Genomic DNA, 112,782 nt, shown 5'->3' with positions numbered 1-112,782 from the left:
CTTGGGGAAGCTCGCCGATTTTCAGGCCGGGGGCTCGCCAGATATCCCCCTCGTCGGGCTTTTGATCGCCGCGAACCAGGCGCAACATGCTCGATTTGCCAGTGCCGTTGCGGCCAATGATGCAGACCCGCTCGCCGCGGGCTATCTGCCAGGAAACCTTATCGAGCAACGGCATGGCACCGTAGGCGAGGGAAACATCGCTCAGTTTGAGCAGGGTCATGGGAATCTCCGGAAAAGCCGGCGCGTATTCTACCTTATGTACCCGTCAGGCACAGCAAGCGCCGAGCGGCATCTATTGAAACACTGGGTGCGCTTTCGACGCAGCGGGCAACAGGCTAAGCTAGCCGCCAATCTGTACGCTTACCGGAAGTCTCATGCGCAGTCGTCTGTCCCGCCTCGTTCCCGCGTTACTGCTTGCGGTTGTACCTTTCGTCTCCCTCGCCCATGCCGGTGACCTGGCCCTCCAGCGCCAATACTACGATCAGGCCAAGGCCGCGCTGGCCAAGGGCAACAGCGCGCCCTACTTCCAATACAAGGCCATGCTGGTGGATTACCCGCTTGAGCCTTACCTGGCCTACGACGAGCTTACCGCCCGCCTGCCCGGTGCCAGCGACGAAGAAATCGAAGCCTTCATTCAGGCCCATGGCGACCTGCCAAAAATCAACTGGCTGAAACTGCGCTGGCTGCGCATGCTGGCCGAGCGCGGCGATTGGCCTACCTTCGTGCGGTATTACGACACCAAACTCAATTTCACCGAGCTTGATTGCCTGTATGGGCAGTACCAGCTCACTCAGCCCAGCCTGCGCGCTGCGGGCTATGCCAACGCGGAGCGCTTGTGGCTCAGCGGCAAGGATCGCCCCACTGCGTGCGACCCCCTGTTCGGGCGTTGGGCCGCAGAGGGGCAACTGACCGAGGCCAAGCGCTGGCAACGCGCCAAGCTGGCGGCGCAGGCCCGCAACTACACGCTGGCCACCAGCCTGGTCAGCGGCTTGCCCACCTTGGGTGTGCAAGGCCAGCGCTTGCTCGACGTAGCGCGCAAGCCAGAGCTGCTGGACCAACCAGGGTTGTTCGTGCCTGCCAACGAGGCCATGGCTGACGTAGTCGGCCTAGGCTTGCGCCGCCTGGCCAAGCAAGACCCGGACAAAGCACTAGGCTTGCTGGACACCTACGCGGCAACGCTGCATTTTTCCGCTGAAGAAAAAGTCGCCATCGCCAAGGATATCGGGCTTGGCCTGGCGCGCCGGTACGATAGCCGCGCTCTGGATCTGATGACCCGCTACGACCCGGAGCTACGAGACGACACGGTCAGCGAATGGCGCTTGCGCCTGCTACTTCGCCTCGGCCGCTGGCAGGATGCCTACGAGCTTACTCGCCGCCTGCCCGCCAGCCTTGCCGGCACGAACCGCTGGAAGTATTGGGAAGCGCGGGCGCTGGAGCTGGCGCGGCCGAACGACCCGCAGGTGCCTGTGCTATACCGGGCAGTGGCCAAGGAGCGTGACTTCTACGGCTTCCTGGCAGCTGACCGCGCTCAAGTGCCCTATCAACTGACCAACCGCCCGCTTGCGCTTACCCAAGCCCAGATCAACAGCGTACGTACCGCCCCCGGCATCCGCCGTGCGCTGGAGTTCTACCAGCGCGGGCAGATCGTGGACGGGCGCCGTGAGTGGTATTACGTGTCGCGGCACTTCGACCGCGACCAGATGGTAGCTCAGGCCAAGCTGGCCTATGACATGGGCTGGTACTTCCCGGCCATTCGTACCATTAGCCAGGCGCAGTATTGGGACGACCTGGATATTCGCTTCCCTATGGCGCACCGGGATGCGTTGTTGCGTGAAGCCAGGTTGCGTGGCTTGCATGCCAGCTGGGTATTCGCGATCACGCGCCAGGAAAGCGCATTCATGGATGATGCCCGCTCCCCGGTGGGCGCCATGGGCCTGATGCAGTTGATGCCTGCAACCGCCAAGGAAACGTCCCGCAAGTTCAGCATTCCCTTGGCCTCGCCCCAGCAGGTGATAGACCCGGATAAGAATATTCAGCTGGGCGCGGCCTACTTGAGCGTGGTGCACGGCCAGTTCAATGGCAACCGGGTACTGGCGTCGGCCGCGTATAACGCTGGTGCAGGGCGGGTTCGGCAGTGGCTGCGGGGCGCGAGCCACCTGAGCTTCGACGTCTGGGTGGAATCGATTCCTTTCGACGAAACACGCCAGTATGTGCAGAACGTGCTGTCGTATGCCGTTATCTACGGGGCCAAGCTCAACACGCCGCAACCTATCGTGGACTGGCACGAACGCTTCTTCGACGACATCTGACCCTCAACGTCGCGCCTGACAGCCATCAGGCGCGCTTCCTCGTTATAGCAAGGTAACCGGCATGCCCACGGCCAGTGTGCCGCTGCCTTCGCTGATCAGGTTCTGTCCAAACATGATGCCGTCTTCTCGCTTGCGGTATCCCTTGAGCGTGTTCAGGGGCTCGCGGTCGGCGTCGCGTTCATGAGTATCAGGGTTGATGGTCGTCATGATGCAACGGGCGCAAGGCTTGGCTACCCGGAACGTAACCTCACCGATCAGCAAGCGCGTCCAGCCGTCTTCGGCGTACGCGGGGGCCCCTTCCACTACAAGGTTTGGGCGAAACCGCTGCATCAGCATCTCGCGCCCTACCCGCTCAGACAGGTCATCCACAGAAGCCTGGTTGATCAGTAGCAACGGGAAGCCATCGGCAAAGGCCACCCGATCGCCGGGCTCACCATCCCCAGCACCAAGGGGCCGGGCGCGCTGCTCAGGCACAAACACGAGCCGAGTGGGCTGGCCTGTTAACGTCGATGCCCAGCGTGCGGCTTCGTCGCCGGCATCAGGCACGCGGAGGGTGTCTTTCCAGATCACCACGCCCTGCAATGCGCTGTCAGTGCCGGGTAATGGCACCTGGACCTGGCCTAAGCCAGGAGCCTTCAGCACCAGCCCACCATTAGCCCTGTACACCGCCGAGACGGTGCCCAGTACAGGCAGAGTGCGTTGAGTCAAACAGCGCCCTGTCGCTTCGTCTACGAACATCCAGCGACGGTCCCCTGCCAGCCCCAAGGCGTCGACGGCAGAACGCGCCAGGGTTTCGCCCAGGATGGATTTGATAGGGTAGCGGTAGAGGGCAGATAAACGCATGGGCGAACCTTAAATAAGTACGGGCCCGCCTAGCTTAACCGATGACAGCCAAGGCCTGCGCCTAACCGTGTTCCATTTCCAGGCGCTGGCGCACCACCTCTACCAGGCGGTCGGGCTGGAATTTGGACAGGAAGTTATCGCACCCGACCTTCTTGACCATGGACTCGTTGAAGCTCCCCGACAGGGACGTATGCAGCACCACATACAGGTCCTTCAGGCGGGGATCCTGACGAATCTCGGTGGTCAGCCGATAACCGTCCATTTCAGGCATTTCAGCATCGGTAAAGACCATCAGCAATTTGCTGCATACGTCTTCACCGGCATCGGCCCACTTTTGCAACATCCGCAGCGCCTTGAGGCCATCGCTCGCCACATGCAGCACCACACCCAACTGGGACAAGGTATCGCGCAACTGCGCCAGGGCCACGGTGGAGTCGTCTACCAGCAGAATTTCCCGACCGCGGGCCTTGGCCAACATGGCGTCTTCAAGCTTTTCCTTGGACACGCGCGCATTGTAAGGCACGATTTCCGCCAGTACCTTTTCGACGTCGATAATCTCTACCAGCTTGTCCTCTACCCGGGTAATTGCCGTGAGGTAGTGCTGTCGCCCCGCGCTGGCGGGTGGAGGCAGGATGGACTCCCAGTTCATGTTAATGATGCGATCCACACCACCCACCAAAAACGCCTGCACCGACCGGTTGTATTCAGTCACGATGATGGTGCTGTCCGGCCCTGGCTGCAATGGGCGCATGCCGATGGCTTGGGACAGGTCAATCACGGGCAAGGTTTGCCCTCTGAGGTTGACCACTCCGCACACATACGTATGGCGTTGGGGCATCAACGTGAGCTTTGGCAGCTGTAGCACTTCCTGCACTTTAAACACGTTGATCGCAAATAACTGTCGCCCCGCCAAGCGAAACATCAGGATTTCTAGGCGGTTTTCCCCCACCAATTGGGTGCGCTGATCGACGCTGTCAAGAATACCGGCCATGGAAGTCCCTACGGGTTGGATGAGGCATGTACGGGCTATCGGCCCCCGCCTCTCAAACTTGAACCCGTGCCAACGGCGGCTTAGTCGGGCTTGCCCAGTAATGGGCAGTTGTGTGGCAGATGAACGCGAATAGCAGCGGCCCGCGCCGTAAACCGCAAGTCATTACCCTGTAGGGGCTCACCGTCGAGGTTGATGTCCAACCCTTGGGCGCTTTGAATCTCTACCCACGGCAGGCGGACACGGATGAACAGGTTATCTAGCCCCAGGCCGCCGGCGAGCAGCTCTTTGAGAGTAGACACCACTTCGGTGGGGGCAGGCAGTATGCTGACGTCCAGCAAGCCGTCGTCTGCGTAGGCCGTGGGGCACAGTACGTGCCCTCCGCCTGCCTGCCGACCGTTACCGATGCCCAAAGCCAGCAGTTCACCTTCCCAGCGAAAGTCCGGGCCGTGAAGTACGCCGGAGGCCGCACGTAGTTCACTGAAGCGAGACAGCCCGGTAAACAGATACGCCGCGCCCCCCAGGACCTTTTTGAGGTCCTCAGAGGTACTGGCTGTCACTTGGCTGCCAAAGCCACCCGTGGCCATGTTCAAGAAGATCTGGCCGCCTACTTCGCCCAAATCCACTGGCCGGGCAGGCTGGTCAAGCAAGGCCAGCGCGCCCTTGGGTTCTAGCGGAACCCCAGCTGCCCTGGCGAAATCGTTAGCGGTGCCCAGTGGCAACAGGGCCAGGGTGGCGTCGCCTTGACTGAGCGCCAACGCTTCGGCCACGTCGCGCAAGGTGCCATCGCCGCCGCCTGCGATCAGTGTGGGATAGCCTGCAGCAATACCCTCTTCCACCAAACGGGCTGCGTCGCCCCCTTCCCACGTAGGGCGCACGGCGATCTCCCAGCCTTCGTCGCGCTTAGCGTTCACGGCGGCGCGTACGTCTTCATTGAGCGCTTGCTTGCCGTGCAAAATCAGCCATGCCTTACGTGTATGCATTCGTCTACCCTTTCGCAGAATCAGCCATTGGGGATGTGACCACGGGCAGGCTGAAAAAGCGCCAGGCGCTGAAGAGATTCTTACGTCAGCAGCTCACTCATGGGAATAAAGCGTACCGGGTCGCCTTCTGCCACTGCCTGCCCTTCAGGCACCTCCACCAGCCCGTCGGCCCAGGCAGCACTGCGCAGTACGCCCGAACTTTGATTAGGGTACAGCTGGGCTCGCCCACCTTCGATGCGCGCGCGCAGAAACTCCCGGCGGCTGCCTACCGGCCATGAAAAACCTGCAATCACGTCGTAGCGTCGAGGGTGCACCTGAGCGCAACCCATGCGCCGCAGCAAGTAAGGCCGCGCCAGCAGCGCAAAGGTTACCAGCGTAGACGCCGGGTTGCCGGGCAGCCCGATCACTACCGTGCCCTGGTAGTGGCCCACAGTCAGTGGCTTGCCTGGTTTGATCGCCAACTTCCATAAGGCCAGCTCACCGTCTTCACGCAGCGCATGGCCGAGAAAATCTGCTTCGCCAACGGACACCCCGCCTGTTGTGAGGATCACATCTACACCCTTAAGCTCGGCCAAGGTATGTCGCGTCAAGGCCAAGTCATCAGCAACGATGCCTGCGTCTATGACCTCACACCCGCTGCGGGCCAGCCAAGTGCACAGCAATTGCCGGTTGCTGTTGTAAATCTGGCCTGGGGCCAAAGGCATGCCCGGTGCCACCAGTTCGTCGCCGGTTGACAGCACCGCAACGCGCGCTTTGCGCCTAACAGTGAGCAGCGCCCTGCCGAGGGTGGCCGCCAGGCCCAACTCGATGGGCCCTAGGCGAGTGCCTGCTTCCAGCACGCGGTCGCCGGCCCGGCATTCCTGCCCCTGGGGCCTGACGTTCAAGCCTGCACGTGCTGGCTGGGTGAACACCACCCGGCCATCGGCGCCTACTTGAGCGTTTTCTTGCATCTGCACACAGTCCGCGCCTTCAGGCAATGGCGCGCCGGTGAAGATACGGGCACAGGTTCCAGGCTGAAGCGCCCCAGGGGCATGCCCGGCGAGGATGCGGGCAGAGACCAGCATGGGCTCGCCGGCCCCGTCAGCACTGGCGAGCGCATAGCCGTCCATGGCGCTGTTGGGCCACGCGGGCAGGTCCGCAGGGGCAATAAGCGGCGCGGCAAGTACCCGGCCATCGGCGGCCTCCAGGGGCAAGGTTTCACTGCCGACCAGTGGTGTGGCGTCAGCCATTGCCAGCAATCGCTCGACGGCGTCGCCCAGCGGCATCAGGCCGCGCTGGCCTGGCTCAGCCACGGGTGCCACACGGGGTAGCCTGCTTGAGGTGCGGCACGAAATTGCACGGGCGATGACGGTTGTCCAATTGCTCGGCCAATATGCCATCCCAGCCGGTGCGACAGGCATTGGTCGATCCCGGCAAGCAGCACACTAAAGTGCCGTTGGCGAGGCCCGCGAGCGCGCGGGACTGAACCGTCGAGGTACCGATATCCGCGACTGAAATCTGTCTAAACAGCTCACCGAAACCGTCGATGTGTTTGTCCAGCAGGCACGCCACCGCTTCCGGTGTGCTATCGCGCCCGGTAAACCCGGTACCGCCGGTAATAAGCACCACTTGTACTTCGTCATCGGCAATCCAGGTGGCCACCTGAGCGCGAATCTTGTAGAGGTCATCCTTGAGCAGTACCCGTGCTGCCAGCCCATGGCCGGCAGCGGTCAAACGGTCTACGAACAGTTGACCGGAGGTATCGGTGTCTTGGGTACGGGTGTCACTGACCGTCAATACAGCAATATTGAGGGATACAAAGGGGGCGTCGGCCTTGGCACTCATGGCACGTTCCAGTTGTTGAGGAAAACGCCGGGTGTTATATCACAGCCACCCTCCCTTCGCCTTGAGCCCGCCATGGATTCGCAACCTGCCACCTCGCTACCACCCTCTGTGCTGCTGCTTGCCGGTGGCCAGGGCTTACGAGTAGGAGGCGCGGACAAAGGCCTGCTCCCCTGGAAAGGCACGGCCATGATCGAGCATTTGCACAGGCGGGTGCGGCCACTCACGGACGATGTGATTATTTCCTGCAACCGCAATACAGATCGCTACGCCCCGTACGCCGACCAGCTAGCCACAGACAGCGAGCCTGGGTTTCCAGGGCCCATGGCCGGGTTGCGCGCAGGGCTGGCGCTGGCCAGGCATTCCCGGCTGCTGGTGCTGCCTTGCGATGTGCCCGGCGTGGACGATGCCTTGCTGTGTGCCATGCTGGCCGCCCATGCGCAGCAGCCTGAGGTGCCTTTGATCGTTCGCCAGGGAGGAAAATGGGAGCCCTTGTTGTGCGTAGTGCCGTGCGCCCTGCGTGCAGCGTTCGACAGTGCCTGGGCCCAGGGCGAGCGAAGCCCTCGACGCGTACTGCTGGCCCATACGCCCCAAGCGCTGGACTGCCCGGCCGACGACCCCCGGCTGCGCAACCTCAACACCCTGTTGCTGATGCAGACCCAAGGCGATGCGCAGGACTCACTCGCGTGAGGAACTTGCTCGGGCCCGCTGCGTCTTAACGGGGTTAACACACACTAGCCTTTCCGGAGACACGACATGTCCAACAGGATCCTTCCCGCCCTTTTGCTCGCAGCTGGCCTGGCCACCTTGGCGGGATGCTCCACGCCCACGGTCATCACGCTCAACGACGGCCGTGAAATCCAGGCGGTTGACACGCCTAAGTACGATGATGATTCCGGGTTCTACGAAATCGAGCAGCTTGACGGCAAGCAGACCCGGGTCAATAAAGACCAGGTACGTACCGTTAAAGAGCTGTAACGCTTCGCCCAGCGCCCTCTCGCACGTCTGAATGTGCTGAGGGCGCTGGTATCGCTGTTATGAAAGGGTGAGCGTCGAGTCAGGGTGTGCCAGCCCTAGCACTGTTACTTCACTGTGAGCCGGCATGGCTGCGGTTGCCACTGCAGTGTCGAGCGCTGGCGGTGTGGCGGCAAACACAAAGTTGTCCGCCGTCAGCGTTGCCTTGAAATCCCCCGCGAGCGAAACCTCAAATTGACGCCCAGCGCTATCTGCTTCGCTTGACTGCACATACGTACGGTCAGTGTTAGCGCTATAGGTGAGCTTCAAAGTGCCATTGTAGCCGTCGCCTAGCCCCGTGAACCCCAAGGCTGATACGTCGATACGGTCTGCTGATACGAGAAAGTCGCTGAACAAGGAATCACCGATCAGATCAGCGGCACCATGGTAGCTGTCGCTCACCTTCTGGTACACGAAGGTGTCGGCGCCGCTTTCGCCATGCAACTGGTCAGCGCCACCGCCGCCAATCAACACGTCGTCACCGGCACCGCCCCACAGGGCATCGAAACTGTCGCCGCCCACCCGCCGCTCATTCAGCGGACCGCCGGAAGTACCTGAGCCGCCATGAGACTCCCGCTCGGCATTGGGAGCGGGTATCGAGGGCGCCAGAATGAAGGCGTCAGCGGTGGTGCCCCGGTTATCGTTCAAAAAACCACTCGTGAGCAGGGTGAGTGCGAAGCGGTTACCGGCTTCGTCGGCGTCGAGGGACTCGATCGTGGTCAGCCCCGTATCGCTACTATAGGACCAGGTCAATGTGCCGTTGTGGCCGTTCCCGATGCCGGTGAAACCTAGCGCAGAGACATCGATCAGGTCGCCCGCTCCTTGGCTGAAGTCCATTAGCAGATCAACGTGCCGGCTACCGTCGTTATCGTTGATATAGCTGTCGCTCAGCGCCTTGTAAACGAACGTGTCGTGGCCCTCACCGCCCGTTAGCCGGTCTGCACCGGCATCGCCCTGCAAACGGTCGTCCCCTGATCCGCCACCAAGGGTATCGTCGCCCTCGCGACCTATCAGCAGCGCACCGCCCTCGCGAGTGGTCGTGAAGGTATCGGCGCGGTTGCTACCGACCCAGCGGCCGTAGAAATTAGCGTCGGTCAGGCTGCCTTGGTAATCGCCGCTCAGCGCCAGCTTGAACCGGTAGCCATCGGCGTCGGCGTCCAGGCTTTGCAGGTAGGTGGTGTTGCTGCTGCTGTTATAGCTGAGCTGCAGCGTGCCGTTGTGGCCATCGCCCAGGCCTTTGAGGCGAAGAGCAGTAAGGTCCAGCTGGTCGTGGGCCGAATCGAAGTCCAGGATGCGGTCGTGGGTATCGCCAGCAGCACTGGCGTAGCTGTCCTGCCGACGGGCGTACACGAACACGTCATCGCCCGAGCCGCCGGTGAGGCGGTCCGCGCCCTGCCCCCCGTCTAGCACGTCATTGCCAGCCCCGCCGTCCAGCACATCGCGGCCGCGGCCTGCGTGCATCACTTCTGTGCTCGGCGTACCCACAAGGTGGTCGGCGCCGTCGCTGCCCAAAAACGTAAAGGTGATCTTTTGGGAGTTAGCAGTCATATGATCAATATCACTGATCGCCTGCCCCTGCTGCGTGTGGCTGATGACGTTGCCGTAAAACGGTCGGTAATAGGAGCCCTCGGAAGCATAGCGATCTTCCAGCCCATAGGTTGACTGGTCGCTGCCAACGATAACGTTGTCCGCCAGGTCGTAGTTTTTATCCGCGGTGTAGGCCTGCCCCTGAGCGTTGGTGAAGGCATCCACAAGGATCTCTGCGGCAGGGCCACGCTGCGCGTTATCGTGGATGTAGTTCTGGTAAACCGCCGCATAGTCGGTGCCGAGCAAGGCAATGCCTTCCTTGCCATTGCCATAAACTTCAGTGTGGCTCACACCAATGCCTTGGAACCCCTGAATCTGAATGCCGGCACCACCGTTGCCATGCACCGTGCCACCCACGATGCCGCCCTGCACGAACAGGTGTTGCGAGGCCACCCCTGTCAGCAAGACCCCATTGCCAGCGTTGTCGTACGCGTCGTTGCTCGAAAACGTAAAGGGGCTGGAGTTTCCAACGCCTCCGACCATATCGAACCCGTCACCCTGGTTTCGATAAGCCTTGTTGTCGCTGAAGGTGATGTCGTCTGGGCGTACCTGCTCAACCTTGAACTCAGTGGCAAAACCGTCGCCATCGTTGTCATGGGCCAAGCTGTCAGACACCCGCGCGTTTGTCGTGAGCGCTTGGGCGCGTAGCCCGTCGCCACTGAAGTTCTGCAACTCCACGCCCGCAACACTTAGGCCTGTGGTATGGGCCTTGTCACCGGTCGCGCTACCGGTAACGATGCCATCTACCGTGCCACTGGTGTTGGCCTTGTTGCCGTCCAGGGTCAGGTTGCTGATGGTCGCCCCTGTGGTGTTGGCATTGGCTACGGTGTGAATCAGCCCCGCCACGTCAGTACTGGAACCGTCGGCCAGCTTGAGGGTGGTCAGCCCCATGCGTTCGCCGTTGAGCGTCACGTTGCTTTTGAGGGTTAGCGAGCCGCCGTCACTGTTGGCGCCACTGACGATGTAGGTGCCGTGGGGCAGATACACTTCCCCGCCGCCCGCCTTCGCGGCGGCATTGATCGCTTTTTGAATGGCCAGGGTATCGTCGCCGACACCATCACCCTTGGCACCGAAGTCCATCACATTAAAGGTCGTGGTCATTATTCAGCCCTGTTAGTAGAAAAAGAACGCCGAACGACAACCGCGAAGCTGACCTGACTATCAGGCTCACCTGCAAGGTAAGCGGCAGCTCTGTGACCGCTGCGGCTACACCGGGTTCGTGATTCAGACCACAGACGTTTTTTTCACAACCCCAATGGCACCATCACCGCCCCACTAGGGACCCCGTTGGGGAGTAGCCTGCCCAGGACTTGCATCCTGGAGCGTTCGTATCAACATTCTCGGCCGTAAGCCGTGGTACGAACACCGTCGTGGTTGGCGAGACCAGCGATACCTCCATGCCTAAGGTCGGGCGTGTGGCGGTGTCGTTGACTCAGTGCCCGGCCGGACGTCACCGTGAACCCTTTATCCCTTTTGTTCGTAGCCCTTGCCATGTCCACTGACGCGTTCGCGGCAGCCATCGGCAAAGGCTCCAGCCTGCACAAGCCACGCCTGCGTGATGCCTTGCGTACCGGGCTTATCTTTGGCGTGATCGAGGCGATTACCCCCATCATTGGCTGGAGCATCGGGCGCGCGGCCAGCCACTGGGTCGAACGTTGGGATCACTGGATCGCCTTTGGCCTGCTGCTGGGCTTGGGCGCTCATATGATCTACAACGGGCTCAAGCAGGAGGTGGAGGAAGCCGAGAAGCCAAAACGTCATTCTGCGATGCTGTTGGTCGCCACCGCCGTGGCCACCAGTATCGATGCCCTCGCTGTAGGCGTAGGCCTGGCGTTCGTCAACGTCAATATTCTAGTGGCCGCCTCAGCCATCGGCCTGGCAACTACCCTGATGGTGACCCTCGGGGTAATGCTGGGGCGTGTGCTGGGTACCCTGGTGGGCAAGCGCGCAGAGACTGTCGGCGGCCTGGTACTGATCGTCATAGGTGCCACGATTCTCTACGAGCACTTGTCAGCGGCCTGACCATCGCCCTGCGCGGTTGGGGTACGGAAGCCTGCGGGCGCTCTTCAGGCGCCCGTCATCAATGTATCAACTGCGGCCTTGAGGTCTGTCCAGGTGAAGGGCTTGAGTAGCAGCTGCACTTGCCCTGGATCGAATGCCGCTGCAGGCACTGCATTTTCCGAAAAGCCGGTGATAAACAACACCTTCAAACCAGGGTGCGCGTGCAGGGCACGGGTGGCGAGCTCATCACCACTCATGCCCCCCGGCATGCCGATGTCAGTGACCATCAGTTTCAACTCCGGAAACCGGGCCAATTGCTCCAAGGCGCCTTGCGCCGCATCGGCCTTGTACACCTCATAGCCCTCTTCCTCCAGCACTTCGCTGACCAAGGTACGGATAGCCATCTCATCGTCCACCACCAGTACTTGCCCTTGGGCCAGCTTATTGGGCACTAGCCCTTCGGCAACCGAGTGACTGGCCGTTTCCGGTAAGGGGCCGGTGTAGAGCGGCATGAACACACTCACCGTCGTGCCTTTGCCAGGCACCGATTCGATCCGCGCGTCCCCAGAGGATTGACGCGCGAAGCCATACACCATCGACAGGCCCAGGCCTGTGCCTGCGCCCAGAGGTTTGGTGGTAAAGAAGGGATCGAAGGCGCGCTCCAGCACCTCGATGGGCATACCAGTGCCGGTGTCCGTTACCTGGATCAACAGATAGTCGCCAGCAGTGAGCGGCGCGCCTACCACTGGCGCACGGACCGTGGCCTGGCTGACCTTCACCGTCAGGTTACCGCCTTGGGGCATGGCGTCCCTGGCATTGATGCACAGGTTCAGTAGGGCGTTTTCCAACTGGTGCGCGTCGCAACAGCACCATAGCGGTACCGGCGGCAATACCAGCGTGAGCTCGATCCGCGGTGTTAGGGTGCGGCTAATCAGGTCGGTCATACCCCGCACCAGCGCTGCCGGTTCGATCAGCTTGCTGTCCAGGGTTTGGCGCCGGGCGTAGGTCAATAACCGATGAGTAAGCGCGGCTGCCCGCACCGACGCGCTCTGGGCCATACCAATGTAGCGCTCCAGGCCCTCGATGCGGCCTTGGCTAACTCGCAGGTTCAGCAGCTCCAGGCTGCCACTGATCACGCTTAGCAAATTATTGAAGTCGTGGGCGAGCCCACCGGTAAGTTGGCCAATGGCTTCCATCTTCTGGCTTTGGCGCAACTGAGAACTCACGTGCTCCAGCGCTTCCTGCCGCTCTTTGGCCTGAGTAATGTCCCTGGCCACGGCAAAATACTTGCCGTCCCGCCGCGCGATACGCCAGTTCAAGTGCAAGCGCGCGCCGTTTTTTCGCAAGCCCTCGGTATCCAGCTCTACCGCCCCACGTTCGCTCAACCCACGCAAGGCGTCGGCTAGCTCAAGGGGCGAAATAAAGTCCGAGAAGGTGCCGCCTTTCAACTCAAGCTCGGTCCAGCCAGTGTTAGCCGACCACGCAGGGTTCATCGCTAACAGCTCGCCTTTACCTGACAACGCGCAGATGAGGTCGGGAGATACGTTCCATACGCCATCGCGCTCTTGGGTGCGGCGCTCCACCTCCTCTTCCAGGCGTTGATTGATTCGCGACACGCTGTTCAGGCTCTGGCGCAAAAAAGCACACACCACCGCCATGACGAAGCTCACCACACCAAAGCTCAAGGTGTTTGCCCAAGCAGTCCAGTTACGGTCAAAGCCCACTGGCCCTATGAACAGATATTGCGCGGACAGCACTGCAATGACCGTCCCTAATGCCGACGGCCCTACCCCAAAGCAAAAGCCTGAAAACATTAAACCTGGGATGAAAAACAGATAAGGCAACGCCGTACTGGGTAGCTGCGCCCTCAGCGCACAGCACAGGCCGATCACCACGGCAGTGCCCACATAGCGAATCGGCCGATTATGCTCGATGCGAGCGAGCCGAAGGGTAACGGCCAGCAGTGCGGAGAACGGGGTGGGCAAGGGGTGACTCCAGGTAGGCAATCAGGCGGGCGGCAGAGCTTGCTACCCTTTGGCACATTATCGACCACGCCTGCCCGGCCTTTAACTCGGCGTAGGCCGGAATGGGCAGCGCCACACGTCAGCCGATAGAGAAACGCGCCTTGACCATCGCGGTCAGCTGCATCAACGACCAGGGCTTGGGCAAAAAGGAGGCATTGGCGGGAAGCTCACAGCTCGGGCTTGCCGAATAGCCGCTGGTAATGATGACAGGCAACTCAGGCCGTTGCGCGTACACCGCATGGGCGAGGTCCCAACCGGTCAGGCGGCCAGGTGTCATCACATCCGTGACGATAAGGCCCAGGGTTTGGCAGGATTCGAAGGCTTTCAAGCCAGCATCCACCGTGCCCACCGCCTCTACGCGCGCACCTGCCTCAGAGATCACTTCAATCAACAAGGAACGCAGGAGTTCGTCGTCTTCTACAACAAGGACGATAGGTTTGAGAGGCTCGGGCAACGCACTGGAGAGGGTCATATCGGGATCATCACACGCCCACCCTCGCTTGGAGACGGGTGGCCGACCAGATACACGCTTTGTACAGCTTCCTGAACACCTGCGTGGATAGTCAACGAGGCAGTACAACTCTCGTATAACACGTCGTAGACCGTAAAGCATGCGGTGGCGAAGGCACTAACCTCACCAGATCGGTAGCTAGCGATTTAACAGCAAGTGCAGTTGACTATGAAACGAGCGGGCCTGGCCTGTCAGCGGATCGTTGAACGCCAGTGCGCGGGCCAACAGTTGCAACGGGTTAGAGAGATCGTCCACCTGGCCAACCGGCATCACTTCAGGGTAGAAGGGATCATTGCAGATAGGTGCGCCCAACGCTGCCATATGTACCCGCAACTGGTGGGTGCGACCGGTGATGGGTGATAGCCGGTAGCGCCAAAGGGCGCTATCCGAGGGCTCGGCCTGTATGTGGGTTTCACTGTTAGGCTCGCCGGCGACCTCCTTCATGCAAAAGAACGGTACCCCTCTCGCGATTCGGCTTTGCCGAATGTGCGGAAACGAGAGCCCTGGCAAAGCCGGAGCCACCGCTTCGTAGGTTTTGTCGATACGGCGCATGGGAAACAATTGCTGATAGGCGCCACGGGTGTCTGGATTAGTTGAAAACATGACCAGCCCGGCTGTGTGCCGATCGATCCGGTGCAGCGGCACGAGATGAGTATTGCCTGTGGTTTTGATGAGCCTGCGGAGCAGGGTTTGCTCCACGAACTCGCCTGCGGGCGTGACCGGAAGAAAATGTGGTTTGTCAGCAATCAACAGGTGCTCGTTCTGGAACAGCACCTGCTCTTTCACTGGGATGACACGCTCGGCAGGCACCTCTCGGTAATAATGCACGCGCATGCCTGCGCGGTAAGGTTGTTGCGACGAGACCGGCTGCCCTTGAGCATCCAGCACCTTGCCCCGGGCGAAGCGATCAACCCATTGTGCTCGTGTAACCGCCGGGAAATGGTCCGCCAGACAGTCCAGTACGAAAACCCACACGCCGCTAGGCAGACATAGCGTACTGGCTTGAGAATGAGAAGGGTCGAAGGGCTTGGCAGGCATCAGAGGGGTCCATTGCATCAGTGGGCTGGATTATCCCTTGCCCACGCCTGCCTTTACAGCACTACGCTGTGTATCTGGCCTGACGCCGTTACCTTGGCCTGCGCCTGCAGCCATCGTAATACCTCGACTGCGTCCCAACGTGCAGGGTCGAACAATGCATAGGCAAGGCCTTGAAAGCCCACGACGTCCAGGCGCTGGTGGTAGCCCGCTCGCTGAAACAAGGCTTCTATCTCAGCGAAGCAGGCGTTGAAATGCACCTTGCCGAACGGTGTCTTGCCCTCCATGACCAGGCCATCCGTTCGCAGGCCCAGCACGGCGCCTGAAACAGCGTCGGGCGACATGCCGTTCACGCTGGCTTTGAGCTGCTGAATATTGATCACGGTGCTTCCTTAATACTGGCGCAAGCTGCTTGATACTGTATTTTTATACAGCATATAAACAACAGGTGGTAAACGCAACGCTGCCATTCACCTGCTCGCACAATCCATTCCCGGCTACGTTCTCTACACCCGCCTATGAAGACATACCACCAGCCCCTGCCTGCGGGCTTTAGGGGAGGCTATTACCGACCTAAGCTAAAACCGGCGACCTCTATCTTGCCTACCCCACCACTTGGAGCTCAATGAGGAAGCGTTACGCTGAGTGTTCCTAAAGATTGCAGCGATACGTTAGTGGCTATCGCGCGGGGGCCGGTCATGTGGCGCCCGGTCAGGGCCCGGCATAGCGCAGCTGTCATTGCGGCAGCGAGCACCGCCATCGGGGTGAGGGAGCCAGACAGGTGCGGACGCCAGCGGCAAAAGAGTCGATAACCTACGTTGAGTAGCGGCCTTATAAAACGCCAGAACAAGGGGGCCGCCCAGGCACCCAAGCCTGCAGCGCAACAGGTTACGTCAAAAAGCGAACCACCTGATCGGCCTCGAATGGCCACTCAAGCTCTGCGCCGGTATCTGCCCTGCGCAGGAGAGGCGCCCGCGCTTCGTAATCAGGCGGCACACCGGCGGCATCATGCAGGTCGATCAACTCAACCCACAGACCATGCTCTATAAGCGGCAGCAAGGCAGCCTCTGCCAACGCACAGCGGGGGCAGTTGATGATCACAAACAGTTGGCATTCAGGGCACATGGCATTGAGCTAACCTTTAAAGCGGGGCGTGGTAAGTCTAGTTGTTGAACGTCGCTTCAGCCAGGGCCTGGCGACTTAGGCCCACCCAACCCCGTTGATCGGCAAAATGTCCTTTCACTGCGCTGAACCTTGCTGACGCAACGGCACTCGAAGCCCTAAGCCCATGTAAGGAGGATGCCATGACTCGCGATACCATCAACACCGCACAAGACGTGCTGACCGCTGACTTTCAGACGTTGATTCGTGACAGCGAACGCTTGCTCGAACACACCGCCACCCTCGCCGGTGAGCAGGCGCAGGAACTGCGCGAGCAGATCAAAACCAGCCTGATCAAGGCCCGAGCGGTGCTCAAGCAGACCCAACTCGAGCTGCGTGAGCAGGGCGAAGCGGCGCTGGTCGTTGCTGAAGATTATGTTCAAACCAACCCGCTCCCCGCAGTGGGCATTGCTGCAGGCATCGGTTTTCTAGTAGGCCTGCTGGCTACAAGGCGCTGATATGAACCACGACAGCGATTCCCTGCCACCGCCGGCAGGAGAGACTACAGGTACTCACGGCCGCCGACTGGGTGGCGCATTGCTGGGATGGTTGCACAGCCATATCGAGCTATTGGGCATCGAGCTTCAAGAGCAAAAGGCCCGTACGCTTAGTTTGCTGTTGTTCGCCGGCCTGGCCTTGGTCTTTGCCCTGTTGGCATTGGTTGCCCTCTCAGGGTTGATCCTGATCCTGCTATGGGAGAACTACCGCATTCCAGGCATGGTAGGGCTGTGTGTGTTTTATGTCCTGGCTGGGATATTTTGTGCCGTCAAACTCAAGGCTGCCATCTTTGACGAGTCCTCACCGTTCCATGCAACGCTTGAAGAATTGGCCAATGACCGGGAGCGCCTGTTGCCATGACTGGACATAACCCTACAAGCAGCGGTAACCGTCGCGACGTGCGTAAGGCGCTTATTCGCCTGCGTATGGAAATGCACCGTCAGGAAATCCGCCAGGGTGCCAAACAGCTGGTTAACCCCTTCTCTCGGCTGCGTAACATGGGCCAAGGCTTGAACAAGAACCTGCGCGTCCGTCACGCCCCTTTGTGGGGTGTTGGCCTGGTAAGCCTGCTTGGGTTCTTCTCGGGCAAAGGCGCGCGCAAGGGTGGCATCGGCTCGGCGTCGAGGCTTATCAAGCTGGGCGTAAGCCTGGTACCGCTGCTCAAGCTGCTTAAGAGCACCAATCGTCATTAAATCTGGTACCCCCGCCAGTGATCTTCACGTGACGCGCTGACTTACTCCTCAAAAAGGGGCAGGTCAGCGGTGCCATTGGCTCAGGCCGTTCAGCCCTCGTTACAGACTCACACTCCTTTGCACATTGCAGCCGCTCAGCAATAGGGCGATGCTGGCAGTGTTCGATTTCTGACGGAGAAGTGCCTTGGATTGGCAAACACTGCTTACTCGCGAACGCTTGGGCAAACCCCTACACAGCGCAGACGAGCCTGGTCGCACGCCCTTTCACAAGGACCACGATCGCATCATCTTCTCGGGTGCCTTTCGCCGCCTTGGTCGCAAGACGCAAGTTCACCCGGTGTCCAGCAACGACCATATCCACACTCGCCTTACTCACTCACTGGAAGTCAGCTGCGTGGGGCGCAGCCTTGGCATGCGCGTAGGTGAAACGCTTCGCGATGAATTACCCGACTGGTGTGATGCGGCAGACCTGGGAATGGTGGTGCAATCGGCCTGCCTTGCCCACGACATCGGCAACCCGCCATTTGGCCATTCAGGTGAAGACGCTATCCGTTCCTGGTTCCAACAAGCCGCAGGCCGTGGCTGGCTCGATAGCATGAGTGACGGCGAACGCCTGGACTTTCTCAACTTCGAAGGCAATGCTCAGGGCCTGCGCGTACTCACGCAGCTGGAATACCACCAATTCGAAGGCGGCATGCGCCTGACCTATGCCACCCTGGGCACGTACCTCAAGTACCCCTGGACCGCACGGCATGCAGATTCCTTAGGGTACAAAAAGCACAAGTTCGGCTGCTATCAAAGCGAGCTGCCGCTGCTGGAACAAATCGCTACCAAGCTGGGGTTGCCCCTGCTCGAACCTCAACGCTGGGCGCGCCACCCTCTGGTGTACCTGATGGAAGCGGCAGACGACATTTGTTATGCCCTGATCGACTTGGAAGATGGGCTGGAAATGGGCCTGCTTGAATACGCCGAGGTTGAAGCCCTGTTGCTAGGGCTGGTGGGCGACGACGTGCCAGAGACGTACCGCTTGCTGGGCCCAGGGGATTCACGGCGCCGAAAACTGGCCATCCTGCGCGGCAAAGCTATCGAACACCTGACCAACGCGGCTGCACTAGCTTTTGTGGAACAACAGCCCGCGCTGCTGGCAGGCTCGCTCACAGGTGACCTGGTGGAGCACATGAATGGCCCTGCCAAACGCTGTGTATTGAGCGCCAAAGACATCGCACGCCAGAAAATTTTCCAGGACAAACGCAAGACCCTTCATGAGATAGGTGCCTATACCACTCTGGAAGTACTACTCAATGCGTTCTGCGGTGCGGCGCTGGAGCAGCACAGTGGAAAGCCGTTGTCTTTCAAGAACCAGCGCATCCTTGACCTCATGGGCAGCAATGCCCCCCATCCTTCATGGCCGCTGCATACTGCGTTTTTGCGCATGATCGACTTCATCGCGGGCATGACAGACAGCTATGCCAGTGAAATGGCCAGCGAAATGACCGGGCGAGCCATACCGGTTTAACGGCCAAGCGGGGGAAATTCTGATAAATGCGGGCAAGCCCTCTGCCCGCTCACCAACTGAGCTAATGTCCCGGTCCTTATCGCAGTAAGGAAGCAGGAATGGGCTCGGTATTTATCATCGAAGATCACCCGGTCATTCGTCTGGCAGTACGGATGATGCTGGAAAATGAAGGTTACGAGGTTATCGGAGAAACCGACAACGGTGTGGACGGCATGCGCCTCTTACGTGAATGTAATCCTACGCTCGTGATACTGGACATCAGCCTGCCCAGGCTTGACGGGCTTGAAGTACTGGCACGTTTCCAGGCCATGGGCATGCCTTGGCGCGTACTGGTCCTGACTGCCCAAGCGCCTCAGTTGTTTTCGGGCCGGTGCATGCAACTGGGCGCAGCTGGCTACGTGTGTAAGGTAGAAGACCTTACTGAGCTGGTCAGTGCAGTGCGTGCAGTGTTTGCCGGCTATACCTACTTTCCCAGCCAGGCACTGGTAACCCCCGAGGGCCTAGAGGCAAGCGAAGGGCTGCAGTTATTCAACAGCGTCAACGACCGCGAACTGATGGTCTTGCAACTGTTTGCTCAAGGGCGCACGAACCGCGAAATTGCTGAGGGCATGTTCTTGAGCAATAAAACCGTGAGCACCTACAAGAAGCGCTTGATGCACAAGCTCAAGGCGGGGTCGCTGGTCGAACTACTGGAGGTTGCCAAGCGTAACGGTGTGGTCTAGCCCCAAGGCGGCGCGCATGCTGGAACCACAGCAGCCGAGCGCAGCGCCTTGTCGGCCCCGATCTGTGCGGGGCCGGGCTAGACAGGGTCAAGCCATCAAGCGGCAGGGTTGACCGGCGTTTCTGGGTACCAAACATCCAACAGCGGGCTGAGCTCGACCTTGGTCAGCTCGTCACGGCCCTTGAGCCATGCCTCGACGGCAGCACGCTGCTGCTCGTTGACCGAGCCACGCTTGGCCAGGCATACCAGGCCAAAGTCGTCCCCGCCTACGTAATCAACGCCGTTGGCTTCCATTGCCTGCTTAAGGAAGGCCTCCAGAAACGCATCGATCTCCGCTTCGCTGAGGTTTTCCTTGAATTCAAGGTTCAGCTCGAAGCCCAGTTCCTGGAACTCATCCACGCACAGTTTCTTACGCAGGCGGCGGGAACGGTTTGTAGCCATAGTCTGTATCCTCGTCAGTTTCAAGCGCGGCACTGTAGCAGTTTGGCCTGGTAATTACCGGCTAACCTGCCACAGGAGTGAAATTTTCCTACGGCCGGTCCCGAGGCCAGCGACGCATCATGCATAATGCGCAACGTTAGCGGGAGCCTTCATCTTTTCATGCTCTCAATCTTCAGCGCGCATTAGGCTATCAGTTCATGATTAAACACCTGCGTCCGATGTTCGTCGCCGCCAGCCTACTCCTGGCCTTTACCCCCCCACTCTACGCTGCTACGTCAGGCCTTACGCCCAAGGTGGAGCAGGCGCTCAAAGCCAGCAAACTGACGAACAATGCCCTGTCACTGGCGTTGATCCCCCTGAGCGGCCCCGGCGCTACCACCCTGTTCAACGCAGATGTCTCGGTCAATCCCGCCTCTACCATGAAGGTAGTTACAACTTTCGCAGCCCTGGAGCTGCTAGGCCCGACGTTCCAATGGAAGACCGAGTTCTACACCGACGGTACGCTGAGCAACGGTGTGCTGCATGGCAACCTGTATGTCAAAGGTGGTGGCGACCCCAAGCTGAACATGGAAAAACTCTGGTTGCTGATGCGTGATTTACGCGCCAACGGCGTGCATCAAGTGACCGGCGATCTGGTTTTGGACCGCAGTTACTTCAAGCAGCCACAACTGCCCCCCTTCAACGATGACGGCAACGACGAAAACGCACCCTTCCTGGTGAAGCCCGACGCGTTGATGATCAACCTCAAAGCCCTACGTTTCATCGCGCGCAATGACGGCGGCCGGGTGACGGTGGCAGCCGAGCCGCCTATTGGCACTATTCATCTGGACAACCAGGTCAAGGCCATTGCCGGTTCCAAATGCACGGGTGAAGTGCGTTACAACTCTGTACCTCAGCCCGATGGCATCAACGTGGTGGTCAGCGGCCAGTTGGCTGATGGGTGCAGCTCACAAACCTACCTGTCTCTGCTCGACCACTTTGCCTACTCAGCCGGCGCTATCCGGGCCATATGGTCGGAGCTTGGCGGCAGCATCACCGGTGCGGACCGCGACGGCGTAGTGCCTAAAAATGCCAAGCTGCTCGCCAGGGCGTTCTCGCCCGACCTGGCCGAGGTGATCCGCGACATCAATAAATACAGCAACAACACCATGGCCCAGCAGTTGTTCCTGACCATCGGCGCGCAATTCAGGACCGATGCAGACGCCGACGACGCCAAGGCCGCGCAGCGCATGATTCGCCAATGGCTGGCGAAAAAGGGTATCACTTCGCCTCACTTGGTGATGGAAAACGGCAGCGGCTTGTCACGCGCCGAACGGGTAAGCGCGCGTGAAATGGCAGGCTTGCTCCAAGCGGCCTGGCGCAGCCCTTACGCCGCTGAATTCATGAGCTCCATGCCCTTGGTGGGCATGGACGGCACCATGCGCAAGCGGCTCAAGCGAACCGCCATGAGTGGCGAAGGCCATATAAAAACCGGCACTCTGAATACGGTCAGGGCCATCGCAGGCTTTAGCCGTGACCTGAACGGCAATACCTGGGCTGTGGTCGCTATCCTCAACGATCCAAAACCCTGGGGGGCCCGCTCCATTCTGGACCAGGTATTGCTGGACCTCTATAACCAGCCACGCACACCCGCTACCGCCGCCCTCCCCTAACCTGGGCAAGCAGCCCCAGGCCGGGCTGCCACCGGGCTTACTTCGCCTGGATCTTCCAGGCGCGGTGGATGCGTTCATTACGCGCGAAGTCGGGATCCAGGGTGTGTGCTGTGATGTCTTCAACCAGATAGCGCGCGACGAGATCCTCTTCAAGGCGGAAGCGCCTGAAGTTATTGGAAAAGTACAAGACGCCCCCCTTGGCCAAACGAGCCATGGCCAGATCCAGCAGGCGAACATGATCGCGCTGCACGTCAAATACCCCTTCCATGCGTTTGGAGTTCGAGAAGGTCGGGGGGTCGATGAAGATCAGGTCGTACTCCTCCCTCGCCTCTTCCAGCCAACCCATTACGTCGCTCTGGACCATTTGATGGCGTTCAGATAACCCGTTCAACGCCAGGTTGCGCCGGGCCCAGTCCAGATAAGTGCGCGACAGGTCTACGCTGGTGGTAGAGCGAGCCCCACCCTGCGCGGCATGCACGGTTGCGGTGCCGGTATAGCAAAACAGGTTAAGGAACCGCATTCCCTTCGCTTCACGCTGCAGGCGCATGCGCAAAGGCCGATGGTCCAGGAACAGACCTGTGTCGAGGTAATCGGTGAGATTCACCAGCAGCCGTACCCCGCCTTCTGCCACTTCCATGAAGGCGCCTTGCTCTGCCTGCCGCTCATACTGACGCGTGCCGGTTTGCCGCTCCCTGCGCTTAAGCACCACCTGCTTGGGATCTACACCAAGGGCTACCGGGATCGCCGCCAAGGCGTCGAACAGGCGACCCTGGGCTTTTTGAGGGTCAATGGATTTGGGCGCAGCGTACTCTTGCACGTGCACCCACCCTTGGTACAGATCGATCGCAAACGCATACTCAGGCATATCAGCGTCGTACACCCGATAACACCCGATGTTCTCTTTGCGCGCCCACTTGCCTAACTGCCGCTGGTTCTTCTGCAAGCGGTTGGCAAACATCTGAGCGCCTTCGCTCAACCGTGCCGCTTCTGCAACCGCCGCGGGCGCACCCGGCAGAGCGGTGTGTGGTTCATGCTCAGCCGTGCCCGCTACGGCGGTACGCCGCTCGCCTGTCACGAACTGCTGCGGCTGAACATCGAGTAGCAGCAACTTGCATGGCAGGGCACCGTTCCAGAACGCGTACTGCTTGTGACTGCGAATTCCCATGCGCTTGCCCAGATCTGGCGCTGCCGTGAAGATTGCCGCCTGCCAGTTCAGGCAGGCTTGACGCAGCCGCTCGCCCAGGTGTTGGTACAGGTACACCAGGCTGGCTTCATCACCCAGCCGCTCACCGTACGGAGGGTTGCACACCACCAGGCCCTTCTGGTTTTGATCGGGGCGGGGCTCGAAGGTCGCAAGCTCTCCTTGGTAGACCTTCACCCATTCGCTTAACCCTGCGCGCTCAATGTTATTGCGCGCCGGCTGAATCAACCGCGGGTCTGCCTCGTAGCCACGAATCCAGGCAGGCTTGCGTGCAAGGCCCTCCTGGGCGCGCTGCGTCGCCTCATCATGGACCTTGCGCCACACGGCAGGCACATGCCCCAGCCAGCCCGAGAAGCCCCACCGCTCACGGCGCAGGTTTGGCGCAAGGTCTGCGGCAATCATGGCAGCCTCTACCAGAAACGTACCGACGCCACACATAGGGTCGGCCAAAGCGCCCCCTTGTGCAGCAAGGGCGGGCCAGCCGGCGCGTATCAGAATGGCCGCAGCCAGGTTCTCCTTCAGCGGGGCGGCACCCTGCTGGAGACGGTAGCCGCGCTGGTGCAAGCTGTGGCCGGAGAGGTCCAGCGACAAAATGGCCTGGCCTCGGTCCAGCCGTAGGTGAATGCGCAGGTCCGGGTTGAGCTTATCTACACCGGGGCGCTGGCCATCGGGGCCGCGCAGGCTATCGACAATGGCGTCCTTGACCTTGAGTGCACCGAAGTGGGTGTTGTCGATGCCGGAGCCATGGCCACTGAACTCCACCGCCAGGCTGCCGGTAGCCTCCAGATGGTCAGCCCACTCCACCTCACGCACACCGTGGTACAGATCATCGGCATTAGCCATTGGGAAGCGCTTGAGCACCAGCAGTACCCGATTGGCCAGGCGCGACCACAGGCACAACCTGTAGGCGGTTTCCATGCCGGCCTGGCCACGCACTGCGGCGGTATGCTCGCGAACGTCGTCCAGGCCCAGGCCCTGGGCTTCTTCGGCCAATAGCCCTTCAAGGCCTTTAGGGCAAGTGAGGTAAATTTCGAAAACATCTGACATGGGGTAGTGCCTTTTCAGTGCCGGGGGCGTATTCACCCGGCCGGTTATTCGAGCGCTGTTTCGGTCAGCGCCGCTATGGCACACCTCGTGCCTGCCACCCTAAACGTCATGGATTACCCACCTCTAGACGTCAGCGCAGCGTTGAATCATGGGTAGGTCACTTTTTTTATGACCTCTGGTCGCACGTACGTCTGTACCCAATAGTGCGGAATCACTGCTCGACGCAGGCCCAACGATCCATAAGAAAGCTTATAAATCATTGACCTATCCATACCGCTTAATACGACTCAAGTGCATCTGTTATGGCTATAGGTGCTAACCGTGAATATCTTATTACAAATGGTTCATTCCCTCCGCTCGCAAGGTTGGTTAGAAATGAACCTGCGTTGCGTCGCAATGATGTAAAGGCAGGGCCTGCCACGCCGGCAGCGGGCCCAGTATTACAGGCAGTTATTACTGCCCGGCCCAGCAGTGGCCGACGGGACATCAGTCAACAAACGAGGGCTACACCCTATGAGAAGACTCAAGCGTGATCCGTTGGAACGAGCATTTCTTCGCGGCTATCAGAACGGCCTCAATGGCAAATCCCGCGAGCTGTGTCCTTTTACCCTACCGTCCGTGCGTCAAGCATGGATCAACGGCTGGCGTGAGGGGCGAGGCGACAATTGGGATGGCATGACCGGTACAGCCGGGCTCCATAGACTCAACGAGCTTCACGCGGTCGGTTGATACCCGGCAGGCTCTTCTATTTACCAAACCGCCCCGCGGGGGCCGCCCCGCGTGGGCATAGGCCCAGCCAAGCCACGCAGCTATACCGGCTTGCTGGGCCATTCGCTGGCAACCAGGCTGTACAGCACTTCTCATGGAGCCCTGCACCCTATATAAAGGTCAGCGCAGCCGACCTGGCAGCGCGGCGATGGCATCCACTGCCTCGCGTATCAAAGCGGGCCCCCGATAGATAAACCCAGAGTAGATCTGCACGAGGCTCGCGCCGGCCTGGATTTTCTCTGCAGCGTGTGCCCCTTCCGTGATGCCCCCTGCCGCAATAATGGGAATACGTCCTTTAAGCTCTGCCGCCAATACCCGAACGGTATGGGTGCTTTTGCCCCGTACTGGCGCACCCGATAACCCGCCTGCCTCATCAGCCTCCGGTAGCCCCTGCACCCCCTCCCGTGACAGCGTGGTATTGGTGGCGATCACTGCATCCATACCCGTGGCCAACAGCGCCACTGCAACCTGGGTGGTTTCGTCGTCTGTCATGTCAGGGGCGATCTTGATCGCCAGGGGCACTCGACGCCCCGTGACCTGTGTCAAGGCTTCGCGGCGAGTAGCGAGGGCTTCTAGCAGCACCTTTAGCGAATCACCAAACTGTAGGCTGCGAAGGCCAGGGGTGTTTGGTGAGCTCACGTTGACAGTGATGTAACTGGCGTGAGCGTAGACCTTTTCCAGACACAGCAGGTAATCGTCCTGGGCTCGTTCCACGGGCGTGTCGAAATTCTTACCTATGTTAATGCCCAACACGCCCCGGTAACGCGCCGCCTGCACTCGTTCTATCAGGTTATCGACGCCTAGATTATTGAAGCCCATGCGGTTGATGATGGCTGTTGCCTCTGGAAGGCGGAACAGCCGGGGCTTGGGGTTACCGGGTTGAGGCCGTGGCGTCACGGTACCTACTTCCAAAAAACCGAAGCCTAGTTGGCCAAAGCCTTGGATGGCCGAACCATTTTTATCCAGACCCGCCGCCAGACCAACGGGATTATCGAAGTGCAGCCCCATCACCGATACCGGCAAGTGTGCAGGTGGCTTTGCCAGTAACCGATTGATACCCAGCCGCCCACCTGCGCCGATCAGGTCCAGGGAGAGGTCGTGAGAGGCTTCAGCGGAGAGCGTGAACAGCAACTGGCGGGCTAGGTTGTACATGGCGTGCGTGCTCGGCAGGTCAAAAAACAGCCGGCAGTATATAGGCCTTGGGCGGGTTTGTGTGCAGCAGCCTGCTCGGTTGCTATAGAAGGACGGTGAGGTGCCGGTGCTAACGCTACAGGTACAAAAAAGCCCAGGCCGAGGCCTGGGCTTTTTTTAGGAGCTCAGCGCAATTACTTGGCTTCAGCTTCTACTTCAGCTTCTACGCGACGGTTGATTGCACGGCCAGCATCAGTAGCGTTGTCAGCTACTGGGCGGGTTTCGCCGTAACCAACGGAGTTCACGCGAGTACCTTCAACGCCATACTGGTTGACCAGAACGTTACGGACAGCGGCAGCGCGCTTCTCGGACAGCTTCTGGTTGTAAGCGTCGGTACCAACGGAGTCGGTGTGACCTTCAACAGTAGTAGTGGTGGCAGGGTACTGCTTCATGAAGTCAGCGAGGTTCTTGATGTCAGCGTAGCTGTTAGGCTTGACTGCAGACTTGTTGAAGTCGAACTTCACGTCCAGCTCAACACGTACGGTTTCAGCAACGGCTGGGCAGCCATCAGCGTCAACAGCGGTGTTGGCAGGGGTGTTAGGGCACTTGTCAACGTTGTCGCAAACGCCGTCGTTGTCGGAGTCGGAGCAGACTTCAGCAACAGGAGCAGGTGCTGCAGCAACTTCTTGCTGCTTGGCGCCGCCACCGAAGTTAACGCCCACACCTACGCTTGGAGCCCATTCGGTCTCGCCACGGTCGATGTTGTACATGGCTTCAACGCCAGCACGTGCGTACACGTTCTCGGTGAAGTAGTACTTGGCGCCGCCACCAGCGTTGAAGAAGGTGGAGTGGTCACGGCCTTTGTGGCCATTGGCTTCGACGTTGCTGATGCTCTGCTGCGAGAAACCAGCGGAGAGGTACGGACGCAGGCCTACGCCTGGGGTACCGAAGTGGTAAACGGCGTCCAGAGCAGCGTTGCCGCCGTGGATTTTCTGGTTACCAGTGCCGTTATTCGACCGAATGTTGTGGATGCCGTCATAGCCCAAACGCAGCTCGACGTCGTCGGTCAGGAAGTAACCGATCGAACCACCGTAGAGGTTGGCATCGTCCAGGTCACGCGAGCTGTCGGTGTAGTACTTCTTGGTGAACAGCTCACCTTCCACTGCGCCTTGGCCCTGTGCCAGTACGCCGAAAGAGGTTGCGGCAACAAGAGAGCCAATGGCCAGGCCCAAGGTGTTTTTCAGTTTCATCCGTTAAATCCCCATCTGGTGATTGTTAAGCGATCCCACCAGTATTGGGTGGGACAACTCGGCGGCAATTCTAGCAGAAGTTGCACGCCAGTTAGAGAGAATCGCTGCCCGTTAAGTTTCCAAAACGTTAGCGAATTTCTCGCGCAGCTTATCGAGCGCTCGTTTGTAGCGCATTTTAGTAGCGCTCAAACCCAAACGCATGATGTCTGCGATTTCCTGAAACTCCAGTTCCGCGACAAATCGCAGTACGAGGATTTCCCGGTCAATCGGGTTCACATGCACAAGCCAGCGATCGAGACCGCCGCGCTCCTCTGACTTCGGCGACTTTTCCTCCGAAGCCTCTTCTACCGGATCAAGGCTCAGCGCATCCATTAATCTGCGCTTTCGCCTCTCCTTACGGTACTGCGTAATGCATTCGTTATAGGTGATGCTGTAAAGCCACGTCTTGAATTTCGACTTACCTTCGAAATTCTTTAGCCCGTACAGCACCTTTAACATCACTTCCTGACAGACATCGTCAGCGTCCCGATCGTTCCCTAGGTAACGAGCACATACATTGAAGAGAGTGCGTTGATAACGCCGCATCAGTTCTTCGTACGCACGCGTCACATGAAAAAGCTCATCATGCGAACGCGCCACCAGTTCCTCATCGGAGAGTGCTCGTGGGTCATATCGCAGAGGAGGCGTTGGCACTTTAGTCAAAACGGTTCGGGCCGCAGGTCAGTTCTGGGCCACCGCCCCCTAAGGAACAGTGGTTTTTCGCGGCGGGCATACTAGCAGAATATGCACCCCTAGCGACTACTGACCCGCTCGGCCAACAGGATCCGATTGGACACCGATACCAACTCGCCTTCCTCTGTAAGCACGGTGGTTTTAACCGTGCCAATTTCCTCGATCATCCCCTCAAGCTCGCCCACGCTTATCTGCTGGCCTACCTGATAAAGCTCCCGTACATAAATACCTGCCAGAATTTGCCCGGCAATTTCGCGACTTCCCAGCCCCATGGCCAGCGCTATTGCCAGACCAACGGTTATCAATGCGATCACAATCACGTGATTCAGCAGGTCGGTTTTGATCTCAAGCTGGCTGATGGCAACCGAAATGCTGATTACGATTACCAGCCATTGCGCCACCCTACCAAGCCCACCAGCGTACTCGATGCCCACCCCTTCGGCAGCACCGCGCACGATCCCATTGACCAATTGGGCGAGCAGCACGCCCACCACCAGCACCAGCACGGCCCCAAACACCTTAGGCAGGTACAGGGCCAGCACATCGAGGGTGGCCGATACCCGTTGCAACCCCAGGGATTCGGCTGCCGACACCAGGAAGATAAGCAACACGAACCAATAGACGATTTTCCCCACCAGAGTGGAGATCGGCACGCGAATACCTGCCCGGCCCATCAGCTTGGTGAGCCCAGTGCCCGTCATCAGGCGATCCAGGCCAACCTTGGCCAGTAATCGGGAGAGCAAGGCATCCAGTAGCTTGGCCACCAAAAAGCCCAGCAACACCACCACCAACGCGCCAAACAGATTTGGAATGAAGTTAGCCACTTTAGTCCACAAGACGGTCATTGCGGTGACCAGGCTTTGGGTCCAGAGGTCCAGTTCCATGTTCAATCAGCCTTATCCGCGCCCTGCGCGGTACGGGTACGTCGGGTCACAGGTGTTACATGGGGCGCGCCGTTGTTCACAGCCAGCATGCCGGCCTGGAAACAACGGCCGATTAAACCGAACAGGTCCTGCGCCCCGACCTGCCGATTGGCGGTCTTGAGTACGCGGCCTAGGCACGCCCCATCGTCGCGACCTTCGGGTGCGGCGTTGAGCATGTCGCGGAGTGACTGTTCAAATGGGTCCTGCATGCTTACCTCGCAAGTATGCTTTCAAAGACGCAGGCGCACGCCCGCAGGTCACACCGCGCTCACAAAAGCTTTTATAACCAGCGAAGGCGCCAGTACAGCAGCCACTGGCCGATTGCCACGGCCAGCGTTACCCCGCAGGTAATAAAGAAGCCGTGCGGATTGTCGGCGCCTGGTAGCCCGCCTACGTTCATACCCAACAAACCGGTAATAAAGGTAATAGGCAGAAAAATCCCAGTAACCACACCAAACCGGTACATGGTGCGGTTCATGCGCTCGCTCAATTGTCGCTGCTCTGCTTCTAGCAGCAGTGCTACCCGCTCGCGGCTGAGCTCCAACTCTTCAAGGTAGCGAACCAGGCTGTTGTTGAGCTCATTCCAGTACTCGCCGTCCTGGCCGGCAAACCCACCGGAACCATTACGTGCAAGCACCGCGAACAAATCTCGCTGAGGGGCGAGGAAACGCCGTAGCCCTGCTGCTCGACGACGCAAGTGAAGCAAGCTGGAGTGTTCAGGCACATACCCCTCCTCGGCATCCACCCGCTCTTCTTCGTTATCCAGGGTTTCGGTTAACTGGTCCACCACTACCTGGATACGCTCGGTGAGGCGTTCGGCCAGGTACAGCACCAGATCCGCTGCGTTGCGCGGACCTTCACCTGCCGCCAAGCGCGCCACGAGGTCTTCAGTGGCACGCAGAGAGCGCAAGCGCAATGACACGACGCGCTGCTCCTGAGCGAAGATCCTTACGGACACCATGTCTTCGGGCTGGGCGCCGGGGTTGAGGTTAACGCCGCGCAGGAACAGCAGAAACTGTGCGTCCGGCAACGGCACCAGGCGCGGCCGGGTGTTTTCTTCCAGCAGCAAGTCACAGCTAAAGGCGCTCAGCCCACTGCGCTGGCGAAGCCAGACCTGGGTATCGGTGCTGCTACGGTCCCAGTGCAGCCAGAGGCTTTCATGCGCCTGCAACCTAAGCTGTTCAAGCTCGGGCTGCGCAAGGCTGCGCGCACCGCCTTGGCCATCCAGCACCAGTGCATGCACCAGGCCTTGGTTATCATTGTGTTCAACCATCGGTCAGTGCTTACTCGTCAAAGGAAAGACAGTGCTCAGGGAGGCGCATTCAGGTTGAGGGCTACAGATCAACGCCAAGGCGGTCACCCTCATAGGCGACCGGCCAGCGGATCAGTGAACCGCAGTGCCCCTGGCGCGGCCGGCCGGTATGAACGTCGAACTCAATGCTGTGGCGCCGGCACCGCAACAGGCCGGCTGCCAGTGTGCCGTCGTGTAAGGGGGCGTCCTGGTGGGGGCAGCGGTCTTCAAACAACAGGTGCTGGCCTTGATCCACCAGCAGCAACAGCCGCTGCCCACCTACGGCAAAGCTGCGCTTGTAGCCATCGTTCAGATTGATAAGCCGTTCCAACGCTACGAACACAGGCCAGCTCCTTACAGGTGGTCAGAATGACCTTCTACCAGTAGCAGGGGCGCTACGTCACGGGCCATCGTCTGCGGCAGGCCGCGCTCAGGGGCAGCAAGCCAACGCATCACCACCGGCCACACCTCGGTCTGTGCCGCCTTGCTCACTAGCATGTCCACATGGCCGAAATCCTGGCTGAAGCCTTGCGCCTTGCCTAGCACCAAAAACTGGCTGTTACCGCCAAAGCGCTGGAATAACTGCTCGCACGCCCATGCCGGGTCCTGCGTGTCCCCTGCCCCCGCCACGACCAACGTAGGCACCGTTACCTGCGAAAGGCCCGCTTGCCAGTCGTCGGCACCCCGCGCCCGGCGTCGCCGTGGCCTATGCCAACGGAGCATTTCCAGAACGACCCCGGCAGGCTCGTCTTCAGGCCCGCGCTTGAGGCGCGGGCCAGAGAGGTGATCGAGACCACGCAGCAACAACCGGCATAACCCATTAAGAGGTGCAAAGCGCAACGACCAGGGCGCCAAGTTGACTTGACTGCCGAACAGGGCTACGCCTGCGAGGGTATCGCTGGCCAGGGTACCTAGCGCCAGGGCCATTGCCAGGGTCGTGCCGCCCAGGGAATGCCCCAGCCAGTAAGGGCGCTGACCGCTGAGTTCGCTGACAAACGCATGGATGGGTGGCAGATCGTACGTGGCATAGTCCGTCACGCTGTTATGACGGTAGCGATGATTACGGGGCGATAATCCATGCCCACGTATTTCAGGTATCCATACATCGAACCCGGCCCTGGCCAAGGTTGCTCCCAGGCCAATTCCCTTGGGGGAATACCAGAATCGCCGGTTGGAGAAGCTGCCATGCAGCAGGATCACCGGCACACCGCGGTCGGCACTCTGGTCTGCCAAGCCCAGGCGAGTAACGGCCAACTCTACGGTTAGGTCGGGGCTATTGCCCGCCTTGATACGGTACACGTCTTCGCTAAGATCGCCACACCGCTCCGCCCGGAGCAGTGCGACTGGGAATAAACGGCTACTGCTTTGCATGATTAACAGGCTTCGACAAAAGGAAACGACCCCGGCCGGGCCAAGCCAAGCCGGGGCGCTGATTATCGCCTCACGCCTGCCCTTCTGCCAGGAAGAACCAGGTTTCCAAGACAGAGTCTGGGTTGAGCGAGACGCTCTCGATACCCTGCTCCATCAACCACTTGGCCAGGTCCGGGTGGTCTGAAGGGCCTTGGCCACAGATACCGATGTACTTGCCCGCCTTGTTACAGGCCTGGATGGCATTGCCCAGCAACTTCTTGACGGCCGGATTTCGCTCATCGAACAAGTGCGCGATGATCCCCGAATCACGGTCCAGGCCTAGCGTAAGCTGGGTCAGGTCGTTGGAGCCGATGGAGAATCCATCGAAGAACTCCAGGAACTCCTCAGCCAGGATGGCATTGGAGGGCAGCTCGCACATCATGATGACTTTCAGCCCATTTTCGCCACGCTTGAGACCATTACTGGCCAGCAGGTCGACCACCTGGCTGGCTTCACCCAGGGTACGTACGAAGGGCACCATGATCTCAACGTTGTCCAGGCCCATCTCGTTGCGCACACGCTTGAGCGCACGGCATTCAAGCTCGAAGCAGTCGCGGAACGCTTCGCTGATGTACCGCGAAGCCCCCCGGAAGCCCAGCATCGGGTTTTCTTCTTCAGGCTCGTACAGCTTGCCGCCGATCAAGTTGGCGTACTCATTGGACTTGAAGTCCGACAACCGAACGATCACCTTCTTGGGATAAAACGCCGCAGCCAGGGTGCTGATCCCCTCCACAAGCTTCTCAACATAGAAGCCTACCGGGTCGTTATAGCCGGCAATGCGCTTGTCTACGCTGGATTTGATCTCCAAGGGCAGGTCGGCATAGTTGAGCAGCGCCTTGGGGTGAACGCCAATCATACGGTTGATGATGAACTCAAGGCGCGCCAGGCCCACACCTGCGTTCGGCAATTGGGCGAAATCGAACGCCCGGTCAGGGTTGCCCACGTTCATCATGATCTTGAACGGCAACTCCGGCATGGCATCCACGGAGTTCTTCTTGATGTCGAAGCCCAGCTCGCCCTCGAAGATATAACCGGTGTCGCCCTCGGCGCAGCTAACAGTCACGCCTTGGTCATCCTTGAGCAGTTGGGTGGCGTTGCCACAGCCAACCACGGCCGGAATGCCCAGCTCGCGGGCAATGATCGCCGCGTGGCAGGTGCGCCCGCCACGGTTGGTGACGATGGCGCTGGCACGCTTCATCACCGGCTCCCAGTCCGGGTCGGTCATGTCCGATACCAGTACATCGCCCGGGCGAACCTTGTCCATTTCCGAGACGTCGCGAATGATCCGCACCTTGCCGGCCCCAATGCGCTGCCCAATGGCGCGGCCCTCTACCAGCACGGTGCCCTTTTCCTTGAGCAGGTAACGCTCCATTACGTTGGCACTGGAGCGGCTCTTTACGGTTTCCGGACGGGCCTGAACGATGTACAGCTGACCGTCGTCGCCGTCCTTGGCCCATTCGATGTCCATAGGCCGGCCGTAGTGCTTTTCAATGGTTAACGCCTGCTTGGCCAGCTCGCTGACTTCTGCATCGGTCAGGCAGAAGCGGGCCCGCTCGGCGCTGTCCACATCGACGGTCTTGACCGAACGACCGGCGCGGGCCTCGTCGCCGTAGATCATCTTGATGGCCTTGCTGCCCAGGTTGCGCCTGAGGATGGCCGGGCGCCCCGCTTCGAGCGTACCCTTGTGCACGTAGAATTCGTCAGGGTTGACCGCACCCTGCACCACGGTTTCGCCCAGCCCGTAGGCACCGGTGATGAAGACGACGTCACGGAAGCCCGACTCGGTGTCCAAGGTGAACATTACCCCGGCAGTCCCCGTCTCGGAGCGCACCATGCGCTGTACCCCTGCCGATAGCGCAACCAGTTTGTGGTCGAAGCCTTGGTGAACCCGGTAAGCAATGGCGCGGTCATTGAACAGCGATGCGAACACCTCCTTGGCTGCCCGAATCACGTTGTCCACGCCCCGGATGTTCAGGAAGGTTTCCTGCTGGCCGGCGAAGGACGCGTCGGGCAAGTCCTCTGCAGTGGCCGAGGAGCGCACTGCGACGGCAATGTCAGGGTTGCCGTGGGAGAGCTCAGCGAAGTGCTGGCGAATCTCCTCGTTGAGCTGCTCGGGCAGCTCGGCCTCCATTATCCACTGGCGGATTTGTGCGCCCGTACGGGCAAGGGCATTGACGTCTTCGACGTCCAGGGCGTCGAGGGCGGCGTGAATCTGCGCATTCAGCCCACTCTGCTCCAGGAAATCCCGGTAGGCCTGGGCGGTGGTGGCAAAGCCACCAGGCACCGAGACACCGGCGCCAGCCAGGTTGCTGATCATCTCGCCCAGGGATGCGTTTTTGCCCCCTACGTGCTCTACGTCGTGTACACCGAGCTTATCGAGGGAAACTACGTACTCTACCAAGGTGATCTCTCCACTAAAGGGGTTGGAACGCTCAGGGCCGGAGTGGTTACATATACTCCGGGGCAGGGTAAACATGTTCTAGGCCAACGACTACGTAAAATACCAGGCTCGGCGGCCAGCGAAACGGGCCTATGATATCCCAGGATCCTTCCACACTCTAAGGCCCGGCGGCGCACATGAAACGATCGGCTTTCTTCATCTCCGATGGCACCGGCATCACTGCCGAAACCCTGGGTCAGAGTCTGCTCGCGCAGTTCGAAACCATAACCTTTAACAAGTTCACGCGCCCCTATATCGACACGGTCGAAAAAGCCCAGGCCATGGTTCAGCAGGTGAATGCCGCCGCTGAACGAGAAGGCGAGCGGCCAATCATTTTCGATACCATCGTCAACCAGGACATCCGCGAAATACTGGCCACCTCCAACGGCTTCATGATCGATATCTTTTCGACCTTTCTTGCGCCATTGGAACTCGAGCTTGGCTCGCGCTCCTCGTACTCCGTGGGCAAGTCACATTCCATCGCGCGAAACGCGAACTACATGGACCGTATCGAGGCCGTGAACTTTGCGCTGGACAACGACGATGGCGCCCGCACGCATTATTACGACAAAGCTGACCTGATATTGGTGGGTGTGTCGCGTTCAGGCAAGACGCCGACGTGCCTATACATGGCAATGCAGTTTGGTATTCGGGCGGCTAACTACCCCTTGACCGAAGAGGATATGGAGCAGCTGCAACTCCCGCAGGCACTACGAGCGCATCGACACAAGCTGTTCGGGCTGACCATCGACGCTGACCGGTTGACCGCTATCCGCCACGAGCGTAAGGCCAACAGCCGTTATTCAAGTTTCGCGCAGTGTGAATTCGAAGTGCGTGAGGTTGAAGGGCTGTTCCGCAGGGAGAACATTCCCAATATCAATTCAACGCATTTTTCGGTAGAAGAAATTTCCGCCAAGATTCTGGTGGAGATGGGGGTAGAGCGGCGGTTCAAATGACCAGGCGTTGGCCCCCACGAGCGAAACAGCGCCCTGCGCAAGGCTGCTTAAACCGGCACCCTCACCCACCCCTCCATCAACACCCGGGCGCTGCGGCTCATCACAGCCTTGGTCACCTGCCAGCCCTCGCCGACCTGACGGGCCTCAGCACCCACGCTGAGTACGCCGGAGGGGTGGCCGAAGCGCACCGAAGTGCGCTCGCCCCCACCGGCAGCAAGGTTAACCAAGGTGCCCGGAATGGCCGCCGCAGTAGCGATGGCGACGGCGGCGGTACCCATCATGGCGTGGTGCAACTTGCCCATGGACATCGCACGCACCAGCAGGTCCACATCACTGGCGGCAATGGCCTTGCCGCTGGATGCCACGTAGCCGGCAGGCGGCGCCACGAACGCTACCTTCGGCGTGTGCTGGCGGGTAGCTGCTTCGGCAGGGTCGCTAATCAGCCCCATGCGCAAGGCACCGGCGGTACGAATACGCTCCAGGCGCGCCAGGGCCTGGGCGTCTTCGTTGATTGCGCCCTGCAACTCGGTACCGGTGTAACCCAGGTCTACCGCATTAAGAAAAATCGTCGGAATGCCCGCGTTGATCAAGGTGGCCTTAAAGGTGCCTACACCGGGCACGTCCAGCTCGTCCACGACCTGCCCTGTGGGAAATAACGCAGCACTATCGCCTTCCTCGGCAGGGTCGATGAATTCAAGCCGGACCTCCGCCGCCGGAAAGGTCACCCCGTCCAATTCGAAGTCGCCCGTCTCCTGAACGGCGCCGTTGCTCATGGGCACGTGGCTGATGATGGTCTTGCCGATGTTGGCCTGCCAGATACGTACGCTGGCACTACCGTCTGGCACCGCCACCTCTGGGCCGACCAGGCCTTGGCTGATCGCAAAGGCGCCAACCGCGGCCGACAGGTTGCCACAGTTGCCGCTCCAGTCTATGAAGGGCGTATCGATGGCCACTTGGCCGAACAGGTAGTCCACATCGTGGCCGGGCCGCGTGCCAGGCGCCAGTATCACCACCTTGCTGGTGCTGGAGGTTGCGCCGCCCATGCCATCGGTTTGCTTACCGTACGGGTCGGGGCTGCCGATCACCCGTAGCAGCAAAGCATCGCGCGCAGGGCCTGGCGTTTGGGCAAACGCTGGCAGGTCATGGAGGCAGAAGAACACCCCTTTGCTGGTCCCACCGCGCATATAGGTGGCTGGTATTCGAATCTGTGCTGCATGGGCCATGGTCATGTCCTCCACTGCACTAAGCGGCGACTGTGGATTGGAGAAAGTCCGTAGCAAAGCGCTGAAGCACGCCGCCCGCCTCATAGATGGACACCTCCTCGGCCGTGTCCAAACGGCAGAGCACCGGGACGTCAAGGCGCTCACCGTTACGCCGATGGATCACCAGGTCCAGCGGCGCCCCTGGGATACGGGTGCCGGTCACGTCGTAGGTCTCAGAACCGTCCAGCCGCAGGGTGATGCGGTTGGTGCCTGGCAAGAACTCCAGGGGCAACACGCCCATGCCGATCAGGTTGGTGCGGTGAATGCGTTCGAAGCCCTCTGCCACGATCGCTTCAACACCTGCCAACCTTACACCCTTGGCCGCCCAGTCCCGAGACGAACCCTGGCCGTAATCGGCACCTGCCACGATAATCAGCGGCTGTTTGCGCTGCATATAGGTTTCGATGGCCTCCCACATGCGCATTGCCTGACCCTCTGGCTCTACCCGTGCCAGCGAACCCTGTATCACCTGACCATCGGCCCCGCGCACCATTTCGTTGAACAGCTTGGGGTTGGCGAACGTGGCTCGCTGCGCGGTGAGGTGGTCCCCACGGTGGGTGGCGTAAGAATTGAAATCCTCCTCCGGCAAGCCCATACGCGCCAGGTATTCGCCTGCCGCGGAGTTCGCCATGATGGCGTTGGACGGCGACAAGTGATCGGTGGTGATGTTATCGCCCAACACCGCCAGTGGGCGCATGCCGGTTAGGCTCCGCTCGCCGGCCAGCGCCCCGTCCCAGTACGGCGGGCGGCGGATGTAGGTGGTGTTGGGGCGCCAGTCATACAACGGGTTCACGCGCTCGGTGCTGCCGGGTTGCACTGCGAACATCGGAATGTACACCCGGCGGTACTGCTCTGGCTTCACCGAAGCCTGCACCACGGCGTCGATTTCTTCGTCCGAAGGCCACAGGTCGTTCAAGCGAATGGCTTGCCCCTGCGGGCCAACCCCCAGCACGTCTTTTTCGATATCGAAGCGAATGGTACCGGCGATGGCATAGGCGACGACCAAAGGCGGCGACGCCAGGAAGGCCTGTCGCGCGTAAGGGTGGATACGGCCGTCGAAGTTACGATTGCCCGAGAGCACAGCCGTGGCGTACAGATCGCGCTCGATGATTTCCTGCTGGATGGCCGGGTCGAGGGCGCCGCTCATGCCATTGCAGGTGGTGCAGGCAAATGCCACTACCCCAAACCCCAACTGCTCCAGCTCAGGCAGCAACCCGCCCTCCTCCAGGTACAGCGCCACCGTGCGTGAGCCAGGGGCCAGCGACGTCTTGACCCACGGCTTGCGAACCAGGCCCAGACGGTTGGCGTTGCGCGCAAGCAACCCGGCGGCAATCATGTTGCGAGGGTTATTGGTGTTGGTACAACTGGTGATTGCCGCGATGATCACCGCGCCATCAGGCAGCTTCCCCGGCTCGTTTTCCACCACGCCAGAGACGCCCCGCGCGGCCAGCTCACTCACCGGAAGCCGGCGATGGGGGTTGGAGGGGCCGGCCAGGGTTCGCACGACCGTGCCCAGGTCAAAGCTCATCACCCGCTCGTAGCAGGCTTGGTCGAGGTCGGCGGCCCATAGCCCGGTCACCCTGGCGTAGGTTTCGACCAGGCTGATCTGCTCGTCTTCGCGCCCGGTAAGGCGCAGGTAACGCAGGGTTTGCTCGTCAATGGCAAACATCGCTGCCGTGGCGCCGTATTCCGGTGCCATGTTGGCGATGGTGGCGCGATCACCCAGGGTGAGATTGGCGGCCCCCTCTCCCACGAACTCCAAATACGCGCCAACCACCTTTTGCTGGCGCAAGAACTCGGTCAGGGACAGCACAACGTCGGTGGCGGTAATGCCAGGGCCAGGCCTGCCTGTCAGGGTAACGCCAATGATCTCCGGCAGGCGCATCCAAGAGGCGCGGCCGAGCATCACGCTCTCTGCCTCAAGCCCACCCACGCCAATGGCAAGCACCCCCAAGGCATCTACCATAGGCGTATGGGAATCGGTGCCCACCAGGGTATCGGGGAAGGCCACGCCCTCCCTCACTTGGACGACCGGCGACATGCGCTCCAAGTTGATCTGGTGGAGGATGCCGTTCCCAGGCGGGATCACGTCTACATTTTTGAAGGCGCGCTTGGTCCAGTCGATGAAGTGGAAGCGGTCTTCATTACGGCGGTCTTCAATCGCTCGGTTCTTGGCAAACGCATCAGGGTCGTACCCGCCGCACTCCACCGCCAGCGAATGGTCCACGATCAACTGGGTAGGCACCACCGGGTTGACCTGGGCCGGGTCACCTCCACGCTCGGCGATGGCGTCGCGTAGGCCGGCGAGGTCGACCAGTGCAGTCTGACCAAGAATGTCATGGCACACCACCCGCGCCGGGAACCAGGGGAAATCCAGGTCACGCTTGCGCTCGATCAGTTGCAGCAATGATGCCCGCAGGGTCGCAGGGTCGCAGCGGCGCACCAGGTTTTCAGCCAGTACCCGCGAAGTGTAAGGCAGGCTGGCATAGGCACCGGGCTGGATCGCGTCCACCGCAGCGCGGGTATCGAAGTACTCCAGGGCCGTACCCGGCAGGTGTTTACGGTAGTCGATATTCATGGCATTCAAGGCTCGATCAGTGTGAGGGCAGGCGTGAACTCAGCGCTGCTCCAGTGGCACGAAGGGGCGCTGGGCCACGCCCACGTAATCGGCGCTTGGGCGGATGATGCGGTTGTTTGCGCGCTGCTCGAAGACATGCGCAGCCCAACCGGTCAGGCGCGAGCATACGAAGATCGGCGTGAACAACGGGGTGGGAATGCCCATGAAGTGGTACGCCGAGGCATGGTAGAAGTCGGCATTGGGAAACAGTTTTTTCTCGTCCCACATGACCTTGTCGATGGCCTCGGACACCGGGAACAGCACCGTGTCGCCTGCTTCTTCAGCGAGCGTGCGAGCCCACTGCTTGATGACGTCGTTACGCGGGTCAGATTCTTTATAGATGGCATGGCCGAAGCCCATGATCTTGTCCTTGCGCGCCAGCATCTGCCGCGTGCCCTCGGTGGCGTCCTCAGGCGACGCGAAGGTCTCGATCATGGCCATGGCGGCCTCGTTGGCACCGCCATGCAAGGGCCCGCGCAGGGTGCCGATGGCCGCTACCACACATGAGTAGAGGTCAGACAGGGTCGAGGCGCACACCCGAGCGGTGAAGGTAGAGGCGTTGAATTCATGCTCGGCGTACAAGATCAGCGAAACGTCCATGACCTTGCGGTGCAGCTCGCTGGGAGGTTTGTCGTGCAGCAGGTGCAAGAAATGGCCGCCCAGCGTGGGCTCGTCAGTGGTGCAGGTAATGCGTTTGCCGCTCTGGCTGAAGTGGTGCCAGTAACACATGATGGCTGGGAAAGCGGCCAGCAGGCGCTCGGTGACCTGCTTCTGGCGGCTGAAGCTGCCTTCAGGCTCCAGCGTGCCTAGCAAGGACGCGCCGGTGCGCATGACATCCATAGGGTGGGTATCGGCCGGAATGCGCTCCAACACCTCCTTCAACGGCTGCGGCAGGTCGCGCAGGGCGCTGAGCCGGGTGCGGTAGGCGCCCAACTGCGCCTGATTGGGCAGTTCGCCCTCAAGCAGCAAGTAGGCGACTTCCTCGAACCCTGCGTGAGCAGCCAGGTCGCGCACGTCATAACCGCGGTAGGTCAACCCTGCCCCGGCCTGGCCTACCGTAGACAGCGCCGTTTGCCCTGCAACCTGCCCACGCAGCCCGGCGCCACCGAGTACTTTTGCTTCAGCCATGGTGTGTCTCCTTAAATAGGTACTGGCAAACCCGCCGGTTCAACGCTTTTGGGCGAACAGCGCGTCGAGTTTTTGCTCGAAAGCGTGGTAACCGATGGCGTCGTACAACGCCATGCGGGTTTGCATGCTGTCGACCACGTTTTTCTGGGTGCCATCGCGGCGAATGGCGCCGTATACGTTTTCCGCCGCTTTGTTCATCGCCCGGAAGGCGGACAAGGGGTAGAGCACCAGCGACACATCCACCGCTGCCAGCTCGTCGGTCGTGTACAGGGGCGTGGCGCCGAACTCCGTGATATTGGCCAGGATAGGCACGCGTACGCGATCAGCGAAGGTCTTGTACATGGCCAGCTCGGTAATTGCCTCGGGGAAGACCATGTCAGCCCCCGCCTCGACGCAGGCCTGCGCCCGCTCCAGCGCGGCCTCCAAACCCTCTACCGCCAGGGCATCGGTACGCGCCATGATCACGAAGCTATCGTCGGTGCGGGCGTCCACCGCCGCCTTGATGCGGTCGACCATTTCACCCAGCGACACAATCTCTTTGTTAGGCCGGTGGCCGCACCGCTTGGCGCCCACCTGGTCCTCGATATGAATGGCAGCGGCGCCGAACTTGATCATCGAGCGCACCGTGCGCGCCACGCTGAACGCAGACGAGCCGAAGCCGGTGTCTACGTCCACTAGCAGCGGTAGCTCGCACACATCGGTGATGCGTCGCACGTCGGTGAGCACGTCATCCAGGTTGCTGATGCCCAAGTCAGGCAAGCCCAGAGACCCGGCCGCCACGCCACCGCCAGAAAGGTAGATCGCCTTGAACCCGGCCTGCTTCGCCAGCAAGGCATGGTTGGCGTTGATGGTGCCGACAACTTGCAAGGGATGTTCGCTGGCGACCGCGTCGCGAAAGCGTTGGCCGGGTTGGGTCATGACTCACCTCGTTGTGGTTGTTCTGGGAGGGGCTCAGCCAGGTGTCGCTCCACGTTGCGCCGTGAGCCTGCGATATGGCGGCGCATGAGCAACTCCGCCAACTCGCCATCGCCTTCAGCAATGGCATCGAGGATCCGGTGGTGCTCGGCAAAGGCCTGGCGTGGGCGGTTGGGCGTGGCAGAGAAGCGAATGCGGTACATACGCACCAGTTGGTACAGCTCACCGCACAGCAACTGGGCCAGCGTGCGGTTGCCGCTGCCCTGGATAATTCGGTAGTGGAAGTCGAAATCGCCTTCCTGCTGGTAGTAGCCCACTCCGGCTTGAAAACTGGCATCGCGCTCATGGGTATGAAGTACCTGGCGCAGGTCCTCAACCTCGGCGGCGCTCATGCGCTGCGCTGCAAGCCGGCACGCCATGCCCTCCAAGGATTCGCGGATGTCGTACAGCTCGATCAGCTCAGCCTGACTCAACGACACCACCCGCGCCCCCACATGAGGCACCCGCACCAACAACCGCTGCCCTTCCAGCCGGTGAATGGCTTCACGCAACGGGCCACGGCTTACCCCATAGGTACGGGCAAGCTCAGGCTCGGAAATTTTGCTGCCAGGAGCAATATGGCCAGCGACGATGGCGGCCTGAATCTTGCGAAAGACCGACTCGGCGATGGTTTCGGAATCCGCCTCTATCGGCAGAGGCACTCCAGATGCAGTCGGCATGGTGTCGACAACCTGTGCGTTATTTTCGCAATACTCTAGCCATATGACATTTATAGTCAATACATTGTCGACAATCTTGAATTGACATCAACGGGCCACTTCTCTTGAGAGAGCACCGCTGACTGGCACCGACAAGTGGGCATGCTAAGATGCGCGCCGCGCCTGGCAGCCTTCGATCCGCGCCAGTGCCCCGCTCAGCCATTACCCAGGTCTCATGAGAACGCCCACACTGCCCTCCCTGCTCGGTTTGCTGCTTGTCCCAGGCTTGACCCTGGCCTCGGAAAAAACCGCCTACGGCCTGAACGAGTATGCCCGGCTCGACGAGATCGACCTTGAAGTGGCCGCAAAGCTTGATACCGGTGCGATCACCGCATCGCTTAGCGCGCGCGACATCCAGCGCTTCAAGCGCGACGGCGAATCCTGGGTGCGCTTCTACCTGGCAATTGACGATGCCCACCAGCACCCTATCGAACGACCACTGGCCAGGATCAGCCGTATCAAACGGCGTGCTGGCGACTATGATCCTGAAGCGGGCAAGCATTACACCGCTCGCCCGGTGATCGCACTGAATGTTTGCATGGGCAAGGTAAAGCGGCGTATCGAAGTCAACCTGACCGACCGAAGCTCCTTCCATTACCCGTTGCTGATCGGCTCCGACGCGCTGGTGCGCTTTGATGCGCTGGTCGACCCTGCCGTGAAATACACCGCCGGCAAACCTGCCTGCGCTTCCCAAGCTTCCAACGCCGAGTAGCCTGAATGCGTTCCCTCACCCTACATCTGAAGCTATTGATCGTGATCCTCGTGCTACTGGGCGCGGGCATCACCGGCTATCAGATCTTCGCGCTCGGGATTCCGGTCACGGAGGACGAAACCGACGATCTGTGGAACATTGACGCCAAGGTAGAGTTTGTACCTACCCCTAAAACCCCAGTGAAGGTGCAGATGTTTGTGCCGCCGCTGACCAGCGACTACGTCAGCCTCAACGAAAGCTTTATTTCCAACAACTATGGGGTCAGCGTTAACCGGCTTGACAGTAACCGCAAGGTGACCTGGTCTTCGCGCCGCGCGTCGGGCAACCAAACGCTGTATTACCGCCTCGTGCTGACCAAGCGCTACAGCACCGACAAAAGCAAAGCCAAAGGCCCTATATTCCGAGACAGCCTGGTGCTGGAAGGCCCTGAAAAAATCGCCGCCGAAGCCCTGCTGGCGCCTATTCGCCAGCATTCGGCGGACATTGAAACCTTCATTGGCGAAACCATCCGCCGCGTCAACAACCTCAACGACGACAACGTAAAGCTGCTGTTGGCCGGGGATCCTTCGCCTCAGCACAAAGCGGGCGTGGTTGACCTTCTCTTATCCATCGCCCACGTGCCGATGGAGCGTGCCCACACCTTGCGCCTGGTAGCAGATCAACCGCAGACCCCTGAGCTATGGCTGCGCAGCTTCAATGGCACTCAGTGGCTCTACTTCAACCCTGAAACCGGCGAGCAGGGCCTGCCGGCCGACCGCCTGCTGTGGTGGACGGGGGATGAGCCGCTGGTCACCCTGGAAGGGGGTAAAAAAGTTGCAGTGACCTTCAGCCTGAACAACAGCGAGATGAACGCGATCCGCCTGGCAAAGCTCACGGATGAGAACACAGACGCGGACTTCCTCTCTTACTCGTTGTACGGGCTGCCTTTGCAGACGCAGCAAACCTTCATGGTGATGGTGATGATCCCCATCGGCGTGCTGGTCATTCTCATCCTGCGCAACCTGATTGGCCTGCAAACCCTGGGCACCTTCACCCCAGTGCTGATCGCCCTGGCGTTCAGGGAAACTCAGCTCGGCTACGGGATTGTACTGTTCACCCTGATCACCGCCCTGGGCTTGTCGCTGCGCTCCTACCTGGAGCACTTGAAGCTGCAAATGCTGCCGAGGTTGTCTGTCGTGCTGACGTTCGTGGTGGTGCTGATTGCCGCGATCAGCCTGCTTAGCCACAAGCTGGGGCTGGAGCGCGGCCTGTCCGTGGCCCTGTTCCCCATGGTGATCCTCACCATGACCATCGAGCGCCTGTCGATCAGCTGGGAAGAGCGCGGCGGCACTCATGCCATGAAAGTAGCGCTGGGCACCCTGTTCGCGGCATCACTGGCTCATTTGCTGATGACGGTGCCTGAGCTGGTGTACTTCGTATTCACCTTTCCTGCAGTGCTGTTCATCCTGGTCGCCTTCATGCTTGCCATGGGCCGCTACCGAGGCTACCGCCTCACAGAGCTGCTGCGCTTCAAAGCCTTCGTCAAGGAACGGGAGGCCGACGCCTGATGCTCGGCCTATTCAACACCTGGAAGGCCTTGCAGGCGCGGGGCATCATGGGCATAAACCGGCGTAACGCCGACTACGTGCTCAAGTACAACGACCGCCGCCTGTACCCTGTCGTCGATGACAAGATCATCACCAAGGAGCGGGCAATTGCGGCAGGCATACGGGTGCCAGAGCTGTATGGCGTGATTTCCACGGAGAAGGAAATCGACCGCCTGGACGACATCATCGGCGACCGTCCCGACTTCGTCATCAAGCCCGCCCAAGGCGCAGGCGGGGATGGAATTCTGGTCATTGGCGACCGCTTCGAAAATCGCTACCGCACCGTGTCGGGCAAGATCGTGAGCCGCTCGGAAATCGAGTACCAACTGTCCAGCATCCTCACCGGCCTCTATTCACTGGGTGGCCACCGCGATCGCGCACTCATCGAATACCGCGTAACACCAGACCCTATTTTCAAAAGCATCAGCTATGAGGGCGTACCGGACATCCGCATCATCGTGCTCATGGGGTACCCCGTGATGGCCATGGTGCGTCTGCCGACCCGCCAATCCAATGGCAAGGCCAACCTGCACCAGGGGGCCATTGGCGTGGGGGTCGACCTGGCTACCGGTATCACGTTGCGCGGTACCTGGCTTAACAGCATCATCCAGAAGCACCCGGACACCACCAATGACGTACAAGGTGTACAACTGCCCTATTGGGACGGATTCATGGCCCTGGCGGCGGGCTGTCACGAGCTGTGCGGGCTAGGCTACATCGGTGTCGACATGGTGCTCGACCAAGACAAAGGGCCGTTGATCCTCGAGCTTAACGCCCGCCCTGGCCTGAATATTCAGATCGCCAACAACTGCGGCCTCAACCACCGTACCGAGGCGGTAGAGGCGCGGCTTAAAACACTGGCGGCCGAAGGGCGCACCGAAACACCTGAAGAACGCGCCCGCTTTGCTCAGGCCGTCTTCGGCCATGTGCAGGCATGAAGGGCTGGAGCCCTATCGCCCTTGGCACTACAATCAGCGCCCCGCGTAACGCACCGACCGCCCATGCCCAGTTGCACGCTGCACCCACTGGCTTACCAGGCCGACCCTACCGCCCACTTTGCCGCGCTGCGACATGCACCTGGCGCGGTGCTGCTCGACAGCGCGCGGCCGGTTGCTGAGCGTGGGCGCTTCGACCTGATCAGCGCCTGGCCGGTCGCGTGCTTTAGCCCAGCGCCTGACGAATCCGGCAGTGCCTTCCTTGACCGGCTGCGCCAAGGGCTGGCCAGTCTTGGCCCGGCTACACTGCCGGACGGTTGTGAACTGCCCTTCGCTGGCGGGCTGATGGGCTACCTCTCGTATGAGTTCGGCAGGCGCCTGGAACACCTTCCACCACGGGTCGCCGCGCAGTTCAGCCTGCCTGATGCGCAGTTGGGGCTCTACACCTGGGCATGGGCGACAGATCACCAGCAGCAATGCAGCTGGCTGGTGTTCCACCCTTCCCTGCCTGTGAGCGAGCGCGAGCGCCTGATCGCATTGTTTGCACACCCTGGGACACCACCTACCGAGCCTTTTCGCCTGACCGCGGCGTTTGTCAGCGAAACAGACGAAACGGCCTACCAAGACGCATTCGAACAGGTGCAAGGCTATATTCTTGCCGGCGACAGCTACCAAGTGAACCTTACCCGGCGCTTCACCGGCCAGTGCGAAGGGGACCCTTGGGCAGCCTATCTTGCGTTACGCAAGGCCTGCCCTACCCCCTACTCAGGGTTCATGCAGGTAAATGCCGAGACCACCGTACTCAGCCATTCACCTGAGCGGTTCATCCGTGTGCAGGGTGGCACCCGCGTCGACACGCGCCCGATCAAGGGCACGCGGCCACGCGGCCCTACCCCTGAGGCCGACGCGGCCCACGCCGCCGCCTTGATGGCCAGCCCCAAGGATCGAGCCGAAAACCTCATGATCGTTGACCTGTTGCGCAACGACCTGGGCCGTAGCTGCGCTATCGGGTCGGTGAACGTGCCCGAACTGTTCGCGCTTGAGTCCTACCCCAACGTTCATCATCTGGTCAGCAGCGTGGCGGGCACCCTGGCCCCAGGCAAAGACGCCCTGGACATGATTGCCGGCAGCTTCCCTGGAGGCTCGATCACCGGTGCGCCCAAAATCCGCTCGATGCAAATCATCGATGAGCTGGAGCAGCATCGCCGCGCGATTTACTGCGGCTCGCTGCTTTATCTGGACGTGCGCGGCAACTTGGACAGCTCCATCGCCATTCGTACCTTGCTGGTAGAAGGCTCACGTATCGCCTGCTGGGGCGGCGGCGGGGTTGTGATGGATTCCAACGCGCAGGATGAATACCAGGAATCGCTGATCAAGGTAAAAGTGCTGATGGATACCCTCGCCGCGCTCTAAACCCGGGTGCTGTTCAGCCAGGGGCGGCCACAGAGCCGGCACAATTTGATACCCTTTTGGTATTCGAGCGCTGACAGAAGCGCCAGCCACTTGGAACCGCCTGATGAAACCTTTGTTTGATGTCGCCCAAGCGGCGGCTACGTATGCGACGCAATCTCCGCAAGATGTACTCAAGTTTGCCTTCGAGCACTTTGGTGACGACCTCTGGATATCCTTCAGTGGCGCCGAGGACGTGGTATTGCTGGACATGGCCTACAAGCTGAATAAGCAGGTCAAGGTGTTCACGCTCGATACCGGCCGTCTTCACCCGGAAACCTACCGTTTTATCGAGCAGGTGCGTGAGCACTATGGCATTGCCATCGAGGTGTTATCGCCCGAGCGCGAGGCCCTTGAAGCCATGGTCACGGAAAAGGGCCTGTTCAGCTTCTACCGGGATGGCCACGGCGAATGCTGCGGTATCCGCAAGATCGCCCCGCTGCGTCGCAAGCTGTCCTCGGTGCGCGCCTGGGCAACCGGCCAGCGCCGAGACCAGAGCCCAGGTACCCGTAGCCAAGTGGCGAGCGTCGAGGTAGACACGGCGTTTTCCACACCTGAGCACACACTGTACAAATTCAACCCCTTGGCGCAAATGACCAGTACTGAAGTATGGGCCTACATACGCATGCTGGAGCTACCCTACAACAGCCTGCATGAGCGGGGCTTCATCAGCATCGGTTGCGAGCCCTGCACCCGCCCTGTATTGCCCAACCAGCATGAGCGCGAGGGGCGCTGGTGGTGGGAAGAAGCCACGCAAAAAGAATGTGGGTTGCATGCGGGTAACCTGATCGCCAAGGCGTAAGTGCAGCCCGGTGCTCAGTGCACCGGCAGCTCTACCTCGCTGAAGAGGTCTTCGAGTTCTTGCTTGTTGTGGCAGGCGATGGCTTTTGCCATGACCTCGCGGGTGAGGTGCGGCGCGAAGCGCTGGATGAACTCACACATGAAACCGCGCAGGAATGTACCGCGTCGGAAGCCTATTTTCGTGACGCTGGGCTCGAACAAATGATCGGCGCTGAGCATGACCAGGTCGCTGTCGAGTTTCGGGTCAACGGCCATTTGAGCCACGATTCCCACCCCCAGGCCCAGGCGCACATAGGTTTTGATGACATCGGCGTCGGCGGCAGTGAACACCACCTTGGGCGTCAGGCCCCGGTGGCTGAATGCTTCGTCGAGTTTGGAACGCCCAGTAAAGCCGAACACGTAGGTCACAATAGGGTGCTCGGCCAGAATCTCCAACGTCAGCTTTGGCACTTTGGTGAGGGGGTGACCCTGGGGTACTACCACGCAACGATTCCAGCGGTAGCATGGCATCATGATCAAGTCGCCGAACAGCTCCAGGGCCTCGGTCGCAATGGCAAAGTCGACGGTTCCATCGGCAGCCATCTCCCCGATCTGCATGGGCGAGCCTTGATGCATGTGCAACGCCACTTCCGGGTACTGCTTGATAAAGGCGCTGATGACGGGTGGCAGCGCGTAACGCGCCTGGGTGTGGGTAGTGGCGATGGACAGCGTGCCCTTTTTCTCGTTGGAAAATTCCTGGGCAATCTGCTTGATGCTTTCGACCTTGCGCAAGATTTCGCCGGCCGTGGTGATAATGCGCTCACCCGCCGGGGTTACGCGGGTAAGGTGTTTACCACTGCGGGCAAACACTTCTACGCCCAACTCGTCTTCAAGCAGACGGATCTGCTTACTGATACCTGGCTGGGAGGTGTAAAGGCTCTGCGCTGTAGCGGAAACGTTCAGGTCATGATGGGCGACTTCCCAGATATAGCGCAGTTGCTGAAGCTTCATGCAGGCCCCCAAGGCTTGAAAAACCGCCCCCGCTTGCGGTCAGGGGGTCACGGCAAGGGTTATAACTATATTGACGGTTCGCCACGGAATCTAGAACTTTTTATCCGGATGTGTCACACCCTGCGTCGGCTCAAGCCATGGATTAGCGGCACCAGGTACACCGGCACTTCAGATAATTGCATCACGCGTGCTGCCGTTCGGCCCAAGGGCAGCGCGGTGGGGTCCATCCTGCTATGACTACCCACCACCAGCAGGTCTACCTGAAGGCGGCGGGCCTGATCGAGAATAACCTCAGCCGGATCGCCCTGACGCACCCTCACGGCGCTCACCCTGTTGAGGTCATGGGCACCGCTGGCCAGCTCTTGCTGAAAGTCATCCAGCACCCGTTTTTCGATGTTTGCCAACAGCGCGTCGACCCCCTGACCGTGCAGGGCGTTGAGCGTGCGTGCATCCAGGTAACTTTGCAGCACCGACTCGGCGAAGCTGCCGATGGGCTCGACCGCGTGAATCACATGCAGCTCAGCCTCGAACTGGCGTGCCAGGGCCAGTGCATGTTGCAGTACAAGCGGCGCATAAGCGCCAAGGTCAGTGGCGTACAGCATCGAGTGAATCATCGGCACTCCCCCACCGCGCTTGTAGGCGGCGATCCGTCAAGTCTAGCAGCGCCGGGCCAAACCGCTGGCCGGCACACAAGCGAAGGGGCTTGTCTGTTTTGCGTACCCCCTGGCCCGTGGGGCATTGTCGAAAGGGCGCCGAACGCGCTAAGGTTCGACACCCCGCGCCTACCGGCAGCCCGGTCGCGCCTGAACTGCTTGACGATGAGTACCACCATGGCCGATTTGCCCCTCAACGACCTTAACGTTGCTTCCAACGAGACGCTGATTACTCCCGATCAGCTAAAACGCGATATCCCCTTGAGCGACGCTGCCCAGCGTACCGTTGCCGAGGGCCGGGCGGTGATCCGCGACATTCTCGACGGTAAGGACCACCGCGTGTTCGTGGTCATTGGCCCTTGCTCCATCCACGACATCGAGGCGGCTCATGACTATGCGCGGCGCCTCAAGGCGCTGGCCGAGGAAGTGTCGGACACGCTATACCTGGTAATGCGGGTCTATTTCGAAAAGCCACGCACTACCGTTGGCTGGAAGGGGCTCATCAACGACCCTTACCTGGACGACTCTTTCAAGATCGCCGACGGCCTGCACATTGGTCGCAAGCTGTTGCTGGACCTCGCCGAGATGAGGCTGCCAACCGCGACCGAAGCACTGGACCCGATCTCGCCTCAGTATCTGCAAGACCTGATCAGTTGGTCTGCCATTGGCGCGCGCACCACCGAATCCCAAACCCACCGGGAAATGGCCTCCGGGCTTTCCTCGGCCGTTGGCTTTAAGAACGGCACCGATGGCGGCCTGACCGTAGCCATCAATGCCTTGCAATCGGTGTCCAAACCCCACCGCTTCCTGGGCATCAACCCGGAAGGCGGTGTGTCCATCGTCACCACCAAGGGAAACGGCTATGGTCACGTGGTGTTGCGCGGCGGGAATGGCAAACCCAACTACGATTCGGTCAGCGTGGCGCTGTGTGAACAGGCGCTGCAAAAGGCGAGCATCCGGCCCAACATCATGATCGATTGCAGCCACGCCAACTCCAACAAAGACCATGAACTGCAGCCGCTGGTCATGGACAACGTGGCCAACCAGATTGTGGAAGGCAACTGTTCGATCATCGGCTTGATGGTTGAAAGCCACATCGCAGCAGGCGCGCAGGCCATTCCGAAGGATTTGTCCGACCTCACCTACGGCGTGTCGGTAACGGACGCTTGCATCGGCTGGGACACCACGCAGGCCAGCGTTCGCGCGATGCACGACAAACTCAAGGGTGTACTGCCGAGCCGCTCACGCGCCTGAACGACTCGGCGCTGGGCAGTCCTGGACGGGCAGTCCCGGACGGGCAGTCTCAGACGGGCCTTCCTGCCGAACGTAAGCTGCAGGGGGGCTGCTTCAGATACTGGCGCTACGACGCTGATGGCGTTCCATGTAGCGCTCTACGTATGAGCACGACGGAATCACCGTATAGCCCATGCTGTCGGCATAGGCCAATGCCTGCTCAGTCAAAGCGGCAGCGATGCCACGGCCACGTAGGGCATTAGGTACGAAGGTACGGTAGATGTCCAAGGTTTGCTTGCCTAGGTCCATATAGGTCAGGTAAGCACGATGGCCGTCCACGGTCGTCTCGAACTGATGACCTTCCTGGTCATGGTGGATGGACAGCGCCTCGCTCATGTGGGGCCTCGCGGGTCTTTGAATTGGAGCTTTACCATACCGCTGTTTAGCCTTGGTTGGAATATTTTGTAATTGATTATTGGATCACCTGAGCGATGGCAGCAGTACCTCAGTCAGTAACGCTGGTAGCGGTAGTAGCTAATAGCCCACGAGCTGTTTGTACTATTGGCTCCCATTTTCGAAGCTAATAAAGACCCCTCGCGCAAGCATAAGTTCAACTAAGCCTCACGGCATAACAGGCAGGATTTAGTGCGTCTTAATTCATGACAGCTACGATAAGCGACTAGATGGCAAGACCTACGCGGCCCGACCTACGCGGCCCGACCTGGCGGCGATAGAGGTTTTCCAGCTTCTCTTGCAGAGGGCCGGTTTACTTACTACAAGTAATGAGTACTATGTACGCCGGCTATTGTCTCGACCTCGGGAAATAGTGTTCAACTAAAACATCCTTTTAAGGGGAACACGATGAACAACGTTCTGAAATTCTCTGCTCTGGCTTTGGCTGCTGTTCTGGCCACCGGTTGCAGCAGCGCATCTAAAGAGTCCGAAGCTCGCCTGACCGCTACCGAAGACGCTTCTGCTCGTGCACAAGCACGTGCTGACGAAGCCTACCGTAAAGCTGACGAGGCCATGGCCGCCGCTCAGAAAGCTCAGCAAACCGCTGACGAAGCCAACGAGCGCGCACTGCGCATGCTCGACAAGGCAAGCCGCAAGTAACCTACGGGCAACTACGGCAACAAAAAAGCCGACCCTCTTAACAGAAGGTCGGCTTTTTTGTCCGGATTGCAGGCCGGGCCCCGCAGGCCTTACAGGGCTGACCCTGCCGTACTTGGCAGTGCAGGGCCTGACGGCATGCCAATGACAACAGGGATGCCATCTTCGGCGCCGATGATGTCGCGCAAGTCGTCCCAGTTCACGTTGGTCGGCGTAGCCAGGTCCTTGCGGTTGAGCAATGCATTGATGACCGAGGTGTGCTTGTCCACACCGGACGGGTCGCCCTGAGCATCCAGCGGTGTATGGGCCTCCAGATAAATCTGCCCGCCACTCACACCGAACTTGTAGGGCTCGTTGATGATCCGTACGGCCGTACCAACGGGCACCAGGGTTGAAAGCTCCAGCACGTTTTCGTTGTACATACGAAAACACCCGTGGCTGGTACGGGTACCGATCCCAAACTTCTTGTTGGAACCGTGGATCAGGTAGCCCGGCAGGCCTAGCGTGAATTTAAAGGGCCCTAGCGGGTTGTCCGGGCCGGGTGGTACGACGTTAGGCAAGGGATCTCCGTCGGCAGCATGCTCCGCCTTGACCGACGCAGGTGGCGTCCAGGAAGGATTGGCAACCTTGGCGATGATCTTAGTGTTGGCCACCGGTGAGCCCCAGCCCTCGCGGCCAATCCCCAGCGGGTAGGTACGCACCACATCCTGCCCCTTGGGGTAGTAGTACAGGCGGTACTCAGCCAGGTTGATCACAATGCCCTGCCGAGGGCCCGGCGGCAGAATGAAACGGGTGGGCAAGACGATCTCGGTGCCTGGCTTGGGCAACCAGGCATCCACCCCTGGGTTGGCCGAAAGCATTTCCTGGTAACCCAGGTCATAGGTCTGGGCAAGATCGGCGAACGTGTCTTCGTATTTGGCGGTAATGGTCTGCACCTGACCAATGACATCTTCGCCGGGGGGCGGCAAGGGGAATTCCAGGGCCGCTGCCGGGCCCGCCACAAGGACAGCGGCCAAGCACAGGCAACGGCTAAAGGCAGGCAGGCGCGACGACATGCTGGGAGATCCTTAAATGCAGTGAAGCGAGGTTCAAACACGCGATTGTACACCCCGCCTTGGCGTGTCGGGAACGCTGGGGCCAAGCGGTAGCGTCAGTCGTACCCGTTCTGCAAGCCAGGCCACACCGGGCGAGTGCCCTTGCGCTGGGCGAACAAAATAGCCCGGCACAGTGGGCACAGGCGGGTATCGCGAAAGATGCCCCTTGCCACGGCTTGCCACCGGGGCTGCGCAGGTAGCAGCCCGCCGCACAACGTACGGTCGATGGCGCCCCCCAGCTCCAACTGCCGAGCAGCCAGGTGTACCCGTGCCTCCTGGCAGGCGAACAGGTCAAGTTGCTCGTCGGGCTCGATCAAGCGGTAGGCAAAGAGGGACCAGGCAGGACGTGGCATTGCGGGCTCCGGAAGGGGGCGCAACCTTAGCTCAAAGCCCGCCCGGAGAAAAGCGTCACAACAGTGGCTTAAGGACAGGCCATACATTTTCCAGCAGCTTGGGCTGGGCTTCAGCGCGCGGATGTAGGCCATCGGCCTGCATCAACCCAGGCACACCGCCCACCCCCTCCAGTAGTGAAGGGACGAACGCCACTTGTTGCTCGTCTGCCACCTGCTGGTAAGCACGGCCAAACGCGTTGATGTAGGCGGCGCCATAGTTAGGAGGCAATGGCACGCCCAGCAGCAACACTCGCGCACCGCTGTTCTTGGCCTGCTGAATGATGGAAGTAAGGTTTTGTTGCAATTGAGCAGGTGGCTGACCACGCAAGCCATCGTTGCCTCCCAACTCGACGATTACCACCTCTGGCGTGTTGGCCGCGAGCAGTGTCTGCAGGCGTGCACGACCATTGGCACTGGTGTCGCCGGTAATGGACGCGTTTACCACTGTATCGGCAAAACCCTGCTCCTTGAGCCGGTTTTGCAAAAGGGTCACCCACCCCTTGGTGGTATCCAGGCCGAAACCTGCGCTGATACTATCCCCCAACACCAACAAGGTCCCTGCTGCGGCTGTTTGGGCGATGCATAACGCCCACAGCACGACGGCTACTTTCCACACTCGCATCGGAATCTCCATGGGCCCAAGCATTCTCACAGCGCAGAACCTTACCAAAGTGGTTCCCGGCGCGGAAGGCGATTTGCATATTCTCAATGCCTTGTCATTGGCATTGGCGCACGGTGACAGCTTGGCGATCATTGGGGCGTCGGGTTCAGGCAAGTCCACCTTGCTAGGTTTGCTCGCTGGCCTGGACCAACCGAGCGAGGGAGAGGTTATTTTGGCCGGGCATACCCTTGGCGCCCTGACCGAAGACCAGCGCGCCCAAGTGCGAGCAGAGCATGTAGGTTTTGTCTTCCAATCATTCCAATTGCTCGAAACCCTCACCGCGCTTGAAAACGTGATGCTGCCCCTTGAGCTACACGGGCGCGCCGACGCTCGCCAGCAGGCCACTACCCTGATGAACCGCGTGGGCCTGGGGGCACGGCTGGGGCATTGGCCACGGCAGTTGTCAGGTGGTGAACAACAGCGCGTGGCCATCGCCCGCGCATTCGCCGCCGAGCCCTCTGTGCTATTCGCGGATGAGCCAACCGGAAACCTCGATACCCATACGGGGGAGAAAATTACCGAACTGCTGTTCGACCTTAATCATGAGCAAGGCACGACCCTGGTGTTGGTTACCCACGATGAGCGGCTGGCTCAGCGTTGTCGCCGCTGGATCCGCCTGGAGGCCGGGCACCTGGTTGCCTCGGGAAGCCTGTGAAAGCCACCGGCAAGCAGGGCCTGGGCCGGCTCTGGCGGCTGGCCGCGCGGCAACTATGGCGGGACTTGCGCGCCGGCGAGCTGCGCGTACTGTTTTTTTCGTTGCTCGTGGCCGTGGTCGCCAGCACCGCGATTGGGTATTTCGGAGCCCGCCTCAACGCTGCCATGCAACTGCGCGCCACAGAGTTTCTCGGCGCCGACCTGGTGCTGCAAGGCAGCACGCCCGCTCGCCTGGAACAATTGCGCATTGGCCGCGAACTGAGCCTGGATCACGCTCAGGTCGTAGAATTCAGCAGTGTGGTGGCCACCGATCAAGCCATTGAACTGTCCAGCATCAAGGCAGTGGACACCGACTACCCGCTGCGCGGCCAACTGCGCAGCGCCGCCGAACCTTATGCCACAGAAACCGAAGGCGGCGCACCGGCCCCTGGCGAAGCCTGGGTCGAGCCACGTCTGCTCAGTGCCCTGGGCCTGAAGATCGGGGACAGTGTAAACATTGGCCTCAAGCGCCTGCGCCTGGCCAGGGTGCTGACCTACGAACCCGACCGGGCAGGTAATTTCTACAGCCTTACCCCACGGGTAATGATCAACCTCGAAGACCTGCCCGCCACGGGCGTAGTGCAGCCCGGCAGCCGGGTTACGTTCCGCGACTTGTGGCGCGGCACCCCTGAGCATCTGGAGCAATACCGCCAGCTGGTTAAAGTGGGGCTCGAACCGAACCAGGCGTTGCGCGATGCCCGTGACAGCAACCGACAGGTGGGCGGCGCCCTAGGCAAGGCAGAGCGCTACCTGAACATGGCCAGCCTGGTAGCTGTGCTCTTGGCCGGCGTGGCCGTGGCGTTGTGCGCAGCCCGCTTCGCCGCACGGCGTTATGACGCCAGTGCGCTACTGCGTTGTCTGGGGCTCTCCAGCGGCGAGGTATTGGCGGTATTTGCCTTGCAACTGGCGATGTTGGGGCTTGCTGCCTGCGCTGCCGGGGCGCTAGTCGGCTGGCTCGCGCAATTTGGCATCTTTGCTTTGCTCAATGGCTTGTTGCCGAGCGAAGTCCCTCCGGCTGGCGTGGGGCCTGCCTTGGCCGGTATAGGCACTGGCATGGTAGCGCTGGCAGGCTTTGCACTGCCGCCCCTGGCCGCCCTCGGCAGGGTGCCGCCACTGCGTGTACTGCGCGGGGACATGCTGCCTGTGCCCACGCGTAGCTGGTTGGTGTACGCCAGCGCACTGGTTGCCTTGGGGCTGATCATGTGGCGTCTTAGCCTGGATCCTATCCTTACCCTTGCACTGCTTGGCGCGGGCACCGTCGCCGCGCTACTGCTAGGTAGCCTGCTGGTGCTAGGGCTGCGCCGCCTGCGCGGTGCACTGGCCTCAGCGCCCCTGCCATGGCGCCTGGGCGTGGGTCAGTTGCTGCGCCATCCTGTTGCGGCCGCTGGCCAATCGCTGGCATTTGGATTGATCTTGTTCGCAATGGCGCTGGTCGCCTTACTGCGTGGTGAATTGCTAGACACCTGGCAACATCAACTTCCCGCCGATGCTCCCAACTATTTCGTGCTCAACATCCTTCCTGCCGAGCGCGACGCCTTCGCGGAGCGGTTGAAAGCGTACGGAGCAGTCGCTGCCCCCCTCTATCCGATCGTTCCCGGCCGGCTTACGGCCATCAATGGTCGCCCGGTGGGGGACGTAGTGGCTGAAGACAGCCAGGGAGAGCGTGCCACCCAGCGCGACCTGAACCTCACTTGGGCTGCGGAGCTGCCTGAGGGCAACCAGATCACTGAGGGGCGATGGTGGGCACCGCGTGACGAGTCGGACGCCCAGCAGGCACCGGGTGTTTCTGTAGAGCAGCGTCTGGCTGAGAGCCTTGGGGTGCGGGTGGGTGATACCCTCAGCTTCAACGTGGCAGGTACTGAGCGCGACACCCGCGTTTCAAGCATCCGCACGGTCAGTTGGGATAATTTCCAGCCGAATTTCTTCATGATCTTCGAGCCGGGCACCCTGCGGGACTTCCCGGTCACCTACCTCACCAGCTTTTACCTGGCGCCTGGTCAAGACGCTCAAATCGTGGCGCTAGCGCGTGCATTCCCCGCCATGACGCTATTGCAGGTCGAGGCGTTACTCGAACAACTGCGCAGCATTCTGGCTCAGGTCACCCTGGCAGTGGAGTATGTGCTGGTATTCGTACTGGCGGCTGGCCTTGCCGTGCTGTTCTCAGGCCTACAGGCCACACTGGACGAGCGAATTCACCAGGGCGCCCTGCTCCGGGCTTTGGGTGCAAGCCGAGCGGTCCTGGTGCGCGCCCGGCGTATCGAGTTCTGCGTGCTGGGGGTAGCCAGCGGCGTACTGGGCGCAGTGGCCGCAGAGGCAGCCAGTTGGGGGCTGTACCGCTTTGCCTTGAGCCTGCCCTGGCACGTCCATCCCTGGCTGGTGGCGCTACCCCTTATTGGGGCCGCATTGGTCGGGGTTGCAGGCGTATTCGGTACACGGCGTGCCTTGACTGAAAGCCCGTTGCGCGTACTGCGCGAAGGCTAGCCCTTGTGCCAGGCAGCACCTCAAGGGCGTCAAGTAGAGTAAGGAGTAGTGAGCTTTGGCCACCAGCATCATCACGCGCGAGGGGTACGACGCGCTTAAAGCAGAAATGGATCACCTGTGGCGGGTGTACCGGCCTGAGATCACTCAAAAGGTGGCCTGGGCCGCGTCGCTGGGTGACCGGAGCGAGAACGCCGATTACCAATACAACAAGAAGCTTCTACGCGAGATAGACCGGCGTGTGCGCTACCTGCGCAAGCGGCTTGAGGACATCAAGGTCGTGGACTACTCCCCTGAGCAAGAGGGCAAGGTCTTCTTCGGGGCCTGGGTTGAGATCGAGAATGATGACGGGGCCAGCAAACGCTTCCGCATTGTCGGGTACGACGAAATCTACGGCAGGCTGGATTACATTTCCATCGACTCGCCCATGGCCCGGGCGCTGCTGAAAAAGCAGGAGGGTGACGAAGTGGTAGTCCCCACTCCCGGTGGAGACGCCACTTGGTACGTGAGCGCCATCGAGTACCGCCCGCCAACCCTGGCGGGTAGCGGGTAACTTAGTCTGAAAACGTTCGTTACCACGCGCTGGCAGGCACTGCCCTCGCCTGTCAGGGTTGCACCTTTGAGCTTCAGCCCTTAGCATTTGCCACGGGTGTACCTAGGCAACCTTAGGTACAGGTTAACGTTCACACCAGTCGGGCCGCTGGTGAGGATACCCGATGCCTGCACCCAACCGCCCCGCGTCCACCTCCATCCCCCGTGCTCAGCAACTCACCCACCAAGCCTTGGCGGCATTGGAGCGTTTCAGCCACATCGAGGCCGTGAGCGGTATCGTGCTGGTTATCGCTGCGATAGCCGCGCTGATCTGGGCTAACAGCCCTGCCGCTGACACCTACGAAGCCCTTTGGCACACCCGCCTGAGCGTGACCCTGGGTAGCCATTCAATCGGTGCGAGCCTCCACTTCCTGGTCAACGATGGCTTGATGACCATTTTCTTTCTGGTAGTGGGCATGGAGATTCGCTCCGAGCTCAAAGACGGCTCGCTGGCCAACTTCAAGCTGGCCGCGTTGCCGGTGGCCGCAGCGATAGGCGGGGTAGCCGTGCCGGCGCTGATCTATACCGCCTTCAACCTTGGGCATGAATCCCTGTCCGGGTGGGCCGTACCCACCGCCACGGACATCGCCTTCGCGGTTGGTGTTATGGCACTGCTGGGCAAGTCGATCGCGCCAGGGGTGCGGATCTTCCTGCTGGCGCTGGCGATCATCGACGACATCGTCGCCATTCTGATCATCGCGCTGTTCTATACCACCTCGCTGAACTTCAGCGGGGGCGCCTTGGCGCTACTGGGGATTGCCTTCGTCCTGCTGTTCCAGCGCATGGGCATTACCTCTGCCTGGCTCTACCTCATACCAGGCGTCGTGCTGTGGGCAGGCCTTGCGTCGTTTGGGGTTCATCCCACACTGGCCGGGGTAATCCTGGGCTTGATGACACCTGTTTACTCTCGGCCTGCCAAAGAGCGGCCGCTGGAAACCCTGAGCCACGCTATGCACGACCTGATGGGGCGCTTCAAGGAAAGCCCCGCCAGCGAGGCGGTTCGCCAGCCTCTGGGGCGTATCGTAAAGGCCCAACGCGAGCTGTTACCCCCCGTGCAGCGCGTGCAAATCGCCCTTCATCCCTGGGTGGCCTACGGCATCATGCCGCTCTTCGCGCTCGCCAACGCCGGGGTTTCGTTTGGCAGCACCTCCTTGACCGACGACGCAGCTACCCTCGTCTGGCTTGGCGTCGCCCTGGCGCTGGTAGTGGGCAAGCCGGTCGGTGTGGTACTTACCAGCCTGGGGCTGGTCAAGGCCGGCCTGTGTGAGTTGCCTGCAGGCGTCACCTGGCGCGGGATCATCCTTATTGGGCTGTTGGCCGGCATTGGCTTTACCATGTCGATTTTCATCGCCGGGTTGGCGTTCACAGACCCCAACCTGTTGGGCGTGGCCAAGCTCGGCGTCTTGATTGCTTCGGCTTGCTCGGCGCTGTTAGGCCTCGGCTGGGGCTGGCTAATGTTTGTACGCAACGCTGCGCGGCAAAGTGCCTGACGCCTTCATTGGCGCGCATTAGTCAGCGCAGCGTAAGCAAACCTTGCCGCGCCACACGGGTGAGCGCGGCGATCAAGGCCGATGCCTGATCGGCACGGGGTGATTGCACCACGGCCAAGTCGAAACGGTCGTTGGGGAAGTGATCCAAGGATTGACCTTGATCGAGAAATTGAATGGAGCACGGCGACGATTTGCCCGTACGCCGTGGCCAGCCATCGAGGCAGCGCAATAGCGTCGGTTGATGGCGCCCTACCAGCAGGATGCTGGGGATATGGGTGGGGGCCGATGAGCCAGGCAAGGGGGTCAGGCAAACGATTGGGCGCGGACAGGTCATGGTGGTTACTCAGCCTCACGGATTCCGCCGGGCTGGGGCGAGGCGGCACCGAGCCAGCGCTTTAGCGGTATTTCAGGTTGTGGATACAACCCAGGCGCCCCGCAAGTAGCTGTCTAAATCGGCGCATGCACAGGATCCTAGTAGCGCGCGTTACCCCTGTCAACCTACCGCTTACCCTCCTCCAGGCTACCCCGCGCCCGATCGAAGGCCAGGTAGTACTTGTTCACATTATTCACATACTTCACAGTCGCCAGCCCAACGTTCTCCATGGCGATACGCTCAACCTGGAAAAACCAGCGATTAGGGTCTAGACCGCGTTGCCGTGCCTGGACCCTGAACCGTTGTACGCGCTCGGGGCCCAGGTTGTAGGCCGCCAGCACGAACGCCATGCGCTCACGCTCGTCCATGGTTTTGCTATTAAAAAACCGGGTGCGTATCAGAGCCAGATAGCGCGCGGCAGCACGCACACTGTCATCCACGTTGCTGACGTTTTTAACCCCCACCCTGCGGGCCGCCGCCGGCGTGATCTGCAAGGGCCCGCTGGCGCCGCCACCACCACGCGCAGCAGGCTCCAGGTCCGACTCCTTGTAGGCCAGTGCGGCAAGGTCAAGCCAATCGAGGCCATGTTGACGGGCGTTTCGTTGAAGTACCGGCCGCAAGGCCTCCAAGCGTTCACGGTCATCATCGTGCAGCGGGTAGCGGGTCTGGTAGAGGGTGCGACACCCTTCCAGCAGCGCCTTATCCTGGTTGGCTGGCGGGCGGTATTGGCCCAAAAACTCCCGAATGCTGTCGCTCAGCTGTGGAGCATCCCCACGTACGTACCAGTTCATAGGGCTTGGGGCCTGAAAGGCGATTCGTCGCTCGACACGCAAGTCTGGCATAAGCTTCACCCAGCGCTCGGCAATGGGCTTCTCGACCAGCGTCATGGCATAGACACCCGCGCTGATCATGTCCAATACATCTTCCACGCCAAGGCTGGCATCAGCCCATTCGACGATAATCGGCGCACGGTGGCGTGCCGCTAACTGGGCATTGGCTCGGGTAACCGCCTCGCCTGCCGCACTGCCGCTGACCAGTACCAGATGTTTGCCGGAGAGCTGGTCGAGGGTGGCAAAGGCCTTGTGCTTATGAGGCTGTACCAGCACCAACGGTACTTCAGCGACCGTGGCGGCACTGGCCACTGATTGCAGGCTGCTGGCTGGGGGCAACAGCTCACCGGGGGCTGCAAGGTCTGCCTCACCCCGCTGAAGGGCGCCGAGCAATTGCCCCTTGGGCCGCGGCACGGCCTTCAAACGCACCTGCGGGTGCGTCCCGGGCTGGCTATTGAGGTAGCGTTCGAAGGCTTGCAAACGCTGGTCCTCGGCGCCTACGGCGTTACCGTCGACGGTGGCGGAGCTGTTACGGCTCTGGTTGACCACTACTCGAAGTACCTTGGCTTGGCGAATCTGGGCCAGGTCATGGGCAGTGGCAGGTGGTTTAGATTGCGCTGACGCCGCAGTGCTCATCATTGCGCAGGCCACGAGCGCGGCCAGGTTCATCTTCAGGCCTGCACGAGGGCCCGTAAAAGACTGTGGCATCTATGCTCCGAGGTAAAAGCCCATCCCGGCACACTACCAGGAACTACCAATATCGCGCTGGCGCACAGGTTGGGCGCCAGCGTCGGGTTTATTTATAAGGGTAAAGCTTTGGTATGCTTTCCGGCCTCAGCCTGAAAGGAGCAACCATGCAACTCATCGATATCGGCGTCAACCTGACCAATCCGGCATTCGACGAGCAGCATACAGGGCTATTGGCGCGAGCGGCACAAGCCGGGGTCACCCAGATGATCATCACAGGAACCAGCGTCGAGGTCAGTGAGCAAGCCATCAGGCTGGCTGAACAGCTTGACCCCGAGGCCTACGCGCTATTTGCCACGGCCGGCGTACACCCCCATGAGGCCAAAGCATGGGGAGTGGAGACTTCCCAGCGTATCGAGGCGCTGTTGACCCACCCGCGGGTTCGCGCCGTGGGTGAATGCGGCCTGGATTTCAACCGGGATTTTTCGCCCAGGCCCAAACAGGAACAGGCCTTCGAGGAACAGCTCGCACTGGCAGCACGCCATGGCCTGCCCGTGTTTTTGCATGAACGCGACGCTGCACCTCGCCTGCTGGATATCCTGCGCCACTGGCGCGATCAACTAAGCAATGCGGTCGTCCATTGCTTTACGGCCGACCGTGCCGAGCTATTCGCCTACCTGGACCTGGACCTGCACATCGGGCTCACGGGCTGGGTATGCGACGAACGTCGCGGCGCGCATTTACACCCGTTGACAGGGAGCATTCCCGAAGGGCGCCTTATGCTGGAAACCGACGCCCCCTGGTTGCTGCCACGCACGCTGCGCCCTAAGCCAAAGCATGGCCGCAACGAGCCTGCCTATCTGCCGGAAGTGCTCAAAGAGGTCGCGCGCCACCGTGGCGAAACCGAAGCGGCCCTGGCGGCCCATACCACGGCCTGCGCCAGGGCATTTTTCAAGCTGCCTGCTCCCCCACCGTCGGCATCAGAGCCGTAGTGGGGCCTGCCATCGGCGGCATGAAACTTTTCGTCTCGCTATCGGGCCCATAGGAAACGACGATTCGATTGGATGCGAGGCCTGGTCTAGGCTTTGATCGTGAATCATTCGCATCCTAGAGGGAGCCATTACTATGTTCAGACGCCTCGCTTGCCGTACCGTGGGTCAAGTGTCCGGCACCGGTCCAGCCCTGATCACTTCCACCTCTGCGGCTATGTTCACCCTGCCGTTGCTGGTAATCGCCTTGTTGCTCGCGGGCCTTGGTCTGGCCACTGCCAACCCCTTGGAAGTGGCGATCGGTGCTATCTGCTTGGTTGCTGCATTAAGCAAGCCAGCACAACAAGACAGCTGAACTGCCAATTACTGCCGCCGTGTGTGCAAGCCCAGCGTGAAAGGCGTCACTAAACGCTTTCTCAGCTGCTTTAGGGCCTGCTCTGCGTCTATCACCTGCTGCGCCTCTGGCACCTCCTCGGCTCTCCCATAGTAGGCTCTGCAAAACACATCAATGAACCCTCGCACTTCCTGCTGTACCTCCGTTACCTCCACGCTTGCACGGGCGCCAAATGCCCCTGGTGCTTCCCCCGGTAGGCGCTTTATTCCTCTGTACGCAAGCAACCGCTCGAATCGATCAAACAGCCGCAACAAGGGATCACGTGGCCGTCGTTTAGGGCGTAGCAACAGCACTGCCAATAACACGAGCGTTCCCCCGCCTGCGACAGGAAGCGCCCACGCCGCATAGGCTGCAAACCACCGGCTGAGCCATTGACGTTGCTGGCCTTCCTGATAGCCCAGCACCCACCGCTCCCAGCCATAGTTCAGGTTTTCCCAGCCCAACCGCAGCTCAGTGAGCCAAGCAAAATTCCGGTACCGCAAGGCTGAGAACGGGGAACTGGCCAGGAATGGCTCATCCTCTGCAAGCGCCTGAGCCAATCCTGCTTCTATGCGTTGCGGCGCTACCGCAGCCGTAGGGTCTGCACTGGCCCAACCAGTCTCCGGCGCCCAATACTCCACCCAGGCATGGGCATCATATTGACGCACGCTCAGGTAATTGCCCCGTGGGTTGAATTCGCCCCCTTGGTAACCGATTACAATGCGCGCAGGCACACCCATGGCCCGGAGCATGAAGGTTAAGGCGCCCGCGTAATGGAGGCAAAAGCCGCGGCGTGTATCGAATAAAAACCCGTCGATGCTATCGCCGCCCAACGGGGTAGGCCTGAGCGTGTAGTGGAACGCCTGCTCGTTGAACAAACGCAGCAAAGCCGCCACTCGCGCGTTAGGTGTGGGGTAAGCCGCTGCCAGCGTAGTGGCCAATGCGCGACTGCGCGGGTTGCCTTGGGGTGGCAGCGACAGCGCCTGACGCCTGGCAATATCGCCTAGCTCCGGCTCACGAATGGCTTGAGGCCAGCCCATGGCCTCATAACTGAACGCTTGGTCGATACCTCTCCCCCGCTGCCAGCGGAAATCATAGCCTTGACGGGCGCTGTTGCCCTCCAGCCGGCCAGTGTCGAGCAAGAACAACCAAGGTTGACCACTCGCTTCCTGGATCACCCTGTAGCGGTAGGCAGGGCCCTGTGGCTGTACCACAGCGGGCTTGCGCAAGGCGCCAGGGTCGCTTTGCGTCCAGCGGCTGCCGTCGAATCGGTCCAGGGTCAGGGCTCGCCAGTACAATGCCTGCCGGGCAGGCAACGGGCCCTCGAACGACGCCCTGAAAGCAAGCTCCGGTGACTGCGCGAGTTCGGCAATGTCACCCGGTGCCACCGTATCGCTAAGCCCGGTAGAGGCATGGTTGCCAGGCATCGGCAACGACCACAGTGGGCCGATGCGCGGAAACAATACGAATAGCACCAGCAGCAGCGGCAAAGCCTGGAGCAATAGGGTGCCTGCGTAGCGCAGCGGCGCGAACGGTGACCTACCTGGTGCCAATTCCAACGCCACCAGCGCAGCCAGCAGTGCCGTCAGGGGAAGCAGACTGTACAACGCCCAGACGAGGCTGGCGTCGAACAGGTAACCCACTCCCAGGCAAAAGAACCCCAGCATGATCACCACCCGGGCATCTCGGGGGCCCTGAGCCTCGATCAGCTTGAGCACCGAGGCTGCTACCAGGAGCGCGGCGGCGAACTCTAGCCCGATCAGCGTACCCACTGATGCATACAGCCCAGCCACCGTGGCTGCGAGTAACGTGCCCTTGAGAAGCCACCCCGGCAGCGCCTTGCCGCGACGCTGGCATTCAATGCGCCAAGCACTGCATGCGAGCCATAGCCCCATCAGCCACAGCGGCACGTTAAACCACAAGGGCAACAGTACCAACGCCTCAGCCATCAAGAGCCAAAGCAAGGCCGGTTTTGGTAGCCAGACTACCTGCGCCGTGGCCGTGGAAGTGGAGATCACGACGGCTGCCCGTGCACTGCGAGTGAACGTAGACAGGCGTCACGGTGGGGTTCGTCAGCGGCGGCAGGCAGCTCGACGCCCGGCAGCCGCAAGCCGAATGCGCGCCCCTGACGGTTCAGCTCAAGTACCCAGTGGCAGAGGATTGAAAGGCGTACCTCCACTGAGCCCTCCAACGCCTCGAAATCTAAGGTAGGGTCGTGTCCGCCGGTATCCGTGAAGGCCTTGATCAGTAGAGCCTGGCCCCGCGAATAGGCCTTCCAGTGCAGCCGCCGCCATGAGTCGCCGGGGTGGTATTCCTGAAGCCCTTGAAAATCGTCTACGCCTGCGCTCATCACCTGGCCACCCTCGCGCAAGTCCTCTACGGCCAGCCCGGCGCGCAGGGGTAACGGGCCATCGAGTGCGCGCGGATACACCAGTACTCGTTGGCCCAAATCAACCCAACTCCAGGCGCGTAGCACACCTAGAGGAAAATGAGTTTGTACCCGCAGGCGCGGCACATGCAGCCATCCTCGATGAGCCGCAGTCAGCCCTAACTGCAAGTGCTGGCGGTGCTGAGCTGCCACGTCGCACCGTTGCAGGTGCGCAGCCGTCCAGCCCAAGTGCAACGCATGATGAGGCCGGCCACCGCCCTCCAGGCTGATGCTGACACCGGCGTTTTCACCGGCAAACACGGGCCGGATAGGCCCTGCCGCCAATACCAGGCTGCTGAGGTTGCGGTAAGTATGCAGGATGGCCACCACAAACAGCCCCGCCATACAGAATGCCAAGGCATAGGCCATGCTGTTCTGATAGTTGACTGCCGCCAGAAATACCAGCGCCAGGGTCAACAGGTAACCCCAGCCGGCACTGCTGGGCAGAATGTAAATTCGCCTGTGGTCGAGTACCACGCGACTGGCTGGTGGCGAACGCAGCGCCTGCCACGTCATCAAGCGCTGTCGCCAGGGGGCGGTCACAGCGCTGGCACCTCACTTAACAGCCGTTTTATCAAGGGCCCTCCGCCCTGCTCGCGAGGGTCTGCGGGTTCCCGCAAACGGTGCCCCGCGACTGCGGGCAGCACGGCCTGAATGTCTTCAGGTATCACATAGTCGCGGCCCGCCAGCAGCGCCCATGCCCGCCCTGCAGACAGCAGCGCAAGGCTGCCACGTGGCGACAATCCCGTGGTGAAGTGAGGCTGGGTACGTGTGGCTTCTACCAACCGCAGCACGTAATCCACCACGGGGCTACTGACCCTTACGGCCTTGGCGAGTGCCTGGACTCCCGCCAACTGTGCATGGTCCAGTACCGGTGCCAGGCGAGGCAGCATGTCGCGGCGGGCTTCGCCCAATAGCAGCGCACGCTCGGCAGCGTGAGCCGGGTAGCCTAATGACAACCGCATCAGAAAACGATCGAGTTGGGATTCGGGAAGAGGAAAGGTGCCGCCCTGAGTGACAGGGTTTTGCGTGGCAATCACGAAGAAGGGTTGAGGCAGTGGTCGGGTAGCGCCTTCGATGGTGACCTGCCCCTCCTCCATGGCCTCCAGCAGTGCACTCTGGCTTTTAGGGGTGGCCCGATTGATCTCATCGGCAAGCACAAGCTCAGCGAAGATGGGCCCCGGGTAGAATGCGAACTGGCCACTGTCCTTGTCAAACACCGACGTGCCTAGAATATCCCCAGGCAGCAGGTCGGACGTGAACTGAATACGCTGGAAGCTCAGGCCCAACACCTTGGCCAAGGTGTGACTCAAGGTGGTTTTGCCCATACCCGGCAGGTCTTCGATCAGAAGATGGCCGTCCGCGATCAGGCAGGCCACCGCCAGCCGTACCTGTGTCTGCTTGCCCAGCAGCACTTCGTTGACGGCCCCAAGGCACGCCTCTAGTCGATCAACCATCGCCACCTCTTACGTCGGCCTGGTATTACCGCCAGCGTGGCGCCGAGGCGCGCAGGCTGTATGCCCTAGCGGCCCTCGCGTGACTCGCGGATATAAAAGCGGGCTTTTTCAGCTTTGTTGGTGCAACCTTCGAACGCTTCGAACTGCTGTTGGGTCTTGGCCCCTGTCAGCAGCGACAGTGCCTTCGAATAACTGATGGTACCGGCAAAACCTTCAGCCTTGGCCACGTCCAGCTCGTGCCAGGCGGCATCGATCTGGGTCCCACAGCTTTCGCGATACGCGGTTTTAGCAGCGCAACCGGTCAGCAACAACGCAATCAACGGCAGGCAGGCCCAGACTTTCATTTACGGGAGTACTCCAGAATTCGCACAGTGTGCAAGTAAGACGTATGGGCCTCGAAAAAGTGCCGAGGCCGCGAGGCAAGGCACTTTAGCCTTGCCAACCTGGCGCGCATTATCCTCGCCTGGCGGGACCTTGGCTACGCAGGTTCGCGGGCCCAGTCGGTCATTAGCCGGTAACCCACCGCCAGGAACGTGGGGCCTAGGAACAGGCCGATGAACCCGAACGCTAACAGCCCACCAAACACCCCCACCAGCACGATGACCACTGGCAGGTCACCGCCCCTGCTGATGAGGTAGGGCTTGAGCACGTTATCGACCCCACTGACCACAAACGTCCCCCACAGGCCTAGAAACACTGCCATGGCGTAGTGCTCTTGCCAGATGAGCCAACCCACGGCCGGAATCCACGCCAAGGGTGGGCCCATGGGAATCAGGCTGAGCATGAAGGTGAAGATGCCCAGGACCAACGCCCCTGGGATCCCCGCGATGAGAAAGCCAATCAGCGCCAAGACGGCTTGTGCTGCTGCTGTGCCAATGACCCCGTTGACTACGCGTTGAACAGTTCCCGCCACCAGGTCCAGATAGTATTCGCCTCGCGCGCCCATCAAACGCTGCAGCAGGCGCAACACGAACGCCGAAAGGCGCGGGCCGTCTCGATAAAAGAAGAAGGTGAAGACCAACGCCAGTGCAAGCTCGATCAACCCGCTACCTACCCGTGCACTGCGGGCCAGCAGCCAGTTGCCCATTTGCCCCAGGTGCGGTTTGAGCCCTTGAAAAAATGCAGCCCCTTGGGCGTCCATTGAGGCCCACAGTTGAGACAGGCGCTCGCCCACGAGCGGAAGGTTGGTAACCCAGGCGGGAGGCGGCGGAAGGCCTTCGAGCTGCACGTCACGTATAAGCGCGGTGGCATCCCTGACATGGTCGGCCAGGTTAAAACCCAGCCACACCAGCGGCAGCAGTACCAGCAATACCCATACGCCGGTAAGGATGGCCGCAGCCAGGGTTGGGCACCCACCCAAGGCGGCGTTGAGCCGACGCATCAGTGGCCAACTGGCAAACGCCAGGATTGCGCCCCAGAGCAAGGCTGAGACGAAAGGCAAGATCACCCAGATGCACGCTACCAGCAGCAGGAGCAGCGCGATCTGCATCAATAGCCTGTCGGTATTGATCATTGCATCTGCTCCATTCTCAGGCCCGAGGCCTCCGCTGCGCCCAGGCTCACCCGCGAGGCGCGCACCCCGGCAGCGGTCAGCGCCGCTTGCCATTGTTCGGCGTTAGGGCCGCCAAGGCGCACGCGCAAGGCGCTGTCCAAGATCAAGGTACGTGACAGTACGCTCACCCATTGTGGCTGCGGCGCACCGACCAAACCGGGAAAATTCAACTCGCCCGCATCCCGCAGCTCTCTGAGCAATGTCCCCGATGTAGGTAACACTGGCCCTAACGGCGCTTGCGGCACCAGCGCCTCTGCATGCAGCGCAACACGACGATTGCCACGCAGGACGCAGTACACCGCCACCAGCGTGTCGGCATCACCTGTTACCTGCCTGATGAGCAGAAAGCCTTGTTGATCGTCGGTACCCAAGACACGCGTATTGCTGAGGATGTCATTGGCCCACACGTTGCTTTCACCGCATTCACGCCCTTCGCACCAGAACAAGACCTGCGTATTTTTGCCGCGCAAGGCCAGCCGGGCTTGGGTAAAGGTCGCGCTCGCGCTGCGGTCAGGCGGCAGCTCCCACGTAATGGACGTCAGCTGCCCATGGGCTTGCAGGCGGTCATCCATGCGCAGCGCCCCGCCAATGCGCCTGGGTGGCCCCAAGGGGTAGATACGCTCGGCGGCGGCAGCACGCGGCGCGCTCACCACCTCGCCGTCCACAGGCTGCAGGCGGCCAAGCCCAATGGCGCTCGGAATGGAGGCACCCGGCGTGGCGACGCCCGGCGTAGAGGCGCCCGGCGAGGTGAAGGCGTGGGCCATGGGGCCTGTCAGGCAGGCCAAGAACAAGGCCGCTGGCCAGGTGATGAAAGGGCGTAAAAACGGCATGTAGGACTCCCTGTTAACCGGCCAAGGGTCGGCAGTCCTTGCCACCAAGTCAAGGCGAGGCGAAAAATCGATTGATACAGTCTGCTACGAGCAATGCACCCTGGTCATCATCCACGTGCAGATGGTGCCCGCCAGGCAACCGTACCTGTTGCAACGGCAGGTGCGCCAAGGCCTCGCCGTGCCTGGCCAACACACCCTGCTCAGCGACCACCAACAGGCCGGGGCACTGCAATTGACTCACCATGGCCAAAGCCAGAGTAGGTTCCAAGCGCACAGGCGTGGTGAGCGTAAGGCGATTGTCAGTGCGCCAGGTAAAACCGCCTTGGGTTTCCACCAACCCGCGCTCGGCCAGCAGGCCTGCGGCGCTTTCGCTTACGGGTAGGCCGCTCAGGGTACGGGCACGCACGGCCTGGGCGCGGCTGGCATAGACCGGCTTGCGCCGGCTAGCCTGCGTCAGTTGTTCGCGCAGCGCCTTGCCCAGTCGCTGGGCGGCGTCGGCGGGCGGAGTATCAGGAGGTACCACGCCATCAATCAACACCAAGCGCTCAATGTACTCAGGGACTGCAGCGGCCATCTGCGCGGCAATGATTGCGCCCATCGAATGACCTAACAATGAAAACCGTGGCCAGCCCAGTTGCCTGGCCACCGCCAGTACGTCTCGCGCGTACTCCCAGTGCGCGTACAGGCTACCGTCAGGTCGGTGCCCTGACAGGCCATGGCCCGCCAGATCCAGGGCCACTATCTTCAAGCCATTTAGCGCGGGCGCCAGCCTGGCGAAACTGTTGGCGTTGTCCAGCCAGCCATGCAAGGCAATCACCGGGGGGGCCCCAATGGGCCCGTGAACAAACCCCTCAAGGTTTATATGGCCCAAATCGAAACGTATGGGCTCGAAGCAATGAGTCATAGGGTAGGACGCTCGCGTTGCCAACGGCGCACGATACTGCGAATCAGCTCGGCGGTCTCTAGCGGGGCCGCTCCAGAGGGAACATATGCCCACCAGGCACCTGATGGCTTTCGCCGTGTGGCAAACGCCGCGCTGAGCGCACCTGACGAAGGGGAACCACGTTGCTCTGCTTGCCAGCGATCAGTGCCAACGGCAGTGTTAACCGGCCGGACGGTTGCGGGCTCACATGGGGTACTGCGCGGTAAATACTGATCTCGACCGCCGGATCGAAGGCCAGGCGCAAGCCGTCGTGATCAGGCTTCAACCCGTGGCGCACATAAGCCTCCAGGCACTCAGGGTCAAACGCCCTGAAAAGGGCTTTGCCTGCGAAGTATGCCCGGGCGGCCGCAGCATCCGGAAAGTACTCCCGCCGCCCAAGGGTACGCCCGGCAGGCGTAAGCCGGTCAATCAGGCCCAGGCGCTTGGCAGCCCTAATCGCCCACCGGTCACGCACGCCAAACAAGGGCGCGTCGAGCAGTATCAGGCCTTGGTAGTACGCCGGGCAGCGCATGGCCGCATGCAGGTGCAACACGCCGCCCAGGGAATGGCCCACTCCCCATACGGGGGTGTGTTGGCGCTGCAGGTAATCCAGGAGTTCATCCACCAGCGCCACCCAGTTGTCCCCCACCGGGAAGCGCGCATCGTGCCCGTGCTGAGGCAGATACCGGACTTCGAAATCATCGGCAAGGGCCGCAAATACCTTGCCGTAGGTAGCGCTTGGGAAGCCATTGGCATGGGCGAACACCAGTGGCTCAGCCATGACATGGCCTATGGCCGAACCTCACACCCGCTCTAGCCAAGGGAGGCATCGCCGGTGGGCAGCGGCATCACGGCCACCGTTAGCCGGGAAATACAGCACACCCGGCCTTGCTCATCTGTCAGCCGGATATCCCAGACATGAGTAGTGCGCCCAACATGAACCGGACGGGCCGTGGCGCTCACGCGCCCGCTACGAACGCCGCGCAGGTGATTAGCGTTTACCTCAAGGCCAACGCAATAGAAGCGGTTCGTGTCCACGCAGAGGGTACTGGCCACCGAGCCTACTGTTTCAGCCAATACCACGGACGCGCCGCCGTGCAGCAAGCCGAACGGCTGGTGGGTACGGCTATCGACAGGCATGCTCGCCGTGAGGAAATCTTCGCCCACGGCCTCGAAGCGAATATCGAGCACCTCACAGATGGTGTTCGCACGCTGGACGTTGAGGGTGCCCAAGTGGGGGGGTGCTTTCCAAAGCGCCATGCCAATGCCTCTTCAGGTAGGTGTATGACGAAGGCTGCGCAACGTCATCAAGCCCGCCAGTGGCGCTACGCCTTCCAGCCGGGCAAGGCTGGCGGTGCCCATGGCATGAGGGCTGGCGCGGTCGGCGCGGTCAAGCAATCCGATCAATGTCCCTACCAATGGCTGATGACTGACTACCAGGAGGTTATCGACAGGCATCTGCCCCAAGTTGGCCAAGACGACTTCTGGATCGCTGTCCGGAGTGAGCCAGGCGACGGTGCGTAGCTCTACGCCCTGCCCCAGCGCCTCATGAACAATCTGAGCCGTTTGCTGAGCACGCAGGTAGGGACTTACCAATACCAGTTTGAGTGGCTCGCCTATCAAGGGGCTAGCGCTGCGTAACACCTGCGCACGGCCAGCAGGCGTCAGCGGGCGGTCAGCGTCGGTAGCGGCAAAGTTAGCCGCTTCTCCATGACGCAGCACCCATACCGTCCCAGGGCCGGTTGTGTTCGCACTCACAGCGGAGGCTCCTGACCCTGTACGGGTGCGGCCGGCGTTGGCGCGGGCTGCACGTATTCACCGTCAGCGGGCCGAGCCGCTGGCCACTCCCTGAAGGGCCACGGCTTTTGCTCGGTGTGGAAGCAGCCGAAACGGCCAATCTGCGCCAGGTAACGGCTAAGGGCATCGCCGAAGGTCATCAGCCCATGATTAGGCGCGCCATACACCAAACGGTGGATCAGTTGCAGCACCACCACTGCACCCACTACGAACTGAGCTAACTGCCATATCAGGAGAAACAACAGCATCCATAAAATGCGCAACGCCAGGGATTCATGCTCTGGCTGGAAACGAGGTGAGGTCATTATGGTTCCTTAATCGAAGCCGGTGGTAGGAATGAAGTCCACATCGGTCTTGGGCTCGGCTCGCATCAGCAGCTCGATGACCTGCTCAAGGGTTCGGCCTTCGAACAAAATCGCGTGCAACCCCGTTACCAAGGGCATGTAGACCTGTAATTGGGCAGCCCGGGCCTTGAGGACCTTCAAGGTGTTCACGCCCTCGGCCACTTCGCCGAGTCGAGTGATGGCGGCTTCCAGGGTAAGCCCCTCGCCCAACGCGTAACCTACTTGGTAGTTGCGGCTTTTGGGTGAAGAGCAGGTAACGATCAAATCCCCGACCCCGGCCAGGCCCAGGAACGTCATGGGGTTTGCGCCTTGGCTGACGGCAAAGCGAGTCATTTCGGCCAGTGCACGGGTAATCAGCATACTGCGGGTGTTTTCGCCCATTTTCAACGCAGCGGCCAGGCCCGCGATGATCGCGTATACGTTTTTCAGTGCACCGCCCAGCTCCACGCCAAAACGGTCGTTACTGGCGTACACGCGAAAGGTGCGCCCATGCAGCGCGCGTTGCACTGCGCTGCAAAGTGCCTCATCGGCGCTGGCTATCACGGTGGCAGTGAGGGCATGCTCAGCGATCTCCCTGGCGAGGTTTGGCCCAGATAACACACCAATGCGAGCAGCGGGGGCAATTTCCTCAAGGATTTCACTCATGAGCATGAAGGTGTCCGCCTCGATGCCTTTGGTGAGGCTGACGAGCATTTTGCCTGCCAAGGCCTGCGCGTGAGGTGCCAACACCGAACGCAGCGCACTGGACGGCAAGGCCACGAACAGTAGCTGGCTGCCATTTAATACCTGGTGCAGATCTGTCAGCGGCTCTACGGCCGGGTGCAGCCGGATGCCTTTGAGGTAGCGTGGGTTCTCTCGCTGGGTACGCATGGCCTCAGCCTGCTCGGGGTCTCGCATCCATTGCCAGACGCGGTGGCCGTTTTCGCCAAGCAGGTTCGCCACGGCAGTGCCGAAACTTCCGCCGCCCAGCACTGCGATCGGTTGCTGTTCAGACATAAAAACTTCCTGGGACCTACAAAGGCGGAGTGGTCATTATACGGCGCCATACTGACAGGGCCAGCCCTGACATACACGCCTATGTCAGGCAGCGCCTCATACGCTCTGTGGGCGACAAGAGGCGCCTGACGACGCTGGAAATGTTCGGGATCAAGCGTAAGATGCCCGCTTCTCAATAAATGCCATTAAATAGCGATCATTATGTTGGCTTCCGTCATTCTTGAGTCAGTGACAGCATGAACCTTAGATGGCGCGGGGACATCCACGCACGTACGCAGATCATCAGCCTGGGCCCTGCCCTGCTGCTTACCCTGTTGCTGATCTGCTTCTTTACCTTGGTGCGCATCCAGGACCTGCGCCAGGAAATAACCCACACCGGGCAATTGATCGCCAATCAGCTGGCGCCAGCTGCCGAGTATGGCGTGCTGACCGAGAAGCCCGACGTATTGGAGGGCCTGCTGCGCGCAACCTTGACACAGCCGCATGTGCGGTTCGTAGAAATTCAGGACCGTGACGACGGCATCGTCCTGTACCTGGAGCAGCCACCGGGCAGCGCGGCGTCGGCTACCCCCGCACAGGTGTTCCAGGCGCCGATCCGTTTGCAACGTTACGCCGACAGCGGCGAGTTCAAGCGCAGCGGCCTGATGGCGTCCGAAGTGGATGATTACCTGGGGCGCGTAGTGGTCGGCATGTCGGATGATGCTTTCAGCAAACGTCAGCAGGAAATTCTTATAAAGGCTGCCGTGCTGGCGCTGTTCACGCTTGCGGTTACCTTTCTCATGGCCAGGCGCCTGTCTCGCGGCTTGTCACAGCCCATCCGCGATATGGGCGCTGCGGTCAAGGCCATTCGCCAGGGCGACTTCAAGGCCACCCTCCCGGTTGAACGCGACAGCGAACTAGGTGCGCTGGCGCAGCATATCAATGACCTCGCCCAAGGGCTGGAGCAAGCCAGCCGTGAGCAGCGTGAGGCCATAGAACAATTGATTCAAACCCGGGAGGAAGCAGAGCGCGCCAACAGCGCCAAGACGGAATTTCTGGCCATGATGAGCCACGAGTTGCGTACACCCATGAATGGTGTGCTGGGCATGCTGCAGCTGCTCGAAACTACACCCTTGAGCGACGAGCAGCATGAGTACGCGGTGCTGGCCACGCAATCTACCGAGCATCTGTTAAAGGTGATCAACGATATTCTGGACTTTTCCAGGATCGAACGCACCGGCCTGGAACTGGAGCACATTCCGTTCAACCTGGCAGAGCTGTTCAGCGAATGCGCGCACTCGTTCCAGCACGCTGCCCAACAAAGCGGGCTGGCCCTGGCACTCGCTCAATCCAAGGGGTTCGACCGCTGGAACGTGTTGGGCGACCCCACACGTATTCGACAAATCCTGGTTAACCTGATTGGCAACGCGCTCAAGTTCACCGAGCAGGGGGGTGTTCGCATCGAGCCCGCCTGTCAGGTGCTCGACGACCGCTTGATCTGGCTGACCTGCACCGTCACTGACACCGGTATTGGGATTGCTGCTGATGAACTTGAGCGGATGTTCGTAGCGTTCCAGCAGGCAGACAGCTCCATTTCGCGTCGATACGGCGGAACCGGGCTGGGGCTGCCCATCGCACGCAACCTGGCAGAACGCATGGGGGGTACGCTACGCGCGCATAGCCAAGAGGGCAAAGGGTCGGTGTTCACCTTGGAAATGCCCTTGGCGTTAAGCCATTCGCCCAGGCGAGCGCGGGCCAAGGAGGCGGCCCCGGTGCGAACCAACGTGCCGCTTAGCGGTCCAAATCGCCACGTGTTACTGGTAGAAGATAATCCGGTCAACCAGACAGTGATCGAAGCCATGCTTCGTAGCCTGGGCTACGAGGTAAGCGTAGTGGGTGACGGCGCCAGAGCAGTAGACAGCGTGCGGGCCCAAGCCTTCGACGCCGTGCTAATGGATTGCAGGATGCCCGTGGTCGATGGCTACGAGAGCACGCGTCGTATCCGCAGGCTACCGGCGTGTGACAGCCTGCCGATTATTGCGCTGACAGCCAACGCCCTGTTGGGGGACCGCGAAGCGTGTCTGGAGGCTGGCATGAACGACTACCTGGCCAAGCCCTTCAAACGCACGGACCTGCAACAACTGCTTCAACGCTGGCTAGCCTGACATCGGTGGCACCCCTGCAAACAGGCGCCCATCGGTGTTACAGTGCTGCGGCTTCGGGCATGGCTATAGGCCCGGTGCGGCGTCATATTCGCGCAGGACGGCCCCTGAAGGCCGTTACCTGTGACTTTAACTACGACACCATAGTCTATGACTAGGTTGCCGGCCCGGGAAACTTGCCCAATTTTTGCCGGCCGGGATGATTTGCCCCTTGCCTTGCAGGGACCATTGAGGAGCTCGCATGACCAAACAACACGCCTTTACCCGGGAAGATCTGCTGCGCTGCGGTCGTGGCGAGCTGTTCGGCCCAGGTAACGCGCAATTGCCCTCCCCTAACATGCTGATGGTGGATCGCATTACCCACATCAGCGAAGAGGGCGGCAAATACGGGAAGGGTGAGTTGGTCGCCGAGCTGGATATCAGCCCGGACCTCTGGTTCTTTGCCTGCCATTTCGAAGGCGACCCCGTCATGCCAGGCTGCCTGGGCCTCGATGCCATGTGGCAACTGGTCGGTTTCTACCTTGGCTGGCAGGGCAACCCTGGCCGCGGCCGGGCACTGGGCTCTGGCGAAGTCAAATTCTTTGGCCAGGTCTTGCCGACCGCCAAAAAGGTTACCTACAACATTCATATCAAGCGCACCATGAAAGGCAAACTGGTCTTGGCCATTGCCGACGGCACCGTCAGTGTCGATGGTCGCGAGATCTACAGCGCCGAAGGCCTGCGGGTCGGCCTGTTCACGTCCACCGAAAACTTCTAAGGGTTATTCGCATGCGCCGCGTCGTTATCACTGGTCTAGGCATCGTTTCCTGCTTGGGCAATGACAAAGACACCGTTTCCGCCAACCTGCGCGCAAACCGCCCCGGCATCCGCTTCAACCCGGAATACGCCGAGATGGGGCTGCGCAGCCAGGTATCCGGCTCGGTCGACCTGAACCTCGAAGAGCTGATCGACCGCAAGGTCTACCGTTTCGTTGGTCACGCTGCTGCCTATGCCTACCTGGCAATGCAGCAGGCCATCAGCGATTCCGGCCTGTCCGAGGATCAGGTGTCCAACCCACGCACTGGCCTCATCGCAGGTTCCGGTGGCGCCTCAACGCTAAACCAGATGGAAGCGCTGGACATCCTTCGCGAGAAGGGCGTCAAGCGTGTGGGCCCCTACCGGGTAACCCGCACCATGAGCAGCACAGTGTCCGCTTGTCTGGCAACGCCCTTCAAGATCAAAGGCCTGAACTACTCCATCGCATCGGCCTGTGCTACCAGCGCTCACTGCATCGGCGCAGCCATGGAGCAGATCCAGCTGGGCAAGCAAGACGTCGTGTTCGCCGGCGGCGGTGAGGAAGAGCACTGGACTCAGTCCTTCCTGTTCGATGCCATGGGCGCCCTGTCGTCTCAGTACAACGATACGCCTGAGAAGGCCTCCCGGGCCTATGACGCCAAGCGTGACGGTTTCGTCATTGCGGGCGGCGGCGGCATGGTGGTAGTCGAAGAACTGGAGCATGCATTGGCCCGCGGCGCCACGATCTACGCTGAAGTCGTCGGCTACGGCGCAACGTCCGATGGCTACGACATGGTTGCCCCCAGCGGCGAAGGTGCAGTGCGCTGCATGCAGCAAGCCTTGGCCACCGTGGACACGCCTATCGATTACCTTAATACCCACGGCACCTCCACACCTGTGGGTGACGTAGCGGAAATCAAAGGTATCCGCGAGGTGTTCGGCGACAAAGCCCCGCCTATCAGCTCTACCAAGAGCCTGTCGGGGCACTCACTGGGCGCTGCCGGGGTTCATGAAGCGATTTACTGCATGCTCATGATGCAGGGCAACTTCATGGCAGGCTCGGCCAACATCGACGAGCTGGACCCAGCCGTGGCAGATATGCCGATCTTGCGCGAAACCCGCGAGAACGTGCAGATCAACACTGTAATGAGCAACAGCTTCGGCTTTGGTGGCACCAACGCTACGCTGGTGCTCAAGCGCTGGCAGGGCAAGTAAGCCCACCATCGAAGGCTGACAAAAAACGGCGCTCTTAGTGAGCGCCGTTTTCGTTGTGCAGGTGCTGCAGGCAAGCTTAGAGCGCCGGCTGGAACACTTCGCTGAGCAGGTTGTACATGGCCAGGAAAGCACGGTCCGATACGGTCTTGTTATACATTTGCTTGCCAGGATTGTTGGCCTCTGGGTCCGTGAATGAGTGATAGGCACCCCCGTAGCTGATCAGCTGCCAATCCACGTTCGCTGCGTTCATTTCTTCGACGAACGCAGGCAGTTGCTCCTTGGGCACCATAGGGTCGGCGTCTCCGTGCATGACCAGGACCGCGCCTTTGATGTTGTTGGCATCTGCCGGGTTAGGCGTATCCAAGGTGCCATGGAACGAGACTGCTGCCTTGAGCGCAGCGCCATCACGGGCAAGCTCAAGGGCACAGCAACCGCCGAAGCAGAAACCAAAGCTGCCCAGATTGCCGCTGTCGACCGTTGCCACCTTCTGCTCAGTGAGCTGGGAAAGGGCAGCCTGCATGCGCGTACGCAACAAACCCCGATCATCTTTCAAGGGCATCATGGCCGCCAGCGCGCCATCAGCATCCTGAGGACGAACAGCTTGGCCATACAGGTCCGCTAGTATGACCACGTACCCCTGAGAGGCCACTGCCTGGGCAATGCGCTCTGCCCCTTCAGAAACACCCATCCAGTTAGGCGCCATGACCAACCCAGGGCGTGGAGACTTGATGTCGGCGTCGAAGACCAACCGGCTCTCGAAGGTGGTCCCGCCCACTTGATAAATCAATGACTCAACAGTGATGGTGCCCATAGTCTGATCCTCGTGCCCAGAAAGATAAAAGAAGGCCCGCCGAAGCGGGCCGAGCATTACGCTGACAATTGGATAAGCAGCTTGTTCAGCCGCCGCACGTAGGCCGCTGGGTCTTTGAGGGTGTCTCCCGCAGACAAGGCTGCCTGATCGAACAGAGTATGGGCGAAGTCACCGAAGCGGTCTTCGTCCGGCTCGTGGTCGAGCTTGTCGATCAACGGGTGGGCAGGGTTGAACTCGAAGATAGGCTTGGTATCCGGCACTTTCTGCCCGCTGGCTTCGAGAATCTGACGCATCTGCAGGCCCATGTCGTGCTCGCCAATGGCCAGGATTGCTGGGGAATCAGTAAGACGGTGCGACACACGCACTTCGCTCACGCTTTCACCCAATGCGGCCTTGAGGCGCTTGACCAACCCTTCTTTATCCTTGGCCGCAGCCTCTTGAGCTTGCTTGTCTTCATCGCTGTCAAGCTGACCCAAATCCAGATCGCCGCGGGCCACGTCGACAAAGGCCTTGCCGTCGAACTCGCTCAGGTAGCTCATCAGCCACTCATCGATCCGGTCAGTGAGCAGCAGCACTTCGATGCCTTTCTTGCGGAAGACTTCCAGGTGCGGGCTGTTCTTGACCTGAGCGTGGCTGTCGCCGGTGAGGTAATAGAGCTTGTCCTGCCCGTCTTTGGCACGCGCCAGGTACTCGGCCAAGGACACGCTTTGCTCGCCGCTTTCGTCCTGCGTGGACGCAAAGCGCAGCAGGCCTGCGATCTTCTCTTTGTTGGCGAAATCTTCGGCAGGCCCTTCTTTGAGCACCTGACCGAAGTTCTTCCAGAACGCCTTGTATTGTTCAGGGTCGTTCTTGGCGAGTTTTTCCAGCATGTCCAGCACGCGCTTGGTCAGCGCAGACTTCATCGAATCGATGATCGGGTCTTTTTGCAGGATTTCGCGGGACACGTTCAAGGACAAGTCGTTGGAATCCACCACGCCCTTGATGAAGCGCAGGTACAACGGCAAGAAGGATTCGGCCTGGTCCATGATGAACACGCGCTGCACGTACAGCTTCAAGCCGCGCGGCGCTTCACGGTGGTACAAGTCGAAGGGCGCGCGGGCCGGCACGTACAACAGCGAGTTGTATTCCAGCTTGCCTTCGACCTTGTTGTGGCTCCAGCTCAGCGGGTTCTCGAAGTCATGGGAAATGTGCTTGTAGAACTCCTGGTACTCCTCATCCTTGATCTCGGTACGAGGGCGTGTCCACAGCGCGCTGGCACGGTTGACGGTTTCCCAGGAGGGCTCGGCCGGGGCTTCGCCTTCGGCGGCCTGCGCTTCCTTGGGCAATTCGATAGGCAGTGCAATGTGGTCGGAGTACTTCTTGATGACATTGCGCAGACGCCAGCCATCGGCGAATTCGTTTTCATCAGCCTTGAGGTGCAACACGATACGGGTGCCGCGATCGGCCTTCTCGACAGTTGCCACTTCGAAGTCGCCTTCGCCACGCGAAGACCACTTAACGCCTTCATTGGCTGGTGCGCCGGCTCTGCGGCTGAACACATCGACTTGGTCGGCCACGATGAACGCAGAATAGAAGCCCACACCAAACTGACCGATCAGGTGGGAGTCTTTCTTCTGATCGCCCGTGAGGTTTTTCATGAAGTCGGCAGTACCAGACTTGGCGATGGTACCCAGGTGGGCAATCACGTCGTCACGGTTCATGCCGATACCGTTATCCTCGATGGTCACGGTATTGGCGTCTTTGTCGAAGCTCACGCGGATCTTGAGTTCCGCGCCACCTTCCAATAACTCTGGGTGAGCCAAGGCTTCGAAGCGAAGCTTATCCACGGCATCCGAGGCGTTGGAAATCAGTTCCCGCAGGAAAATTTCCTTGTTGGAATACAGCGAATGAATCATGAGATGCAACAGTTGTTTCACCTCGGTCTGGAAGCCCAGGGTTTCTTTTTGAGTCTCCACACTCATCTTGTTTCACTCCAATGCTGATGGCACAAACCGCTAGGCGGCGCGACTGCCCCGGTTAAGGGCGAGATGACCAGCAGATGGGGGCAGGCCTAAGAATTTCAAGTGCAGTCAGCCTGTTGGGCACGCTGAGCACAATGGGTGGAACTTAACGGAGCCCGTTGCGCTCGAAGCCACGTGATCACAATCCATAAGGAGAAACACCCCATGCAAAAGACTTTCGCTTATGCCCTGATGCTGGCTGCGACCTTGGGCCTGGCGGCCTGCGACAACGCTTCTGACAAAGCCAAAGACGCCCAGGACCATAAAGAAAACGCTCAAGAGCACATGGACAAGGCTCAGGATCAAATGAACGACGCTGCTAAAGAAAACGCAAAGGCTAACCAGGATGCCGCTGCAGCTCAGCAAAAAGCTGCCGAAGAGAGCACCCCAGCCAACGGCACCGCGCCAGCGCCTGCCGCAACGCCAAAGCAGTAAGTTTACCCGGCCTGCCTGGATACCGGCCTGCTCCGCTCACGCGGCGGCCGGGATTCACTCCAGGGCACGAGCCACCTCTTCCAATAACCTCTCCATATGCACAGCTGCGTAACGCTGATCGATCGGTAACGGCAGCATGCAACGCGCCCACTGCTGGGCTACGTCACACGGCGCTTCCGCTTCCGCTACCTCACGCCAATAGGTTGCTACATAAATACGCCGTTGAGCCAAGCGCGCACGTACCTGCTCGGCCTGCTGTGCATCAGCCAGCACTAGCGGGTAACACAAAGGGGCAAGGCCGGCCTGCTCAGGCACCGTCCAGGCATTGATCTCTGCCAGCGCGTGATGCACCTGTTGAACATTTGCGGCACGGCGTTGAGCGATCGCGCAGTAGTCGGCTCCTTCAAGCAAGCGCTCGGTCAGGCGAGACATCCCCCGCACGCCCTCGTCACGTATGCCCTGCTCTACCACCACATACTGCCCGTACCAAGGCTCAGGCCCCTCTTCTGCTCGCCCCAGCAACGCAGCGAAACGCCCGCGGCTGACACACGGCAACGGGATAGGCAGGCCCGCCGGAGCGTTGATTAACCAACCGCCATCCGGCACACCCATAAATTTGCGGGGTGAGTACAGTGTAGGTATGCCGGGCAATGGCGGTGAGAACAACGCTTGGGCATGGTCCGCGATTAACCGCCCGGCCAACCGAGGGGCGAGCACCTCGTGCAGGTAGGCGGTCTTGAAGCCGAAATAGTTGACGTAGAGCAGGCGCTCATCGGCTGCCAATTCGGGCACGCCCAGCACCTCAAGGCGCTCATCCAGGCAGTAGCGACGAACCTCTAGTCCACTGCGCTGCGCAGCGGCCACCATGGTTGCGCAGGTGTACCAAGGCAGGTAGACACGCCGCGCGCCGCCGTGGCTCAACAGCGCCTCGAACGCATAGCGGGCACTGTTGTAACCTGCCGCGTGGGGATAGAGTGCCTGGCCGGCTGGGATCTCCAGCTCGAAGTAACCACCGATGGCGTCGTTCATGTGCCTCCTGCCCCACCGAGTGCCAAACCATTTCGTGCAGAGCCTAGCACCCCCGCGCACTATGGATAAGGCCTCGCGCGAACGAGGCCCGGAGGGGCGCAGTTTAGCGCTGGAAAGTGGACGCCTGTCGCACGAGCAGCCGATCACTTACGACGGCAATGACCAGGGTGGCGACAGAAGGCACTAGCCAGGCCAGGTTCTGGCTGCTCAAAGGCAAGTCTGCCAAGGCCGCTGGCAGGTGGGCCGCCCACGGGGTGGCTTTGAAGGCATCAATGCAACCAAACAGCAGCGCCACCAGTGCGACAGGCGCGACCACTGCTACGGGCGAGCGCCACAGGTTGTGCACGAAACTCAGCGCCACTAGCACAATGCAAGGCGGATAAATGGCTGTGAGGATAGGTATCGACACCTGGATAAGGCGGGTAAGCCCCAGGTTGGACACCAGCAACGAGAACAGCGCCAGTGCGATCACCAGGAACGCGTAGGGTACCCTAAGCAGCTTGCTGAAATACTCAGCGCAGGCGCAGGTGAGCCCCACTGCGGTGACCACGCATGCCAGGGAAATGAGCACAGCCAGGAACAGGCTGCCCACCATGCCGAAGGTGTGTTGGACATAGGCATGCAACACCTGCGCGCCGTTGTCTGCACCGGCAGCAATGGCATGGCTACCTGCGCCTAGCCTGAACAGGCTGACATACACCAGTACCAGACCAAGCCCGGCGATCAACCCGGCGATAATTGCGTAGCGGGTTACCAGCCTGGGCGACTCGATACCCCGTGACCGGATGGCGTTGACGATAACGATGCCGAAGACCAACGCCCCTAGGGTATCCATGGTGAGGTAACCGTTGATGAAGCCCAGCGAAAAGGGTGAGGCCTGGTACTCGGCGGTGGCTTGGCCCACTGGCCCTGCCGGGAGCATGAACGCCGCAATACCCAGCGCGGCCAATGCCAGAATTTTCAGCGGGGCCAGGAACCGGCCTACCGTATCGAGCAAACGCCCAGGGTAGAGCGACACCACAGCCACCAGCGTGAAATACACCGCGCTGTAGATAGCCAGCGGCAAGGGCCCATCACCGGTCAGCGGTGCCAGGCCTACCGCGAAGGAAACCGTCGCAGTACGCGGCGTAGCGAACAGCGGGCCGACCGCCAGGTAACACACCACCGCCAGCGCTACCCCGGCTACTCGGCCGAGCGGGGTACTGAGCGCATCGATGCTACCGCCCACTTTCGCCAGCGCTATCACCGTGAGCACGGGCAGCCCAACCGCAGTGATCAGGAAGCCGATTGCGGCCAGCCACACATCCGGGCCTGACTGTAACCCTACGATGGGGGGGAAGATAATGTTGCCCGCGCCTACAAACAGCGCGAATGTCATAAAACCGAGTGCCAGAATGTCCTGGCCTTTAAGCACGTTCATGTAAGGGACCATACTGCAAAAGAACAAAGAGAGAGGAAGAATTCCCGCACGGTCAGGGGAAGGGGTGCGCCAGGATGCGGCGACTGGCTTCATCGACCCTTGTGGGGCTGACAAAGGGCGCAAAGGATAGCGAAAACTAAATATAAATGCACCTTGGCGAGGCGCTCGGCCGACCAGCGCACCGTTGCAGTGCAGGGGTAAGACAGGTAATTTTTTACTGCGGGTAAACTCCTCAGCCATAGCAGGGTCTATGCTTCAGATACGAGTACCGCACCGGTCGGAGGATTCAAGCATGGCAGTTCAAGTGGTGGCCCAGTTTCACGCGCGGGACGCCGAAGGGCGGATCTATCCTGTTCACGCTTTTCAGGATGTAGACGCTCAATCAGACAGCACCTCGGGCGAACCTATGCCCCTGACGTACAAGCTGGCCATCGGAGACCGAGTGAATCACTTGGGTGATGATCGGTTTATGCTGGTCCAGAGCGGCGTCGAGATCGTTCGAATCCCCTGAGTATTTCCCCCCCACGCCCCTCGCCTCACCGTCACGCCCTGACCCTGAGAGATCTCGCTAAGTAGCCTGCGATTGCCGGATGTCGGGCAGTGGCTCGCCACGGCATTTCTGCCTAAAGCTGCTACGCGCTATTCTGCCCATAGCGCTGGAGCACCGCTGGCCTTCTCGATGCGTTCAAGATGCGCGGCGTGAGCAGCAAGGTCCGCTTCGCTTGCAAGGACAATACGCCCCATAGGCCGGGCGCCTGTCAGCCGGCGAACCTGGCTGCCGCGCTCGTCACCCCCCTCCTCACCTGCGCCATTGCTGGCCAGCGACAGGCTGGTTTGACCACCGGTCATGGACAGGTACACGTCCGCCAGCAATTCGGCGTCTAACAACGCGCCGTGCAGCGTACGCTCGCTGAGGTCTACACCATAGCGCTTGCATAGGGCATCCAGGCTGTTGCGCTGGCCAGGGTGGCGGGCACGGGCTAAGGCCAAAGAGTCGATGATGGTGCAGTACTGGCTTAAATCCGCCCGGTCAGGCTGACCCAGTAACCCAAACTCATTGTTAAGGAAGCCAACGTCGAACGCTGCGTTATGGATTACCAGGGTGGCGCCCTGGATGTATTCATAGAACTCGTCAGCCACCTCGGCAAACCGGGGTTTGTCCCGCAGGAACTCGGCAGTGATGCCGTGGACGCCGATGGCACCTTCATCGCTTTCACGGTCTGGCTGCAGGTAGATATGGAAGTTACGCCCGGTGAGGCGACGGCCTACTACCTCCACGCAGCCGATTTCCAGCACTCGGTGGCCGTCAGTCACCGGCATGCCAGTGGTTTCGGTGTCTAGCACGATGATCCGTTGGGTGGTAACAGGCGTACTCATGGCGCTACCGCCTGCACGCCCTTGCGCGCGCCACGCACTTCATCCACGCCGCGATTGGCCAGTGTGTCTGCACGCTCGTTGCCCACGTGGCCGTTGTGACCTCGCACCCACTCCCATGCGACCTGGTGACGGTTCACCTGGATATCCAGTGCCTGCCAGAGGTCTGCGTTTTTCACCGGCTCGCGGGCCGCGGTTTTCCAGCCGCGTTTTTTCCAGTTAGGCATCCACTGCTGGATACCTTTCATGACGTATTCGGAATCGGTGACCAGCTTCACCTGGCACGTGCGCTTGAGCTCCTCCAGCGCGCGAATGGCGGCGGTCAGCTCCATGCGGTTGTTAGTGGTGGACAGCTCGCCACCCCAGAGTTCTTTTTCTACGCCCTTGTACACCAACAGCGCGCCCCACCCGCCTGGGCCAGGATTGCGCTTGCAGGCACCGTCGGTGTACACCTCGATAATTTCGCTCATTGATCAGCCCGTACTGGAAACAGGAAGTGCCTACTGCCCGCCATCGCGTCGATTCAGCTTGGCCAGAGGCAAGGGCAACAGCTTGCCCATGGGTTCGCGCCGGGGTTGCGGCAGGGGGCGAAGGCCCACCACCAGCTTACGGGCGACCAGCACATAGAACCCGCCGCCTGCGCTTTGCCAGCGCCCGGCAGCCTGCTCCCAGCCCGCCATGCGCGCCTGCCAGGCAGGCGAGGCAAGCGGGGGACAATAGCACCCGAAGCGTTTTTTCTCCAGCGCGAAACCCAGCAGGTTAAGCCAGTCCCCTACCCTGGACGCGGAGATACAGCGGGCCTTGCGCAGCGCCCCCTTAGAGAACGCATGCCTCACGCCCCAAGGGCTCCAAGGGTTGATTCCAACGATCACCAGGTGCCCGCCAGGGCGCACGGCACGTGCGGCCTCGCGCAGCAGGCCGTGGGGCGATACTGAAAAATCCAGCCCATGCTGAAGCACGACCAGGTCGGCGGCATGCTCGCCTAGCGGCCAGGCTTGTTCTTCGCAGGCGATCTGTACCCCTGGAAAGGGGGCGCCCAGGCGCACGTGGTGCTGGATACGCGCTGCAATGGGCGGAGCATCGGCATGCGGGCCGTAATGCACCAGGTACCCCCCAAAGAACTTCCCCAACTCGGCGCACAGCACGGCGTGTTCTTCGCGCAGCAAGAGCTGGCCGAGCGGCCCGTCAAACCACTCCCGGGCCTGGCCAATCAGCTCAACCCAATGGTGGTCCGCCCGCGCGAATGGCTTAACTGTCATTGCCGCTCCTTCCGGGTTCTCCCCAGGATCGTACCGGCCTAAGATAGCGCATATTCCAAGCCGAGCGAAAACCGCCATGATACAGATCAGCGCGCTTCCCGCGTTTTCCGATAATTACATCTGGTTACTGCATGATCACGCCACGCAGCGGTGCGTTGTAGTGGACCCAGGCGAAGCCGCACCCGTGGAGCGGTGGCTGGACGACCACCCCCAATGGGTGCTGAGCGACATCCTCATCACCCACCATCACCATGACCATACCGGGGGCGTGAACGCTCTCAAGGCGCGCACTGGCGCTCAGGTGTGGGGGCCGGCCGACGAAACCCTACCCTGCCTGGACCACCCACTGACTGATGGCGCCCACCTTCAGGTGCTGGGGTTGGCCCTGACCGTTATCCGCGTGCCCGGCCACACCGCAGGCCATATTGCCTTCGCGCATCAAGGCAGCGACCGCCCACTGCTGTTCAGCGGTGATACCCTGTTCGCCGGAGGCTGTGGGCGGTTGTTCGAAGGCACGCCTGAGCAAATGCATACGTCGCTGTCTCGCCTCGCCGCCTTGGCGGACGAGACCCTGGTGTATTGCGCCCATGAATACACCTTAAGCAACTTGCGTTTCGCAGTGGCTGTCGAGCCCGACAACCACGCGCTTGCCGAACGCCTGGCCGAAGTCAGCGCTCAACGCTCGCGCAATGAGATCACGCTGCCCTCGACGCTGGCAGTGGAGAAGGCCACCAACCCCTTTTTACGCACTGGCGAAACATCTATTAAAGAAAAAGCAGAGCAGCACGAAGGCTACGCTCTGGCTGACGAAGCCGCTGTATTCAAGGCGTTGAGGGGGTGGAAGGACCACTTTTAACCAAGGCGTGCGCGGTGTGGAAGATTCTCAAAGGTTGACCGCACTACCCCTCGTTCCTAGAATCCCCGCACCTTTTTGCCCGGACAAGCCCCTCACCAATGTCGCCTTCCTCTGCTTTCGCACCCTCTTCCCGCGCGTTCACTCGGCTTGGCCAGGCACTTGCCCTGGCGGTGTCGGCGGCGCTGGTCGGATGCCAAAGCACCCCACAGGTGGAAGACAACGTGCCCACGGCGCGTACGGCAGCAGTGATCAAGCGGGCCAAGCCAAAGCCGATTTTTCACCTTGCCCGAGACAAGCAGCAGCCCCAGGACCTCTGGGCGCGCATGCGCGATGGCTTCCAGTTACAGGACGGCGTAGACGTCAACCCACGGGTGGAGCAGCAGCGCTTGTGGTTCGTGAGTAACCCGCAGTTCCTGCTCAGTTCTGCAGACCGCGGCAGCCTGTACCTGCATTACATCATCGAGCGCCTGGACGAACGCAACATGCCGCTGGAGCTCGCACTGCTGCCCGTGATAGAGAGCGCCTATAACCCCATGGCGCTGTCCCGCGCCAATGCCGTAGGCCTATGGCAGTTCATTCCGTCCACCGGGCGCTATTTCAACTTGCGCCAAACCAACCTATACGACGGTCGCCAGGACGTCACCGCGTCTACCAATGCGGCGCTCGACTACCTTACCAAACTGCACGACATGTTCGACGGCGACTGGCTGCTGGCCTTGGCCGCGTACAACGCAGGCGAAGGTACAGTGAGTCGGGCGATCGAGCGTAACCAGAAGCTGGGCCTGCCTACCGATTACTGGAACCTGCCACTACCGCAAGAAACCCGAGACTACGTACCCAAGCTTTTGGCCCTGTCTGAAGTGGTGTCGTCGCCCGAAGCCTACGGGATGGACCTGGAGCCTATCGCCAACCAGCCCTACTTCAAGGTGGTCGAAATCAACCAGCGCCTGGACCTGGCGCGGGTGGCGGCCCTGGCCGATATTGACGAAGACGAGCTGTACCAGCTCAACCCGGCGTTCAAGAAGCGTGTCACTCTGGATCGCCCCCAGCACCTGCTGGTTCCGACCGCGAAGGCACAATTGCTGGCCGACAGCCTGGCCTCCATGAACCCCGACCAGCTGCTGACGCTGCGCCCACGCCAGCAAGTGTTCGAGCAGGTAGCCAGCGCAGTGCCCGCGCCGCGTCGCGCCTATCGCGTCAGGCCCGGGGATAACCTCGCCGCCATCGCCAAGGCCAACCGGGTTAACGTTGGCGATCTCCAGCGCTGGAACAAGCTCAGCGGTAAGCACCTCAAAGCTGGCCAGATGCTGGTCATGCAAGGCGGTGCCACAGCGGCTAAAGGGAAGGCACGTACGCAAGTCACCGAGACCAAGCGCACTACCCAATACCGCGTGCGCAAAGGGGATTCCTACTACGGGGTGGCCAAGCGATTCAACGTTCAGCCGCAGCACCTCAAGCGCTGGAATCCACGATTGGGCAAAGCGCTGCGCCCCGGTCAAACCCTTACGGTCTACACCGACCGCTAAGCCACGTCGCCCGCCCTGTATGGGCAGCCCCTGTCGATGGCGGGGCGCTTCTGCTACTGTACCGCCTGGCCACCCCTGAAGCCGTGACCTGATGCGTGCGCTACCCCTCTTTGTACTTGGATTGTTATTGTCTGGCCCTGCTGGGGCGACACGAATCGAGAGCCATGGCTACGCCCAGTTCGGCACGCTGAAATACCCGTCCACCTTCGATCACTTCGATTGGGCCAACCCGGCCGCCCCCAAAGGCGGCACGCTTCGGATCATGGCATCCGGCACGTTCGATACCCTCAATCCCTATACGTTGAAGGGAACCAGCCCTACCGCTACCGGCAATTTTCTGCAATACGGTGTCAGCGAGCTTAACGAGCCATTGATGGTCGGTACGGGCCAATACGACCCCTCCGGTGACGAGCCCACCTCAAGCTACGGCTTGATCGCAAAATCAGTGGAGTACGCTGACGACCGCAGTTGGGTGGTGTTCAACTTGCGCCCCGAAGCGCGCTTCAACGACGGCCAGCCCATCACTGCAGCAGACGTGGCCTTTTCCTACCGTACCCTGCTCACCCAAGGTCACCCCCAATACCGCACCAGCCTGCAAGAAGTGCAGCGGGTGGATCAACTCGGCCCTCATCGTATCCGCTTCGTGTTCAAGCGCAGCGGTAACCCCCTGCTCATCCTACGCTTGGGGGAAATGCCCGTACTGCCTCGCCACTATTGGGCGGGGCGTGATTTTCAAGCCACTACCTTTGAACCACCCCTCACGAGTGGCCCCTACCGCATTACCCAGGTAGTACCAGGGCGGCGGCTGGTGTTCGAGCGCGTCAAAAACTGGTGGGGGCAAGGTCTGGCGGTAAATAAGGGTAAGTACAACTTCAATCGTGTCGAAGTGGAGTTTTACCGGGACAGCAATGTAGCGTTCGAAGCCTTCAAGGCTGGCGAGTTTGACATCTACATCGAACACCAGGCCAAGAACTGGGCCTATGGCTATGACTTTCCGGCGGTTGCACAAGGTGGGGTGGTGAAACGCGAGATCACTCACCGCATTCCTACGCAGACCCAAGGGCTGTTCATTAATACCCGGCGTGCCCGGTTCAGCGACATCAGAGTACGCCAGGCGCTGGGCATGTTGTTCGATTTCGAGTGGGCCAACCGCGCGCTGTTCAGCGGTGCCTACAAACGGGCCAGCAGTTATTTTCCCAACACTGAATTCAGTGCCACCGCCGTGCCAACCGGCGCGGAGTGGCTACTGCTGTCGCCGTGGCGTGATCGCTTGCCAGCCGGGCTATTGACTCAACCGTTCGAGGTCGCGCGCACCGAGGGCAACGGCATCGACCGCGGCGCCCTGCGTGACGCCATGGCACTGCTCAGCGAAGCGGGATGGGCCTATGGTGATGGCCAACTACGTGACCAGGCCGGGCAACCGCTGCGGCTGGAACTGCTACTGGTGAACCCCGGCCTGGAACGCATACTGGAGCCCTACGTAGAAAACCTGCGGCGCATCGGCATCGATGCACACCTGCGCACCGTAGACCGAGCCCAGTATAAGCAGCGCCTTGATCAGTTCGACTTCGACATGATCCTGATGACCCTTTCTCAAACCCTCAGCCCTGGGCTGGAGGAGTGGCAATACTTCCATTCGAGTCAGGCCGGGATCAAAGGCAGCAAGAACTACGCAGGCATCGCCAACCCGGTGGTTGACCGGTTGCTGGAACTATTACTGGCCGCACATACCCGAACCGAACAGGCCGCCGCAGCGCGGGCCTTGGACCGTGTGCTGCTGTGGCAACACTATATGGTGCCGAACTGGTACCTTGACTACCACCGCCTGGCTTACCGTAACCGCTTCGCTTACCTGCCTACACCGCCTTATGCCCTGGCGCTGAACACCTGGTGGCTCAAGACCCTGGAGACACATCGATGACGTTTTACCCAGCCCTGGCTCGCCTGGGGTGCAGCCTGCTGCTGGTAGTGGGGTGCTTTGCCCATGCCGCCGGCGAGCATGCCATTACGCTATACGACGAGCCGCCACGTTACCCGGCGGGCTTCAATCACTTCGACTACGTGAACCCGAACGCGCCCAAAGGCGGTACCTTGCGTCAAGCTGCCATCGGCGGCTTCGATACCCTGAACCCGTTCATCAGCAAGGGCGTGCCTGCCGAGGGGCTCGAACAGATCTACGATACCCTGGCGGTGCAGGGCCTGGATGAGCCCATGACTGAGTATGGATTGGTCGCCTCACGCATTCAGAAAGCACCGGACCATACCTGGGTGCGGTTTTACTTGCGGCCCGAAGCGCGCTTCAACGACGGCCACCCCGTGCGCGCCGAGGACGTGGCATTCAGTTTCACTGCCCTTACCACCAAGGGCTCACCTTTCTATCGCAGCTACTATGCCGACGTGTCTGACGTGGTTATCGAAAACCCGCTGCAAGTGCTGTTCACGTTCAAAGGCAACGCCAACCGGGAACTGCCGTTGATTCTTGGGCAACTGCCGGTGTTGCCCAAACACGCCTGGGAAGGCCGTGATTTCGAGCGTGGCGACCTGGAGATCCCCCTGGGCAGCGGCCCATACCGCGTAGCCGAGGTGAACGCAGGCAGGTCCGTGCGCCTGGAACGGGTCAAAGACTACTGGGCCAAGGACCTACCCGTGAATCGAGGCCGGTACAACTTCGACGCCCTGGTCTACGACTATTACCGCGACTCCACCGTGGCCTTGGAAGCCCTCAAGGCGGGCCAGTTCGACTTTCGGGAAGAGATGATCGCCAAGAACTGGGCCACCGCTTACGACGTGCCTGCCGTGAAAGAAGGCCGCCTGGTGCGTGAAGAAATACCCAATGGCAGCCCCACCGGCATGCAGGGTTTTGTCTTCAACCAGCGGCGCCCTCTGTTTACGGATGTGAGGGTACGACAAGCACTGGCGTTACTGTTCGACTTCGAATGGACCAACAAGCAGCTGTTCAACGGCGCTTACAAGCGCAACACCAGCTTTTTTGAAAATTCCGAGATGGCAGCCCGTGGCGTGCCAGGGCCTGATGAGCTGAAACTGCTGGAGCCTTTACGCGGGCAAGTTCCGCCTCAGGTCTTCAGCGAAGCCTGGAGCAACCCGATCACCGATGGCAGCGGCATGATTCGCGACCAGCAACGGGAAGCCTATCGCTTGCTTCAGGCTGCAGGCTGGCGCATCGAGGGGGATCAGATGCTGGATGCCAGCGGCAAGCCTGCAGTGATCGAATTCCTCATGGTACAGCCCGATTTCGACCGGGTGCTGTTGCCCTACAAGCGCAACCTCAAGGACCTGGGCATCGACCTGGTGCTACGTCGTGTAGACACGTCACAGTACGTGAACCGGCTGCGCTCCCGCGACTTCGACATGGTCGTGGCCAGCTTCCCGCAGTCGGCTTCGCCGGGTAACGAGCAGCGCGGCTACTGGTCAAGCGCGTCGGCAGACAACGCCGGTAGCCGCAACTACATGGGCCTTAAAGACCCTGCAGTGGATACCTTGATAGAAGGCTTGGTCAACGCAGAGTCCCGCGCCAGCCTGGTTGCCCATGCCAAGGCACTGGACCGGGTACTGCTGTGGAATGCCATTCTGATCCCGAACTGGCATATCGATCGCTGGCGTGTGGCGTACTGGAACAGGTTCGCTCATCCTGCCACCCCCCCACGGTATGACATTGGCTTGAGCACTTGGTGGGCCAAGCCCGAGGCGCCTAATTGATGCTGGCCTACCTACTGCGACGCCTGTTACTGATCGTGCCAACGCTGCTGGGCATTTTGATTATCAATTTTGTAATCATCCAGGCAGCGCCCGGTGGCCCCGTGGAGCAAACCATCGCCCGGCTCGAAGGGTTCGAGGGCGCGACCAGCCGAATAGGCGGGGGAAGCGCTGAGGTCGCCGTGGCCGGGTCTAGCTACCGCGGCGCCCAAGGGCTGGACCCTGCGCTGATTGCCGAAATAGAACGCCAGTATGGGTTCGACAAGCCTGCGCCAGAGCGGCTCTGGCTGATGATCAAGAACTACGCCCGCCTGGACTTCGGCGAAAGCTTCTTCCGCGACGCCAAGGTGACCGACCTTATTCTGGAAAAAATGCCCGTGTCCATTTCACTGGGGCTCTGGAGCACGCTCATCATGTACCTGGTGTCGATCCCGCTGGGGATTGCCAAGGCCATGCGGCACGGGTCCGCGTTCGATGTGTGGACCAGCTCGGCCATCGTGGTGGGCTATGCGGTGCCGGCCTTCCTGTTCGCTATTTTACTGATCGTGCTATTCGCCGGTGGCAGTTACCTGCACTGGTTCCCGCTCAGAGGGCTGACCTCCAACGACTTTGAACAGCTCAGCCTGCTGGGCAAAGTGAAAGACTACTTCTGGCACCTGGCCCTGCCAGTGACCGCACTGGTGATTGGCAACTTCGCCACCATGACCCTGCTGACCAAGAACAGCTTTCTGGATGAGATCGGCAAACACTACGTCATCACGGCTCGGGCCAAAGGCTTGAATCAACGCCGGGTGTTGTACGGGCATGTCTTCCGCAATGCCATGTTGCTGGTCGTAGCCGGTTTCCCTTCCGCCTTCATTGGCATTTTCTTCACAGGGTCGCTGCTGATCGAGGTCATCTTCTCCCTCGACGGGCTGGGGCTCATGAGCTTTGAGGCCGCGATCAATCGCGACTACCCGGTAGTCTTCGGCACGCTGTTCATCTTTACCCTGCTGGGCCTGTTTGTGAAGTTGATCGGCGACCTGACCTACACCCTCGTAGACCCCCGTATTGACTTTGAAGGTAGGCAGCATTGATGGCCCTTTCCCCCCTCAACCGGCGAAGGCTGCAACGCTTCAAGGCACACAAGCGCGGCTGGTGGTCGCTGTGGCTGTTCAGCGCGCTGTTCATCTTGAGCCTGGGCGCTGAGCTGATTGCCAATGACAAGCCTTTGGTGATTCACCTGAACGATGCGTGGTACTTCCCGGCCTTCGAGCGCTACCCAGAGACCACCTTCGGCGGTGAGTTTCCCCTGGAGGCCAATTACAAAAGCCCTTACGTACGTGATCTGTTGGCGCGCCAGGGCGCCTGGACGCTCTGGCCGCCCATCCCCTTCAGCTATCAGAGCATCAACTATGACCTGAGGGTGCCCGCCCCTGCCCCGCCTTCCCGGCAAAACTGGTTAGGCACCGATGACCAAGGCCGGGATGTGCTGGCGCGGGTGATCTACGGCTTCCGTATCTCAGTGCTGTTCGCCATAACGCTCACTGTTCTCAGCTCCATCGTCGGCGTGATCGCTGGTGCACTTCAGGGCTTCTATGGGGGCTGGGTTGACCTGGCAGGCCAGCGTTTTCTCGAAGTGTGGTCAGGATTGCCGGTGCTCTACCTGCTGATCATATTGGCCAGCTTCGTGCAGCCGAACGTGTGGTGGCTGCTGGGGATCATGTTGCTGTTCTCATGGATGAGCCTGGTAGATTTGGTACGCGCCGAGTTCCTGCGCGGGCGCAACCTTGAATACGTCCGTGCAGCCCGTGCCCTGGGCATGAAGGACGGCCCTATCATGTTCAACCACATCTTGCCCAATGCAATGGTGTCGACCCTCACCTACCTGCCGTTCATTCTTACCGGCGCCATCGGCACCCTTACGGCCCTGGACTTCCTTGGCTTCGGGCTACCTGCCGGCTCCCCCTCTCTCGGTGAACTCGTCAGCCAGGCCAAGGCGAACCTTCAAGCCCCTTGGCTAGGCTTGAGCGCCTTTACCGTACTGGCCCTGATGTTGAGCTTGCTGGTCTTCATCGGGGAAGCGGCGCGTGATGCCTTCGACCCAAGGAAATGACATGACCCCCGACACCTTGATCCAAGTCCGCGACCTGGCGGTGGACTTTCATGCCGGCGGCCAGGTACAGCATGCGGTCAGCGGCGTGAGCTTCGACCTACGCCGGGGTGAAACCCTGGCGCTGGTCGGCGAAAGCGGCTCGGGGAAATCAGTGACTGCGCATTCGATCCTGCGATTGCTCCCCTACCCGGCAGCCCGTCACCCCAGCGGGCAGATCCACTATGCCGGACAGGATCTGCTGCAGGCGTCGGAGCGCACACTGCAATCGATTCGCGGCAACCGTATCGCCATGATCTTTCAAGAACCCATGACCTCCCTCAACCCGCTGCACAGCGTCGAAAAACAGATCGGCGAGGTGCTGGCCCTGCACAAGGGCCTGATGGGCGCCGCCGCCAGGGAGCGTACCCTGGAGTTGCTCGCCCTGGTCGGTATTCCCGAGCCGGCGCGGCGCCTGCGCGCTCTGCCTCACGAGTTGTCTGGGGGCCAGCGCCAACGGGTGATGATTGCCATGGCCCTGGCCAACGAGCCGGAGCTATTGATTGCCGACGAACCCACCACGGCACTGGATGTCACTGTGCAGCTGCGGATCCTTGAATTGCTCAAAGACCTGCAGGCACGCCTGGGCATGGCGATGCTACTGATCAGCCATGATTTGAACCTGGTGCGAAGAATTGCCCACCGTGTATGTGTCATGCAGCGCGGTTGCATCGTCGAACAGGCTGCAAGCGAGCAGTTGTTCAGCCAGCCGTCGCACCCGTACACCCGTGAGTTGCTGGCAGCCGAGCCTGCTGGCAGCCCGGTGCAAGCCCCCTTGGCCGCACCGCTGCTTGAAGTCCAGGGCCTCAAGGTAGGGTTTGCCATACGCAAGGGCCTGTTACGCCGGGTGACCGACGAGATCAAGGCAGTGGATGGGATCAGCTTCTCGCTTCGCCGGGGCCAGACCCTCGGTGTAGTAGGCGAAAGCGGGTCGGGCAAGTCGACCCTTGGGCTAGCGATCCTACGGCTGATCCATAGCCAGGGAGGTATTCGCTTCAATGGCACAGACTTGCAAGGGCTGGACAGAGCACAGGTACGGCCCTTGCGCAGGGAGTTGCAAGTGGTCTTCCAGGACCCGTTCGGTAGCCTGAGCCCACGCATGAGCGTGGGCCAGATCATTGGCGAAGGGTTGCGTATCCATGGTATAGGCACGCCTCAAACGCAAGACGCGGCTATTATCGAGGTGCTGCGTGAAGTAGGCCTGGACCCCGATACGCGCCATCGCTACCCTCACGAGTTTTCCGGTGGGCAGCGCCAGCGGGTTGCCATTGCGCGAGCATTGATTCTCCAGCCAGCACTGATCGTGCTGGATGAGCCCACCTCGGCCCTGGACCGTACCGTCCAACGGCAGGTGGTAGAGCTACTACGGGCACTTCAGGCCAAGCACGGCTTGACCTATGTATTCATCAGCCATGACCTGGCCGTGGTCAAGGCCCTAAGCCACCAGTTGGTGGTCATGAAACAGGGCCAGGTCGTTGAACAAGGGGAGGCGGCGGCGATTTTCGCCGCGCCGCAACACCCCTATACCCAACAACTGCTAGAAGCAGCCTTTTTGGCCCCCGCAGTTGTCGATTAATGAGAAGAGGAAAGAACACATGGGTTTTCTCGCCGGTAAGCGCGTACTGATCGTCGGTGTTGCAAGCAAGCTGTCCATCGCCTCGGGCATCGCGGCAGCCATGCACCGCGAAGGCGCCGAACTTGCCTTCACCTATCAGAACGAAAAGCTCAAAGGGCGCGTCGAGGAGTTTGCCAGTGGCTGGGGTTCGCGCCCTGAACTGTGCTTCCCATGCGATGTGGCCAACGATGAAGAGATTGCCAAGGTATTCGAAGCGCTGGCGCAACAATGGGACGGGCTCGACTGCATCGTGCATTCGGTAGGTTTCGCACCCGGGGACCAGCTGGACGGCGACTTCACCAGCGCCACTACCCGCGAAGGCTTCCGCATCGCGCACGACATCAGTGCCTACAGCTTTGTGGCCCTGGCCAAGGCTGGCCGCGAGCTGATGCAGGGCCGTAATGGTAGCCTGCTCACCCTCTCTTACCTGGGCGCCGAGCGCACCATGCCCAACTACAACGTGATGGGCATGGCCAAGGCCAGCCTGGAAGCGGGCGTGCGGTACCTGGCTCGCAGCCTGGGCGCTGAAGGCACTCGGGTAAACGCCATCTCTGCCGGCCCTATTCGCACCCTGGCAGCCTCGGGCATCAAGAACTTCCGCAAAATGCTGGATGCCAACGAAGCTCAGACTCCGCTACGCCGTAACGTCACCATCGACGAAGTGGGCAACGCTGGCGCGTTCCTCTGCTCCGACCTCGCCTCCGGGGTCAGCGGGGAGATCATGTACGTGGATGGCGGCTTCAACACCACCGCCATGGGCGACCTGACCGAGTAATCGGTTTGCGCTCCCGAGGCCGCTCGCATGAACGCGGCGGCCTCGAACCTACCGCTTTACCCCGCCTCAACCCTTACAAAAAAACTCACCGTTCGGCGAATCCCTGCGCCTTAATTCCCCCGATACGTTGAAAAGCCATACGGGCTGAGCAACAGGGGAATGTGATAGTGCGCCAGGCTGCCGTCCATCTCGAAAATCACCGGCACCTCGGGGAAGAAGCTGGCGGTTTTGTGGGCGGTAAACCAGTCGCCGGTCTTGAAGGTCACCCGGTAAATACCCTTTTCCAACGTTTTCCCGTCCGGGTAAAACGCCGGGATACGCCCTTGCTCGTTGGTGGCTGCCGCATTGAGCATCTCCCAGCCCTGCGCATTCTGCTTTTCCAGGGTCACGGTAACGCCGGGAGACGGCAGGCCGTCTTGTAGATTCAAGACATGGACGCTCAGCGGGTTGGCAGCGGCCAATGCCAAGGACGACAGCAGGCTCAATACAGCGCCCACGAAAAACAGTTTCAGTGTGGTCATGATGATCTCTCAGTGATTGTCAGGTAATGCGGCTGAAATGGCGGTGCGGGCACACCCCTCGTCAAATTCAGCGCCGCCAGCACCGGCCACGCCAATCGCACCGATGACCTCACCCTCGACCTGTAACGGCACGCCCCCGCCAAGCAGCAACAGCTCATCAAGGGTGTTCAGGTTTTCAGCCTCGGGCGTCGTGCGGGCACGCTCGGCCAGCAGCCCGGTGGGCGTCTTGGTCGATACCGCTGTATAGGCCTTGCGCTGGGCAGCCAGGGTGTTGTGCGGGCCTACGGTGTCGTCACGCTGCACCGTAACCAGGTTGCCGCCCCGGTCGACAACAGCCACGACCGTGGTCTTGCCCTGTGCATGGCAGGCGGCAAGGGCCGCATTGACCAAGTCATTGGCCACGGCCAAGGTGATGTCTTTACGCTGTGCGATCTGATGGGCAGGTGCTGCACTCGCAGCGGTAGCGCTCATCGCCGCCGCGAGCAGCAATAAAGTTGAGTGGGGTACACGCATGCCGTTCTCCTGGGTTGGCTTAAACATCGTTGGCCATCCTCGCCTGCGCACCCCGTCAGCAAGATTGCCCACGCATTACCTATTTGTAATGTAAAAACGCGGCCCATCGGACTAGCCTATGCCCTTGCTCGGGAGGAACGATGCGTATTCTTGTGGTTGAAGATGAGGCCAAAACTGCGGACTACCTGCACAAGGCGCTCAGTGAGTCTGGGTATGGGGTAGATGTGGCCGTGAACGGCATGGACGGCCAACACCTGGTGCAGGAGTGCGACTACGACCTGATCATTCTGGATGTCATGCTACCGGGCCTGAACGGCTGGCAACTGCTGCAGATCATTCGGCGTACACGGCAGACCCCAGTGCTGTTCCTTACCGCCCGTGATGCCATCGACGATCGCGTCAAGGGCCTGGAACTTGGCGCCGATGATTATCTTGTCAAACCCTTTTCGTATGCCGAACTGCTGGCGAGGGTACGCACGTTGCTGCGCCGTGGGCCGCCACGCGAAGTCGAGCAATTTCAGGTAGCCGATTTAAGCTTGGACTTGCTGCGGCGTAAGGTTACCCGTAATGGCCAACGCCTTACGCTCACCAATAAAGAGTTTGCATTACTGCACCTCCTGCTCAGCCGTGAAGGTGAAGTGCTCTCTCGATCATTGATTGCCTCCCACGTGTGGGACATGAACTTTGAGAGTGATACCAACGTGGTTGACGTTGCCATTCGCCGCCTGAGAGCAAAAGTCGACGACCCTTACCCCCTCAAACTCATCCATACCGTTCGCGGGATTGGCTATCTGCTGGACGTACACACGTGAACCTCATGCCCCGTACCTTGAGTAGGCGCTTGGCGGTGATGTTCGCATTGGTAAGCCTGTTGCTGATGGGCACCCTCGGGTTCTACCTGTACCACTCGTTGCAAAAAGAAATTGCCTGGCGCGATGACCAGGCGCTGCTTGGGCGGTTGGAGCGGCTGCAAGCGTTAATCACCGACAGCGACAACATCCAAGCGCTGCGTGACCGGCCCAAGCTCTATGAAAACATGCTGGGTAACCGTGACAACCTGTTGTGGGTAGTCGATGGCCAGGGGCAGGTGTTAATTGAAATCAACCCAGCGCATGTCCCCCGGCCCAGCTTGGGCGCTGCCCCCACCGCGCAACTCGCCGACAGTGACGATGGGCAGCCCGTACGCCTCGCCTGGGTAGCCTTCAACAAAAGTGACCGCCCGCTCACCCTGATCGCGGCCAAATTGCTGAACGAGCGCGAACAAATGCTGGCCGATTACCGGCTTACACTATGGCTTGCACTATGGACCGGGGCGCTTGTGGCCTTTGTGCTGGGCGGCTGGGTCAGCCAGCGCGGCTTGCGGCCGGTGCGTCAACTGGCAACCCAGGCGGCGAGCATCGACGTGCAGCGCCTGCACGTGCGGCTGGAGGGCTTCAACGAGCTACACGAGCTGCGGGTGCTTAGCCTGGCACTCAACCAGATGCTCGCGCGGCTTGAAGAAGGGTTTGCGCAACTCTCGCGCTTCTCGGAAGACCTCGCCCACGAGATGCGCACACCCCTGAGCAACCTGATGGGCCATACCCAGCAGGCGCTGAGACACGGCCGCAGCCTGGAGGAATACCAGAACCTGCTCGTGTCCAACCAAGAAGAGTACGAGCGCCTGGCGCGGATGATTGACAGCATGTTGTTCCTGGCGCGCACGGAGCAGTCGCATATTTCGATCACCCCCGAGCGGCTGGCTTTGCCGCAACTCGCTACGCAACTGTGCGATTATTTCGAAGGTGTGGCGGAAGAGCGCGGCCTTCAGCTCGTCAACACTGCTCACGGCGAGCTGGTCGCTGACCCTATTCTGGCCCGTCGAGCCCTGGCCAACCTGCTCGCCAACGCACTTCGCCATGCCACCCGCGGTAGTACGATCACCCTTACCAGCGCCGCTCAGAACGGCACGCTGGTGCTGAGCGTGCATAACCAAGGTGAGCCCATTGCGGCGGAACACCTACCCCGCCTATTCGAACGCTTCTACCGCTGCGACCCTTCACGCAACCAACCCGGTGACTCCGGCGGCCTAGGCTTGGCTATCGTCCGCTCGATCATGCACCTGCACGGCGGCGAGGTGAGTGTTGAGAGCGCTGAGGCAGGGACTCGCTTTTGTTTGGTGTTCCCATTAGTAGAACGATAGCTGGGTTTCAGAAGCTGGTGCCCTTTCAGCGATTTTCAATCAGAAATGACTGCGCGTAGCCCCTCATGAGTGCACTAAGGCTGCTATTCATTGCCTCCAGCGCGAGGTCTTGCATGTGGGGTACCTTCCTGGCATGAATTGTTTTTTGCAGCGCCTCCCATGGCAACGTTACGCTTTTGGAAGGAGACACATGGCTAAACCCCTTTGCCAGGCCAGTGAGGAACGACAACTGACTGCAATCGTTCCAATGAGGCTGCGTGATTAGATCCAGCAATTTTTGTTTATTGGCTTCACTAAGATTGGCAAATTGCTCCTCTAACGGCGCAAGCGCAGTGATAGTGTAATCTCTCAGACTTTTTTCTAATGCCAAAACATTAATAAGCTCGCCCTGCTGGCGATCGGAAAGTTTAGTAATGTTGCGACAAAGGGCACTGAGCGCATTGTATTTAGTATGTATAGGTACAATCTTACTAGCGCCCTCAACCAGGCCAATACGCTGTTCGTGGGACATGTGATGCGCTACAGGCACGAGCGCACACAGCAAGGCAGCAGAGTGATTAGCGTCCATTTTAGGTACAAGGCTTAGCAACCGCTTGATGGCATCGTTTCCCATCGCACCAACATCGTCCTTCATGGCGGCAACCACTTCAACAACGTGTTCTCCACCATCTTGAGCAGCGCTATGCCTTTCAAGCATTGCCCTAAACAGCTTACTTACCTGATCGCTTTTAAAGTACCCCACGCCCGAAGCAAGTGCACTACATGCGCCTTCATTGCTGACTGCTTTATTAAACAAATTATCCCTTTGGCAACGGCTCATGCCACTGGCACAAGAGGCCAAACGCTCTAAATCAAGGCCAGAATCCTCAGTTACTGCAAGATTATCCAATAGCTGATCAAATAGCTTCCCCTGATAATTAGGCGTCAGCTCCTGGAAATGCGGCAAGAGTTTACTCAACGCGTCCAGGTAAGCCTGTTTCCTTAGCCTAAGCCCTTCAAAAGCTGCAAGACGATGCTGAAGAGCCTTATCGTCAACTGCCACCGTAAGGTGGTACTTACCAAGAGCGCTCTCAATGTTATCAATGTCTTTCTTTTCTCGGTGCAGCAGCGTGTATGCAAGTTCCTGTCGCAGGTCGGGCTCCAATTCCGGTAGCCGCCTGGATAATTCCCCTAGTGTTATCAGCCGAGGGTTGAACTTCTGAGAATAACGGGCCCTATTGACCAACAACGTTTGGTCCGCAACGGACAGTTTATTGAGGGGAATGTTTTCAGCCAACTCTGCTACGTCCCAGTCATCACTGCGCTCCGAACACACCTGCCTAAACTGCTGCGGGTCAGGCAGGCCCATCTCACTCAAATGTGCTTTGTCCTGGTAAAGAGCGTGTATCGCTTTTCGCTGAAATGTGAACAGGCGACTTAGAATCCCATGATTGCCTACGATCTGTCCCAAGCCCGGCAGGGCATCCATGGCTGATCGCAAGTCTTGAATGCCGTTGCGCCCGTGAGCACTGCCTAATAGATGGGCCGATATCTGCTCCCACACTGTGTCGGGCAATCGACTGTAGTGTTGGCCGGTGGCGCCTGTACTGGCGTGACTGATATTCATCCGGTAGCTACCTTGAGGGGAGTTAGTGCCAACGTGTAGCGAGGGCTCCAGGCACAACCGTTAAACGCCAGGAAGTAGAGTAATACGTAAGATTACGCGATGAGTGGTGCTCACGGCCAAAAGGTTCCTTGAAGTCTGCGGCATGGCGTTCTTGTGGTGCTCCTTTTGCAACACGCATTAGTTAACGGTGTTCAAGAAATTTAGAGGCCGGCAGTGAGCCTCAGCGTCTTCATGTCACCAAACTGCAACATCCCCGTCCTGTAACTGACATAAGCCCCCCGCACAATCGCCGTCAATGAGATCGATCTCACAAAAGGCGACCATGACGGACTTAAAAGCAGTAGCCCACTTGGCAGGTGTATCCCGTGCAACGGCAGCGCGTGCGTTCGCCTCGCCTGACCTGGTGCGCGAGGCCACGCGTGAGCAGGTGTTCGCCGCGGCGCGTGCCTTGAGCTTCCGGCCCAACCGTATCGGCCGGCAATTGCGCCAGCAAGCTACGCGGTTACTGGGCGTGGTGGTGCCTAACCTGCTCAACCCGGTATTCGCTGAGCAGTTTCAGGCGATGGAGCGTGCAGCGCGGGCGCAGGGCTACAACCTGCTGTTGGCCACCACTGACTACAACAGCGAACGCGAAGCCGAGGTGGTGGAAGACCTGCTACGTCAGCGGGTAGATGGCCTGGCATTAACGGTTACCGATGCGCACGGCAACGCCCTGCTTGAAGCCTTGAGCCGTGAAGCTACCCCATTCGTGCTCGCCTATCACCAACCGCAACGCGCCGATTTCAGCGCGGTATCGGTCGACAACCGTGCCGGCATGGCCCTCGCTACCGAACACCTGGTGCAGCACGGTCATCGCCGAATCGGCATGGTTGCAGGCCCCGCCCTGCAATCGGACCGCTCGCGCCTGCGTTACCTAGGCTATTGCGATGCCCTGCGCACTCACGGGTTACCCAGCGTGCCGGTCATCGAAATGCCCGCCCACACGCAAGCCAAGCTGGAGGCACTACTGCCCCACCTCCAAGGCCCGAATGCGCTCACTGCCTTGGTGTGCTCTAACGACCTCTTGGCTATTAGCGTGATTGCAGCACTGCGCCGTAGCGGGCGCCAGGTGCCTCAACACCTGTCGGTGATTGGGTTCGATGGAATTGCTTTGGGCGCACAGATTCACCCTTCCCTGTGTTCGGTGGTGCAACCCATCGAAGCCTTGGCGTGCGCCGTGATCCAGCAGTTGCTGGCCCAGATCGGTGGCGCCGCACCCTCCTCTGTTTGCTTGCCCTGCCACATCCGCCCTGGCGAAAGCATCGCCACCACCTGGAGCACCTCCTGATGAAAAGGTCCGCAATTACCCTGGCTGCTGTCGTACTGCTGGGCATCGCCCGCCTGGCCCCGGCCGCCGAAACGGCCATCTGCTACAACTGCCCGCCCGAATGGGCCGACTGGGGCACGCAACTGCAAGCCATTGCCGCCGATACCGGGGTGCAGGTGCCGCTGGACAACAAAAACTCCGGGCAGGCCTTGGCGCAGCTGGTCGCCGAGCAGGCCGCGCCCATGGACGACGTGGTCTATTACGGCGTGACCTTTGGCCTGCAGGCACAGAAGGCGGGTGTGCTCGACACCTATAAGCCCAAAGGCTGGGACGACATCCCCGCTGGGCTCAAAGACCCTGAAGGGCATTGGTTCGCCATCCACTCCGGCACCCTCGGCCTGATGGTGAACGTGGATGCCTTGGGCGGCAAACCCGTCCCTCAAGGCTGGGCAGACCTGCTCAAGCCAGAGTACGAAGGCATGGTGGGCTACCTAGACCCCTCCAGCGCGTTCGTAGGCTACGTTACTGCCGTGGCAATCAACCGGGCCATGGGCGGCAGCCTGGATAACTTCGAGCCAGCGCTGGCGTATTTCCGCAAGCTGGCGAAGAACTCACCCATCGTGCCTAAGCAAACCGCGTATGCACGGGTGTTGTCCGGGGAGCTACCGATCCTGGTGGACTACGACTTCAATGCCTACCGGGCACGTTACAAAGACAAGGCCAATGTGGCCTTTGTGATCCCGAGCGAAGGCACGGTATCCGTGCCCTACGTCATGAGCCTGGCCAAAAACGCCCCCCACCGCGCCAACGGCGAGAAGGTGCTGGACTACGTGCTGTCCGATAAAGGCCAGGCGCTGTGGGCCAATGCGTACCTGCGCCCGGTCCGCCCCGTGAAGATGCCCGATGAGGTTGCCGCGCACTTCCTGCCAGCGGCCGACTATGCACGCGCCGGCACAGTTGATTACGCGCAAATGGCTGCGGCTCAGGAAGCGTTCAGCGCTCAATACGCACGCGAGGTTAAATGATGGCCACGCTGGCACGGCCAGGCCTTGCCCAGGCCCGCCAGCGCTGGCGGTTGCCACCACCGGTAACCCTGGCGCTGGTGCCCGCCCTCGCGGTATTGGTCGCGTTCTGGATATTGCCGCTGGTGCAGCTGGTTGGGCTTGGCGCCCAGCATCGAGACACCCAGGGCAGCGCATATTGGCAGGTAGTGAGCAGCGCGCATTACATGGGAAGCCTGGCACAAACCTGTACGCTCGCCCTTAGCGTCACGGCGGTCGCCTTGCTGATTGGTGCAGTGGTGGGTTGCTTCCTGGCACGCCAGCGTTTTTGGGGGCGTTCGACCCTAGTGGCGCTGCTTACCTTTCCGCTGGCCTTTCCAGGCGTGGTGGTGGGCTTTCTGGTCATCCTGCTGGGTGGGCGCCAAGGGTTGGCAGCCAGCGTGGGGCTAAGCTTGTTCGGCCAGCGCTGGGTGTTTGCCTACTCGTTGATCGGGCTGTTCATCGGCTACCTGTATTTCTCCATCCCCCGGGTGATTCTGACCGTCATGGCGGCCTGCGAGACCTTGGACCCTAGCCTCGAAGAGGCCGCACGCTCACTGGGCGCACGCCCCTGGCGTGTAGTGCTGGACGTGATCGTGCCCGGGCTGGCGCCCGCGCTGGTGTCCTGTGGGGCGATCTGCTTTGCAACCGCCATGGGAGCGTTCGGCACTGCCTTTACCTTAGGCACTCAACTGAACGTGACGCCGGTAGCGATCTACAACACCTTTACCAATTACGCCAATTTCGCCATGGCAGCAGCGTTGTCCGTGTTGCTAGGTGCAATCACCTGGGCAGCGCTGCTTCTGGCTCGGCGCCTGATTCGGCAAACGGGGGCTACGTTATGAAGCGCAGTATCGGCTTTTATGGGCAGTTAGCTTTCGTGCTGGTGGTGTGTGCCTTCATGCTGGTGCCCGTATTAATGTCGCTGCTGGCAGGGCTGACCCGTAATTATTTTCAGGGCGCCCTGGCCAGTGGCCTAACCCTGGACTGGCTCAAGCAGGTGTGGGCGGCCTATTCGAATACCATCTGGCTGTCCCTGGAGTTAGCGATCGCGTGCGCCGCCTGCGTGGTGGTGATCGGGGTACCGGCCGCGTATGCACTGGTGCGCCTGGATAACCGGTTTAGCCGCGCGTTCGAGGAGTTGATGGTCTTGCCTGTGGCGATGCCAGGGCTCGCCAGCGCACTGGCGCTATTGCTGACCTACGGGCAATTTGGTGCATTCCGGGGTAGCTGGCTGTTCATTCTGGTGGGCCATGTGATCTTCACCTTGCCGTTTCTCGTGCGCCCGGTGATGGCGGTCATGCAACGCCAGCACCTGCCACTGCTCGAGGAGGCGGCAGCCAGCCTCGGTGCGGGCCCTGTGAGGCGCTTCTTTACCGTGGTGGTGCCTAACAGCCGCGCCGGAATACTCGCCGGCATGTTGATGGTAATCACCCTGTCCCTGGGTGAATTCAACCTCACCTGGATGCTCCACACGCCCATGACCAAAACCCTGCCAGTGGGCCTGGCTGACAGCTATGCCTCAGCCAGGCTTGAAGTGGCCAGCGCCTACACGCTTATTTTCCTGCTGTTGATCGTTCCACTGCTGATCGTCCTTCAAGCCATCAGCCACCATCTCGCACGTGGAGACCGCCCATGACTGGCACCACCATTCGTCTGCAAGGCTGTCGCAAGACCTTCAGCAACGGCACTGTAGCCCTGCACGATCTGGATTTGCACATTTACCCAGGCGAAACCCTGGCGATACTAGGCCCCTCAGGCTGCGGCAAGACCACCACCCTGCGCCTGATCGCCGGCCTTGAGCACCCTGACGCCGGGCGTGTGCTGTTTGACGACCAGGACGTTACGGCCCTCCCCATCGAGCGGCGCGACGTGGGCATGGTGTTCCAAAGTTATGCACTGTTCCCCAACCTCGACGTGGCCGGCAACATCGCGTACGGGCTCAAGATCCGAGGCCTGTCCAAGGCAAAGCGAGCCGTGCGCTGCGCAGAGCTATTGGAACTGGTAGGCCTGCAGGACCACGGTAAGCGGGCCGTGCACGAGCTCTCGGGCGGGCAACGTCAGCGCGTAGCGCTCGCACGCGCCCTCGCACCCCGCCCTCGGGTGCTCTTGCTTGACGAGCCCTTGGCAGCCTTGGATGCCCAACTGCGTGAGCGCTTGCGCAGTGAGCTGGATCAACTCCTGCGGCATTTGGGGATCACCGCCGTGTTCGTGACCCATGATCAGGGCGAGGCCATGGCGCTAGGGCACCGTATTCTGGTGATGGAGCAAGGCCGTGCGACACAACTGGCCAGCCCGCAGACAATCTACCAGCAGCCAGCCAATGCGTTCGTGGCCGGCTTTGTGGGCAACCTCAATGCGTTCCCTGTGGTAGGCATTGGCGCAAACGGGGCCAAAGTCCACGGCGGGGAGCTGCCTTGGCCTGCAGCCAACGTCCCCGATACCTTGTACTGCCGCCCGGAGCACCTTCGGGTTGCACAGGGTGAAGGCCACCTCCACGGGCACCTGGTGGCCCAGTTTTTCCAGGGTGCTCATAGCCGTCTGATGGTGGAGGTAGGCGGCCTGCAGCCGTTGCTGGTGGATTGCGAGACCTTCGGTACCCACAGCGTGGGTGACACGATTGCACTCACTATTGCGCCGCATCATCTGTTCCGCCTGCAACAGGTTGACAGACACAGCGAGGGCACGCGATGAACTGCTCTTTCCTCATTGCTCAGATTAGCGACCCTCACCTCAAGGCAGGCGGCAAGTTCAGCTACGGGGTCGTAGATACACTGGGCGCGCTGAAACAGATCGTGGCACACCTCAATGGCTGCGTGCCCCGGCCAAATGTGGTTGTGATCAGCGGCGACCTTGTGGACTTCGGCAAGGCCGAGGAGTACGCCGTGCTGGCGCCGGTACTGGGCGAACTGGCCATGCCGTTTTACCTGGTGCCAGGCAACCATGATGACCGTAAGGCGCTGGTGGCGGCCTTTACTCCCCACCCGTGCCTGCCGGTGGATATTGACGCCCACACCCTGGATTGGGTCGAGGATGCCTGGCCGGTGCGGTTGATTGGGCTGGACTCGACGATACCCGGCGCCCATGGCGGCGGCCTCACAGACCGCCAACTGGCCTGGCTGGATCAACGTCTGACTGAGCAACCCCACACCCCGACGTTGCTGGTGCTGCACCACCCACCCTTTATTACCGGTATCGGCCACATGGACCGCGAGCCGTTCGCTAACGCCGCAGCGTTTGAAGCACTGGTTCGCCGACATACCCACGTTGAGCGGCTGTTGTGTGGCCACCTGCATCGCCCTATCCAGAAGCGCTTTGGCGGAACGCTGATCAATGTGTGCCCTGGAACCTCTCACCAGATTGTATTAGACCTGCGCCAGGACGCCCCTGCCCATTTCACTCTGGAGCCGCCGGGCTACCTGATACACCGCTGGCATCCCGCCGAAGGCCTGGTGACCCACCAGGGCCTGCTCGGCGACTACCCAGGGCCCTACCCTTTCTATGACGCTGACGGTTTGATTGATTGAGCCTGCTGTCGCACGCTCTCGTAGCCTTTGCCAAAAAAAAGGTCGCCGAGGCGACCTTTCTTCTATGAGGCGCTATCAGTAGCGCTTCACCTCTGCCTTATCTTCCAATGCTTTACGGTATGCGGCGAAGTCCATCTGGCCCTGGCGTGAGGCCAACGCGCGACGGTAGGTCGCTTTTTCTTCTTCCGTTGGAGCTACGCCGTCGTTTACGCCATTGAGCCGCAATACCACGAAGCTACCGTCACGCAGCGCAACACTGGCAACGCTAGGCTGCCCTTTGTCGCTAGGCCTAGGCATACGGAACACAGTATTGAGCACAGCGGCATCCAGGCCTTCCTGGTTGCGGCTGGCGGCCTCTATGGTTTTCCAGGTTTCGCTGCCTTGTTTGCCAGCCGGGGCGGCCTTGCCATCACGCAGGCTTGCCACCAGGGCATCGCCTTTGGCCTTGGCTGCTTCGGCAGCGCGCTCGCGGGCCAGCTCTTTACGAATCGGATCAGCCACAGCGTCCAGCGCCAGTTGAGCAGGCTTACGGTGCTCTTTGGCACGGACCACCACCATGGTGTCTGGATCAAGCTCCAAGGCGCTGCTATTGGCCCCCTCTTCAAGCACTTCCTGGCTAAAGGCTGCCTGAATGACCGCACGGTTGGCAGTAATGCCCTCGCTACCACCGTCACGGCCAAACGGCTGAGACGTCTGTACCTTCAAGCCCAGGTCGCTGGCAGGCTGCGCCAGGTCAGAGGCTTCGAAGGCAGCATCTTCCAGTTTCTTGGTCGCTTCTACATAGCGCTGCTCTACCTGCTGGACCTTCAGTTCGCGGGTGAGCTTGTCTTTGAGGCTGGCGAAGGTTGGCACCTTTGGCGCCTGCACGCCTAACAGCTTGATCAGGTGATAGCCGAACTGCGTACGCACCGGCGCTGACACCTCGTCAGGCTTGAGCGCATACAATGCACTTTCGAAAGCCTCGTCGTATACGCCTTTGCCTGCGTAACCCAGATCGCCGCCGTTGCTGGCCGAACCAGGGTCTTGCGAGGTTTCCTTGGCCACCTTGGCGAAGTCTTCGCCTTTGCCTACCCGCTGCTGGATTTCGAGAATCCGCGCCTTGGCCTGGGCATCGGTCACCTTGTCATTGACCTCCACCAGAATGTGAGCGGCGCGGCGCTGTTCTGCCAGGTTGGAGATTTCTTTCTGGTACTGAGCCTGAAGGTCTTCATCGCTCACCGTCACTTGGTCGAAGAACGTGGATTTTTTCAATTCCACGTAATCAATCACGACCTGATCCGGGCTCATGAATTCTTTGGCGTGGGCGTCGTAGTACGCCTTGACGTCCGCTTCGCTGACCTTGATCGCGCTTGCATCGGCCTTGAACGTAAGGCTGGCGAAATCACGGGTTTGCTTGTTCAAGCGCGCATACGCCGCAACGGCATCTTCGGTGACGAAGCTGCTGGCGGCCAGCCCTGCCCTGAGCTGGGAAATCAGCATTTCTTCTGCAAGCATTTGGCGGAACTGGAGACGCGAGAAGCCTAACTGGCGAATGAACTGGTCGAAGCGCTCGGCACTGAACTGCCCATCCTGCTGGAACTCGGGCATTTGCAAGATAACCTGGTCCACTGCAGTCTCAGTGAAGGTAAATCCGGAGTCGTGTGCGCCCTGAAGCAGCAGCTTGCGCTCGATCAGCCCTTTGAGGGCAGCTTCGCGCAGCATTTTGTCGTCCAGCAGCGAGGGGTCGAACTCCCGGCCCAACTGCTGCATCAACTGCCTGCGCTGCATGTCGGAGGCTTGCGCCAGCTCCGCCTGCGTGATGGTGTCACCGTTTACCTTGGCGGCGTCCTGGCTATGACTGGTGGCGCGGAAGATCGCGTCAAAGCCAGTCAGTGCCATGAGCACGACAATGACACCAATAATGGTCTTGGCAATCCAGCCTTGTGAATTGTCCCTGATGTTTTGAAGCATGCTTCCCCCAGCAACGGCCAGCTACACCCCTGACCGCCCAGAACCCCATATGAAAAAGGCGCATCCGAGGATGCGCCTTCTCGTCACTTACAGCACAGCATCACGCAAGCGGTTTAGTCAGCACCCTCTGATGATGGCACCAACAGGTGTTTATTTTGCAGCTTTGGTCGATTTTGCAGCTTTGGCCTTGGCAGGCTTAGGCGGGTTTACAGCGTCTTTCAGGCCTTTGCCTGCCTTGAACCCCGGCAGCTTGGCAGCGGCGATTTCGAGCGCCTCGCCGGTCTGTGGGTTGCGCCCGGTACGTGCCGCACGCTCTTTGACGGCGAAGGTGCCGAAACCAACCAGAACGACGGAATCGCCCGCCTTCAGCGCGGCAGTAACGGTATCGGTTACAGCGTCCAGCGCCCTACCAGCCACGGCTTTTGGGATATCAGCGGATGCAGCGATAGCATCGATCAGTTCCGACTTGTTCACTCTAGTCCCCTTATATCTCTATTGAGTTAGTTCTGGTTTTATTGATCTGAAACGGATGCCGGATACTACCGACACAAAAGAGCCGCTTATGACCACGGCTCAAAAGGCTACCAACAAGGCAAACCGGCAGGCTTATGCTGCCCACCGGGCATTACTACTAATGCGTGCTGATTCGTTCTTTAGCTTCAGCGTCGCGCTTGTCATCCTTTGCTACGATCTCGGGAGCCACGTCGGGCAAGGGCTCCGGCGCGTATTGCAGCGCAATTTGGAGGACCTCGTCAATCCATTTGACGGGCTTGATTTGAAGATCCTGCTTAATATTGTCTGGAATTTCCTTGAGGTCACGCACGTTTTCCTCAGGAATGATCACCGTCTTGATACCACCACGATGAGCGGCCAGCAGTTTCTCCTTCAACCCCCCTATCGCCAGCACCTGGCCCCGCAAGGTGATCTCGCCCGTCATGGCCACATCAGCACGAACTGGAATCTGCGTAAGCGCGGACACCACGGCCGTGCACATGCCTACACCTGCACTCGGGCCATCTTTCGGCGTAGCCCCCTCAGGCATATGGATGTGGGTGTCGCGCTTCTCATGGAAGTCTAGCGCAATCCCCAGGCTTTTCGCGCGGCTACGTACCACGGTCAATGCCGCCGTGATGGACTCACCCATCACATCCCCTAGCGAACCCGTCTTGATGAGCTGGCCTTTGCCTGGAACGACAGCGGCCTCAATGGTGAGCAACTCGCCGCCCACTTGAGTCCACGCAAGCCCGGTAACCTGCCCAATCTGATCCTGCTGCTCAGCCAGGCCATAACGGAACTTACGCACACCCAGCAAGTGTTCCAGCGAATCCGGTGTGACGTTTACCGAAACATTTTTCGCTTGGGCATGCTCCTTCACCACCTTGCGGCAGATCTTGGCAATTTGCCGCTCCAGGCTACGCACGCCTGCTTCACGGGTGTAGTAGCGAATGATGTCGCGCAGCGCCAGCGTGTCGATTTGTAGCTCGCCAGGCTTCAGGCCATTGGCGGTAATCTGCTTAGGCGTGAGGTAGCGTGTGGCGATATTGATTTTTTCGTCTTCGGTGTAGCCAGGCAGGCGGATGACTTCCATGCGGTCAAGCAATGCAGGCGGAATATTCATCGAGTTGGACGTACACAGGAACATCACGTCCGAGAGGTCGTAGTCCACCTCAAGGTAATGGTCGTTGAAGCTGTGGTTCTGTTCCGGGTCCAGGACTTCCAGCAGCGCCGAGGCAGGGTCACCGCGCATATCGCTGCCCATTTTGTCGATTTCGTCGAGCAGGAACAGTGGGTTACGCACGCCCACCTTGGTCATCTTCTGGATCAGACGCCCTGGCATGGAGCCAATGTACGTACGCCGATGCCCACGGATTTCGGCTTCATCGCGCACACCGCCCAAGGCCATGCGCACAAACTTGCGGTTGGTGGCGTTGGCAATGGACTCCGCGAGTGACGTCTTGCCTACCCCTGGCGGGCCAACCAGGCATAGCACAGGGCCACGGATCTTCTTGACGCGTTTCTGTACGGCGAGGTATTCGAGAATCCGGTCTTTGACTTCTTCCAGCCCATAGTGATCGGCGTCGAGGATCTGCTCCGCACGGGCCAGGTCCAACCGCACCTTACTTTGTGCTTTCCAGGGAACCTGGGCCAGCCAGTCGAGGTAGGAGCGCACCACCGTTGCCTCGGCAGACATAGGGGACATCTGCTTGAGCTTATTCAGCTCGGCAGTGGCCTTGACCAAGGCATCCTTGGGCAAGCCAGCGGCATCGATACGCTTCTTCAGCTCCTCGACTTCGTTATGCCCTTCCTCGCCATCACCCAGTTCTTTCTGGATCGCCTTCATCTGCTCATTAAGGTAATACTCACGCTGGCTACGCTCCATCTGCTTCTTCACGCGGCCACGGATGCGCTTTTCGACTTGCAGCAGATCGATTTCAGCATCCAGCAATGTAAGCACTCGTTCAACCCGGGTGGACAGCTCGATGATTTCGAGGATTTCCTGCTTCTGCTCGATCTTCAGGGCCATGTGCGCAGCCATGGTATCGACCAAACGCCCAGGCTCATCGATGCTATTGAGCGATGACAGCACTTCAGCCGGGACTTTTTTACCCAACTGCACATATTGCTCGAACTGCGACAGCAAGCTACGTACGAAGACTTCGGATTCGCGGTCTGACGCTTGGGTTTCGTCAATCATGCTGACCTGTGCACGCACATGGCCGTCGACTTCGATAAATTGTTCGACCGCGCCCCGCTGCTCACCCTCGACCAGCACCTTTACGGTACCGTCAGGCAGTTTGAGCAGCTGCAGCACCGTGGCTACCGTACCTACTCGGTACAGCGCATCTTCGCCAGGATCATCGTCGCCAGGGTTTCGCTGGGCCAGCAGCAGGATCTGCTTTTCGCCCGTCATTGCAGCCTCAAGGGCCTCGATGGATTTCTCGCGTCCCACGAACAGTGGGATCACCATATGCGGATAGACCACCACATCACGCAATGGCAGGAGAGGCAATTCGATGGTCGTCTTCATGGTTCGCCTCTTCAGCGGCGCAGGGCCGCTCACAGATGAAATAAGCCTGAAGCTAATCTTGGGGTAGCCTCATGGAAAAACAAGCTCTGGCCCATAACAAAGAAAGGGCCCTAAGGCCCTTTCTGCTATCGCTCAGCCCAAAAAGCCGGCAACGCACTCATGCATCGGGCGCTGCCTTGGCAGGCGGCTCGCTGTTCTCATAGATCAACAGCGGCTTGGAGGTGCCCTCGATAACGCTCTCGTCGATCACAACCTTGCTGACATCCTTCTGAGAGGGAATCTCGTACATGGTGTCTAGTAAGATCCCTTCGAGGATCGAACGCAGGCCGCGTGCGCCGGTTTTGCGCTCCAACGCCTTGCGGGCGACGGACTTGAGGGCGTCGTTGCGGAACTCGAGGTCTACGCCTTCCATCTCGAACAGCTTGCCGTATTGCTTGGACAACGCGTTCTTGGGCTCGGTCAGAATTTGTACCAAGGCTTCTTCGTCCAACTCATCAAGCGTCGCCAGTACTGGCAGACGACCCACGAATTCGGGAATAAGGCCGAACTTAACCAGGTCGTCGGGCTCGACTTCGCGCAATGACTCGCCTACTTTCTTGCCTTCTTCACGGCTGCGCACTTCGGCGTTGAAACCGATGCCGCCTTTGGTAGAGCGGTTCTGGATGACTTTTTCAAGCCCGGAGAACGCACCGCCGCAAATGAACAGGATGTTGCGCGTGTCTACCTGCAGGAATTCCTGCTGCGGATGCTTACGCCCGCCCTGAGGCGGCACCGAGGCGACCGTGCCCTCGATGAGTTTGAGCAAGGCCTGCTGCACGCCTTCACCCGAGACGTCACGGGTAATGGAAGGATTGTCTGATTTACGCGAAATCTTGTCGATTTCGTCGATGTAGACAATGCCCATCTGGGCCTTCTCAACGTCGTAGTCGCATTTCTGCAGCAACTTCTGAATGATGTTCTCAACGTCCTCGCCCACGTAACCGGCTTCGGTCAGCGTGGTGGCATCGGCGATGGTGAACGGCACATTCAGCAGGCGAGCAAGGGTCTCAGCGAGCAGAGTTTTACCCGAGCCAGTAGGCCCGATCAGCAAAATGTTGCTTTTGCCGAGCTCCACGTCGTCGTTTTTCTTTTCTCGCTGGTTGAGCCGCTTGTAGTGGTTGTACACCGCGACCGCGAGAACCTTCTTGGCCCGTTGCTGGCCAATCACGTACTGGTCGAGAATGCCGCTGATTTCCTTGGGCGATGGCAACTTGTGAGAGCTGCTCTCTGCCTGTGCTTCTTGCACCTCCTCGCGGATGATGTCGTTGCACAGGTCGACGCACTCGTCACAGATGAAGACGGAGGGGCCGGCAATCAATTTGCGTACTTCATGCTGGCTTTTGCCGCAGAAGGAGCAATAGAGCAGTTTGCCGTTGTCCTCGCCATTGCGGGTGTCAGTCATTCGATCTATCCAATCCTGTAGGCTTGAAACACAAGATGAAGGCAATTGCGGGCTTTTTCAAGCCCGCGAATGGTAGGGACACCCCACCACACAGGATTCACGCCTATTAAGCGGGCATTTGCCGCTTGTCGAGAACCGAGTCTACCAACCCATACTCCGCCGCGCGGGGAGCGCTCATGAAGTTGTCGCGGTTTGTGTCCTGCTCAATGGTTTCGATGCTCTGACCCGTGTGATACGCCAACAACTCGTTGAGGCGAGCACGAATAGAGAGGATTTCCCGAGCATGGATGTCGATGTCCGACGCCTGCCCCTGGAAACCGCCCAGAGGCTGGTGAATCATCATCCGCGAGTTGGGCAGGCAGTACCGCTTGCCCTTCGCGCCACCGGCAAGCAGGAAGGCACCCATGCTGCAGGCCTGGCCGATGCAGATGGTGGACACGTCCGGCTTCACGAACTGCATGGTGTCGTAGATCGACATGCCGGCCGTGACCGAACCACCCGGCGAGTTGATGTACAGGTGAATG

The 112,782-nt window shown here is 60.3% G+C and carries 108 protein-coding genes, 2 pseudogenes and 1 riboswitch (2 of these 111 running past the window's edge); of the genes and pseudogenes, 46 read left to right on the top strand and 64 right to left on the bottom strand.

What is annotated here, in order from left to right:
* Window positions 1–220, bottom strand: partial view of an ATP-binding cassette domain-containing protein gene (locus tag AC4LE2_RS07220; RefSeq protein WP_491825108.1) — the beginning only. 1,691 nt of this gene lie to the left of the window's left edge; 220 of the gene's 1,911 nt are visible here — the first part of the coding sequence; it begins with the start codon at window positions 218–220; its stop codon lies beyond the left edge, outside the window.
* A 154-nt stretch (window positions 221–374) separates the two neighbouring features.
* On the opposite strand from AC4LE2_RS07220, the gene AC4LE2_RS07215 reads away from it, so the two are divergent.
* Entirely contained in the window at window positions 375–2,309 is a 1,935-nt protein-coding gene (locus tag AC4LE2_RS07215) for a transglycosylase SLT domain-containing protein (RefSeq protein WP_491825107.1), read from the top strand.
* A 42-nt stretch (window positions 2,310–2,351) separates the two neighbouring features.
* On the opposite strand, the gene AC4LE2_RS07210 is transcribed toward AC4LE2_RS07215, so the two are convergent.
* The 5 genes from AC4LE2_RS07210 to moaB all read right to left on the bottom strand — a co-directional run bounded on the left by AC4LE2_RS07210 (window position 2,352) and on the right by moaB (window position 6,947).
* Window positions 2,352–3,152, bottom strand: a complete 801-nt coding sequence (locus AC4LE2_RS07210; RefSeq protein ID WP_491825106.1) for an MOSC domain-containing protein — start codon at window positions 3,150–3,152, stop codon at window positions 2,352–2,354.
* 61 nt (window positions 3,153–3,213) lie between these two features.
* Window positions 3,214–4,143, bottom strand: coding sequence for a chemotaxis protein CheV (locus AC4LE2_RS07205; RefSeq protein WP_491825105.1), 930 nt, complete (start codon window positions 4,141–4,143; stop codon window positions 3,214–3,216).
* An 80-nt stretch (window positions 4,144–4,223) separates the two neighbouring features.
* Window positions 4,224–5,123: a lipid kinase YegS gene (gene yegS / locus AC4LE2_RS07200; RefSeq protein WP_491825104.1), complete on the bottom strand. Its 900-nt coding sequence runs from the start codon at window positions 5,121–5,123 to the stop codon at window positions 4,224–4,226.
* 80 nt (window positions 5,124–5,203) lie between these two features.
* The gene (locus AC4LE2_RS07195) at window positions 5,204–6,424 is read right to left on the bottom strand and encodes a molybdopterin molybdotransferase MoeA (RefSeq protein ID WP_491825103.1); all 1,221 of its coding nucleotides are present in this window, start codon (window positions 6,422–6,424) and stop codon (window positions 5,204–5,206) included.
* Entirely contained in the window at window positions 6,408–6,947 is a 540-nt protein-coding gene (gene moaB / locus AC4LE2_RS07190; protein ID WP_491825102.1) for a molybdenum cofactor biosynthesis protein B, read from the bottom strand. Before moaB ends, AC4LE2_RS07195 begins: the two co-directional genes overlap by 17 nt.
* A gap of 72 nt (window positions 6,948–7,019) precedes the next feature.
* On the opposite strand from moaB, the gene mobA reads away from it, so the two are divergent.
* Window positions 7,020–7,634 carry a molybdenum cofactor guanylyltransferase MobA gene (mobA, locus tag AC4LE2_RS07185; protein ID WP_491825101.1) on the top strand — a complete coding sequence of 205 codons (615 nt, stop codon included), beginning with the start codon at window positions 7,020–7,022 and terminating at the stop codon, window positions 7,632–7,634.
* 66 nt (window positions 7,635–7,700) lie between these two features.
* Entirely contained in the window at window positions 7,701–7,922 is a 222-nt protein-coding gene (locus AC4LE2_RS07180; protein WP_491825100.1) for a YgdI/YgdR family lipoprotein, read from the top strand.
* Between the two features lie 57 nt (window positions 7,923–7,979).
* Here AC4LE2_RS07180 and AC4LE2_RS07175 read toward each other — a convergent pair whose 3' ends face one another.
* On the bottom strand, window positions 7,980–10,646 hold the full coding sequence (locus AC4LE2_RS07175; RefSeq protein ID WP_491825099.1) for a M10 family metallopeptidase C-terminal domain-containing protein: 2,667 nt from the start codon (window positions 10,644–10,646) through the stop codon (window positions 7,980–7,982).
* A gap of 181 nt (window positions 10,647–10,827) precedes the next feature.
* Window positions 10,828–11,002: riboswitch (yybP-ykoY riboswitch) on the top strand.
* Here AC4LE2_RS07175 and mntP point away from each other — a divergent pair.
* Window positions 11,001–11,567, top strand: coding sequence for a manganese efflux pump MntP (gene mntP, locus AC4LE2_RS07170; protein ID WP_491825098.1), 567 nt, complete (start codon window positions 11,001–11,003; stop codon window positions 11,565–11,567). It overlaps the preceding riboswitch by 2 nt.
* A 44-nt stretch (window positions 11,568–11,611) precedes the next feature.
* Here mntP and AC4LE2_RS07165 read toward each other — a convergent pair whose 3' ends face one another.
* The 6 genes and pseudogenes from AC4LE2_RS07165 to AC4LE2_RS07140 all read right to left on the bottom strand — a co-directional run bounded on the left by AC4LE2_RS07165 (window position 11,612) and on the right by AC4LE2_RS07140 (window position 16,241).
* On the bottom strand, window positions 11,612–13,531 hold the full coding sequence (locus AC4LE2_RS07165; protein ID WP_491825097.1) for an ATP-binding protein: 1,920 nt from the start codon (window positions 13,529–13,531) through the stop codon (window positions 11,612–11,614).
* Window positions 13,532–13,649: 118 nt separating this feature from the next.
* Window positions 13,650–14,042 (bottom strand): response regulator, encoded by a 393-nt coding sequence (locus tag AC4LE2_RS07160; RefSeq protein ID WP_491825096.1) that lies wholly within the window; start codon window positions 14,040–14,042, stop codon window positions 13,650–13,652.
* Between the two features lie 177 nt (window positions 14,043–14,219).
* Entirely contained in the window at window positions 14,220–15,119 is a 900-nt protein-coding gene (locus AC4LE2_RS07155; RefSeq protein WP_491825095.1) for a pseudouridine synthase, read from the bottom strand.
* A gap of 53 nt (window positions 15,120–15,172) precedes the next feature.
* Entirely contained in the window at window positions 15,173–15,499 is a 327-nt protein-coding gene (locus AC4LE2_RS07150; RefSeq protein WP_491825094.1) for a transcriptional regulator, read from the bottom strand.
* A gap of 288 nt (window positions 15,500–15,787) precedes the next feature.
* Window positions 15,788–15,996: pseudogene (locus AC4LE2_RS07145) on the bottom strand (DUF393 domain-containing protein); the annotation flags it as partial.
* 8 nt (window positions 15,997–16,004) lie between these two features.
* Complete coding sequence (locus AC4LE2_RS07140; protein ID WP_491825093.1) at window positions 16,005–16,241, bottom strand: glutaredoxin family protein; 237 nt, start codon at window positions 16,239–16,241, stop codon at window positions 16,005–16,007.
* A 179-nt stretch (window positions 16,242–16,420) separates the two neighbouring features.
* On the opposite strand from AC4LE2_RS07140, the gene AC4LE2_RS07135 reads away from it, so the two are divergent.
* The 5 genes from AC4LE2_RS07135 to AC4LE2_RS07115 all read left to right on the top strand — a co-directional run bounded on the left by AC4LE2_RS07135 (window position 16,421) and on the right by AC4LE2_RS07115 (window position 19,705).
* On the top strand, window positions 16,421–16,735 hold the full coding sequence (locus tag AC4LE2_RS07135; RefSeq protein ID WP_491825092.1) for an ElaB/YgaM/YqjD family protein: 315 nt from the start codon (window positions 16,421–16,423) through the stop codon (window positions 16,733–16,735).
* Between the two features lies 1 nt (window position 16,736).
* A complete protein-coding gene (locus AC4LE2_RS07130; protein WP_491825091.1) occupies window positions 16,737–17,135 on the top strand; it encodes a phage holin family protein in 399 nt (132 codons plus the stop codon).
* Complete coding sequence (locus AC4LE2_RS07125; protein ID WP_491825090.1) at window positions 17,132–17,467, top strand: hypothetical protein; 336 nt, start codon at window positions 17,132–17,134, stop codon at window positions 17,465–17,467. Before AC4LE2_RS07130 ends, AC4LE2_RS07125 begins: the two co-directional genes overlap by 4 nt.
* A 184-nt stretch (window positions 17,468–17,651) precedes the next feature.
* Window positions 17,652–18,983, top strand: a complete 1,332-nt coding sequence (locus AC4LE2_RS07120) for a deoxyguanosinetriphosphate triphosphohydrolase (protein WP_491825089.1) — start codon at window positions 17,652–17,654, stop codon at window positions 18,981–18,983.
* A 98-nt stretch (window positions 18,984–19,081) separates the two neighbouring features.
* Window positions 19,082–19,705 carry a response regulator gene (locus AC4LE2_RS07115; protein WP_491825088.1) on the top strand — a complete coding sequence of 208 codons (624 nt, stop codon included), beginning with the start codon at window positions 19,082–19,084 and terminating at the stop codon, window positions 19,703–19,705.
* Window positions 19,706–19,800: 95 nt separating this feature from the next.
* On the opposite strand, the gene AC4LE2_RS07110 is transcribed toward AC4LE2_RS07115, so the two are convergent.
* Window positions 19,801–20,145, bottom strand: coding sequence for a YggL family protein (locus AC4LE2_RS07110; protein ID WP_491825087.1), 345 nt, complete (start codon window positions 20,143–20,145; stop codon window positions 19,801–19,803).
* Between the two features lie 197 nt (window positions 20,146–20,342).
* Between AC4LE2_RS07110 and dacB the strand changes: the two genes are divergently transcribed.
* Window positions 20,343–21,797 (top strand): D-alanyl-D-alanine carboxypeptidase/D-alanyl-D-alanine endopeptidase, encoded by a 1,455-nt coding sequence (dacB, locus tag AC4LE2_RS07105; protein WP_491825086.1) that lies wholly within the window; start codon window positions 20,343–20,345, stop codon window positions 21,795–21,797.
* Window positions 21,798–21,834: 37 nt separating this feature from the next.
* Here the strand turns inward: dacB and rlmKL are convergent, their stop codons facing one another.
* Window positions 21,835–24,045 carry a bifunctional 23S rRNA (guanine(2069)-N(7))-methyltransferase RlmK/23S rRNA (guanine(2445)-N(2))-methyltransferase RlmL gene (gene rlmKL / locus AC4LE2_RS07100; RefSeq protein ID WP_491825085.1) on the bottom strand — a complete coding sequence of 737 codons (2,211 nt, stop codon included), beginning with the start codon at window positions 24,043–24,045 and terminating at the stop codon, window positions 21,835–21,837.
* A 513-nt stretch (window positions 24,046–24,558) separates the two neighbouring features.
* Here rlmKL and rmf point away from each other — a divergent pair.
* Window positions 24,559–24,774 (top strand): ribosome modulation factor, encoded by a 216-nt coding sequence (rmf, locus tag AC4LE2_RS07095; RefSeq protein ID WP_491825084.1) that lies wholly within the window; start codon window positions 24,559–24,561, stop codon window positions 24,772–24,774.
* A 159-nt stretch (window positions 24,775–24,933) separates the two neighbouring features.
* Here rmf and AC4LE2_RS07090 read toward each other — a convergent pair whose 3' ends face one another.
* The 9 genes from AC4LE2_RS07090 to ppsA all read right to left on the bottom strand — a co-directional run bounded on the left by AC4LE2_RS07090 (window position 24,934) and on the right by ppsA (window position 33,951).
* Window positions 24,934–25,965, bottom strand: coding sequence for a quinone-dependent dihydroorotate dehydrogenase (locus AC4LE2_RS07090; RefSeq protein WP_491825083.1), 1,032 nt, complete (start codon window positions 25,963–25,965; stop codon window positions 24,934–24,936).
* 173 nt (window positions 25,966–26,138) lie between these two features.
* On the bottom strand, window positions 26,139–27,194 hold the full coding sequence (locus AC4LE2_RS07085) for an OmpA family protein (protein WP_491825082.1): 1,056 nt from the start codon (window positions 27,192–27,194) through the stop codon (window positions 26,139–26,141).
* Between the two features lie 111 nt (window positions 27,195–27,305).
* Window positions 27,306–27,896: an RNA polymerase sigma factor SigX gene (gene sigX, locus AC4LE2_RS07080; RefSeq protein ID WP_491825081.1), complete on the bottom strand. Its 591-nt coding sequence runs from the start codon at window positions 27,894–27,896 to the stop codon at window positions 27,306–27,308.
* Between the two features lie 89 nt (window positions 27,897–27,985).
* Window positions 27,986–28,810, bottom strand: a complete 825-nt coding sequence (locus tag AC4LE2_RS07075; RefSeq protein ID WP_491825080.1) for a mechanosensitive ion channel family protein — start codon at window positions 28,808–28,810, stop codon at window positions 27,986–27,988.
* Window positions 28,811–28,812: 2 nt separating this feature from the next.
* Entirely contained in the window at window positions 28,813–29,058 is a 246-nt protein-coding gene (locus AC4LE2_RS07070; protein ID WP_491825079.1) for a CrfX protein, read from the bottom strand.
* A 71-nt stretch (window positions 29,059–29,129) separates the two neighbouring features.
* Window positions 29,130–30,122, bottom strand: a complete 993-nt coding sequence (locus AC4LE2_RS07065; protein ID WP_491825078.1) for a CorA family divalent cation transporter — start codon at window positions 30,120–30,122, stop codon at window positions 29,130–29,132.
* Window positions 30,123–30,183: 61 nt separating this feature from the next.
* Window positions 30,184–30,483: a Rieske (2Fe-2S) protein gene (locus AC4LE2_RS07060; protein ID WP_491825077.1), complete on the bottom strand. Its 300-nt coding sequence runs from the start codon at window positions 30,481–30,483 to the stop codon at window positions 30,184–30,186.
* A gap of 11 nt (window positions 30,484–30,494) precedes the next feature.
* Entirely contained in the window at window positions 30,495–31,511 is a 1,017-nt protein-coding gene (locus tag AC4LE2_RS07055) for an alpha/beta hydrolase (RefSeq protein ID WP_491825076.1), read from the bottom strand.
* Between the two features lie 70 nt (window positions 31,512–31,581).
* Complete coding sequence (gene ppsA, locus AC4LE2_RS07050; RefSeq protein ID WP_491825075.1) at window positions 31,582–33,951, bottom strand: phosphoenolpyruvate synthase; 2,370 nt, start codon at window positions 33,949–33,951, stop codon at window positions 31,582–31,584.
* Between the two features lie 176 nt (window positions 33,952–34,127).
* On the opposite strand from ppsA, the gene ppsR reads away from it, so the two are divergent.
* Window positions 34,128–34,946 (top strand): posphoenolpyruvate synthetase regulatory kinase/phosphorylase PpsR, encoded by an 819-nt coding sequence (ppsR, locus tag AC4LE2_RS07045; protein WP_491825074.1) that lies wholly within the window; start codon window positions 34,128–34,130, stop codon window positions 34,944–34,946.
* 47 nt (window positions 34,947–34,993) lie between these two features.
* Here the strand turns inward: ppsR and prpF are convergent, their stop codons facing one another.
* The 5 genes from prpF to AC4LE2_RS07020 are packed head-to-tail and all read right to left on the bottom strand — an operon-like array spanning window position 34,994 to window position 41,587.
* Window positions 34,994–36,169: a 2-methylaconitate cis-trans isomerase PrpF gene (prpF, locus tag AC4LE2_RS07040; RefSeq protein WP_491825073.1), complete on the bottom strand. Its 1,176-nt coding sequence runs from the start codon at window positions 36,167–36,169 to the stop codon at window positions 34,994–34,996.
* 19 nt (window positions 36,170–36,188) lie between these two features.
* On the bottom strand, window positions 36,189–38,786 hold the full coding sequence (acnD, locus tag AC4LE2_RS07035; RefSeq protein WP_491825072.1) for a Fe/S-dependent 2-methylisocitrate dehydratase AcnD: 2,598 nt from the start codon (window positions 38,784–38,786) through the stop codon (window positions 36,189–36,191).
* Window positions 38,787–38,825: 39 nt separating this feature from the next.
* Window positions 38,826–39,953 carry a bifunctional 2-methylcitrate synthase/citrate synthase gene (prpC, locus tag AC4LE2_RS07030; protein ID WP_491825071.1) on the bottom strand — a complete coding sequence of 376 codons (1,128 nt, stop codon included), beginning with the start codon at window positions 39,951–39,953 and terminating at the stop codon, window positions 38,826–38,828.
* Between the two features lie 39 nt (window positions 39,954–39,992).
* Window positions 39,993–40,871, bottom strand: a complete 879-nt coding sequence (gene prpB / locus AC4LE2_RS07025; protein ID WP_491825070.1) for a methylisocitrate lyase — start codon at window positions 40,869–40,871, stop codon at window positions 39,993–39,995.
* Entirely contained in the window at window positions 40,868–41,587 is a 720-nt protein-coding gene (locus AC4LE2_RS07020; RefSeq protein WP_491825069.1) for a GntR family transcriptional regulator, read from the bottom strand. Before AC4LE2_RS07020 ends, prpB begins: the two co-directional genes overlap by 4 nt.
* Before the next feature lie 214 nt (window positions 41,588–41,801).
* Between AC4LE2_RS07020 and rloA the strand changes: the two genes are divergently transcribed.
* The 5 genes from rloA to AC4LE2_RS06995 all read left to right on the top strand — a co-directional run bounded on the left by rloA (window position 41,802) and on the right by AC4LE2_RS06995 (window position 47,110).
* Window positions 41,802–42,338, top strand: a complete 537-nt coding sequence (gene rloA, locus AC4LE2_RS07015) for a retropepsin-like aspartic peptidase RloA (protein ID WP_491825068.1) — start codon at window positions 41,802–41,804, stop codon at window positions 42,336–42,338.
* Window positions 42,339–42,343: 5 nt separating this feature from the next.
* Window positions 42,344–43,885, top strand: a complete 1,542-nt coding sequence (rloB, locus tag AC4LE2_RS07010; protein ID WP_491825067.1) for an osmotic stress tolerance membrane protein RloB — start codon at window positions 42,344–42,346, stop codon at window positions 43,883–43,885.
* Window positions 43,885–44,862 (top strand): alpha-L-glutamate ligase-like protein, encoded by a 978-nt coding sequence (locus tag AC4LE2_RS07005; protein ID WP_491825066.1) that lies wholly within the window; start codon window positions 43,885–43,887, stop codon window positions 44,860–44,862. The genes rloB and AC4LE2_RS07005 overlap by 1 nt, the downstream gene beginning before the upstream one ends.
* Window positions 44,863–44,925: 63 nt before the next feature.
* Window positions 44,926–46,272: an aminodeoxychorismate synthase component I gene (gene pabB, locus AC4LE2_RS07000; protein WP_491825065.1), complete on the top strand. Its 1,347-nt coding sequence runs from the start codon at window positions 44,926–44,928 to the stop codon at window positions 46,270–46,272.
* 103 nt (window positions 46,273–46,375) lie between these two features.
* Window positions 46,376–47,110 carry a phosphoadenylyl-sulfate reductase gene (locus tag AC4LE2_RS06995; protein WP_491825064.1) on the top strand — a complete coding sequence of 245 codons (735 nt, stop codon included), beginning with the start codon at window positions 46,376–46,378 and terminating at the stop codon, window positions 47,108–47,110.
* A gap of 14 nt (window positions 47,111–47,124) precedes the next feature.
* Here AC4LE2_RS06995 and cysB read toward each other — a convergent pair whose 3' ends face one another.
* Together cysB and AC4LE2_RS06985 are read right to left on the bottom strand one after the other, a co-directional pair.
* Window positions 47,125–48,099, bottom strand: a complete 975-nt coding sequence (gene cysB, locus AC4LE2_RS06990; RefSeq protein ID WP_491825063.1) for an HTH-type transcriptional regulator CysB — start codon at window positions 48,097–48,099, stop codon at window positions 47,125–47,127.
* A gap of 113 nt (window positions 48,100–48,212) precedes the next feature.
* Window positions 48,213–48,713 (bottom strand): universal stress protein, encoded by a 501-nt coding sequence (locus AC4LE2_RS06985; protein ID WP_491825062.1) that lies wholly within the window; start codon window positions 48,711–48,713, stop codon window positions 48,213–48,215.
* Between the two features lie 216 nt (window positions 48,714–48,929).
* On the opposite strand from AC4LE2_RS06985, the gene AC4LE2_RS06980 reads away from it, so the two are divergent.
* Window positions 48,930–50,006: a 3-deoxy-7-phosphoheptulonate synthase gene (locus AC4LE2_RS06980; protein ID WP_491825061.1), complete on the top strand. Its 1,077-nt coding sequence runs from the start codon at window positions 48,930–48,932 to the stop codon at window positions 50,004–50,006.
* Between the two features lie 93 nt (window positions 50,007–50,099).
* Here the strand turns inward: AC4LE2_RS06980 and AC4LE2_RS06975 are convergent, their stop codons facing one another.
* Window positions 50,100–50,381 carry a GNAT family N-acetyltransferase gene (locus tag AC4LE2_RS06975; protein ID WP_491825060.1) on the bottom strand — a complete coding sequence of 94 codons (282 nt, stop codon included), beginning with the start codon at window positions 50,379–50,381 and terminating at the stop codon, window positions 50,100–50,102.
* Window positions 50,382–50,846: 465 nt separating this feature from the next.
* Here AC4LE2_RS06975 and AC4LE2_RS06970 point away from each other — a divergent pair, with 465 nt between their 5' ends.
* Window positions 50,847–51,098: an Lpp/OprI family alanine-zipper lipoprotein gene (locus AC4LE2_RS06970; protein WP_491825059.1), complete on the top strand. Its 252-nt coding sequence runs from the start codon at window positions 50,847–50,849 to the stop codon at window positions 51,096–51,098.
* A gap of 89 nt (window positions 51,099–51,187) precedes the next feature.
* On the opposite strand, the gene AC4LE2_RS06965 is transcribed toward AC4LE2_RS06970, so the two are convergent.
* The 3 genes from AC4LE2_RS06965 to AC4LE2_RS06955 form a co-directional block, all read right to left on the bottom strand.
* Window positions 51,188–52,150, bottom strand: a complete 963-nt coding sequence (locus AC4LE2_RS06965; RefSeq protein ID WP_491825058.1) for a L,D-transpeptidase family protein — start codon at window positions 52,148–52,150, stop codon at window positions 51,188–51,190.
* Between the two features lie 95 nt (window positions 52,151–52,245).
* On the bottom strand, window positions 52,246–52,542 hold the full coding sequence (locus AC4LE2_RS06960; protein ID WP_491825057.1) for a hypothetical protein: 297 nt from the start codon (window positions 52,540–52,542) through the stop codon (window positions 52,246–52,248).
* A gap of 55 nt (window positions 52,543–52,597) precedes the next feature.
* Window positions 52,598–53,203: an arylesterase gene (locus AC4LE2_RS06955; RefSeq protein ID WP_491825056.1), complete on the bottom strand. Its 606-nt coding sequence runs from the start codon at window positions 53,201–53,203 to the stop codon at window positions 52,598–52,600.
* A gap of 10 nt (window positions 53,204–53,213) precedes the next feature.
* On the opposite strand from AC4LE2_RS06955, the gene AC4LE2_RS06950 reads away from it, so the two are divergent.
* The 4 genes from AC4LE2_RS06950 (at window position 53,214) to nhaA (ending at window position 58,494) form a co-directional block, all read left to right on the top strand.
* Entirely contained in the window at window positions 53,214–53,897 is a 684-nt protein-coding gene (locus tag AC4LE2_RS06950) for an ABC transporter ATP-binding protein (RefSeq protein WP_491825055.1), read from the top strand.
* Window positions 53,894–56,416, top strand: coding sequence for an ABC transporter permease (locus tag AC4LE2_RS06945; RefSeq protein ID WP_491825054.1), 2,523 nt, complete (start codon window positions 53,894–53,896; stop codon window positions 56,414–56,416). The genes AC4LE2_RS06950 and AC4LE2_RS06945 overlap by 4 nt, the downstream gene beginning before the upstream one ends.
* 55 nt (window positions 56,417–56,471) lie before the next feature.
* Window positions 56,472–56,966, top strand: coding sequence for a transcription elongation factor GreB (gene greB, locus AC4LE2_RS06940; protein ID WP_491825053.1), 495 nt, complete (start codon window positions 56,472–56,474; stop codon window positions 56,964–56,966).
* Between the two features lie 163 nt (window positions 56,967–57,129).
* Entirely contained in the window at window positions 57,130–58,494 is a 1,365-nt protein-coding gene (gene nhaA, locus AC4LE2_RS06935) for a Na+/H+ antiporter NhaA (RefSeq protein WP_491825052.1), read from the top strand.
* A 22-nt stretch (window positions 58,495–58,516) separates the two neighbouring features.
* Here the strand turns inward: nhaA and AC4LE2_RS06930 are convergent, their stop codons facing one another.
* The gene (locus AC4LE2_RS06930) at window positions 58,517–58,828 is read right to left on the bottom strand and encodes a hypothetical protein (RefSeq protein ID WP_491825051.1); all 312 of its coding nucleotides are present in this window, start codon (window positions 58,826–58,828) and stop codon (window positions 58,517–58,519) included.
* 164 nt (window positions 58,829–58,992) lie between these two features.
* Window positions 58,993–60,366, bottom strand: coding sequence for an MltF family protein (locus AC4LE2_RS06925; RefSeq protein WP_491828073.1), 1,374 nt, complete (start codon window positions 60,364–60,366; stop codon window positions 58,993–58,995).
* 185 nt (window positions 60,367–60,551) lie between these two features.
* On the opposite strand from AC4LE2_RS06925, the gene AC4LE2_RS06920 reads away from it, so the two are divergent.
* Both AC4LE2_RS06920 and AC4LE2_RS06915 read left to right on the top strand, forming a co-directional pair.
* Window positions 60,552–61,376, top strand: a complete 825-nt coding sequence (locus AC4LE2_RS06920) for a TatD family hydrolase (RefSeq protein ID WP_491825050.1) — start codon at window positions 60,552–60,554, stop codon at window positions 61,374–61,376.
* A gap of 133 nt (window positions 61,377–61,509) precedes the next feature.
* Window positions 61,510–61,728: a hypothetical protein gene (locus tag AC4LE2_RS06915; RefSeq protein WP_491825049.1), complete on the top strand. Its 219-nt coding sequence runs from the start codon at window positions 61,510–61,512 to the stop codon at window positions 61,726–61,728.
* An 8-nt stretch (window positions 61,729–61,736) separates the two neighbouring features.
* Here the strand turns inward: AC4LE2_RS06915 and AC4LE2_RS06910 are convergent, their stop codons facing one another.
* The 12 genes and pseudogenes from AC4LE2_RS06910 to AC4LE2_RS06855 form a co-directional block, all read right to left on the bottom strand.
* Window positions 61,737–63,761 (bottom strand): transglutaminase TgpA family protein, encoded by a 2,025-nt coding sequence (locus AC4LE2_RS06910; RefSeq protein WP_491828072.1) that lies wholly within the window; start codon window positions 63,759–63,761, stop codon window positions 61,737–61,739.
* Complete coding sequence (locus AC4LE2_RS06905; protein ID WP_491828071.1) at window positions 63,761–64,690, bottom strand: DUF58 domain-containing protein; 930 nt, start codon at window positions 64,688–64,690, stop codon at window positions 63,761–63,763. The genes AC4LE2_RS06910 and AC4LE2_RS06905 overlap by 1 nt, the downstream gene beginning before the upstream one ends.
* 23 nt (window positions 64,691–64,713) lie before the next feature.
* Window positions 64,714–65,631 carry an AAA family ATPase gene (locus AC4LE2_RS06900; protein ID WP_491825048.1) on the bottom strand — a complete coding sequence of 306 codons (918 nt, stop codon included), beginning with the start codon at window positions 65,629–65,631 and terminating at the stop codon, window positions 64,714–64,716.
* Between the two features lie 65 nt (window positions 65,632–65,696).
* Window positions 65,697–65,975, bottom strand: a complete 279-nt coding sequence (locus tag AC4LE2_RS06895) for a hypothetical protein (RefSeq protein WP_491825047.1) — start codon at window positions 65,973–65,975, stop codon at window positions 65,697–65,699.
* Window positions 65,976–66,109: 134 nt separating this feature from the next.
* Window positions 66,110–67,144: an AI-2E family transporter gene (locus AC4LE2_RS06890; RefSeq protein WP_491825046.1), complete on the bottom strand. Its 1,035-nt coding sequence runs from the start codon at window positions 67,142–67,144 to the stop codon at window positions 66,110–66,112.
* Complete coding sequence (locus AC4LE2_RS06885; RefSeq protein ID WP_491825045.1) at window positions 67,141–68,013, bottom strand: DUF4892 domain-containing protein; 873 nt, start codon at window positions 68,011–68,013, stop codon at window positions 67,141–67,143. Before AC4LE2_RS06885 ends, AC4LE2_RS06890 begins: the two co-directional genes overlap by 4 nt.
* Window positions 68,014–68,062: 49 nt before the next feature.
* A complete protein-coding gene (locus AC4LE2_RS06880; RefSeq protein ID WP_491825044.1) occupies window positions 68,063–68,917 on the bottom strand; it encodes an alpha/beta fold hydrolase in 855 nt (284 codons plus the stop codon).
* Window positions 68,914–69,716 (bottom strand): annotated as a pseudogene (locus AC4LE2_RS06875) (alpha/beta fold hydrolase). The gene AC4LE2_RS06880 and the pseudogene AC4LE2_RS06875 overlap by 4 nt, the downstream one beginning before the upstream one ends.
* 32 nt (window positions 69,717–69,748) lie before the next feature.
* A complete protein-coding gene (locus AC4LE2_RS06870) occupies window positions 69,749–70,195 on the bottom strand; it encodes a hotdog fold thioesterase (RefSeq protein WP_491825043.1) in 447 nt (148 codons plus the stop codon).
* A gap of 12 nt (window positions 70,196–70,207) precedes the next feature.
* Window positions 70,208–70,693 carry a phosphohistidine phosphatase SixA gene (gene sixA / locus AC4LE2_RS06865; RefSeq protein ID WP_491825042.1) on the bottom strand — a complete coding sequence of 162 codons (486 nt, stop codon included), beginning with the start codon at window positions 70,691–70,693 and terminating at the stop codon, window positions 70,208–70,210.
* Window positions 70,690–71,037: a DUF4389 domain-containing protein gene (locus AC4LE2_RS06860; RefSeq protein WP_491825041.1), complete on the bottom strand. Its 348-nt coding sequence runs from the start codon at window positions 71,035–71,037 to the stop codon at window positions 70,690–70,692. Before AC4LE2_RS06860 ends, sixA begins: the two co-directional genes overlap by 4 nt.
* A gap of 9 nt (window positions 71,038–71,046) precedes the next feature.
* On the bottom strand, window positions 71,047–72,072 hold the full coding sequence (locus AC4LE2_RS06855; RefSeq protein WP_491825040.1) for an NAD(P)H-dependent glycerol-3-phosphate dehydrogenase: 1,026 nt from the start codon (window positions 72,070–72,072) through the stop codon (window positions 71,047–71,049).
* A 236-nt stretch (window positions 72,073–72,308) separates the two neighbouring features.
* Here AC4LE2_RS06855 and AC4LE2_RS06850 point away from each other — a divergent pair, with 236 nt between their 5' ends.
* The 3 genes from AC4LE2_RS06850 (at window position 72,309) to fabB (ending at window position 76,202) form a co-directional block, all read left to right on the top strand.
* On the top strand, window positions 72,309–74,216 hold the full coding sequence (locus AC4LE2_RS06850) for a response regulator (protein ID WP_491825039.1): 1,908 nt from the start codon (window positions 72,309–72,311) through the stop codon (window positions 74,214–74,216).
* Between the two features lie 238 nt (window positions 74,217–74,454).
* Window positions 74,455–74,970, top strand: a complete 516-nt coding sequence (gene fabA, locus AC4LE2_RS06845) for a 3-hydroxyacyl-[acyl-carrier-protein] dehydratase FabA (protein WP_491825038.1) — start codon at window positions 74,455–74,457, stop codon at window positions 74,968–74,970.
* A gap of 11 nt (window positions 74,971–74,981) precedes the next feature.
* Window positions 74,982–76,202 (top strand): beta-ketoacyl-ACP synthase I, encoded by a 1,221-nt coding sequence (gene fabB / locus AC4LE2_RS06840; RefSeq protein WP_491825037.1) that lies wholly within the window; start codon window positions 74,982–74,984, stop codon window positions 76,200–76,202.
* A 76-nt stretch (window positions 76,203–76,278) separates the two neighbouring features.
* Here fabB and AC4LE2_RS06835 read toward each other — a convergent pair whose 3' ends face one another.
* Together AC4LE2_RS06835 and htpG are read right to left on the bottom strand one after the other, a co-directional pair.
* Entirely contained in the window at window positions 76,279–77,013 is a 735-nt protein-coding gene (locus AC4LE2_RS06835; RefSeq protein WP_491825036.1) for a dienelactone hydrolase family protein, read from the bottom strand.
* A 56-nt stretch (window positions 77,014–77,069) separates the two neighbouring features.
* Entirely contained in the window at window positions 77,070–78,974 is a 1,905-nt protein-coding gene (gene htpG, locus AC4LE2_RS06830; RefSeq protein WP_491825035.1) for a molecular chaperone HtpG, read from the bottom strand.
* Window positions 78,975–79,178: 204 nt separating this feature from the next.
* Here htpG and AC4LE2_RS06825 point away from each other — a divergent pair, with 204 nt between their 5' ends.
* Complete coding sequence (locus tag AC4LE2_RS06825) at window positions 79,179–79,448, top strand: hypothetical protein (protein ID WP_491825034.1); 270 nt, start codon at window positions 79,179–79,181, stop codon at window positions 79,446–79,448.
* Between the two features lie 54 nt (window positions 79,449–79,502).
* Here the strand turns inward: AC4LE2_RS06825 and AC4LE2_RS06820 are convergent, their stop codons facing one another.
* Together AC4LE2_RS06820 and brnQ are read right to left on the bottom strand one after the other, a co-directional pair.
* Window positions 79,503–80,477, bottom strand: coding sequence for a hypothetical protein (locus AC4LE2_RS06820; protein WP_491825033.1), 975 nt, complete (start codon window positions 80,475–80,477; stop codon window positions 79,503–79,505).
* Window positions 80,478–80,580: 103 nt separating this feature from the next.
* Window positions 80,581–81,897 carry a branched-chain amino acid transport system II carrier protein gene (gene brnQ, locus AC4LE2_RS06815; RefSeq protein ID WP_491825032.1) on the bottom strand — a complete coding sequence of 439 codons (1,317 nt, stop codon included), beginning with the start codon at window positions 81,895–81,897 and terminating at the stop codon, window positions 80,581–80,583.
* Between the two features lie 292 nt (window positions 81,898–82,189).
* On the opposite strand from brnQ, the gene AC4LE2_RS06810 reads away from it, so the two are divergent.
* Window positions 82,190–82,408 (top strand): hypothetical protein, encoded by a 219-nt coding sequence (locus tag AC4LE2_RS06810; protein WP_491825031.1) that lies wholly within the window; start codon window positions 82,190–82,192, stop codon window positions 82,406–82,408.
* A gap of 128 nt (window positions 82,409–82,536) precedes the next feature.
* Here the strand turns inward: AC4LE2_RS06810 and dnaQ are convergent, their stop codons facing one another.
* Genes dnaQ through AC4LE2_RS06795 form a run of 3 tightly spaced genes read right to left on the bottom strand, consistent with a single transcriptional unit; the run spans window position 82,537 to window position 84,530 of the window.
* Entirely contained in the window at window positions 82,537–83,274 is a 738-nt protein-coding gene (gene dnaQ, locus AC4LE2_RS06805) for a DNA polymerase III subunit epsilon (RefSeq protein WP_491825030.1), read from the bottom strand.
* Entirely contained in the window at window positions 83,271–83,741 is a 471-nt protein-coding gene (rnhA, locus tag AC4LE2_RS06800) for a ribonuclease HI (RefSeq protein ID WP_491825029.1), read from the bottom strand. Before rnhA ends, dnaQ begins: the two co-directional genes overlap by 4 nt.
* A 30-nt stretch (window positions 83,742–83,771) precedes the next feature.
* Window positions 83,772–84,530 carry a class I SAM-dependent methyltransferase gene (locus AC4LE2_RS06795; RefSeq protein ID WP_491825028.1) on the bottom strand — a complete coding sequence of 253 codons (759 nt, stop codon included), beginning with the start codon at window positions 84,528–84,530 and terminating at the stop codon, window positions 83,772–83,774.
* A gap of 76 nt (window positions 84,531–84,606) precedes the next feature.
* Here AC4LE2_RS06795 and gloB point away from each other — a divergent pair, with 76 nt between their 5' ends.
* The 8 genes from gloB (at window position 84,607) to fabI (ending at window position 95,147) form a co-directional block, all read left to right on the top strand.
* Window positions 84,607–85,386: a hydroxyacylglutathione hydrolase gene (gloB, locus tag AC4LE2_RS06790; protein WP_491825027.1), complete on the top strand. Its 780-nt coding sequence runs from the start codon at window positions 84,607–84,609 to the stop codon at window positions 85,384–85,386.
* Between the two features lie 98 nt (window positions 85,387–85,484).
* On the top strand, window positions 85,485–86,912 hold the full coding sequence (locus tag AC4LE2_RS06785; protein ID WP_491825026.1) for a transglycosylase SLT domain-containing protein: 1,428 nt from the start codon (window positions 85,485–85,487) through the stop codon (window positions 86,910–86,912).
* Between the two features lie 91 nt (window positions 86,913–87,003).
* On the top strand, window positions 87,004–88,833 hold the full coding sequence (locus AC4LE2_RS06780; protein WP_491825025.1) for an extracellular solute-binding protein: 1,830 nt from the start codon (window positions 87,004–87,006) through the stop codon (window positions 88,831–88,833).
* Complete coding sequence (locus AC4LE2_RS06775) at window positions 88,830–90,629, top strand: extracellular solute-binding protein (protein ID WP_491825024.1); 1,800 nt, start codon at window positions 88,830–88,832, stop codon at window positions 90,627–90,629. The genes AC4LE2_RS06780 and AC4LE2_RS06775 overlap by 4 nt, the downstream gene beginning before the upstream one ends.
* Window positions 90,629–91,702, top strand: coding sequence for a microcin C ABC transporter permease YejB (locus AC4LE2_RS06770; RefSeq protein WP_491825023.1), 1,074 nt, complete (start codon window positions 90,629–90,631; stop codon window positions 91,700–91,702). Before AC4LE2_RS06775 ends, AC4LE2_RS06770 begins: the two co-directional genes overlap by 1 nt.
* Window positions 91,702–92,721, top strand: a complete 1,020-nt coding sequence (locus AC4LE2_RS06765; protein WP_491825022.1) for an ABC transporter permease — start codon at window positions 91,702–91,704, stop codon at window positions 92,719–92,721. Before AC4LE2_RS06770 ends, AC4LE2_RS06765 begins: the two co-directional genes overlap by 1 nt.
* Window position 92,722: 1 nt before the next feature.
* Complete coding sequence (locus AC4LE2_RS06760) at window positions 92,723–94,333, top strand: ABC transporter ATP-binding protein (RefSeq protein ID WP_491825021.1); 1,611 nt, start codon at window positions 92,723–92,725, stop codon at window positions 94,331–94,333.
* A gap of 19 nt (window positions 94,334–94,352) precedes the next feature.
* A complete protein-coding gene (gene fabI / locus AC4LE2_RS06755) occupies window positions 94,353–95,147 on the top strand; it encodes an enoyl-ACP reductase FabI (protein WP_491825020.1) in 795 nt (264 codons plus the stop codon).
* A gap of 110 nt (window positions 95,148–95,257) precedes the next feature.
* Here fabI and uraH read toward each other — a convergent pair whose 3' ends face one another.
* Together uraH and AC4LE2_RS06745 are read right to left on the bottom strand one after the other, a co-directional pair.
* The gene (gene uraH, locus AC4LE2_RS06750; protein ID WP_491825019.1) at window positions 95,258–95,668 is read right to left on the bottom strand and encodes a hydroxyisourate hydrolase; all 411 of its coding nucleotides are present in this window, start codon (window positions 95,666–95,668) and stop codon (window positions 95,258–95,260) included.
* A 9-nt stretch (window positions 95,669–95,677) separates the two neighbouring features.
* Window positions 95,678–96,181, bottom strand: a complete 504-nt coding sequence (locus AC4LE2_RS06745) for a GlcG/HbpS family heme-binding protein (protein ID WP_491825018.1) — start codon at window positions 96,179–96,181, stop codon at window positions 95,678–95,680.
* 140 nt (window positions 96,182–96,321) lie between these two features.
* Between AC4LE2_RS06745 and AC4LE2_RS06740 the strand changes: the two genes are divergently transcribed.
* Both AC4LE2_RS06740 and AC4LE2_RS06735 read left to right on the top strand, forming a co-directional pair.
* The gene (locus AC4LE2_RS06740; RefSeq protein ID WP_491825017.1) at window positions 96,322–96,993 is read left to right on the top strand and encodes a heavy metal response regulator transcription factor; all 672 of its coding nucleotides are present in this window, start codon (window positions 96,322–96,324) and stop codon (window positions 96,991–96,993) included.
* Entirely contained in the window at window positions 96,990–98,360 is a 1,371-nt protein-coding gene (locus AC4LE2_RS06735; protein ID WP_491825016.1) for a heavy metal sensor histidine kinase, read from the top strand. Before AC4LE2_RS06740 ends, AC4LE2_RS06735 begins: the two co-directional genes overlap by 4 nt.
* Before the next feature lie 25 nt (window positions 98,361–98,385).
* Here AC4LE2_RS06735 and AC4LE2_RS06730 read toward each other — a convergent pair whose 3' ends face one another.
* Entirely contained in the window at window positions 98,386–99,966 is a 1,581-nt protein-coding gene (locus tag AC4LE2_RS06730) for a hypothetical protein (RefSeq protein ID WP_491825015.1), read from the bottom strand.
* Window positions 99,967–100,288: 322 nt separating this feature from the next.
* On the opposite strand from AC4LE2_RS06730, the gene AC4LE2_RS06725 reads away from it, so the two are divergent.
* Genes AC4LE2_RS06725 through AC4LE2_RS06700 form a run of 6 tightly spaced genes read left to right on the top strand, consistent with a single transcriptional unit; the run spans window position 100,289 to window position 105,839 of the window.
* Window positions 100,289–101,293: a substrate-binding domain-containing protein gene (locus AC4LE2_RS06725; protein ID WP_491825014.1), complete on the top strand. Its 1,005-nt coding sequence runs from the start codon at window positions 100,289–100,291 to the stop codon at window positions 101,291–101,293.
* Window positions 101,293–102,297 (top strand): ABC transporter substrate-binding protein, encoded by a 1,005-nt coding sequence (locus AC4LE2_RS06720; RefSeq protein WP_491825013.1) that lies wholly within the window; start codon window positions 101,293–101,295, stop codon window positions 102,295–102,297. Before AC4LE2_RS06725 ends, AC4LE2_RS06720 begins: the two co-directional genes overlap by 1 nt.
* Entirely contained in the window at window positions 102,294–103,157 is an 864-nt protein-coding gene (locus tag AC4LE2_RS06715) for an ABC transporter permease (RefSeq protein ID WP_491825012.1), read from the top strand. The genes AC4LE2_RS06720 and AC4LE2_RS06715 overlap by 4 nt, the downstream gene beginning before the upstream one ends.
* On the top strand, window positions 103,154–103,951 hold the full coding sequence (locus tag AC4LE2_RS06710; RefSeq protein WP_491825011.1) for an ABC transporter permease: 798 nt from the start codon (window positions 103,154–103,156) through the stop codon (window positions 103,949–103,951). The genes AC4LE2_RS06715 and AC4LE2_RS06710 overlap by 4 nt, the downstream gene beginning before the upstream one ends.
* Window positions 103,948–105,006: an ABC transporter ATP-binding protein gene (locus tag AC4LE2_RS06705; protein ID WP_491825010.1), complete on the top strand. Its 1,059-nt coding sequence runs from the start codon at window positions 103,948–103,950 to the stop codon at window positions 105,004–105,006. The genes AC4LE2_RS06710 and AC4LE2_RS06705 overlap by 4 nt, the downstream gene beginning before the upstream one ends.
* A complete protein-coding gene (locus tag AC4LE2_RS06700) occupies window positions 105,003–105,839 on the top strand; it encodes a phosphodiesterase (protein WP_491825009.1) in 837 nt (278 codons plus the stop codon). Before AC4LE2_RS06705 ends, AC4LE2_RS06700 begins: the two co-directional genes overlap by 4 nt.
* 75 nt (window positions 105,840–105,914) lie before the next feature.
* Here AC4LE2_RS06700 and AC4LE2_RS06695 read toward each other — a convergent pair whose 3' ends face one another.
* The 5 genes from AC4LE2_RS06695 to clpP form a co-directional block, all read right to left on the bottom strand.
* A complete protein-coding gene (locus AC4LE2_RS06695) occupies window positions 105,915–107,789 on the bottom strand; it encodes a SurA N-terminal domain-containing protein (protein ID WP_491825008.1) in 1,875 nt (624 codons plus the stop codon).
* A gap of 150 nt (window positions 107,790–107,939) precedes the next feature.
* Window positions 107,940–108,263: an HU family DNA-binding protein gene (locus tag AC4LE2_RS06690; RefSeq protein ID WP_491825007.1), complete on the bottom strand. Its 324-nt coding sequence runs from the start codon at window positions 108,261–108,263 to the stop codon at window positions 107,940–107,942.
* A 157-nt stretch (window positions 108,264–108,420) separates the two neighbouring features.
* A complete protein-coding gene (gene lon / locus AC4LE2_RS06685) occupies window positions 108,421–110,817 on the bottom strand; it encodes an endopeptidase La (protein ID WP_491825006.1) in 2,397 nt (798 codons plus the stop codon).
* A 157-nt stretch (window positions 110,818–110,974) separates the two neighbouring features.
* Window positions 110,975–112,258, bottom strand: coding sequence for an ATP-dependent Clp protease ATP-binding subunit ClpX (gene clpX, locus AC4LE2_RS06680; protein WP_491825005.1), 1,284 nt, complete (start codon window positions 112,256–112,258; stop codon window positions 110,975–110,977).
* Between the two features lie 106 nt (window positions 112,259–112,364).
* On the bottom strand, window positions 112,365–112,782 hold the 3' portion of the coding sequence (gene clpP / locus AC4LE2_RS06675; RefSeq protein ID WP_491825004.1) for an ATP-dependent Clp endopeptidase proteolytic subunit ClpP. It continues 221 nt past the right edge of the window; 418 of the gene's 639 nt are visible here — the last part of the coding sequence; its start codon lies beyond the right edge, outside the window — the gene reads right to left on this strand; its stop codon occupies window positions 112,365–112,367.

The organism is Pseudomonas sp. 9.3L, assembly GCF_058536285.1.
This window is presented reverse-complemented; position numbering and strand designations above follow the sequence as displayed.

Excerpts from the sequence above, each read along its gene's own strand:
- AC4LE2_RS07215 (WP_491825107.1), top strand. The coding sequence starts at position 375 with ATGCGCAGTCGTCTGTCCCGCCTCGTTCCCGCGTTACTGCTTGCGGTT.
- AC4LE2_RS07210 (WP_491825106.1), bottom strand. The coding sequence starts at position 3,152 with ATGCGTTTATCTGCCCTCTACCGCTACCCTATCAAATCCATCCTGGGC.
- AC4LE2_RS07205 (WP_491825105.1), bottom strand. The coding sequence starts at position 4,143 with ATGGCCGGTATTCTTGACAGCGTCGATCAGCGCACCCAATTGGTGGGG.
- yegS (WP_491825104.1), bottom strand. The coding sequence starts at position 5,123 with ATGCATACACGTAAGGCATGGCTGATTTTGCACGGCAAGCAAGCGCTC.
- moaB (WP_491825102.1), bottom strand. The coding sequence starts at position 6,947 with ATGAGTGCCAAGGCCGACGCCCCCTTTGTATCCCTCAATATTGCTGTA.
- mobA (WP_491825101.1), top strand. The coding sequence starts at position 7,020 with ATGGATTCGCAACCTGCCACCTCGCTACCACCCTCTGTGCTGCTGCTT.
- AC4LE2_RS07180 (WP_491825100.1), top strand. The coding sequence starts at position 7,701 with ATGTCCAACAGGATCCTTCCCGCCCTTTTGCTCGCAGCTGGCCTGGCC.
- AC4LE2_RS07175 (WP_491825099.1), bottom strand. The coding sequence starts at position 10,646 with ATGACCACGACCTTTAATGTGATGGACTTCGGTGCCAAGGGTGATGGT.
- AC4LE2_RS07160 (WP_491825096.1), bottom strand. The coding sequence starts at position 14,042 with ATGACCCTCTCCAGTGCGTTGCCCGAGCCTCTCAAACCTATCGTCCTT.
- AC4LE2_RS07155 (WP_491825095.1), bottom strand. The coding sequence starts at position 15,119 with ATGCCTGCCAAGCCCTTCGACCCTTCTCATTCTCAAGCCAGTACGCTA.
- AC4LE2_RS07140 (WP_491825093.1), bottom strand. The coding sequence starts at position 16,241 with ATGTGCCCTGAATGCCAACTGTTTGTGATCATCAACTGCCCCCGCTGT.
- AC4LE2_RS07135 (WP_491825092.1), top strand. The coding sequence starts at position 16,421 with ATGACTCGCGATACCATCAACACCGCACAAGACGTGCTGACCGCTGAC.
- AC4LE2_RS07130 (WP_491825091.1), top strand. The coding sequence starts at position 16,737 with ATGAACCACGACAGCGATTCCCTGCCACCGCCGGCAGGAGAGACTACA.
- AC4LE2_RS07125 (WP_491825090.1), top strand. The coding sequence starts at position 17,132 with ATGACTGGACATAACCCTACAAGCAGCGGTAACCGTCGCGACGTGCGT.
- AC4LE2_RS07115 (WP_491825088.1), top strand. The coding sequence starts at position 19,082 with ATGGGCTCGGTATTTATCATCGAAGATCACCCGGTCATTCGTCTGGCA.
- AC4LE2_RS07110 (WP_491825087.1), bottom strand. The coding sequence starts at position 20,145 with ATGGCTACAAACCGTTCCCGCCGCCTGCGTAAGAAACTGTGCGTGGAT.
- dacB (WP_491825086.1), top strand. The coding sequence starts at position 20,343 with ATGATTAAACACCTGCGTCCGATGTTCGTCGCCGCCAGCCTACTCCTG.
- rlmKL (WP_491825085.1), bottom strand. The coding sequence starts at position 24,045 with ATGTCAGATGTTTTCGAAATTTACCTCACTTGCCCTAAAGGCCTTGAA.
- rmf (WP_491825084.1), top strand. The coding sequence starts at position 24,559 with ATGAGAAGACTCAAGCGTGATCCGTTGGAACGAGCATTTCTTCGCGGC.
- AC4LE2_RS07090 (WP_491825083.1), bottom strand. The coding sequence starts at position 25,965 with ATGTACAACCTAGCCCGCCAGTTGCTGTTCACGCTCTCCGCTGAAGCC.
- AC4LE2_RS07085 (WP_491825082.1), bottom strand. The coding sequence starts at position 27,194 with ATGAAACTGAAAAACACCTTGGGCCTGGCCATTGGCTCTCTTGTTGCC.
- AC4LE2_RS07075 (WP_491825080.1), bottom strand. The coding sequence starts at position 28,810 with ATGGAACTGGACCTCTGGACCCAAAGCCTGGTCACCGCAATGACCGTC.
- AC4LE2_RS07070 (WP_491825079.1), bottom strand. The coding sequence starts at position 29,058 with ATGCAGGACCCATTTGAACAGTCACTCCGCGACATGCTCAACGCCGCA.
- AC4LE2_RS07065 (WP_491825078.1), bottom strand. The coding sequence starts at position 30,122 with ATGGTTGAACACAATGATAACCAAGGCCTGGTGCATGCACTGGTGCTG.
- AC4LE2_RS07055 (WP_491825076.1), bottom strand. The coding sequence starts at position 31,511 with ATGCAAAGCAGTAGCCGTTTATTCCCAGTCGCACTGCTCCGGGCGGAG.
- ppsR (WP_491825074.1), top strand. The coding sequence starts at position 34,128 with ATGAAACGATCGGCTTTCTTCATCTCCGATGGCACCGGCATCACTGCC.
- prpF (WP_491825073.1), bottom strand. The coding sequence starts at position 36,169 with ATGGCCCATGCAGCACAGATTCGAATACCAGCCACCTATATGCGCGGT.
- acnD (WP_491825072.1), bottom strand. The coding sequence starts at position 38,786 with ATGAATATCGACTACCGTAAACACCTGCCGGGTACGGCCCTGGAGTAC.
- prpC (WP_491825071.1), bottom strand. The coding sequence starts at position 39,953 with ATGGCTGAAGCAAAAGTACTCGGTGGCGCCGGGCTGCGTGGGCAGGTT.
- prpB (WP_491825070.1), bottom strand. The coding sequence starts at position 40,871 with ATGACCCAACCCGGCCAACGCTTTCGCGACGCGGTCGCCAGCGAACAT.
- AC4LE2_RS07020 (WP_491825069.1), bottom strand. The coding sequence starts at position 41,587 with ATGCCGACTGCATCTGGAGTGCCTCTGCCGATAGAGGCGGATTCCGAA.
- rloA (WP_491825068.1), top strand. The coding sequence starts at position 41,802 with ATGAGAACGCCCACACTGCCCTCCCTGCTCGGTTTGCTGCTTGTCCCA.
- rloB (WP_491825067.1), top strand. The coding sequence starts at position 42,344 with ATGCGTTCCCTCACCCTACATCTGAAGCTATTGATCGTGATCCTCGTG.
- AC4LE2_RS07005 (WP_491825066.1), top strand. The coding sequence starts at position 43,885 with ATGCTCGGCCTATTCAACACCTGGAAGGCCTTGCAGGCGCGGGGCATC.
- pabB (WP_491825065.1), top strand. The coding sequence starts at position 44,926 with ATGCCCAGTTGCACGCTGCACCCACTGGCTTACCAGGCCGACCCTACC.
- AC4LE2_RS06995 (WP_491825064.1), top strand. The coding sequence starts at position 46,376 with ATGAAACCTTTGTTTGATGTCGCCCAAGCGGCGGCTACGTATGCGACG.
- cysB (WP_491825063.1), bottom strand. The coding sequence starts at position 48,099 with ATGAAGCTTCAGCAACTGCGCTATATCTGGGAAGTCGCCCATCATGAC.
- AC4LE2_RS06985 (WP_491825062.1), bottom strand. The coding sequence starts at position 48,713 with ATGATTCACTCGATGCTGTACGCCACTGACCTTGGCGCTTATGCGCCG.
- AC4LE2_RS06980 (WP_491825061.1), top strand. The coding sequence starts at position 48,930 with ATGGCCGATTTGCCCCTCAACGACCTTAACGTTGCTTCCAACGAGACG.
- AC4LE2_RS06975 (WP_491825060.1), bottom strand. The coding sequence starts at position 50,381 with ATGAGCGAGGCGCTGTCCATCCACCATGACCAGGAAGGTCATCAGTTC.
- AC4LE2_RS06970 (WP_491825059.1), top strand. The coding sequence starts at position 50,847 with ATGAACAACGTTCTGAAATTCTCTGCTCTGGCTTTGGCTGCTGTTCTG.
- AC4LE2_RS06965 (WP_491825058.1), bottom strand. The coding sequence starts at position 52,150 with ATGTCGTCGCGCCTGCCTGCCTTTAGCCGTTGCCTGTGCTTGGCCGCT.
- AC4LE2_RS06960 (WP_491825057.1), bottom strand. The coding sequence starts at position 52,542 with ATGCCACGTCCTGCCTGGTCCCTCTTTGCCTACCGCTTGATCGAGCCC.
- AC4LE2_RS06955 (WP_491825056.1), bottom strand. The coding sequence starts at position 53,203 with ATGCGAGTGTGGAAAGTAGCCGTCGTGCTGTGGGCGTTATGCATCGCC.
- AC4LE2_RS06950 (WP_491825055.1), top strand. The coding sequence starts at position 53,214 with ATGGGCCCAAGCATTCTCACAGCGCAGAACCTTACCAAAGTGGTTCCC.
- nhaA (WP_491825052.1), top strand. The coding sequence starts at position 57,130 with ATGCCTGCACCCAACCGCCCCGCGTCCACCTCCATCCCCCGTGCTCAG.
- AC4LE2_RS06930 (WP_491825051.1), bottom strand. The coding sequence starts at position 58,828 with ATGACCTGTCCGCGCCCAATCGTTTGCCTGACCCCCTTGCCTGGCTCA.
- AC4LE2_RS06925 (WP_491828073.1), bottom strand. The coding sequence starts at position 60,366 with ATGAACCTGGCCGCGCTCGTGGCCTGCGCAATGATGAGCACTGCGGCG.
- AC4LE2_RS06920 (WP_491825050.1), top strand. The coding sequence starts at position 60,552 with ATGCAACTCATCGATATCGGCGTCAACCTGACCAATCCGGCATTCGAC.
- AC4LE2_RS06915 (WP_491825049.1), top strand. The coding sequence starts at position 61,510 with ATGTTCAGACGCCTCGCTTGCCGTACCGTGGGTCAAGTGTCCGGCACC.
- AC4LE2_RS06905 (WP_491828071.1), bottom strand. The coding sequence starts at position 64,690 with ATGACGTGGCAGGCGCTGCGTTCGCCACCAGCCAGTCGCGTGGTACTC.
- AC4LE2_RS06900 (WP_491825048.1), bottom strand. The coding sequence starts at position 65,631 with ATGGTTGATCGACTAGAGGCGTGCCTTGGGGCCGTCAACGAAGTGCTG.
- AC4LE2_RS06895 (WP_491825047.1), bottom strand. The coding sequence starts at position 65,975 with ATGAAAGTCTGGGCCTGCCTGCCGTTGATTGCGTTGTTGCTGACCGGT.
- AC4LE2_RS06890 (WP_491825046.1), bottom strand. The coding sequence starts at position 67,144 with ATGATCAATACCGACAGGCTATTGATGCAGATCGCGCTGCTCCTGCTG.
- AC4LE2_RS06885 (WP_491825045.1), bottom strand. The coding sequence starts at position 68,013 with ATGCCGTTTTTACGCCCTTTCATCACCTGGCCAGCGGCCTTGTTCTTG.
- AC4LE2_RS06880 (WP_491825044.1), bottom strand. The coding sequence starts at position 68,917 with ATGACTCATTGCTTCGAGCCCATACGTTTCGATTTGGGCCATATAAAC.
- AC4LE2_RS06870 (WP_491825043.1), bottom strand. The coding sequence starts at position 70,195 with ATGGCGCTTTGGAAAGCACCCCCCCACTTGGGCACCCTCAACGTCCAG.
- AC4LE2_RS06860 (WP_491825041.1), bottom strand. The coding sequence starts at position 71,037 with ATGACCTCACCTCGTTTCCAGCCAGAGCATGAATCCCTGGCGTTGCGC.
- AC4LE2_RS06855 (WP_491825040.1), bottom strand. The coding sequence starts at position 72,072 with ATGTCTGAACAGCAACCGATCGCAGTGCTGGGCGGCGGAAGTTTCGGC.
- AC4LE2_RS06850 (WP_491825039.1), top strand. The coding sequence starts at position 72,309 with ATGAACCTTAGATGGCGCGGGGACATCCACGCACGTACGCAGATCATC.
- fabA (WP_491825038.1), top strand. The coding sequence starts at position 74,455 with ATGACCAAACAACACGCCTTTACCCGGGAAGATCTGCTGCGCTGCGGT.
- fabB (WP_491825037.1), top strand. The coding sequence starts at position 74,982 with ATGCGCCGCGTCGTTATCACTGGTCTAGGCATCGTTTCCTGCTTGGGC.
- AC4LE2_RS06835 (WP_491825036.1), bottom strand. The coding sequence starts at position 77,013 with ATGGGCACCATCACTGTTGAGTCATTGATTTATCAAGTGGGCGGGACC.
- htpG (WP_491825035.1), bottom strand. The coding sequence starts at position 78,974 with ATGAGTGTGGAGACTCAAAAAGAAACCCTGGGCTTCCAGACCGAGGTG.
- AC4LE2_RS06825 (WP_491825034.1), top strand. The coding sequence starts at position 79,179 with ATGCAAAAGACTTTCGCTTATGCCCTGATGCTGGCTGCGACCTTGGGC.
- AC4LE2_RS06820 (WP_491825033.1), bottom strand. The coding sequence starts at position 80,477 with ATGAACGACGCCATCGGTGGTTACTTCGAGCTGGAGATCCCAGCCGGC.
- brnQ (WP_491825032.1), bottom strand. The coding sequence starts at position 81,897 with ATGAACGTGCTTAAAGGCCAGGACATTCTGGCACTCGGTTTTATGACA.
- AC4LE2_RS06810 (WP_491825031.1), top strand. The coding sequence starts at position 82,190 with ATGGCAGTTCAAGTGGTGGCCCAGTTTCACGCGCGGGACGCCGAAGGG.
- dnaQ (WP_491825030.1), bottom strand. The coding sequence starts at position 83,274 with ATGAGTACGCCTGTTACCACCCAACGGATCATCGTGCTAGACACCGAA.
- rnhA (WP_491825029.1), bottom strand. The coding sequence starts at position 83,741 with ATGAGCGAAATTATCGAGGTGTACACCGACGGTGCCTGCAAGCGCAAT.
- AC4LE2_RS06795 (WP_491825028.1), bottom strand. The coding sequence starts at position 84,530 with ATGACAGTTAAGCCATTCGCGCGGGCGGACCACCATTGGGTTGAGCTG.
- gloB (WP_491825027.1), top strand. The coding sequence starts at position 84,607 with ATGATACAGATCAGCGCGCTTCCCGCGTTTTCCGATAATTACATCTGG.
- AC4LE2_RS06785 (WP_491825026.1), top strand. The coding sequence starts at position 85,485 with ATGTCGCCTTCCTCTGCTTTCGCACCCTCTTCCCGCGCGTTCACTCGG.
- AC4LE2_RS06780 (WP_491825025.1), top strand. The coding sequence starts at position 87,004 with ATGCGTGCGCTACCCCTCTTTGTACTTGGATTGTTATTGTCTGGCCCT.
- AC4LE2_RS06775 (WP_491825024.1), top strand. The coding sequence starts at position 88,830 with ATGACGTTTTACCCAGCCCTGGCTCGCCTGGGGTGCAGCCTGCTGCTG.
- AC4LE2_RS06770 (WP_491825023.1), top strand. The coding sequence starts at position 90,629 with ATGCTGGCCTACCTACTGCGACGCCTGTTACTGATCGTGCCAACGCTG.
- AC4LE2_RS06765 (WP_491825022.1), top strand. The coding sequence starts at position 91,702 with ATGGCCCTTTCCCCCCTCAACCGGCGAAGGCTGCAACGCTTCAAGGCA.
- AC4LE2_RS06760 (WP_491825021.1), top strand. The coding sequence starts at position 92,723 with ATGACCCCCGACACCTTGATCCAAGTCCGCGACCTGGCGGTGGACTTT.
- fabI (WP_491825020.1), top strand. The coding sequence starts at position 94,353 with ATGGGTTTTCTCGCCGGTAAGCGCGTACTGATCGTCGGTGTTGCAAGC.
- uraH (WP_491825019.1), bottom strand. The coding sequence starts at position 95,668 with ATGACCACACTGAAACTGTTTTTCGTGGGCGCTGTATTGAGCCTGCTG.
- AC4LE2_RS06745 (WP_491825018.1), bottom strand. The coding sequence starts at position 96,181 with ATGCGTGTACCCCACTCAACTTTATTGCTGCTCGCGGCGGCGATGAGC.
- AC4LE2_RS06740 (WP_491825017.1), top strand. The coding sequence starts at position 96,322 with ATGCGTATTCTTGTGGTTGAAGATGAGGCCAAAACTGCGGACTACCTG.
- AC4LE2_RS06730 (WP_491825015.1), bottom strand. The coding sequence starts at position 99,966 with ATGAATATCAGTCACGCCAGTACAGGCGCCACCGGCCAACACTACAGT.
- AC4LE2_RS06725 (WP_491825014.1), top strand. The coding sequence starts at position 100,289 with ATGACGGACTTAAAAGCAGTAGCCCACTTGGCAGGTGTATCCCGTGCA.
- AC4LE2_RS06720 (WP_491825013.1), top strand. The coding sequence starts at position 101,293 with ATGAAAAGGTCCGCAATTACCCTGGCTGCTGTCGTACTGCTGGGCATC.
- AC4LE2_RS06715 (WP_491825012.1), top strand. The coding sequence starts at position 102,294 with ATGATGGCCACGCTGGCACGGCCAGGCCTTGCCCAGGCCCGCCAGCGC.
- AC4LE2_RS06710 (WP_491825011.1), top strand. The coding sequence starts at position 103,154 with ATGAAGCGCAGTATCGGCTTTTATGGGCAGTTAGCTTTCGTGCTGGTG.
- AC4LE2_RS06705 (WP_491825010.1), top strand. The coding sequence starts at position 103,948 with ATGACTGGCACCACCATTCGTCTGCAAGGCTGTCGCAAGACCTTCAGC.
- AC4LE2_RS06700 (WP_491825009.1), top strand. The coding sequence starts at position 105,003 with ATGAACTGCTCTTTCCTCATTGCTCAGATTAGCGACCCTCACCTCAAG.
- AC4LE2_RS06695 (WP_491825008.1), bottom strand. The coding sequence starts at position 107,789 with ATGCTTCAAAACATCAGGGACAATTCACAAGGCTGGATTGCCAAGACC.
- lon (WP_491825006.1), bottom strand. The coding sequence starts at position 110,817 with ATGAAGACGACCATCGAATTGCCTCTCCTGCCATTGCGTGATGTGGTG.
- clpX (WP_491825005.1), bottom strand. The coding sequence starts at position 112,258 with ATGACTGACACCCGCAATGGCGAGGACAACGGCAAACTGCTCTATTGC.